97 protein-coding genes, 1 tRNA gene and 1 pseudogene (2 of these 99 cut by a window edge) are annotated in these 115,343 nt (G+C 34.3%); 36 read left to right on the forward strand and 63 right to left on the reverse strand.

Features of this window, described 5'->3' with window-relative positions; all coding sequences use genetic code 11:
* The 4 genes from MQX03_RS00215 to MQX03_RS00230 all read right to left on the reverse strand — a co-directional run.
* On the reverse strand, nucleotides 1-1,033 hold the 5' end (the start) of the coding sequence (locus MQX03_RS00215; protein ID WP_242800437.1) for an RCC1 domain-containing protein. Its footprint begins 2,558 nt before the window's first position; 1,033 of the gene's 3,591 nt are visible here — the first part of the coding sequence; its start codon is at nucleotides 1,031-1,033; its stop codon lies beyond the left edge, outside the window.
* 630 nt (nucleotides 1,034-1,663) lie between these two features.
* Nucleotides 1,664-2,392, reverse strand: a complete 729-nt coding sequence (locus tag MQX03_RS00220; protein ID WP_242800439.1) for an ABC transporter substrate-binding protein — start codon at nucleotides 2,390-2,392, stop codon at nucleotides 1,664-1,666.
* A 26-nt stretch (nucleotides 2,393-2,418) separates the two neighbouring features.
* Nucleotides 2,419-3,741, reverse strand: a complete 1,323-nt coding sequence (gene mgtE / locus MQX03_RS00225) for a magnesium transporter (RefSeq protein ID WP_129536555.1) — start codon at nucleotides 3,739-3,741, stop codon at nucleotides 2,419-2,421.
* An 84-nt stretch (nucleotides 3,742-3,825) separates the two neighbouring features.
* On the reverse strand, nucleotides 3,826-4,383 hold the full coding sequence (locus MQX03_RS00230) for a pyruvate decarboxylase (protein WP_242800441.1): 558 nt from the start codon (nucleotides 4,381-4,383) through the stop codon (nucleotides 3,826-3,828).
* Between the two features lie 173 nt (nucleotides 4,384-4,556).
* On the opposite strand from MQX03_RS00230, the gene rpsO reads away from it, so the two are divergent.
* From rpsO to MQX03_RS00245, 3 genes are all read left to right on the forward strand, one after another.
* A complete protein-coding gene (rpsO, locus tag MQX03_RS00235) occupies nucleotides 4,557-4,826 on the forward strand; it encodes a 30S ribosomal protein S15 (RefSeq protein ID WP_129536557.1) in 270 nt (89 codons plus the stop codon).
* A gap of 250 nt (nucleotides 4,827-5,076) precedes the next feature.
* Nucleotides 5,077-7,284, forward strand: coding sequence for a polyribonucleotide nucleotidyltransferase (locus MQX03_RS00240; RefSeq protein WP_242800443.1), 2,208 nt, complete (start codon nucleotides 5,077-5,079; stop codon nucleotides 7,282-7,284).
* Nucleotides 7,285-7,373: 89 nt separating this feature from the next.
* Complete coding sequence (locus tag MQX03_RS00245; RefSeq protein ID WP_242800445.1) at nucleotides 7,374-7,727, forward strand: hypothetical protein; 354 nt, start codon at nucleotides 7,374-7,376, stop codon at nucleotides 7,725-7,727.
* A gap of 49 nt (nucleotides 7,728-7,776) precedes the next feature.
* Here MQX03_RS00245 and MQX03_RS00250 read toward each other — a convergent pair whose 3' ends face one another.
* Nucleotides 7,777-8,955 (reverse strand): hypothetical protein, encoded by a 1,179-nt coding sequence (locus MQX03_RS00250; protein ID WP_242800447.1) that lies wholly within the window; start codon nucleotides 8,953-8,955, stop codon nucleotides 7,777-7,779.
* Nucleotides 8,956-9,687: 732 nt separating this feature from the next.
* On the opposite strand from MQX03_RS00250, the gene MQX03_RS00255 reads away from it, so the two are divergent.
* Nucleotides 9,688-10,122: a cold-shock protein gene (locus MQX03_RS00255; protein ID WP_242800449.1), complete on the forward strand. Its 435-nt coding sequence runs from the start codon at nucleotides 9,688-9,690 to the stop codon at nucleotides 10,120-10,122.
* 384 nt (nucleotides 10,123-10,506) lie between these two features.
* On the opposite strand, the gene MQX03_RS00260 is transcribed toward MQX03_RS00255, so the two are convergent.
* The 7 genes and pseudogenes from MQX03_RS00260 to MQX03_RS20570 form a co-directional block, all read right to left on the reverse strand.
* A complete protein-coding gene (locus MQX03_RS00260; protein WP_242800451.1) occupies nucleotides 10,507-11,229 on the reverse strand; it encodes a hypothetical protein in 723 nt (240 codons plus the stop codon).
* A gap of 296 nt (nucleotides 11,230-11,525) precedes the next feature.
* Nucleotides 11,526-12,107: a hypothetical protein gene (locus MQX03_RS00265; protein ID WP_242800453.1), complete on the reverse strand. Its 582-nt coding sequence runs from the start codon at nucleotides 12,105-12,107 to the stop codon at nucleotides 11,526-11,528.
* 95 nt (nucleotides 12,108-12,202) lie between these two features.
* Nucleotides 12,203-14,476, reverse strand: coding sequence for an AAA family ATPase (locus MQX03_RS00270; RefSeq protein ID WP_242800454.1), 2,274 nt, complete (start codon nucleotides 14,474-14,476; stop codon nucleotides 12,203-12,205).
* A 157-nt stretch (nucleotides 14,477-14,633) separates the two neighbouring features.
* Nucleotides 14,634-14,886, reverse strand: a pseudogene (locus MQX03_RS00275) (RtcB family protein); the annotation flags it as partial.
* A gap of 17 nt (nucleotides 14,887-14,903) precedes the next feature.
* Nucleotides 14,904-16,658, reverse strand: coding sequence for a hypothetical protein (locus MQX03_RS00280; RefSeq protein WP_242800456.1), 1,755 nt, complete (start codon nucleotides 16,656-16,658; stop codon nucleotides 14,904-14,906).
* A gap of 247 nt (nucleotides 16,659-16,905) precedes the next feature.
* A tRNA-OTHER gene (locus MQX03_RS00285) sits at nucleotides 16,906-17,013 on the reverse strand.
* A gap of 22 nt (nucleotides 17,014-17,035) precedes the next feature.
* The gene (locus MQX03_RS20570; RefSeq protein WP_394801724.1) at nucleotides 17,036-17,836 is read right to left on the reverse strand and encodes an RtcB family protein; all 801 of its coding nucleotides are present in this window, start codon (nucleotides 17,834-17,836) and stop codon (nucleotides 17,036-17,038) included.
* A gap of 885 nt (nucleotides 17,837-18,721) precedes the next feature.
* Here MQX03_RS20570 and MQX03_RS00295 point away from each other — a divergent pair.
* The 3 genes from MQX03_RS00295 (at nucleotide 18,722) to MQX03_RS20415 (ending at nucleotide 20,476) form a co-directional block, all read left to right on the forward strand.
* Nucleotides 18,722-19,054, forward strand: coding sequence for a HopJ type III effector protein (locus MQX03_RS00295; RefSeq protein ID WP_242800460.1), 333 nt, complete (start codon nucleotides 18,722-18,724; stop codon nucleotides 19,052-19,054).
* 207 nt (nucleotides 19,055-19,261) lie between these two features.
* Entirely contained in the window at nucleotides 19,262-20,284 is a 1,023-nt protein-coding gene (locus tag MQX03_RS00300) for a helix-turn-helix transcriptional regulator (RefSeq protein WP_242800462.1), read from the forward strand.
* Nucleotides 20,285-20,344: 60 nt separating this feature from the next.
* Nucleotides 20,345-20,476 carry a hypothetical protein gene (locus MQX03_RS20415; RefSeq protein WP_262510687.1) on the forward strand — a complete coding sequence of 44 codons (132 nt, stop codon included), beginning with the start codon at nucleotides 20,345-20,347 and terminating at the stop codon, nucleotides 20,474-20,476.
* 29 nt (nucleotides 20,477-20,505) lie between these two features.
* Here MQX03_RS20415 and MQX03_RS00305 read toward each other — a convergent pair whose 3' ends face one another.
* The 5 genes from MQX03_RS00305 to MQX03_RS00325 form a co-directional block, all read right to left on the reverse strand.
* Nucleotides 20,506-21,270, reverse strand: a complete 765-nt coding sequence (locus MQX03_RS00305) for a LytR/AlgR family response regulator transcription factor (protein WP_242800464.1) — start codon at nucleotides 21,268-21,270, stop codon at nucleotides 20,506-20,508.
* On the reverse strand, nucleotides 21,267-22,292 hold the full coding sequence (locus tag MQX03_RS00310; protein WP_242800466.1) for a sensor histidine kinase: 1,026 nt from the start codon (nucleotides 22,290-22,292) through the stop codon (nucleotides 21,267-21,269). Before MQX03_RS00310 ends, MQX03_RS00305 begins: the two co-directional genes overlap by 4 nt.
* A gap of 77 nt (nucleotides 22,293-22,369) precedes the next feature.
* A complete protein-coding gene (locus tag MQX03_RS00315; protein WP_242800467.1) occupies nucleotides 22,370-23,050 on the reverse strand; it encodes a hypothetical protein in 681 nt (226 codons plus the stop codon).
* 123 nt (nucleotides 23,051-23,173) lie between these two features.
* Nucleotides 23,174-24,364 carry a DUF1501 domain-containing protein gene (locus tag MQX03_RS00320; protein WP_242800469.1) on the reverse strand — a complete coding sequence of 397 codons (1,191 nt, stop codon included), beginning with the start codon at nucleotides 24,362-24,364 and terminating at the stop codon, nucleotides 23,174-23,176.
* A 44-nt stretch (nucleotides 24,365-24,408) separates the two neighbouring features.
* Entirely contained in the window at nucleotides 24,409-25,782 is a 1,374-nt protein-coding gene (locus tag MQX03_RS00325; RefSeq protein WP_242800471.1) for a DUF1800 domain-containing protein, read from the reverse strand.
* Between the two features lie 239 nt (nucleotides 25,783-26,021).
* On the opposite strand from MQX03_RS00325, the gene MQX03_RS00330 reads away from it, so the two are divergent.
* From MQX03_RS00330 to MQX03_RS00360, 7 genes are all read left to right on the forward strand, one after another.
* Entirely contained in the window at nucleotides 26,022-26,585 is a 564-nt protein-coding gene (locus MQX03_RS00330; RefSeq protein WP_129536573.1) for a hypothetical protein, read from the forward strand.
* 113 nt (nucleotides 26,586-26,698) lie between these two features.
* The gene (locus tag MQX03_RS00335; protein ID WP_242800473.1) at nucleotides 26,699-27,754 is read left to right on the forward strand and encodes a glucokinase; all 1,056 of its coding nucleotides are present in this window, start codon (nucleotides 26,699-26,701) and stop codon (nucleotides 27,752-27,754) included.
* A 143-nt stretch (nucleotides 27,755-27,897) separates the two neighbouring features.
* Nucleotides 27,898-28,464, forward strand: a complete 567-nt coding sequence (locus MQX03_RS00340) for a YceI family protein (protein WP_242800475.1) — start codon at nucleotides 27,898-27,900, stop codon at nucleotides 28,462-28,464.
* 78 nt (nucleotides 28,465-28,542) lie between these two features.
* Complete coding sequence (locus tag MQX03_RS00345; protein ID WP_242800477.1) at nucleotides 28,543-29,154, forward strand: YceI family protein; 612 nt, start codon at nucleotides 28,543-28,545, stop codon at nucleotides 29,152-29,154.
* A 235-nt stretch (nucleotides 29,155-29,389) separates the two neighbouring features.
* Nucleotides 29,390-30,031 carry an alpha/beta hydrolase gene (locus tag MQX03_RS00350; protein ID WP_242800479.1) on the forward strand — a complete coding sequence of 214 codons (642 nt, stop codon included), beginning with the start codon at nucleotides 29,390-29,392 and terminating at the stop codon, nucleotides 30,029-30,031.
* Between the two features lie 160 nt (nucleotides 30,032-30,191).
* On the forward strand, nucleotides 30,192-31,538 hold the full coding sequence (locus MQX03_RS00355; RefSeq protein ID WP_242800481.1) for an ammonium transporter: 1,347 nt from the start codon (nucleotides 30,192-30,194) through the stop codon (nucleotides 31,536-31,538).
* 273 nt (nucleotides 31,539-31,811) lie between these two features.
* Nucleotides 31,812-33,230: an L-serine ammonia-lyase gene (locus MQX03_RS00360; protein ID WP_242800483.1), complete on the forward strand. Its 1,419-nt coding sequence runs from the start codon at nucleotides 31,812-31,814 to the stop codon at nucleotides 33,228-33,230.
* A gap of 122 nt (nucleotides 33,231-33,352) precedes the next feature.
* On the opposite strand, the gene MQX03_RS00365 is transcribed toward MQX03_RS00360, so the two are convergent.
* The 13 genes from MQX03_RS00365 to MQX03_RS00425 all read right to left on the reverse strand — a co-directional run bounded on the left by MQX03_RS00365 (nucleotide 33,353) and on the right by MQX03_RS00425 (nucleotide 47,462).
* Complete coding sequence (locus MQX03_RS00365) at nucleotides 33,353-34,993, reverse strand: serine hydrolase domain-containing protein (RefSeq protein ID WP_242800485.1); 1,641 nt, start codon at nucleotides 34,991-34,993, stop codon at nucleotides 33,353-33,355.
* A 12-nt stretch (nucleotides 34,994-35,005) separates the two neighbouring features.
* Entirely contained in the window at nucleotides 35,006-35,578 is a 573-nt protein-coding gene (locus tag MQX03_RS00370; RefSeq protein ID WP_242800487.1) for a YIP1 family protein, read from the reverse strand.
* Nucleotides 35,579-35,581: 3 nt separating this feature from the next.
* Nucleotides 35,582-35,986: a PH domain-containing protein gene (locus tag MQX03_RS00375; RefSeq protein WP_242800489.1), complete on the reverse strand. Its 405-nt coding sequence runs from the start codon at nucleotides 35,984-35,986 to the stop codon at nucleotides 35,582-35,584.
* A gap of 16 nt (nucleotides 35,987-36,002) precedes the next feature.
* Nucleotides 36,003-36,269 carry a DUF2089 family protein gene (locus MQX03_RS00380; RefSeq protein WP_129536580.1) on the reverse strand — a complete coding sequence of 89 codons (267 nt, stop codon included), beginning with the start codon at nucleotides 36,267-36,269 and terminating at the stop codon, nucleotides 36,003-36,005.
* Nucleotides 36,270-36,403: 134 nt separating this feature from the next.
* The gene (locus MQX03_RS00385) at nucleotides 36,404-37,249 is read right to left on the reverse strand and encodes a prephenate dehydrogenase (protein ID WP_242800491.1); all 846 of its coding nucleotides are present in this window, start codon (nucleotides 37,247-37,249) and stop codon (nucleotides 36,404-36,406) included.
* A 242-nt stretch (nucleotides 37,250-37,491) separates the two neighbouring features.
* Nucleotides 37,492-39,774 (reverse strand): cation:proton antiporter, encoded by a 2,283-nt coding sequence (locus tag MQX03_RS00390; RefSeq protein ID WP_242800493.1) that lies wholly within the window; start codon nucleotides 39,772-39,774, stop codon nucleotides 37,492-37,494.
* Nucleotides 39,775-39,878: 104 nt separating this feature from the next.
* Nucleotides 39,879-40,268 (reverse strand): hypothetical protein, encoded by a 390-nt coding sequence (locus MQX03_RS00395; RefSeq protein ID WP_242800495.1) that lies wholly within the window; start codon nucleotides 40,266-40,268, stop codon nucleotides 39,879-39,881.
* Nucleotides 40,269-40,377: 109 nt separating this feature from the next.
* The gene (locus MQX03_RS00400; protein WP_242800497.1) at nucleotides 40,378-41,088 is read right to left on the reverse strand and encodes a LytR/AlgR family response regulator transcription factor; all 711 of its coding nucleotides are present in this window, start codon (nucleotides 41,086-41,088) and stop codon (nucleotides 40,378-40,380) included.
* A complete protein-coding gene (locus MQX03_RS00405) occupies nucleotides 41,066-41,836 on the reverse strand; it encodes a histidine kinase (RefSeq protein ID WP_242800499.1) in 771 nt (256 codons plus the stop codon). The genes MQX03_RS00400 and MQX03_RS00405 overlap by 23 nt, the downstream gene beginning before the upstream one ends.
* 9 nt (nucleotides 41,837-41,845) lie before the next feature.
* Nucleotides 41,846-42,217 (reverse strand): hypothetical protein, encoded by a 372-nt coding sequence (locus MQX03_RS00410; RefSeq protein ID WP_242800501.1) that lies wholly within the window; start codon nucleotides 42,215-42,217, stop codon nucleotides 41,846-41,848.
* Nucleotides 42,217-43,410 (reverse strand): alanine dehydrogenase, encoded by a 1,194-nt coding sequence (locus MQX03_RS00415; protein ID WP_242800503.1) that lies wholly within the window; start codon nucleotides 43,408-43,410, stop codon nucleotides 42,217-42,219. Before MQX03_RS00415 ends, MQX03_RS00410 begins: the two co-directional genes overlap by 1 nt.
* Before the next feature lie 69 nt (nucleotides 43,411-43,479).
* Nucleotides 43,480-43,887, reverse strand: coding sequence for a tRNA (adenosine(37)-N6)-threonylcarbamoyltransferase complex ATPase subunit type 1 TsaE (tsaE, locus tag MQX03_RS00420; protein ID WP_242800505.1), 408 nt, complete (start codon nucleotides 43,885-43,887; stop codon nucleotides 43,480-43,482).
* Nucleotides 43,888-43,988: 101 nt separating this feature from the next.
* Nucleotides 43,989-47,462, reverse strand: coding sequence for a T9SS type A sorting domain-containing protein (locus tag MQX03_RS00425; RefSeq protein ID WP_242800507.1), 3,474 nt, complete (start codon nucleotides 47,460-47,462; stop codon nucleotides 43,989-43,991).
* A gap of 340 nt (nucleotides 47,463-47,802) precedes the next feature.
* Between MQX03_RS00425 and dnaG the strand changes: the two genes are divergently transcribed.
* The 3 genes from dnaG (at nucleotide 47,803) to MQX03_RS00440 (ending at nucleotide 52,493) form a co-directional block, all read left to right on the forward strand.
* Complete coding sequence (gene dnaG, locus MQX03_RS00430; protein WP_242800509.1) at nucleotides 47,803-49,776, forward strand: DNA primase; 1,974 nt, start codon at nucleotides 47,803-47,805, stop codon at nucleotides 49,774-49,776.
* 152 nt (nucleotides 49,777-49,928) lie between these two features.
* Nucleotides 49,929-50,615: an ATP-dependent Clp endopeptidase proteolytic subunit ClpP gene (gene clpP / locus MQX03_RS00435; RefSeq protein ID WP_076451857.1), complete on the forward strand. Its 687-nt coding sequence runs from the start codon at nucleotides 49,929-49,931 to the stop codon at nucleotides 50,613-50,615.
* Nucleotides 50,616-51,230: 615 nt separating this feature from the next.
* The gene (locus MQX03_RS00440) at nucleotides 51,231-52,493 is read left to right on the forward strand and encodes an esterase-like activity of phytase family protein (protein ID WP_242800510.1); all 1,263 of its coding nucleotides are present in this window, start codon (nucleotides 51,231-51,233) and stop codon (nucleotides 52,491-52,493) included.
* A 122-nt stretch (nucleotides 52,494-52,615) separates the two neighbouring features.
* Here the strand turns inward: MQX03_RS00440 and tpiA are convergent, their stop codons facing one another.
* The 6 genes from tpiA to MQX03_RS00470 all read right to left on the reverse strand — a co-directional run bounded on the left by tpiA (nucleotide 52,616) and on the right by MQX03_RS00470 (nucleotide 59,406).
* Nucleotides 52,616-53,374, reverse strand: a complete 759-nt coding sequence (gene tpiA / locus MQX03_RS00445; protein WP_242800512.1) for a triose-phosphate isomerase — start codon at nucleotides 53,372-53,374, stop codon at nucleotides 52,616-52,618.
* Nucleotides 53,375-53,526: 152 nt separating this feature from the next.
* Nucleotides 53,527-54,990: a T9SS type A sorting domain-containing protein gene (locus MQX03_RS00450; protein WP_242800514.1), complete on the reverse strand. Its 1,464-nt coding sequence runs from the start codon at nucleotides 54,988-54,990 to the stop codon at nucleotides 53,527-53,529.
* Nucleotides 54,991-55,129: 139 nt separating this feature from the next.
* Nucleotides 55,130-57,259: a S9 family peptidase gene (locus MQX03_RS00455; protein WP_242800516.1), complete on the reverse strand. Its 2,130-nt coding sequence runs from the start codon at nucleotides 57,257-57,259 to the stop codon at nucleotides 55,130-55,132.
* Between the two features lie 18 nt (nucleotides 57,260-57,277).
* Nucleotides 57,278-57,628, reverse strand: coding sequence for a TerB family tellurite resistance protein (locus MQX03_RS00460; RefSeq protein WP_129536598.1), 351 nt, complete (start codon nucleotides 57,626-57,628; stop codon nucleotides 57,278-57,280).
* Nucleotides 57,629-57,728: 100 nt separating this feature from the next.
* Nucleotides 57,729-58,838, reverse strand: coding sequence for a BT_3928 family protein (locus tag MQX03_RS00465; protein WP_242800518.1), 1,110 nt, complete (start codon nucleotides 58,836-58,838; stop codon nucleotides 57,729-57,731).
* Between the two features lies 1 nt (nucleotide 58,839).
* Entirely contained in the window at nucleotides 58,840-59,406 is a 567-nt protein-coding gene (locus tag MQX03_RS00470; protein ID WP_129536600.1) for a DUF1599 domain-containing protein, read from the reverse strand.
* A 218-nt stretch (nucleotides 59,407-59,624) separates the two neighbouring features.
* Between MQX03_RS00470 and folP the strand changes: the two genes are divergently transcribed.
* Complete coding sequence (folP, locus tag MQX03_RS00475) at nucleotides 59,625-60,476, forward strand: dihydropteroate synthase (protein WP_394801721.1); 852 nt, start codon at nucleotides 59,625-59,627, stop codon at nucleotides 60,474-60,476.
* Nucleotides 60,477-60,567: 91 nt separating this feature from the next.
* Here folP and MQX03_RS00480 read toward each other — a convergent pair whose 3' ends face one another.
* From MQX03_RS00480 to MQX03_RS00515, 8 genes are all read right to left on the reverse strand, one after another.
* Nucleotides 60,568-62,037, reverse strand: a complete 1,470-nt coding sequence (locus MQX03_RS00480; RefSeq protein ID WP_242800520.1) for a M20/M25/M40 family metallo-hydrolase — start codon at nucleotides 62,035-62,037, stop codon at nucleotides 60,568-60,570.
* Between the two features lie 212 nt (nucleotides 62,038-62,249).
* Nucleotides 62,250-64,703: a DUF5686 family protein gene (locus MQX03_RS00485; RefSeq protein ID WP_242800522.1), complete on the reverse strand. Its 2,454-nt coding sequence runs from the start codon at nucleotides 64,701-64,703 to the stop codon at nucleotides 62,250-62,252.
* 142 nt (nucleotides 64,704-64,845) lie between these two features.
* Nucleotides 64,846-65,082 (reverse strand): hypothetical protein, encoded by a 237-nt coding sequence (locus MQX03_RS00490; RefSeq protein ID WP_242800524.1) that lies wholly within the window; start codon nucleotides 65,080-65,082, stop codon nucleotides 64,846-64,848.
* A 43-nt stretch (nucleotides 65,083-65,125) separates the two neighbouring features.
* On the reverse strand, nucleotides 65,126-67,540 hold the full coding sequence (locus MQX03_RS00495; protein ID WP_242800526.1) for a hypothetical protein: 2,415 nt from the start codon (nucleotides 67,538-67,540) through the stop codon (nucleotides 65,126-65,128).
* Between the two features lie 117 nt (nucleotides 67,541-67,657).
* Entirely contained in the window at nucleotides 67,658-69,469 is a 1,812-nt protein-coding gene (locus MQX03_RS00500; protein WP_242800528.1) for a cytochrome-c peroxidase, read from the reverse strand.
* 66 nt (nucleotides 69,470-69,535) lie between these two features.
* Entirely contained in the window at nucleotides 69,536-71,011 is a 1,476-nt protein-coding gene (locus tag MQX03_RS00505; protein ID WP_242800530.1) for a PhoX family protein, read from the reverse strand.
* A 198-nt stretch (nucleotides 71,012-71,209) separates the two neighbouring features.
* Nucleotides 71,210-71,956, reverse strand: a complete 747-nt coding sequence (locus tag MQX03_RS00510) for a hypothetical protein (RefSeq protein WP_242800532.1) — start codon at nucleotides 71,954-71,956, stop codon at nucleotides 71,210-71,212.
* 310 nt (nucleotides 71,957-72,266) lie between these two features.
* On the reverse strand, nucleotides 72,267-74,750 hold the full coding sequence (locus MQX03_RS00515; RefSeq protein ID WP_242800534.1) for a DUF5686 family protein: 2,484 nt from the start codon (nucleotides 74,748-74,750) through the stop codon (nucleotides 72,267-72,269).
* Nucleotides 74,751-75,120: 370 nt separating this feature from the next.
* On the opposite strand from MQX03_RS00515, the gene MQX03_RS00520 reads away from it, so the two are divergent.
* Nucleotides 75,121-76,221 carry an SIR2 family protein gene (locus MQX03_RS00520; RefSeq protein ID WP_242800536.1) on the forward strand — a complete coding sequence of 367 codons (1,101 nt, stop codon included), beginning with the start codon at nucleotides 75,121-75,123 and terminating at the stop codon, nucleotides 76,219-76,221.
* Between the two features lie 48 nt (nucleotides 76,222-76,269).
* A complete protein-coding gene (locus MQX03_RS00525; protein ID WP_242800538.1) occupies nucleotides 76,270-77,184 on the forward strand; it encodes a HEPN domain-containing protein in 915 nt (304 codons plus the stop codon).
* A 263-nt stretch (nucleotides 77,185-77,447) separates the two neighbouring features.
* On the opposite strand, the gene MQX03_RS00530 is transcribed toward MQX03_RS00525, so the two are convergent.
* On the reverse strand, nucleotides 77,448-77,660 hold the full coding sequence (locus tag MQX03_RS00530) for a hypothetical protein (protein WP_242800540.1): 213 nt from the start codon (nucleotides 77,658-77,660) through the stop codon (nucleotides 77,448-77,450).
* 152 nt (nucleotides 77,661-77,812) lie between these two features.
* Between MQX03_RS00530 and MQX03_RS00535 the strand changes: the two genes are divergently transcribed.
* Together MQX03_RS00535 and MQX03_RS00540 are read left to right on the forward strand one after the other, a co-directional pair.
* The gene (locus MQX03_RS00535; protein ID WP_242800542.1) at nucleotides 77,813-78,493 is read left to right on the forward strand and encodes a hypothetical protein; all 681 of its coding nucleotides are present in this window, start codon (nucleotides 77,813-77,815) and stop codon (nucleotides 78,491-78,493) included.
* A gap of 422 nt (nucleotides 78,494-78,915) precedes the next feature.
* Complete coding sequence (locus MQX03_RS00540; RefSeq protein ID WP_242800543.1) at nucleotides 78,916-79,209, forward strand: GIY-YIG nuclease family protein; 294 nt, start codon at nucleotides 78,916-78,918, stop codon at nucleotides 79,207-79,209.
* Between the two features lie 405 nt (nucleotides 79,210-79,614).
* Here the strand turns inward: MQX03_RS00540 and alaS are convergent, their stop codons facing one another.
* Nucleotides 79,615-82,218, reverse strand: a complete 2,604-nt coding sequence (gene alaS, locus MQX03_RS00545) for an alanine--tRNA ligase (protein ID WP_242800545.1) — start codon at nucleotides 82,216-82,218, stop codon at nucleotides 79,615-79,617.
* A 709-nt stretch (nucleotides 82,219-82,927) separates the two neighbouring features.
* On the opposite strand from alaS, the gene msrA reads away from it, so the two are divergent.
* A complete protein-coding gene (gene msrA / locus MQX03_RS00550) occupies nucleotides 82,928-83,578 on the forward strand; it encodes a peptide-methionine (S)-S-oxide reductase MsrA (RefSeq protein WP_394801723.1) in 651 nt (216 codons plus the stop codon).
* A 30-nt stretch (nucleotides 83,579-83,608) separates the two neighbouring features.
* Here the strand turns inward: msrA and MQX03_RS00555 are convergent, their stop codons facing one another.
* The 3 genes from MQX03_RS00555 to MQX03_RS00565 all read right to left on the reverse strand — a co-directional run bounded on the left by MQX03_RS00555 (nucleotide 83,609) and on the right by MQX03_RS00565 (nucleotide 86,076).
* Nucleotides 83,609-84,247 (reverse strand): hypothetical protein, encoded by a 639-nt coding sequence (locus MQX03_RS00555; RefSeq protein WP_242800547.1) that lies wholly within the window; start codon nucleotides 84,245-84,247, stop codon nucleotides 83,609-83,611.
* 81 nt (nucleotides 84,248-84,328) lie between these two features.
* Nucleotides 84,329-85,174, reverse strand: coding sequence for an ABC transporter permease (locus tag MQX03_RS00560; RefSeq protein WP_242800549.1), 846 nt, complete (start codon nucleotides 85,172-85,174; stop codon nucleotides 84,329-84,331).
* A gap of 2 nt (nucleotides 85,175-85,176) precedes the next feature.
* Nucleotides 85,177-86,076, reverse strand: a complete 900-nt coding sequence (locus MQX03_RS00565; protein ID WP_242800551.1) for an ABC transporter ATP-binding protein — start codon at nucleotides 86,074-86,076, stop codon at nucleotides 85,177-85,179.
* Between the two features lie 161 nt (nucleotides 86,077-86,237).
* Here MQX03_RS00565 and MQX03_RS00570 point away from each other — a divergent pair, with 161 nt between their 5' ends.
* From MQX03_RS00570 to MQX03_RS00580, 3 genes are all read left to right on the forward strand, one after another.
* Nucleotides 86,238-87,587 (forward strand): AAA family ATPase, encoded by a 1,350-nt coding sequence (locus MQX03_RS00570; protein ID WP_242800553.1) that lies wholly within the window; start codon nucleotides 86,238-86,240, stop codon nucleotides 87,585-87,587.
* A 63-nt stretch (nucleotides 87,588-87,650) separates the two neighbouring features.
* The gene (gene prfB / locus MQX03_RS00575) at nucleotides 87,651-88,763 is read left to right on the forward strand and encodes a peptide chain release factor 2 (protein WP_242800555.1); all 1,113 of its coding nucleotides are present in this window, start codon (nucleotides 87,651-87,653) and stop codon (nucleotides 88,761-88,763) included.
* A gap of 87 nt (nucleotides 88,764-88,850) precedes the next feature.
* Nucleotides 88,851-89,567 (forward strand): DedA family protein, encoded by a 717-nt coding sequence (locus tag MQX03_RS00580; RefSeq protein ID WP_129536618.1) that lies wholly within the window; start codon nucleotides 88,851-88,853, stop codon nucleotides 89,565-89,567.
* Between the two features lie 39 nt (nucleotides 89,568-89,606).
* On the opposite strand, the gene MQX03_RS00585 is transcribed toward MQX03_RS00580, so the two are convergent.
* Nucleotides 89,607-90,467: an alpha/beta hydrolase gene (locus tag MQX03_RS00585; RefSeq protein WP_242800557.1), complete on the reverse strand. Its 861-nt coding sequence runs from the start codon at nucleotides 90,465-90,467 to the stop codon at nucleotides 89,607-89,609.
* Between the two features lie 123 nt (nucleotides 90,468-90,590).
* Between MQX03_RS00585 and MQX03_RS00590 the strand changes: the two genes are divergently transcribed.
* Entirely contained in the window at nucleotides 90,591-91,496 is a 906-nt protein-coding gene (locus tag MQX03_RS00590) for a DUF808 family protein (protein ID WP_229985395.1), read from the forward strand.
* A 74-nt stretch (nucleotides 91,497-91,570) separates the two neighbouring features.
* On the opposite strand, the gene MQX03_RS00595 is transcribed toward MQX03_RS00590, so the two are convergent.
* Nucleotides 91,571-92,521 (reverse strand): alpha/beta fold hydrolase, encoded by a 951-nt coding sequence (locus MQX03_RS00595; RefSeq protein WP_242800559.1) that lies wholly within the window; start codon nucleotides 92,519-92,521, stop codon nucleotides 91,571-91,573.
* A 185-nt stretch (nucleotides 92,522-92,706) separates the two neighbouring features.
* Between MQX03_RS00595 and MQX03_RS00600 the strand changes: the two genes are divergently transcribed.
* The gene (locus tag MQX03_RS00600; protein WP_242800561.1) at nucleotides 92,707-93,624 is read left to right on the forward strand and encodes an acyltransferase family protein; all 918 of its coding nucleotides are present in this window, start codon (nucleotides 92,707-92,709) and stop codon (nucleotides 93,622-93,624) included.
* A gap of 1 nt (nucleotide 93,625) precedes the next feature.
* Here the strand turns inward: MQX03_RS00600 and MQX03_RS00605 are convergent, their stop codons facing one another.
* From MQX03_RS00605 to MQX03_RS00620, 4 genes are all read right to left on the reverse strand, one after another.
* The gene (locus tag MQX03_RS00605) at nucleotides 93,626-94,639 is read right to left on the reverse strand and encodes a glycoside hydrolase family 43 protein (RefSeq protein WP_242800563.1); all 1,014 of its coding nucleotides are present in this window, start codon (nucleotides 94,637-94,639) and stop codon (nucleotides 93,626-93,628) included.
* Between the two features lie 44 nt (nucleotides 94,640-94,683).
* Nucleotides 94,684-95,034: a prevent-host-death protein gene (locus tag MQX03_RS00610; protein ID WP_129536622.1), complete on the reverse strand. Its 351-nt coding sequence runs from the start codon at nucleotides 95,032-95,034 to the stop codon at nucleotides 94,684-94,686.
* Between the two features lie 88 nt (nucleotides 95,035-95,122).
* Nucleotides 95,123-96,241, reverse strand: coding sequence for a molecular chaperone DnaJ (dnaJ, locus tag MQX03_RS00615; RefSeq protein ID WP_242800565.1), 1,119 nt, complete (start codon nucleotides 96,239-96,241; stop codon nucleotides 95,123-95,125).
* A 66-nt stretch (nucleotides 96,242-96,307) separates the two neighbouring features.
* Nucleotides 96,308-96,844, reverse strand: coding sequence for a nucleotide exchange factor GrpE (locus tag MQX03_RS00620; RefSeq protein ID WP_129536624.1), 537 nt, complete (start codon nucleotides 96,842-96,844; stop codon nucleotides 96,308-96,310).
* 235 nt (nucleotides 96,845-97,079) lie between these two features.
* On the opposite strand from MQX03_RS00620, the gene purB reads away from it, so the two are divergent.
* The 5 genes from purB to MQX03_RS00645 all read left to right on the forward strand — a co-directional run bounded on the left by purB (nucleotide 97,080) and on the right by MQX03_RS00645 (nucleotide 103,797).
* The gene (gene purB, locus MQX03_RS00625; protein WP_242800567.1) at nucleotides 97,080-98,507 is read left to right on the forward strand and encodes an adenylosuccinate lyase; all 1,428 of its coding nucleotides are present in this window, start codon (nucleotides 97,080-97,082) and stop codon (nucleotides 98,505-98,507) included.
* 232 nt (nucleotides 98,508-98,739) lie between these two features.
* On the forward strand, nucleotides 98,740-102,438 hold the full coding sequence (locus MQX03_RS00630; protein WP_242800569.1) for a phosphoribosylformylglycinamidine synthase: 3,699 nt from the start codon (nucleotides 98,740-98,742) through the stop codon (nucleotides 102,436-102,438).
* A complete protein-coding gene (locus tag MQX03_RS00635) occupies nucleotides 102,422-102,832 on the forward strand; it encodes a ribonuclease inhibitor (RefSeq protein WP_242800571.1) in 411 nt (136 codons plus the stop codon). Before MQX03_RS00630 ends, MQX03_RS00635 begins: the two co-directional genes overlap by 17 nt.
* Nucleotides 102,833-102,835: 3 nt before the next feature.
* Entirely contained in the window at nucleotides 102,836-103,465 is a 630-nt protein-coding gene (locus tag MQX03_RS00640) for an SGNH/GDSL hydrolase family protein (protein WP_242800573.1), read from the forward strand.
* Entirely contained in the window at nucleotides 103,465-103,797 is a 333-nt protein-coding gene (locus MQX03_RS00645; protein WP_242800575.1) for a gamma-glutamylcyclotransferase family protein, read from the forward strand. Before MQX03_RS00640 ends, MQX03_RS00645 begins: the two co-directional genes overlap by 1 nt.
* A gap of 69 nt (nucleotides 103,798-103,866) precedes the next feature.
* Here the strand turns inward: MQX03_RS00645 and MQX03_RS00650 are convergent, their stop codons facing one another.
* Nucleotides 103,867-104,223 (reverse strand): diacylglycerol kinase, encoded by a 357-nt coding sequence (locus MQX03_RS00650; RefSeq protein ID WP_242800577.1) that lies wholly within the window; start codon nucleotides 104,221-104,223, stop codon nucleotides 103,867-103,869.
* A 146-nt stretch (nucleotides 104,224-104,369) separates the two neighbouring features.
* On the opposite strand from MQX03_RS00650, the gene dnaN reads away from it, so the two are divergent.
* The 3 genes from dnaN to MQX03_RS00665 all read left to right on the forward strand — a co-directional run bounded on the left by dnaN (nucleotide 104,370) and on the right by MQX03_RS00665 (nucleotide 108,632).
* A complete protein-coding gene (dnaN, locus tag MQX03_RS00655) occupies nucleotides 104,370-105,500 on the forward strand; it encodes a DNA polymerase III subunit beta (protein WP_129536631.1) in 1,131 nt (376 codons plus the stop codon).
* 152 nt (nucleotides 105,501-105,652) lie between these two features.
* Complete coding sequence (pheT, locus tag MQX03_RS00660; RefSeq protein ID WP_242800579.1) at nucleotides 105,653-108,055, forward strand: phenylalanine--tRNA ligase subunit beta; 2,403 nt, start codon at nucleotides 105,653-105,655, stop codon at nucleotides 108,053-108,055.
* Between the two features lie 166 nt (nucleotides 108,056-108,221).
* Nucleotides 108,222-108,632: an META domain-containing protein gene (locus MQX03_RS00665; protein WP_242800581.1), complete on the forward strand. Its 411-nt coding sequence runs from the start codon at nucleotides 108,222-108,224 to the stop codon at nucleotides 108,630-108,632.
* Nucleotides 108,633-108,685: 53 nt separating this feature from the next.
* Here the strand turns inward: MQX03_RS00665 and MQX03_RS00670 are convergent, their stop codons facing one another.
* The 7 genes from MQX03_RS00670 to MQX03_RS00700 form a co-directional block, all read right to left on the reverse strand.
* Nucleotides 108,686-108,928, reverse strand: coding sequence for a hypothetical protein (locus MQX03_RS00670; protein WP_129536633.1), 243 nt, complete (start codon nucleotides 108,926-108,928; stop codon nucleotides 108,686-108,688).
* 38 nt (nucleotides 108,929-108,966) lie between these two features.
* Complete coding sequence (locus MQX03_RS00675) at nucleotides 108,967-110,283, reverse strand: hypothetical protein (RefSeq protein WP_242800583.1); 1,317 nt, start codon at nucleotides 110,281-110,283, stop codon at nucleotides 108,967-108,969.
* A gap of 61 nt (nucleotides 110,284-110,344) precedes the next feature.
* Nucleotides 110,345-111,235, reverse strand: a complete 891-nt coding sequence (locus MQX03_RS00680; protein ID WP_242801132.1) for a 3-hydroxybutyryl-CoA dehydrogenase — start codon at nucleotides 111,233-111,235, stop codon at nucleotides 110,345-110,347.
* The gene (locus MQX03_RS00685; protein WP_242800585.1) at nucleotides 111,235-111,657 is read right to left on the reverse strand and encodes a hypothetical protein; all 423 of its coding nucleotides are present in this window, start codon (nucleotides 111,655-111,657) and stop codon (nucleotides 111,235-111,237) included. Before MQX03_RS00685 ends, MQX03_RS00680 begins: the two co-directional genes overlap by 1 nt.
* Nucleotides 111,658-111,687: 30 nt before the next feature.
* Nucleotides 111,688-112,566 carry a CGA/CIA family class A beta-lactamase gene (bla-A, locus tag MQX03_RS00690; RefSeq protein WP_242800587.1) on the reverse strand — a complete coding sequence of 293 codons (879 nt, stop codon included), beginning with the start codon at nucleotides 112,564-112,566 and terminating at the stop codon, nucleotides 111,688-111,690.
* A gap of 81 nt (nucleotides 112,567-112,647) precedes the next feature.
* A complete protein-coding gene (locus tag MQX03_RS00695; protein ID WP_242800589.1) occupies nucleotides 112,648-114,369 on the reverse strand; it encodes a cellulase family glycosylhydrolase in 1,722 nt (573 codons plus the stop codon).
* A gap of 155 nt (nucleotides 114,370-114,524) precedes the next feature.
* Nucleotides 114,525-115,343 carry the 3' portion of a Gfo/Idh/MocA family protein gene (locus tag MQX03_RS00700; protein WP_229985375.1) on the reverse strand. 144 nt of this gene lie beyond the right edge of the window, so the window shows 819 of its 963 coding nt (coding positions 145-963); the start codon falls outside the window, past its right edge — the gene reads right to left on this strand; the stop codon is at nucleotides 114,525-114,527.

A 115,343-nucleotide genomic window follows, 5' to 3' on the forward strand; every position in this document is an offset into this window, starting at 1 on the left:
TTCCCAATTGTCCATAATTGTTGGTACCCCAAGCCCATAGTGTTCCGTCTGTTTTTATTCCTGCCGAGTGATAATATCCTGCGCTTATGCTTTGCCAACAGCTAGAAACTGTTTGTTGTTGTGCCATTTTCACCAAACCAAGCTGTAATGTTCCTAACCAGATAGTTCCTGAAGATTGTGTTTTAACCGCGCTGAAATAGTCATCCGGCAAACCTAAATTTGTATTTATTTTAGTATAGGTAGTACAGTTAGTGAAATTTTGCAGACCCGATCCATTAAACCCGATCCATATTTTGCTGTTGCTGTCTACATCCAAAGCATTCAGCTGAGATCCTGCCAGACAAGATGCATTTTGATATATAAATGTCAGGTTAGTTCCGCTTGTCGTTAAAGTGATTAAACTATCAGAACCTTTTACATAAATTGTATTATTTGCAATTCTCAATATTTTTTGAGTACCCTGTGCTATGAAATTGAAATCCGTACCATTAAATTTATACAATACACCATTATTTGTAACCCAAACACCATTATTACTGTCAGTTGCCACAGAATTCAGATTCGTTATAGAAGTATAAGTAGTCCAGGTAGTACCGTTGAATTTTGTAAGCCCTGAATCTGTTGCAACCCAAAGATTATTTTGTCCGTCAACTGCTATATCATTGATATCATTGGTTGGTAATCCCGAATTGGAAGTTGTATAATTGGTCCAAGTATTTCCATTATATAAAATAATACCATTGAATTGAGAAGCAATCCATTTTCTACCTTGACCATCAATTTGAATTTTTAAAATTGAATTAGAAGCAATGCCAGAATTAGTAGTATTATAATTGGTAAAAGTTGTTCCGTTGAAAGTTGAAACACCATTATAGGTAGCAATCCACAATAAACCGTTTGCATCGGTTTTAATATCAGCGATATAATTGCTGCCTATTCCTGAATTTGAAGTATTGTAAGTTGTATAACTATAAGTTTGTGCAAAAACAGAAATTGAAATGAGAGTTAAGAGTAAAAAGTAGAGTTTTTTCATGGTTTTTAATAAAATAATTCTCTTCATATTTAATTTTCAAGAGTTTTTCCTACTCGTATAGCTTTTCGGTTTCGCTTCGTTTGAATGGTTTCTGAACTCCATAAAATATCGAAATGCAGAAAACATTTCAAAATTAAATTAATTGGAAAAAAACACTTAGATCAATGGATAGACAATGATTTTGAAAGGTGTATTTGATGATTAAATAATTCAATAAGTGCTATTGATTTATATTTCTAAAGAAATTTAAGAACTTAAAAATGTTTTAAGCTGTTGGAAACAATAAGTTTTGATAAATTAAAAGAATTAGTAAAGTTCTCTTCATGGTTTAATTTTTTTTCAATTAGTTTTTATTTTTTAGTGAAAACAACATAATCATCGATATGACCCAATGTTGTGAACTACAAAAATATGCTTTTTTTACAATGTATCAAAAAAGCTTATAAAAAATTAGTTGATAATATAATCAAGGATTGTATTTTATGTAAAATATCAATTTTACTACTTACAGACAGGCAAACTAGATTATAAAATAAGTGATAATTCAGATATATAGTTGTCTAAAATTATCAATAGAACGGGCTTTAGCCCGTTTAAGAATGAAAAAAAACATTTGGCTTTAGCCAAAACTTAGTGATTAAATTCAGCAATTAATTCCTTAAAATAATTCTCACATTTCGCAATATGAGTTCCGTACCAAGAAAAAGCTTCACCATCAACGATGATAATTTTCTTTTCAGGATAGAATTCTTTAAGTTCCGCAATATGTTTTTCCTTAAATGGAAAAGGCTCTGATGAAAGCATGATCACATCCGCTTCTGCTAAATCCTCAATCTGAACTTCAGGATAACGGGTTTGGCTTTTAAAAATATTTTCAAAACCTATTTCGGCAAGAATGTTATGTATAAAAGTATCTGAACCCACTGTCATATAAGGGGTTTTCCAAATCAAATAGACTGCTTTTATTTTATAGTTTATTTTAGCTTCATTAAGAACTTCGTAAATTTTAAGATTAAAAATCTGTGCTCTTTCTTCTTTGTTAAAAAGTAAGCCCAGGTTTTTAACTAAGTAATAATTATCTTCAATCGTCTCCGTATTATAAACAATCACTTTGAAATCTTTCATTAAAATTTCAACCTGTTCTTTTACGTTTTCTTCTTTGTTGGCTAAGATTAAATCGGGTTTTAAAGCTTTAATTTTTTCAATATTCAAGTTTTTTGTACCACCGATAATTTCCACATTTTTTACTTTGTCTTCGGGATGAATACAGAATTTCGTTCTGCCGATAATTTCGTTTTCGGTTAATCCCAAATCAAATAAAGCTTCAGTAATTGAAGGTACCAGAGAAATGACTTTCATGACTAGATTTTAGACTTTGCCTAAAATTACAAAAGTTTTCCGGTTAAGAAAAGTCCGGCAATCGTAAAGTAAATAATCAAACCTGTAACGTCGACCAACGTTGCAACGAATGGTGCAGAAGAAGTTGCCGGGTCAAGATTGAATTTTTTAAGAATAAAAGGAACCATTGATCCCGATAAAGTTCCCCAAAGTACAATCATCGATAATGACATTCCAGCACTGAGTGCGATGAAAAACCAGTAATCACCGTAATCAAACCAGCCCATTTTGTGCCAGATCATAATTCTGAAAAACCCGATTACCCCAAGAAATGTTCCCAGAATTAGACCTGTAACCAATTCCTTTTTCATAACAATCCACCAGTCTTTAATGGTAATTTCCTGAAGTGCCATCGCACGGATAATTAAAGTTGCGGCCTGCGAACCTGAATTTCCGCCACTTGATATAATTAATGGAATGAAAAGTGCCAAGACCACAGCTTTTTCAATTTCGTTTTCATAATATCCCATCACAGAAGCAGTAATCAACTGTAAGAAAAACAAAACAATCAGCCAAAGTCCTCTTTTTTTAATCATTTCAAACCAATGTGTTTGAATATAAGGATCATCCAAAGCTTCAACACCCCCGAATTTTTGAATGTCTTCAGTGTTTTGAGATTCAATTTGATCTAAAATGTCATCAATCGTCACAATTCCTACCAAAACTCCGGCATCTGTAATAATGGGAAGTGCGGTACGGTCATATTTTTCAAAATAGGTTACTGCATCTTCTTTTGAAGTTGTTGTCTTGATGGCTACAAACTGATTGTCGGTGAGATCTGAAACCAAAGTATCATCTTCAACTAAGAGTAAACTACCCAATGCCAAATCGTCAATCAAGCGGTTTCTCTCATCCACTACATATAAGTGATTGATAGTTTCCACCCTTTTTCCGACTTTTTTGATTTGCTGAAGACATCTTTTTACCGTCCATTCTTTTCGAATTTGGATGTAATAAGGTGTCATTAGACGGGCAATAGAATCAGAATCATACCCCAAAAGCTTCAGTGCAATTCTTCTTTCTTGTGGATTAAGGTGATTGATTGAATATTTAATCAACTCATCAGGGAAATCTTCAAAAAGTGCAGTTCTGTCATCGGGTGTCATCGCATTCAGGATCTCAGAAACTTCGTCACTGCCGATGCTTCGGATAGTTTCTTCTTGGAAATCAGGATCTAAATGGGAAAAAACATCGGCTTTGTACTCTTTTGGAACTTTCAGAAAAGCCAATAGCCTTTCATCAGCATGAAGTTCGCTAAGTCTTTCGGCAATGTCGGCTGGATTAAAGGTAAGTTCGTCTGTATGATTCAAAACCTGAATTTTTTGGATATGCAAAAATAATCCAAAATATCAACAAACAAGAACGATAACGTAAATTTAAGGATTTATTAAAGGTTAAAAACCGGCTTCAGAAGAGGGTTTCTGTTTTCTCAATTCTTTCAGAATGCTTTTCATCGCACCATTGGTACCTATTTTAATTGAATTTTCTGCAGAACCCAAAAGACGCATGTTTTTACGGTAGGTGTCGTAATCTGATGAGGCAATGAAGTTTCCCTCAGCGTCAAAGAGTTTCATGCTCACAACAACCTGATTAGAAAATACATATTTTCCTAAACCTACTTTGAAATATTTTACTTTAGGAACCACTACAAAATCAGCATCGTTGTTTTTGCTGTATTCTGAAATAGTCTTAGAATCGATGCTGTCATAAGAAACCTGAACTTCAGATCTCAACATTTTGTTTTTTCTAAATCCGCTCACTTTATCTGAAACTGCGCTGAAAAATGCATGATTGGTGGGTTCCTTAATCTCCTCAAGATCAGGTTCTACTTCAGGATTAAAGTATAAGATTTTCTTTATTTTGTCAGCAGTATGAGCTTTCTGCGCTTTTACAGAAGAAATACTGATGATAAACACAGTAGAAATAAGCGTAAAAAATAAGATTTTTTTCATGTCTTTGTCACTTGCAAAAGTACTGTCTTTTAGTGGAATGACATAATTTTATTAAGGAAATTTTAACATATTTTTCTATTTAATTTAATACATAGAATCGATTATGTTTTGCTGAGTAAGAAAATAGTCGTACTTTTGCACCCGTTACATAATAATCATTAAACAATATTGGAATGTACTTAACAACAGAAAAAAAAGCAGAAATTTTCGCAAAACATGGAAAATCTGCACAAGACACAGGAACAGCTGAAGGACAAGTTGCTCTTTTCACTTTTAGAATCAACCACTTATCTCAGCATTTGAAGGCTAACCGTCATGACTTTGCTACTGAGAGATCTTTGGTAAAATTAGTAGGTAAAAGAAAAAGTTTGTTAGATTACCTTAAAAACAAGGATATCACAAGATATAGAGCAATTATTGCTGAACTTGGATTAAGAAAATAATCTATTAGATTTCCAAAAATAAGAAGCAATTTCGTAAGAGGTTGCTTTTTTTATGCACCAATTCTATTTTATTAAATACATCAAAACAAGGTAAAAATGGTTTGTTATTTCAATAAAAATTGTTCAAATCATCATATAATGTATATCTGAAATTCAATAAATCATTATAATACATTATCTTTGCAAACGAAATTTAGACGAAATATCAATAACTAAAGCGCTCAATACGGAGTGCAACACAAAACAATTTATGAGTATACCTCAAGCAATTACAGAGACGATCATTCTTGCAGACGGCAGAGAGATCACAATTGAAACAGGAAAATTAGCAAAACAAGCTGATGGTTCTGTAGTCGTAAAAATTGGCGGAACAATGCTTTTAGCAACTGTTGTAGCCAGCAAAGAAGCAAAGGATGGTGTAGATTTCTTACCATTGACAGTAGATTACAGAGAAAAATTCTACGCAGGTGGAAAAATCCCTGGAAACTTTTTTAGAAGAGAAGCTAGACCTTCGGATCAGGAAATCCTGACGATGCGTTTGGTAGACAGAGTTCTAAGACCATTATTCCCTGAAGATTTCCACGCAGAAGTTCAGGTAATGATTTCATTGATTTCTTATGACGGACTTTCAATTCCTGACGATTTAGCAGGTCTTGCAGCTTCGGCAGCGATTGCAATTACTGATATTCCTTTCAACGGACCAATGTCTGAAGTAAGAGTAGTAAGAATTGACGGGAAATTAGCGGTAAATCCTAATTATGAAGATCTTAAATTGGCTGACCTTGACATCATGGTGGGTGCAACTAAAGATTCTATCGTAATGGTGGAAGGTGAGATGAAAGAAATTTCTGAGGCAGAAATGCTTGAAGCAATTCAATTCGCTCATGTTGAAATCAAAAAACAAGTTGAAGCTCAGGAAAGATTAGCTGAAAAAGTAGGCAAATCTTTACCAAAAAGAGAATACAGCCACGAAAATCACGACGAAGCAATTCGTGAGAAAGTGTGGAAAGAAACATACGATAAAGTATACGAAGTAGCAAAAATTCCTTCAGGAAAAGAGGAAAGAGGTGAGAAATTTAAAGCTGTATTGGCTGAATTTTTATCTCAATATGTAGAACATGCTGAAGAATTAGAAAGAGTAACCCCTTTCGCTAAAGTATATTTCCACGATGTGGAAAAAGAAGCGATGCGTCAGATGATTTTGAACGATAAAATCCGTCTTGATGGTCGTGATCCTCAAACGATTCGCCCGATCTGGAGCGAAATTGATTATTTACCGGGAGCTCACGGTTCTGCAATCTTCACAAGAGGTGAAACTCAATCTTTAACTGCTGTAACTTTAGGTTCAGTAAAAGATGCGAACATGGTAGACAGCGTAATGGTAAACTATGACGAAAGATTCTTCTTACATTATAACTTCCCACCGTTCTCAACAGGTGAAGCTCGTCCTTTAAGAGGAACTTCAAGAAGAGAAGTTGGTCACGGAAACTTAGCTCAGAGAGCTTTGGCAAACATGATTCCTGAAGAAAATCCTTACACAATCCGTATTGTTTCTGATATTTTAGAATCAAACGGTTCATCTTCTATGGCAACTGTTTGTGCAGGAACTTTAGCATTGATGGATGCGGGTGTTCAAATCAAGAAACCAGTTTCTGGAATTGCAATGGGATTGGTAACTGATGTGAAATCAGGGAAATTCACTGTACTTTCTGATATCTTAGGTGATGAAGATCACTTGGGAGATATGGACTTTAAAGTAACCGGAACTGCAGACGGAATCACCGCTTGCCAGATGGATATCAAAGTTCAGGGATTATCTATGGAAATTATGGAAAAAGCGCTTCTACAAGCTAGAGACGGAAGATTACATATTCTTGATAAATTGAATGAAACAATTTCTGCTCCAAGAGAAGATGTGAAACCTCACGCTCCGAAAATGGTAATGCTAGAGATCTCTAAAGATTTCATCGGTGCTGTTATCGGACCTGGTGGAAAAATCATTCAGCAAATGCAGAAAGATACTGATACTGTTATCGCAATTGAAGAAGTTGGCGAAATCGGTAGAATCGAAATTTCTGGTGTTAGCAGAGAGAAAATCAACGAAGCGATTGCAAGAATCAACGAGATTACTTTTGTACCGACTGTAGGTGAAGTTTACCAAGGTAAAGTAGTAAAAGTAATGGATTTCGGAGCTTTTGTAGCGATTGCAAAAGGTACTGAAGGTCTTCTTCATATCTCTGAAATCGAATGGGCTCGTCTAGACAAAGTTCCTTACAAAGAAGGTGACGAAGTTGAGGTGAAATTTATGGGTTATGATGACCGTAAAAAAATGAAACTTTCTAGAAAAGTTTTATTGCCAAGACCAGAAAGACCGGCACAAAAGCCAAGAAATGAAGGTAACGTAAATCCTGAAGGTAAAGACCAACCGGGAGAACACAAGCCTTTGAACGAAGCTTAAGATTTAGTTCTTAATTATATAAATCCCTCTTTTTGAGGGATTTTTTTATGTTTAAATTTAATTATCTTTAAAAAAATAAAAAATAACAGATGAAAAAACTTTTTATCCTTTCATTAATCACATTCTCAACTCTCAGTTTTGCGCAGACTGTAAATGATGTTTCGCTAAGAGATATCGACGTAGATTACGTTCAGATTATCGGGACTGGTCGTTCCTTAAGTACAAAAGTAAATGTGGAAATTGATTTCGGACAAGAAACCAAATCCATATCCTTTAAAAACGGAACCAATATTAAAGACGAAAGAGGACGGAATGTAAAATTTAATTCGATGATGGATGCTCTGAATTTTATGTCTGCAAATGGCTATGTATTCCAATTTGCTTACACCACAAATGATGAAAAAGATAAGGCTGTTTATTATATTTTAAAGAAAAATAAATAACTCCACTGAAAATTTCAGTGGAGTTATTCCTAATAAACAAATATGGTTTTTAACCTAAGATTTCAGACATTGCAGAAACCAAAACTCCTAAAAGCTGAGGATTTCCTGATGGTGAAGTGATTTTTACAGTCATTTGACCGCTATCTGAAAAGCTTACTGAAGTTGAAGATCCACCAGATCCACTAGCACTGAAGAAAGGCCAAAAACCTGTACTTGCTCTTGCAGTGATTACCTGCTGGTCACTTGAAGAATAACTTGTTGCAGAAGTCATTGTAATATCAATTCCGTCAACAATGATCAAAGAAGTTGCAGAACGCTGTAAGTTACCATTGGGCCCGAAAGTAGTGTCCCAAGATGGTAAACCGTTTTTCCAAACCGTGTTGTCTCTGGTACCATAAGCTCTTGACAATGCTGCACTGTTATACCAAGGCGTGTATTGGCTAAGGATAGGATCTGTAGACGTTTTTGCTAAAGGAGCTCCGGGTAATGTCAACACATGTTTGAAGCTTGCACTGATATTAATACCTGCTGAGGTAGCTTCCTGTGTAAGATTGTCATAGCTTGCGCCACCCCCAAAATCAAACAAGTCGAAAAACACAGATGTACTTCCGCTTGCCCATGTGTGAGATACATCAGAAGACTGTGTTTTACTATCCATCGTAAAGCTTTTTGCCGGAGCAGACTGGATTGCGTTATTTAAATCTGCAATCGTAGTATTATAAGCATATCCTTTCCCTGCGGCCTGTGCAGAAGCGAACATTGTGTTGGCAATCGTTACTATATCATTATAGAAAGACTGAATCAATGATGCGCTACATCCCATCTGAGAAGGAGCATAAATCATTGCCCATTTTTTGAAGGCAGACTGCATAGCATCCGGGCTGTCAAAAATATTAGAAGGACATTTAGGAGACTGAATATAATTTAGCCAATTCGTATAATAATCTCCCATACAATTTTGGAAGCTATTATCTGATAGTGGTTTTAAGTTAGCAATTACTGCCTGATAATCCTGAGAAAAATTGTTAGATTGACTTGGGTCATAGCTGTTGTTCACAGATTTTGGAGGAACGGCATCAAAAATTTTCCAAAGCCAGTCTGAAGTTGGTCCTACAGGTTGTGTTCCCTGGTAAAGCTGGAAGTTGTTAGGACTTAAAGATAATCCTGTAACTAAGGCATTGTACCATTGTTGAGTTAGAGTTTGCATTGCTGCTTGTGCTTGTGACATAATATTAGTTTTTTGGTTTCCTACTCTTTTAAATATCAGGCTTTTCGGAGGCCGCCTCAATTCATTGGAAGCTTCTCTTAATGAACAGCACAAAGTAACTTCTAAACAATTGGAACTGGTAGAGTAGAAAATACCCAAATTGATAATAGGTATTTGTACTTCTGTAAGGCGGAATATACTTAAGTAGTTTTACGCAATTAAAAAATAGTGTTTTAAGCAATTTGATAATCATCTAATATTTAATGGAAAAGCAATTAAAAAGTCATTTTTCTGTATTCTAAATAATCTGAAATTCAATTATTTAAATAATAGTCTTCAAAATCCGTGGAATTGTCGTATATTTGCACTATAATTAAGAAGAAGGTTTCTGCTTTTCTTAAACTATAACAGTTTAGAATACCCTTTATCCCTCAGTTTTCTTTATTCTGACTGCCGTTTTTCACTTTTATTTCTTGCAAATGAATCTTAGTGCCGGCAATACGAATCACCACGACTGACAACCTGTAGAACACCTTTTTACTTCTTTTCGGGAAGTTGAAATGGTTGTAATAATCGAAAAACTTTCCGGTAACGATCGTAAATTCTAAAAAATTTATTATCTTAATGCAGCGGAATCATTAGAAGAATTTCAATAGAAATCTTTTTGTGATGGTAAACAATACCCTCTGATGAAATAATTGAAAAATTATCAGAAAATTAAATTCAAGAATAACAATTAATATAAAATAATATATGGCGGATTCTTTCTCAAAAAAAGAAAACTTTAAGAAAAAATTACAGAAGCAAAAGGAAAAAGCGATACGTCGCGAGGACCGAAAGAACACCAATGACAAAGGGAAAAGTCTTGATGACATGATCATGTATGTAGATGCAAACGGTCAGTTAACAAGTACGCCTCCTGATAACAGCAACAAAAGTGTCATTGATTTGGATAACATTCAATTGGGTGCAGCTCCTATTCAGGAGGAAGATCCAATCAAGTCTGGTATCGTTACTTTTTTCAGCGACAAGGGATACGGATTTATCACTGAAGATAACTCTAAAGAAAATGTATTCTTCCACAGCAACAATTGTATTGATATCATCAAAAAAGGAAACAAAGTATCTTTCGAAAAAGAAAGATCACCAAAAGGTTTCTCTGCAATCAATATCAAAATCATCAGATAGTTTTTTAAACTATATATAAAACAAACCGCTTCAGCAATGAGGCGGTTTTCTTTTTATGTATAAATATTTTCTCTTATTTCTATTAAAATTTTTGTCGTTTTTTCCAGATCCGGATATTCCGGTGTGAGAATGTAATTTCAGGATGTGGAAATGTGGTTTCACAATGCAGGAATATAATTCTACAATGCAAGAGTATAGTTCGACATCGGAAGAATATGGTTTAACATTGCAAGAATATGATTCTACAACGAAAGAATATTAATTTGCATCGTGCCCATGTGAAATAACATCGCAAAAAAATAAAGCTACATTACAAGAATGTAACTTTACATTGCAAGAATATTGAGTTACTGTGTTTCAACATTCTTTTGAACATAAAAAACATTATTTTCTATTCGTAAATTCTATTGCTGAAACGTTTGTGTACTCAGGAGATGTAGCGCCGTAGAGGCTTTTCACATACTTTTTGATGTTCTGAGCGATGGTGTACAAGCCTGTGCCATCTGCATATAAAATTTTGTCTCTTTCTATTAATTTGGTATTGAGCTCGGCTTCTGTCTGGTCGACAGCCTGGGTAGCACTCATTAATGATGCGTGGTAGGTGGTCAGGTTGTTTAATTTTAAATCTTCTTCATTAGGTGTGTAGCCTGGAAGGGTTGCTAATAACTGCAGAAGAATTCCGAAATTCTCAGCCTGCTGGGTGAAAGACTGGCGGGAAGTGGAAGCTGTTTTGGGAGCTTCTTTGCCTTCTTCGGGTGGAGTAGTGGTTTTCTTTGAGCCACCCTGAATTGCGCGGTTCAATGATCTTGCCTGATCTAATGTTCCTTGTGGTAATCCTAAAATTTCGAGCAGATTAACGATTTTGGTACATGTTGATTTTAGATTTTCGAAAGCGGTCTGACGGATGATGATTGCATTTTTGTTGGCGTTTCGTTTGTCTTCCACCTCAATTAATTTTGCGGTGGCAGTGGTGTACAATGCCTGAAGGTTGGCTACTGTAATGTTTTCTACCGGAGGATTGTAAAGGCTGTAAGTGGTAACTTGCTGTGTGATTTTTTGAAGGTTCGCTACATTTTTAGCGTGCCCAACTTCGGAGGTACTTGACATATTATTTGTGTTTTTAAATTTGTAATTCAAATATAAAAATTATTTTGAATAAAATAGTTTTTGGAGTAAAATATTTTGGTATTCAGGATATTATGTTAAATTGGGTAGTGGAAAATCTTAGGTTTAGGGTGAAGGTACAGAAAAGCCACACGAAAGGATTTGTGCGGCAGCGGAGGGACTACTGCAGTTATAATCGTTTTTGCAGGAGGTAATCCCACAAAAGTGTTTAAAACTTAGACAAATAAAAATGGTCGGAATTTTCTTCCGACCATGACTAGTTAATTTAACGGCTCTTATTATGAATAAAGATCTATAATTTCATCTGCTTTTTGATCGAATCGTTCTTCAATCGTATTTTCGAATGATCTATTATAATCAGTAATAAATTTATTATTATTTTCAATCACATATTCAGTCATAGTCATTTTCTTCTTTGCTTCTGTTAAAATGAATTTTTTATCTAAAGTAGAAGACTGAATTTCAAGTGTTATTTTATCGCCAATTGGCTGATAAATATTATTGTCCATGTTAGAAGAAAATCTAATAGCTTGTGGTGAGTAATCAAATAATTCTGGGTTACCCGTTATTTTTGCCTCGACTGTAATAATATTTACATTTGCGGTTTGACCATTGAAAGGATTACTAAAAGATGGGGCAACTGGAATAGTTTCAGATCTATTTGCTACTACATTAAAATCACCTATTGTTACTTCTTGCCACAATAATTTTTGCTTTATTTCTTTTAGCTTTTCTTCTCTTTTTTCGGGAGTGTCAATTTCTGCATACTGAATGTTATTAGTTTGTTCTTGTAAAAGATCAAATAAATGTCCGGGTAATTCAAAATTAATTGTTTTCAAGGTTGTTCTGTCTTTTTTCATGGTTAAAATCTAATTTTAAAAATTGTTTTTTAAAGATAATTATTTATTTAGAATTCTTGTCATCCGGAGAATGCGGGATTTAAGGGATTCTAAATTCAGCATATTTCCATCATTTTATCATAATGACTTTTACCGCCAATATTTTCAAACAACATTTCAAAACTTTTTATTGCAACTTCTTTAGATTCTTCTAATATTCTAGAAAAGTATATTTCGTCATTTGTTGAAACTCTATGACTTCCATCTTGTATTTGAGAAATTAATGCCGTTATGATCAAATTTTCCGAGCTTTCTTCTGGTATATCATTCTTTAAATCCCACAACTTTACATCATTTATAAGCCCCATAAAATTTCCATAACTTTCAATAATTCTACGCATATTATTAAAAAGTGCAATAGAAAATTTTTCAGAACTTTCTTTTTTTACTTCCTGCCATAGTAGATGATAATCATTGAAAGCTACATTTTTATAGCCTTCTATTTTTTCAATAATTGATTGATTATTAATTTTTTTTATATTAAAATAGGTTGTTGAATGGCATATTCTTGCGCCAGAGGCTAAAGCGACTTCTTTGTAAAAGAAAATATTGTGTGTTAAAATAAAAACTTGTTCTATATTTTCATTTTTTAGTTGATCAATTAGATTATTTCGTTGTTGGTCTTTTCCCGTTCCTTTTTTTGTAATTAACCTTCTGATTAGTGTAGAAACAAAAAATAAAACCTGACTATCCATACTTGATACTGGATCATCAATTACAATAATTTTCTTTTTTGTAGAATTTTGTGTGTCGTTAGTTCCTAAACACATTTGATAAAAATATAAAAAGGCAATAAAATTTTTTTCTCCCTCACTTAAGGTTTTAAAAATGTGGCTTTCGGAAGTTTCTCCTTCCCGTAAAATGTAATATTTTATAATATTATTTTCAACTTCTCTTTTTTCAATTTTAAATCCTGTAAAATTATTTTTAATAAGTAAATCATTGATGCTGTCAATAGCTTTTTGCGTATTAACAGTTTGTTTTTGCCATTCTTTAATTTTATCTTTAGATTGACTTTTTAGATTTTTTAAAGTATCAATTTCTGATTTTAATTGTTCTAATTTTTCTATGTTGCTATTATTTGCAATTTTAAAAGAATTAATTTTTTCTTTAACTTGATAAGAAATATATTTCCATATTTCATCTGTTAATTCTTGTTGACTTTGTTCTATGTTGTCAATTTCTTCATTATGAATTCTAATATTTTCGTTGACTTTTTCAATTTCGATTTTAAATAAATCGATAGTTTCTAACTTTTTCTTTTCGTTAGGATTATCAATTTTAGCTAGAATTTCTTTTTCATTTTTATTCAAAATTTTTGTTAGTTGATTTTGTATTTGTAGGACATCAAACTTAATCAGATCAAAATCTGTCAATATTTTCAAATTTGAATTGAAAGAGGAAACTTTAGCTGAGTATTTTGAATATAATTCTTTAATATTTTTAATTTTTTCTTCTCTGGTAGTATCAAAATAACTTTCAAATTGCTGTAATAAATCTTTATCAATTGTCTGTTTCTGACAGAAAGGGCAATCTTGAATTTCTTTCTTCTTATTCAAGAAAGTAATTCCTTGTTGAATCCAAGCACTATTGTTTAATTCATTAATAATAGAAGAAATAGGAACATCATTACTTCCTACAATGATTTCTTCGAGGGCATTATTTAGTTCTTTTTCTAAATCAAGTATCTTATTAAAATCATGATCGGAAATATTTTTCTCTATTTTAACTAAATCTTCTAAATAGTATTTCTTATATTTTTCAGAGATATAATTTATGGTTTTTGAAGAATATTCCGTTTTGTTTATTTGAACAAGTTTTTCATAAAAAGGATCTTTTCTTCCGCCTAAATTTATTTTGTTGAAGTTCTCTTGAAATTCCTTATTGTAACTCCAGCAATCTTCTACTATATTAACAAGCTCTTGTTTTTTTGAATTTTCAAGTTTTTGTTTTCCATCATCTTTATCTAAAATTGATTTCTCAATGTTCGCTAATGTTATATATTCATTTTTAATATTTTCATCAATTTCTTCGTTCTTTTCATCTAATGAAAAAATTCCGGATAGTTCAGTTTTGATGTAAAAGTTATTTTGTACAAAATCGGAATCAAATACAATTATTTCTTCTTCATTTCGATTAAAGCCATCGATCGAGCAATTATTGAAATGACTTGAAAGAACTTCATTTTGGGAAAGGTTATAAAATAGGCGAGCGATTGTAGACTTTCCAGAACCATTATTTCCAAAAAAGAAATTTACTTTTTTAAAATCATTTATTTCAGCAGGATTTTTATAGCTTGCAACTTGGCTAAGTTCAATTCTTGTTATCATAAGTTGAAGATTGTTATTAGTTTACTGCAAATATAATATGAATGTACAAAAAACGACTACGGATTCCCATAATCGTTTAATTTTAATATCTCTCTTTTAAATTATAATGCTATGCGCAATTCTACGGAAGAACAAAACATGGAATATTTATATGAATCTATGTCTTTCTAAACTTCTTCTTTTTCTTCCAAGGTGCATTTTTCTGAACGTCACCCGCCGTAATACATCCGTAAGGCATCACTTCATCCAGTACTTCACATAAACCGTATTCTTCAATTTGTGCTCTTACATTTTTGGCGCTTTTATAAGCGGTCGGAAGTTTGGAAATATCAATTTCGTTTGAGAAGAAACCAAATATCTAATCCCTGAGTTTCTTCTGCAAAAACTTCTTCAATGGTTTTATGAGCCAATGGTTAAAAATAACTATTTAAACTTTAAAAATTCTCATAAAGCTGTCTTTTTCCAGAGATTTCATAGAGAAATTATAATCTGATTCATCTTTTTCCGAAGTTATTATTGCTCCCAATTCTTCTACAAGCTTGTTAAAAGAAATCGGCTCATACCATTGCTGGTAAAGTGCCTGCGTAGCCATCATCGAAACTTCAGAACTTCCTGAAACATGAGAATGTCCGGCTCCGAAATTTAACAGAACAAAACATTGTCTTCCATCTTTCGGCAAGAGAATTCCCAGAATCGTTTGTTTCTGAACTGAGTTGCATTGAGCTTCTGCAAACAGATTGTTTGGGTTCATCATATAATCGTAAGAAATGGCATCACCTTTTCCGATCACGATTTTATAACCACAATCACTGCTTCCGCTGAATACGTTATTCATGACCAAAGTCGGAGCCACAAAACCTTTGTTGGCATATAGATATTCTACGGCACCTTGTGGTGCAGAGGTCATATCTCCGGAGTACATCAACTGACCTTCATTTTGATTATAAGATGCATTCCAGCCAATTTTTCCGGCGATATTCAATCCTGAAAGATCGAGGTCATAAGCTCCCCAGGCATTTTCCCAGTAGATTCCGATGGCCAATCTGTCTCCGTAAAATCTTGTTCCTGTAGGGATGTTTCCTACAAACATTTTTTCTGAAGTGGGTAACGCAAATTCTACATCTTTAGGGAAATACATCTTCTTACCTGAAAGATTATATTTTGATTTTAAGTAGTTTAAAATGAAATCATAATTCAATTCGTTCACAGAAGTTGATGTGGCTTTTTTCGTCCACGATTTACCGTTCCTGATTCTATAAACAAAAGTATCCTGACCATACATTCTTGAGTAGCACGCTGACAACGCTTTGAATAATGCAAACGGAGTGGCGTTTTCCAGCCAATGCAAATCACTGTTTTCCAGCAAAATATTTGTTGCATTATTTAACGGATTTGAAATTAAAGGCTGATGATAAACTTTTGACAGTTTTGAAATTTTATTAATCGTTTTCGGCGCTTTGTTTTTAAATGCTAAAAACAGAGGCTTGAAACGGTTGAAAATTTCAGCCAGTTTTTCCAATTCGAACTTTTCAAACAGATAGGTTGGATTGAATTTACTTTGCTTAATTTCATCGATTAAGTCATCACTTTTGATCAGAAGTGTTGTTCTGGTCGTTTTATAAATCACATAACGGAAAAATTCTACCGGATTCTCAGGGTAAATATCGTAGCGGTCAGCTATTTTTATGATTGCTTCTTTGTTTCTGATATTTTCTTTTCCTGTAAAATCATACTCTAATTCGTTATGCAAAATATGCAGTACATCATCAATTGTTTCTTCCTTCAGGGCAATTCCGGACTTCAATAAGGAAAGGCATTTTTCCTGCATTTCTTCGATGCTGTAAGCTTTAATTACTTTAAAGGTTAATTTCAAATCAGGAACATTCAATACTTCATTCGGAATATAGATTTCATTTTGAAAATTGCTTCCGTAGGTAGAAATATAATGATTGATTTGTTCGATAAGTAATTGAAATCTTGTGCTGTCTTTGATTTTCTGCCAGGATTTATGAAAGGTTTTATTTAAATCATTTCCATTGAGCTTTTCTCTTTTGTAAAAAGAAATAATTTCTTTTTTTGCCCAAACAGCATCAGGCTCGATCATAAAACCATCTTCTGAAATAAACGCTTTCGCATCAGATTCTTTTGCTAATACAGCATTGAATAATTTTAATGTTTTCATTGTTTTAAATTTTAAAAAAATAAGTGAGGAGTAATTTTCTTTAAAGTGAATGTTATAGGAACTCCTTTTACCTACAGTTTTACAAAAAGGCGGGGAGTATTTTTCCAATTATAGGAACTCCCTTTGCCTTAGAATTTCTTAAAAAGGCGGAAAGTAAATGTGGGAAATCAATAGGAACTTTCTTTGCCTTAATTTTTTAATAAATGAAAATGATTAATCGTTGAATATAAACATTTTCAATATTTTGAGGAACAGGCAGGGCTCGAACCTGCGACCAACAAACTTGATTCATAGGAACTTTATTTGCCATAAGCGAAAAGTATTACTGTTGCTCTACCATCTGAGCTACTGTTCCCACCTTTATAAAAAGTTTTTATTTATGCTTTTCTAAACTTCTTCTTTTTCTTCCACGGCGCATTTTTCTGCACATCTCCAGCCATGATACATCCGTAAGGTATCACTTCATCCAACACTTCGCATAAACCGTATTCTTCAATTTGGGCTCTTACGTTTTTTGCACTTTTATAAGCGGTCGGAAGCTCGGAAATATCAATTTCATTGGAGAAGAAACGGATATCTAATCCTTGCGTTTCTTCTGCAAAAACTTCTTCAATGGTTTTATGAGCCAATGATTTTTTATGTTGCGTTCTGCTGAAATTTCTTCCGGCTCCGTGAGGTGCAAAACCTAAGTTTCTCTCATTGGTTTTCCCCTGAACGATCAAAACAGGTTCTGACATATTCAACGGAATCAATCTTGGTCCTGTAATATCTGGCATAAATTTATCGTCAAGAGGAGTCGCACCTTTTGCATGATAAAATAAATCTCCGTCCTTGAAAACGAAATTATGCTCGTTCCAATATCTGTTTTCTTTTTCGATGTTCATTTTGTTTAAAACGGCATCGTGAATTGAAGTATGATTTTCTTTCGTCCATGTTCTTATCAATTGTAACGCTTCCCAATATGATTTTCCTTCTTCTGTTTCATACGGAATCCAGGCATTTTCTTTCAAAGTTTCAGGTGAAATTTCCAATCTGAATCTATTCGCGACTTTCATCCCTTTATCATATAAAGCGGCTCCCGGAGCTCTTGATCCGTGGTGAGTTACCAATATGGTATTTCCTGTATTTTTAGAAATTCCAACGAACAAGAAATGATTTCCATCTCCCTGAGTTCCCATATGAGAACGGGCAATGCTGATTAATTTTTCATCATTCAAAAAGTAATTTTCTCTGAAAGCATCCATTAATTTCTGAGACATTTCCATTTGCTCACCTCTCGGTCTTCCTCCGGGTCCGAAATGTGTAATTGAATGGGCTGCATCCAAAACTTCTTTAAGATCAGCTTTTCCAAAATCTGTCAACATCACTGAACAACAGATATCTGCGCTATGAAATCCAGGGTGAATCGCATTTTTCGCCACAACAACTCCACCAACCGGAATCTGACCTTCAGGACCTGTCGGACAGGCATCGGGCATGATCGCACCTGCAACCAAAGTCGGAGTTTTCATCAGAACTTTCATGGTGTTGATTACTTTTTCCACATTATCATTTTCACTTTCGTGTTCAGCTTTGATGTTGATGATAAAATCTTTTGGAGTTTCATGAAGCGGAATCAAGTCCGGCTGTTTGAATTGTTCCAAATATGCTGTGATTTGATTTTCATCTAAATTATTTTCGTTGATATATTCGATGGCATCTTTAAACCATTTTGATGGTCTGTATCCTAATTCTATTAAGTTGTTTCCGTTAAATTCCATTGTTTGTTATTTTGTTGATGCAAAGTAATTACCTTAATGCGCAATAATTTTGCGTAGATGAAATTATTTTGATTATTTTTGAGAAAATTAATTTAACTAAAATTTTTTAACACATTAGAACACATTAGAACACTTTAGTTTTTTTAGTTTAATGCTTAACAAATAAATAGAGTACTTAAGTTTTTAAAAAATCTTTGATTTTTTCTAATGTGTTCTTTATGTTTTCAAAGATGATAACTCAAAGATTCTAATGTGTTAAAAGAAATTTGTAAGTCTTTTCAATTTTATTTAAAAATAAAAAATATGTTATTCGAACAATTAGAAAAATCAGCGGAAGAAATACAGTTTAAAGATGTCATTGCATTTATTGACGAACATTATGATTTTACTCCGACAAAATTTAGCAACGGAAATATCGTGAACGAGGCAGATCAAAATAACGGATCTTGTAAGGTTTTCAGTTTTGCAAAGCTGAATGATTTGCCAAAAGAAGATACTTTAAACCTTTTCGGAGAGTTTTACCGGGAAGATGTTTTGAAAAATCCTGAGGGTACAGATCACCAGAATATCAGAAATTTTATTGAATATGGCTGGGATGGGATTTCATTTGAAGGGAAGGCTTTGAAGAGGAAGTAATTTTTTTTGTACATCTAGTTTGTCATTCCGGAGGAATCTCAATAATTTTTTATAATTAATTGCTTAGATTCCTGCGGAATGACAAAGTGGTTGTTTCTTTTTTTTTAACCACCCCGTCAAAAATTCTATGAATTTTCGCCACCCCTCCAGAGGAGGGGAATTTACATGCTTTAGTCTTTACTCAACCTTAAATCTTAACCTTTAACTATGTCATCCAACAAAAACGCTCTCATCCGCTACAAAACTTTAGATAAATGTCTGAAGAATAAGTATAAAAAATACACTTTGGAAGATTTAATCGATGAATGTTCCGAAGCGTTGTTTGAATTTGAAGGCAAAGAGTCTTTTGTAAGCAAACGTACAGTACAATTGGATTTGCAGAATATGCGGAGTGAAAAATTCGGGTATGAAGCTCCGATTGAGGTTTATGAGAGAAGATATTACCGTTACAGCGATCCGGAGTATAGTATTCATCAAATTTCCGTCAATGAAAACGACCTTAAAGCGATGAATAATGCCATTCAGATTTTAAAGCAGTTTAAAGATTTTTCCATGTTTAAGGAAATGAATGGTGTTATCCAGAAGTTGGAAGATTCTATTCATTCGACCAATCAGAAATCGATTATTCATTTGGATAAAAATGAGCAACTGAAAGGTTTGGAGCATATTGATGTTTTGTATGAAAGTGTTTTAAATAAAAAGGTTTTAAAGATTTGCTATAAAAGTTTCAAAGCGAGAGAATCGAATATTATCACCGTTCATCCTCAATTATTAAAGGAGTACAACAACCGATGGTTTTTGATTTGTTGGCATAAAAAAGCGATTTACAATCTCGCTTTAGACAGGATGGAGGAAATTGAGATCGATGAAACTACAGAATACATTGACAAGGATTTTGATGCAGATCGTTATTTTGGTGAAGTCATCGGAGCAACGGTTTCTGAGACGCAAAGACCGCAAAATGTTATCTTTTTTGTCAATTCACAACATGCTCCATACGTAAAAACCAAACCTTTTCATCATTCTCAGGAAATTATCAAGGAAGATGAAAACGGAACGACTTTTAAAATTTGTGTTCAGCTCAATTTTGAATTAGAACGAATGATTTTAGGAATGGGAGAGTTTTTAACTGTTTTAGGTCCAAGAAAACTGAAACAGAGAATTGCCAAAAGTATTAAAGCGGCACATTTAAATTATCAGGGTAATGAAACGGGGAATGAAGAATTATAATTTAGTTTTGTTATAAAAATTGGCTTGAAACTTGTAATTGTTTTTGAAAATAAATTTATTATGAAATCAAGAATATTAAAAGCGGTACTTGCAATGGTAGTTCCCATTGTTATTGAATATGTTATCAAGAAATTTACAGAAAAGAAAGGAGAAGTGAAGGATCCGAATAGACAGATTCCTTCACCACATTAAAATTATAAGCCTTCCTAATTGGGAGGTTTTTATTTTTCAATCCATTCTCTGAAATCTGCTGTCTGACTTTGGCTTGTGATAAGTGGATTTTCCCAACCTTTAATTTCTAACGCTAAAGCATTTTTCGAATAGCGTTCAAGTTTTATAATACTCTTTTTATTGACCAGCTCGCTACGATTAATTTTAAAAAATTCGTTAGGATTGAGCTGAAATTCTATTTCTTTAAGAACGGTCTGATTGAGCAAATGTTTTTTACCGGAATCATCAAACGCAAAAATAACTCCTTCTTCTGCTTTAAAAAATGTGATATTTTCAGTTTCTAAAAAATAAATTCCTTTATTACTGATCACGCTGAACCGCTCTTTGAAACTTTTAGGCTGAATTTCTTTTTGAATCTGGCTGATTTTAAATAAAATTTTGTCGGAATCATGAGATTTATTTAATACTAAAAATTTATTCCAGGCTTTTTGAAAACGCTCTAAAGTAAATGGTTTTAGAAGATATTCAATTCCATTTGTTTCAAAAGCATTCATCCAAAATTGGTCATAAGCAGTCGTGAAAATAATCGGACAGGAAATTTTAACTTGATCATAAATTTCAAAAGCATTTCCGTCTAACAATTCAATATCGGAAATAATAAGATCAATAGATTTTTCTGTTTTAAAAAACTCGACAGCTTGCTCCACATTATCGATTTCTGCTAGGATTTCGGTAGTTTCTTTTAACTCATTAATGAATCTGATGAGTTTTTTTCTTGCCGGAATTTCATCTTCAATAATGACTATTTTTATCATGCTTCTGGAATTATAGGTAATGTTACGGAAAATTGATTATCGATATTTTTAATTTTTATCTGACTTTCAATTAGTAAAAAATACTGTTCGGTGAGGTTTTTTAAAGCTTTTCCTGATGGGAATTTTGTATTTATCTTTTGAACAATATTATTTGAAACGGTAAGATTTTCATCAATTCTGATGGTGATAAAAATGGGTTTTGTTTCTGTCCCGAGATTATGTTGTATTGCATTTTCTAATAATAACTGAAGACTTAGCGGAACAATAAAACCTTGATATTGATGGCTCTCTATCTTTAATTGATAAGATTTTCCGTATTTATGCTGAATCAGTTTGAAATATTTTTTAACAAAAGCCAATTCTTTATCAATTTCTACCAATTTTCTATCCGAAACCTGCAAAACATAGCGGTAAATATCTGCAAACTCATTGAGGAAATCTGATGCCTTGGCTTTATCTTCTTCAATAAGCTGATCGAGAATATTCAGATTATTAAATAGAAAATGCGGGTTGAGTTGATTTTTAAGCTGATTGATTTTGGTCTCGGAAAGCATTTCATTAAAATTTGCAATCTGTTGCTGGTTTTTCTGATTTTTTCGGTAGTAATAAAAAGCAAGAAAAAAACTTCCGTAAATAAAAGCATTCAAAAAATCTGAAATAGCATTATTAAGAAATGTTTGCGAATTAAAGTTCCTTTCAAAAGTATCAAAAATAAAAGCTATAATAAGTTTAAAAATATTAAGTACAAACAAATATAAAAGAAGGGAAGTTCCAAAGATTTTAAAAATTTCTTTAAAATTGAAATTGTCCGATTTTTGCCAATAGATCATCAGAAAACGCATAATCAGAAAGAGAATACCGGCATTTACAAAATACAACACAGGAGCTTCCGGTGTGAAAGTGTACCAGTTGATCTCTCTTTCTGTCTGAAAACGGATTTCTATGGTTTGCACATAAGAAAAAAGAAAAATAAAGAGTAAAAAATATTTGTTTTGCTGTATTTCGTTTAAAATTTTCTTCATGATTGTGTGACAACAAAATAGTTCTATAAAAATACAGAACTATTAATAAAGTTTATAATTGAATATGTGTTTAAGATTTATTTTGATGAGTTTTCGGGAAATGAAGCGGTAATATTTCCTTTATCATCATAAAAATCGAGCTTTGCTTTGTTTTCTTTGTCTACATAAAACATTGCTTTAGGCAATCCTTTTGCATCAAAAAGAAACAAACCATCTCTTTGTCCGCGAGATTTTCCGAGCATAATTCGTGGTGTTCCTTGTCCAAAATTTTTAGTTCTCTGAGATTCATTTTTAGGACGATCGTTGAATGTGAGACTGCTTCCCACAAACCTTTCATTGCCCTTTTGATAATCTTCCGATAGCAACTGCATGATTTGGTCGCCATCGTATTGATCATGTGTGAATGAAAGTCCTGAAGAATGACCATCTGCATTTTTTTTACCGTCATAGATGAAACCGCCACATTCCAAACCTTCTTCATTAAAGAATAGCATTCCGGAACGTTTTTTACGCTTCTCGTTGGTATAAACACCGTTGATTTTGGTTTTTCCGTTTGGAAAGCGATCTACATTGGTAATTACCATTTTAACGGTGCCATCTTTTTCTACTATATTAATTCTTTCCACATCGATTTCTGAAAACTTTTGATTTCCATTGCTTTTGAAAGCTGAATTGACTAAAAAGAAGATTGCAATTGCCATGGAAAAGGCGAAAGCTCTTAAAAATATAAGCTCTTTGTTGATACGTTTTTCTGTCATAATTATTGATTTTATGACGCAAAAGTATCATGAGTACAAATTGGAATCAAGAACTCTTTTTTGAACTAAGGAAATATGGTTATGATTTAAGGATATTATAAGATGAGTGAATTTTTAGTTTGATTAAATAAAATCATACACCCCATTTTTCCAGCCTAAAACTTTCGAAGAGTCTGCATTCAACCAATTTTTAAGAACCGTTGCATAGACTTTTCTGAAATCTTCAGTGTAAATTAAATCTCCTTCTTTCAGATTTTGTAAATCTGGCAAGGCGTTTAGAATTCCTTTCTTTTTTAAACCGCCGCTGATAAAAAACATTTGGTTGGCTGTTCCGTGGTCGGTTCCTTTGCTTGCATTTTGTGAAACACGACGACCAAATTCTGAAAAAGTCATGAGTAAAATATTATTAAACAATCCGTTGGCTTTCATATCAGCAACGAAAGATTTTACTGCCTCGTTGATTTCTCCAAACAATTTTTGCTGTCTTTCATTCTGATTGACGTGCGTATCAAAACTTCCTATTGAAAGGTAATAAACCTGCGTATTAATGTCTGATTTAATTAATGAAGCGACGGTTTTAAAGTCTTTACCTAGTTTAGAATTCGGATATTCCTGAGTGTTTTTTTTTGCTTTACTTTTTTCGAAAATATAGTCGGCATTGTTGATGGTTGAACCTAAAGTTTTATATAAGTAAGATACCGTTTCGTCATCGTGGTGGTGATCGTTTTCATACAATGATTTGAAATATTTCTCCTGACTTGTCTGATACAGTTTTTTTGGATCTTTAAAGGCAAATGCTTTATTGTTTTCACCTTTTAAAGCCAAACTCAGCATATCATCAACTTCCAATGCCTGAGTAGGATGTTCGCATTTGTAGCATTCTTCATCCAAAAATCTTCCGAGCCATCCTGTTTCCAGAAACTCATCGCTTTTACTGGCAGAATGCCAAATATCCATGCTTCTGAAATGTGATTTATCAGGGTTTGGGTAGCCTACATTATTCATCAGGGAAAGTTCGCCGCTGTCAAATAATTCTTTAAAATAAGACAAAGCCAGATTGATTCCTGTTTCATCATTTAAAGCTAAAGAATCATTGATGGCAATATTTTTTCTTTCTTTAAAATAAATATCATTTTTTGTTGGGATAATCGTATTTAAACCATCATTTCCACCTGTGAACTGCAGGACGATCAGTATTTTCTGATTCGGATTTAAGGCATTGTCTAAAGTCATCGACTGTAGAAAATTCGGAATAAACAATGAAGCTGTTGCCAATGAACTTATCTTTAAAAAGTCTCTTCTTTTGATGATCATAATTTCTTTGCTTAGATTTAATAAAAACTAATTTCTCTAACTTCTCACATCAACTGATATTCAGGGGTTGACATCAGATTGATGACATTCATTTTGATGCTCTGATCTGAAAATTGTTTAACAGTATTCATATCCAGAGATTCTGAGTTGACGATCAGATAGTCTTCTGCTTTTTTCTGATTTAAAGCTTTGTCAACCTTGCTCCAATCGATTGTTATATTCGGATTTTTAAAACTTTTATTTAGAGCTTCTCTTGATTTCATGCCCATATCCATGTCATCGTCTTCTTTTGCAGAATATTCCATCGACCTCAATCCCGACCATATTTGCGGAATCTGAAGTCGCAGCATCAAAGTCGAGCTGTCAATCCAGGATTTTCCGTTTGGCCAGCCTGCAACATTGGGTGGATAGAGCAGCATTTGTCCCAAAAGCTTTTGATAAACAATAATGTTTTCAGGATTTTGAATTTCCATTGGCAGCATTCTCATCGTTCCTGCAAGAAGTTCTGTTGGCGATTTTATTCGGTTACCGATATTTTTTTTATCGTAAAACCATGAACTTGAAAAGATCTCGGTCATTAGTTTTTTGATGTCATATCCTGATTCATAAAAATTTTCGCTGAGGTTTTTAATGATTTTTAAATCAGGTTTTTCATTTACGAAAAAGGTGTAAATCTTTGTTGTGATGAATTCGGCGGTTGCTTTTTGTTCCAAAATAATATTTAAAACATCATCTCCTGTGAAATTACCTGTTTTTCCAAGAAAGGTTTTTGTGCCCGTGTCGTGAAGTTTCTTTCTTTCGTTAAAATTACCTTCTTTATCATAACCCCATCCTGTAAAAGCCCTTGCCGCTTCACGAATATCTGTTTCAGTATAATTTCCTCTTCCCATTGTGAAAAGTTCCATGACCTCGCGGGCGAAATTTTCGTTGGGATGATCTTTCTTATTCTGTTGATTATTCAAAAAGCTTAGCATTGATGGAGAACGGCTGACTTCAAATAATAAATCTTTAAAATTACCTAAGGACTTCTCCCGAATTACATTCAAGAGCTGTTGATTGAATTTTGGATTGTTAATTCTCGTTGCAAAATGTCCGTGCCAGAAAAAAGCCATTTTTTCTCTCAGCTGTTCATTGCTAGTAGTCATTTTTTTCAAAAAATTTAAATTAAGCTCATTATTCTGCTTTTGATTGATTTTCTGAATTTCCCTTTTCTGCTGAGCAGTGGCTTTAGGATCATTATATTCAATGGGTTCTATGTCGGGAGTTTCATAGACAATGGGAGAGAAGATCTTTTCATTGAAAATTTCCTTCAGAATCGTTTTGATATTTTTATTTTTCAGGTCATCTATCTCGTTTATTCCGGGTCCGAAACCAGCGCGCCATAGAAGATGTTTGTTATTAATAAATGAAGCAACCATAATCCTGATTTTATTTTTTGATGAATAAAAGATGCGGAGGTTAAAGTGTATAAACAATTATTAATGATCATTTATTGCTTGCCTTCATGTAAAGTTAAACAACTATTTAATTAAAATAAAATTTAATCAATTGATTTTCATTATTTTGTGAAATTTTTAAGATTTACTTTTAAGATGTGTGAATTGTTTTGGCATGATTTTTCCTTGTCTCATTTCAGTAAAATTTAAAAATCAGTGTTATGAAAATGATTAAGAAAACAATATTAGGAGCAGGGATTTTAACAGCAGGTTTGTTAAGTGCACAGAGTGCAAGTATGAATAATATGATTAAAGTGGGAGCAACGGCAGGTATTGCGGTTCCTTCAGACAACCTTTCTGCAGCGGTAGGTGTAGATGTAGCATATCAAAATCTAATTACTCCGGGATTTGGGTTAGGTATTGCAACAGGGTATACTCATTATTTTGCAAAAAATAACAACGGATATGACAACAATGATGTAGGTGTAGTTCCGGTAGCGGCGCTATTCAGAATTTACCCTAAGCAGACTGGTTTCTATTTCGGAGCTGACCTTGGTTATGGGTTTTTAGTAGGTGACGACAAAGTTGCTTCAAACTCTACAGCAGACCGACCAGACGGAGGTTTTTATCTAAAACCAGAGATCGGATATCACAACAGAGACTGGAATTTCTTCCTTCAATATCAGAAAGTATTTTCGGGAAGTAACGGTGATATCGCTAATCAAGACTATAATGTGGGAAGCATCGGAGCCGGATTTTCTTACAACATTCCTTTAGGAAAATAATTAAAACCTATATAATCAATTATTAACCAAGCCTTTTCGATTTTTTGAAAAGGTTTTGTTTTACCTAGCACAGATTACCAAAACAATTATTATATTTGATAAAATTAGCGATTATGAACTTAAATCCAAAATTTCCACTTTTTTTACCGGGAGTAAAAAACAGCAGTAATGATAATGTTTCGATCATTGGTGTAAACCTACGTGAAGATGTTACTACGATCGCTTATTATGTCTCTAGTAATGGTGGAATTGAAACTAAAACTCAAAAAAATTATCCCACAAAAGAATATACTGCATTTTCTGAAATTCTTACCCAGTTTATTCAGGAAGAGCAGTTAGAGAACGTAAAACGTTTGGGAATCTCAGTTCCGGGACCTGTTTTGAACGGAAAAAGTAATCCTGCAAGATTAGGCTGGAGCTTTGATGTTGAAGAATATAAAAATGCATTCGGTTTTGAAGAAGTTACTATGCTGAATGATCAGGAAGCTTCGGCTTACGGTATTGCACTTTTACAAGACAGTGATCTTGATGCAATCTACAGCAGCGGTCATCTGGAAAAAGGAAATGTTGCCATCTTAGCGCCAGGAAACGGATTGGGTGAGGCAGGATATTTCTTTGACGGAAAATACCTAAGACCTTTCGCTACAGAAGGCGGTCACTCAGAATTTTCTCCAAGAACAAATGTTGAGGTAGAATTTTATCAGTTCCTAAATAATATTTACGGAATTGTAAGTTGGGAAAACGTATTGTCTAAAACAGGTTTATTTAATATCTACAGATTCTTAAGAGACGTAAAAAGACATCCGGAACCGGAATGGCTTTCTGAAAAACTGACGAACGCCAACGGAAATTTTACAGAAGAAATTTTCAAAGCAGCAGTTGAGGAAGATGTACTGATTTGTAAAATCGCATTAGATACCTTCTTAGAATTTCTGGCTAGAGAAGCCAATAACTTAACTTTGAAGTTAAAGGCAACAGGAGGTTTATTGATTGCCGGAGATATTCCGCAAATTATCAGACAATATATTGATAAAGATAAATTTTACGAGAAATTTAAAATAAGTGATAAAATGGAAGATATGTTGAAGAACATTCCGATTTATCTGATCAATCCAGACAGCACGAGCATTGATGGTGCTGCGCTTTACGCCGCTTACTATAAAGAATAAAAATACAGCTCCGAAGAAATTCGGAGTTTTTTTATGGATGATTTTAGTCATAGAAATATTTTTTAAAATTGATGTACATCAACAAAAACTACCAATTAAGATATTTACATTTGCACCAATAAATAATTAAACAATTTTTATTCATGAAAAAAATATTTTTATTAGCAGTTTTGGCTAGTGGTTTGGCTTTCGGGCAATCAAAAAAAGTAGTAACATCTGATGTTCACTGGTGGGGTTATAAAGTTGCGAAAACTGAATCTAGTTCTCATGACGGAACGGTAAAAGTAAAATCCGGAAACATGATCATGAAAGGGAATGAGCTTGTGGGAGGTGATTTCGTTTTAGATATGAATTCTATCAACGCTACAGATCTTTCAGGAGAATACCAAGGAAAACTGAATGGTCACTTGAAAAACGGAGATTTCTTCGAGGTTGAGAAATTCCCTTCAGCAAGTTTCAAAATCACTTCTGTAAAGAAAAACAGCGATAAAGTTTACAACAAAGTGGTTACAGGAAATCTTACGGTAAAAGGAAAAACAAACCCTGTTTCTTTCCCTGCAAAAGTTTCTTATGCAAACGGAGTGGTAAGTTTAGAGTCAAATAAATTCTCTTTCGACAGACAAAAATTTGATGTTGCTTACAAATCTTCAATGAAAGATGTTTTTGTGAAAGATGATATCGATATGCTTGTAAAAGTGACTGCGAAATAATTTAATCAAAAAAATATTATTAAAAGTGTAGAAGTTCTACACTTTTTTTTATTTTTGTTGAATTGTAAATAAAAAAGAATGAAAAGATTATTATTGTTTGTTATGATGTGTGCGAGCATATCATTTGTATTTGCTCAAAAAAAGGGAGATAAAATTTCTAAAGTGATCACTTCTGAGATCAAATGGTGGGGACACAAGGTTGTGAAAACCAAAGCATCTTCTCATTACGGAAGTTTGAAACTGAAAAGCGGAAAATTTAATTTTGATAAAACGGTTTTTGTTGATGGTGAATTTGTAATCGATATGAGAAGTTTGGTGGTAGCTGATCTTTCTGGTGACGATCAGGTGAAATTATCTAACGAATTGAAAGGAACCAATTTCTTCGAAGTTAAAAAATTCCCGACGGCAAAATTCCATTTGAAAAAAATTATTCCTTTGGCTAACAGCGAGTACAATTCTACCATCGTAGGAGATATTACTATCAAAGGAATCAGAAAGACAATTTCGTTCCCTGCAAACGCTCATATTACGCAATTTACGGTAGAGATTGAGTCTTCAGTATTCTCATTAAACAGAAAAGACTTCAGAATTTTCTATCAGAATTCTTTGAAAGATTATTTCATAAAAGACGAGATGGATATTCAGTTTAAAGTTTCTACTCAAAAATTGGATAACGAAAGACCTTTGTAAGGTTAAAATTTTCATAAATCATTATGCACAGCTTTTATTAAGTTGTGCATTTTTTTTATTTTAGTAATACGAAAACCATATGTATTAATAATTAGTCAAAAATCCTTGAGAACTTTGCTGAGTGGAACGCCTTTGCGAACTTAAAGACAGTTAGTATTTAAAAAATCTTAGCGAGCTTTGCGTTTAAAATATTAATCATTAAAAATAAAAATTAGACAAAATTTAAAAATACAAGATGAAAATATATGTAGTAAGTGGTTTGGGAGCAGATTTTAAAGTTTTAGAAAAACTAAAATTCCCCGAACAACATGAAATCGTCTTCATCGACTGGATGATTCCCGAGCTGGATGAAAGTTTTGCGGATTATGTTGGCAGAATGGCTGAGAAAATAGATACAACCGAACCGTTCTATTTATTAGGGTATTCATTTGGCGGAATTATGGTACAGGAATTGAATAAATTGAAGCCCGCCGAAAAAGTAGTCATCATGGGAAGCATTAAATCTGATAAAGAGAAATCCCGATTGATAAAAGCTGGAGAAATCACTCGAATTCCCAAAATAATGCCTATAAGCTTTTTCAGTGACCGAACTACAACTTTCTATTCTGTGGTAAGAAAAATGTTTGATCCTAAAAATCCACGAATTACACAATATTTTAGAGTACGTGATCCATATTATCTAAAATGGTCTGTCGAAAGAATTTCAGAGTGGAAATTTGAAGAAAACCCAAATGTTATTCAGATTCTAGGAGATCGGGATATTGTTTTCCCAATTAAAAATTCAAAACCCAATTATATTATTAAAGGCGGAACCCATCTTTTTCCCGCAACCAAATATAAAGAAGTTTCAACTTTGTTAAATAAAATTTTTATTTAAATTTTAAAATTAACCCTAATTTTTATTGGGGTTAATTTATTTTTAATGCTTATTTATTAGAATTTATATTTAATTTTGTAGGGGTTGAATTGAAAAATAATGAAATAGCTTTTAAAATTTAAATTAAGTTATTTCAAATACCCTCTAAAAATTAGATTCTATGAAAGTTGGTTTAAAATGGAAAGTTTCATTTATAATAATTTCTTTGGTAGCCATTGGCGGACTTTTTTGGAAGCCCAGCGTTGATTTTCCAAACACCGGAGATTTTTTAGGCGAAGAAAATATTGTCGGTTCAGATGTAGCGTGGATTTTGGCTGCAGCCGGACTCGTTCTTCTCATGACTCCCGGACTGTCCTTCTTCTACGGTGGAATGGTCGGCAAAAAGAACATGATTTCTACCATGCTGCAAAGTTTTATTGCTTTAGGAGTTATTTCTATTTTATGGATTGTGGTTGGTTTTTCTCTGTCTTTCGGAGATTCTATCGGTTTTGAAATCAATGGTGAGCATTATGGGATTATCGGAAACCCTTTTACCTATCCATTTTTTAATCATGTGAGTGTTTATCCTCACAAAACGATGGCTTCCACGATTCCTTTCATCTTATTTGCATTGTTTCAGATGAAATTTGCAGTGATCACACCAGCTTTGATTACGGGTTCATTTGCTGAAAGAGTTCGGTTTATTTCGTATCTGGTTTTTATGGTTTTGTTTAGTCTTTTTATCTATACGCCACTCTGCCATATGGTTTGGCATCCTGAAGGCCTTTTAAATAAATTTTTCGGAGTTAAAGATTTTGCAGGTGGAACCGTAGTTCACATGAGTGCAGGTTTTGCTGCTTTGGCGGGTGCTATCGTTTTAGGGCGAAGAAAAACCCCGCATCATGAGCCTTCAAATATTCCATATGTCATTTTAGGTACAGGAATGCTTTGGTTTGGCTGGTTTGGTTTCAATGCCGGTTCGGCTTTAAGTGCCAACGCAACGGCAGCAATAGCTTTCGGAACGACAACCATTGCTTCAGCTTCCGCAATGATGACATGGATCTTCTTTGACAGAATCAACGGAAGGAAAGTTTCTGCGTTGGGAGCTTGTATCGGTGCTGTTGTGGGTTTGGTGGCCATCACTCCTGCGTGCGGTTTTGTTTCCATTCAAGAAAGTCTTTTTATAGGATTTGCGGCTGCGATCGTTTCTAATCTCATGATGAATTGGAAAGCATTAAAGAAAATCGACGATACTTTAGACGTTTTTGCCTGTCATGGAGTAGGAGGAATTATGGGAATGATTTTGACTGCAATCTTTGCCCACGGTGAAAATGCAAGTCTTCTTCACGGCGGAATCGGAGTTTTTACCCATCACATGATTGCTTTAGTTTTGGTTTCTGTATTCACGTTTTTTGGGTCATTACTTTTGTATAAAATCACCAACAGAATTATCACGCTCAGAGTTTCTGAGGAGTCAGAAAATATAGGATTGGATATGTCTCAGCATGAAGAAAGCCTGAAATGGTAGTTTAGTTTTAATTATAGTGATTTTTATTAGGGCAGCTTTATCCGCCTGTAATTTATCCTGAGCTTGTCGAAGGGCTCCCGCTTTTTTGCCTCCGCCTCGCTCCGGCAAAAAGAGCTCCGTTCAAGTCGGGCTGCGTAGTCTGTGCAGAGTTCAAGAGATGTTTATAAAATGGGAAATTTGTTTGTTTTAGATTTAGTGATAAACCATTTCTGACATTTCATTTCTTTAGAATTTATCGTGTATATTTGCTCTTCATGAAAATGAAAATCACGTATGGAATCTATATCGGTTTTTGAGATTATAAAAGTAGGAATTGGGCCTTCCAGTTCACACACAATGGGCCCTTGGAATGCTGCTTCGGCATTTATCAGAATTATAAAAAGAGAACGGTCAATCGCTGAGGTGAAAGAAGTCTTTCTGGAATTCTTCGGTTCACTGGCAAAAACGGGAATAGGTCACGGCACAGATATCGCCGGAATGTTGGGTTTAAATGGTGAAGATTTTAAAACTATCAATACTTCAAAGATTGACGAAATCGTTCATCATATCAAAACGTCTGAGATTCTTAATTTAGGTGGAGAAAAAGAAATTCCTTTTGTTTACGGGCATCATTTGGTGCTTAATATGTCTAAATCTTTAGACTTTCATCCCAACGGAATGATTTTTAAAGCTGTCTTTGAAGACGGCACAGAGCTCGTTCAGGACTTTTATTCTGTAGGTGGTGGATTTATCGCTAGTCAGGAAAAAAACTCGATTGAGAAACAGTGTGTTCGTACAATTTATCCTTGTCATCACGGTTCAGATATCGTAAAATATTGTGAAAAATTAGGTTTTGATAAAATGTCAGATCTTATTTTAATCAACGAAGAAAGCTGGAGAACGCAGGAAGAGACAAGATCTGAAGCTCTGAATATATGGGAAAATATCAAAGAATGTATTTATAAAGGGGTCAATAAAGAAGGCATTTTGCCGGGCGGACTCAATGTTACCCGCCGTGCGGCCGGAATGAACCGAAAATTATTGGGCGAACAGATTTACAAAAATAAAGATGAATGGTTTCAGCAAGTTGTTGACGCCGAAGAAAACTTTACCAATATCAATAAATGGATCGCGTGTTTTGCGTTAGCAGTGAATGAAGAGAACGCAAGTTTCGGACGTATCATTACTGCGCCAACCAATGGAGCAAGTGGAGTGATTCCGGCAGTTTTAATGTATGCGCAGGCTTTTACACCTTACACGAGTGACGATGACATTGCGAGATTTTTATTGGTCGCAGGAGAAATCGGAACTTTATTTAAGAAAAACGCAACTATTTCTGCAGCGATGGGAGGCTGTCAGGCAGAAATAGGGGTGTCATCAGCGATGGCTGCGGCAGGTTTAACCGAAATATTAGGCGGAAGCGTAGGTCAGGTATTGATGGCAGCAGAAATTGCGATGGAACATCATTTAGGATTGACGTGTGATCCGATTAAAGGTTTGGTACAGATTCCTTGTATTGAAAGAAATACGATGGGTGCAATAAAAGCAATTACTGCAGCGAATATTGCTCTTGAAAGTGATCCTACAAAAGCGAAGGTGAGTTTGGATCAGGTGATTCAGACGATGTGGGAAACAGCGTTGTCGATGAACGATCGTTTCAAAGAAACTTCTGAGGGTGGTTTAGCTATTGCCGTGAATGTACCGGAATGTTAAAATAAGATACAACAGGGCTTAATTTAAAAACGTTCTGACGTTTTGCTTAAAACCTCAGGACGTTTTTAGTAAAAGATGCCGACGTTTCATTGAAAACGTCGGCATCTTTTTTATTTGGCTGTTTATTTCTTATCAAAAACAAGTGTATTCCCGTTCTGGATAAGGCTTAATTGTTTGTTTTCCGGAGAGAAAATAATTTCTACACCAGCATTATCATATTTAAATTTATTTCCTTCCACATATTCTAAAGGAAATGACGGTTGATCAGTTAATTGGGCAAAAAGGATTTCTTCTTTTATGAAGATTTTAAAGTCCAACTTAGTCTCTTTTGAATAATAATTACCCTCATATTTTTGTAATTCTTTTTCAGAGGCTTTTTTCAGCTCTGTAAATTTTGGATATTCATATTCCTGATCATAAATAAGGCTTACAATTCCTAAAAATATCTTTCCGTGTGATAATTTTTCACCGTTAATAACTGTTGCTATAGAATAGTTTTCAGTCGGACTGTAAGAAACAAGTGTGTGGGTTCCGGCAGTATCACCACCATGTCCATAAGAAACTTTGTTATAAAACGGCGCTTTCATTATACCTAACCCAAATGGTTTTTCACCTTTCGGAAGCATTCTGTCTAATGTTTCTTTTTTTACAAATTTATAATCGAATAAAGCATTAATGAATAAGCTCAAATCATGGGTTGTAGAAGTAATGTCTCCCAAACCAATACAGTTACGGAAATCAAAATCTTCTACCTCCATCCATTTTCCGGTGGTGCTTTCGTACGATTTGAAGATGTTTTTTTGATTATCTAAAACTGAAAAAGTGTTTTTCATATTGGCTTTACTGGTGATATTTTCTTTCAATAAAACATTGTAAGGTTTCTTAGAAACATCCTCTAGAATTCTGCTTAATAGATAGTAACCCGAATTTGAGTATCTTTCTTTCTCTCCCGGTTGAAACTCAACTCCGTGTTTTCTTATCGTGTCAAGAATTGCTTTGTCACCAACAGATTTTCCAAATAACCATGAGCTGACATAATCTCCCAATCCGCTTGTATGGTTCATGATGTGTTCTAAAGTAATTTTATTGGCATTGGGAGCGTCAGGATAATACTTTGACAGTTTATCATTAAGATTTAGTTTTCCTTTTTCTTCCAATTGCATCAGCATAATTGCAGTAAAAAGTTTACTGACTGAGCCAATTTGGTAACCTGTATTAGAATCCCATTTTACATTAGGTAATTGGTCTTGTCCGAAGTTTTTCTGATAGATTTCTTTTCCGTCTTTGAAGAGAGTGATGCTCCCGATTCCTTGTTTATTTTGGGTAATGTAGTTCAAAAAATCATCAATTTTAGCCGTATTAATTTCAGCTTTTTTGATGTCTTTTGATATTAAAACTTTTGCTATAGGTTTTTCTTTGCCATCATCTTTGTAAAAATTGAGAGGAAAAGATTTTGAATTTTGCGAAAAAGTTCCCTCAAAATGGTCTGCTTTAAATTGTCCTTTATAAGATGCATTAAGCGCTTTCATTTCAAAAACCAATTCATTATTGATGAATTCAGTTTTATCAACGTTAATGATTTGATTGCCCTGCTTTGGGCTTTTCGCTGTTGAAACGTAGCTGTTATTCTCTTTCGTAACGTCGAGAATTAATGGGAGAGTCATCCCACCAAGATCAAGTTCTCCTTTCCATGAGCCTGTAATTTCCTGGCCGTAAAAATTCTGTGCTAATAAAATCAGCACGAGTAATAGTTTGGTTTTCATTGAATTAAATGTTTAGTTGTTAAGTGTTTGGCATATCATTACAGTAACAAATGTTACGATGCAGAATATTACTGTATGTTGCCATTTTTTAATATTTGTTGCTGTTTTAAATCCGTTGTAGAAAATTGCTATACTGTATATCAGGCAACCTACATTTGCTATTGTATATAAAATCATAACCAAAAAATCTACAAAAGGAAACACTTCGGTTGGCTGCTGTTGATAGTTGGCCACATTTTCTATTGTATTTTTCACAAAATTAATTCCCTCAAAAGGTATAAGAATGATAAGAGGAATCTGCGAAATAAGAACGGCATTTGCGATGTCAATTATTCTTGTTTTACGGTAAAAAACTTTGCCAAGTAGAAACAGAACAGTGATCATTACTGCAAAACTTATAAAAGTAGGGAGAATTAAATCATATAAATTATTTGTCGTAAACGGTGCGATTCTGTATATGCTTATAAAACATGTGTTCGTCCAAAAGCAAAGCGGGATCGTAAGTAGGAAGAAAATAATACCGATAATAAATAAAGCCTTGTCATCGAACTTTTCAAAAGGATTAAAAATAGTTTTCCAGGTCATGTTTTATTTTTTTACAATAATGTTGGGATTTATTTTAAGCAAATCATTTTCAAAATCACTGAAGTTTTTAGGAGATATAATGATGCTTCCATTTGTGAAATAAATTTCTACTCTCCCGATAATACTGGGAGCCGGCGAAGAAATCATATTTCCGGTTTTTTCTATTTTGTAAATATCATTTACCTTGATTTTTGTGGTTCCGAAAATTGAATTTTTCACATACAAAAACTCAGCATCAATCTTATACCGAATGGTCAGCATCAATAATAGTATCGCTACGAAAATCGCACATGGCACTAATACAATTTCCCAATTTCCATTTTTCACATCCAGAGAAATCGGCAACAAAATAATCAGAAAAATAGGAAGCATCAATTCCCAACCAATTCTTGCAGGTATATTTTTCATAGATAGATTTTTATTATTAACCGTTTAATCTTTTTATTTTTTCAATCAAATCATCCATTTTGTTTCTCATGGTCGGATAGGAGAGTTCAGCTTGTTTTGCCATTTCCTTGATACTTCCGCTGGAAAGAAAAAAATTGAGAATAAAATCCTGCTCGTCCCGTGCCAATTTCAGAAGTACCGGAAGCTCGTAATTTCCGTTGACTTCAGTTTTGCAGTCAGGGCATTTCATCTGACTTACCTGAAGTGTGTGATCGCAACTCGGACAAATAATGGGTAACTTCATTGAGTTTTATTTCTGTAAAAGTAATAATAATTTTAATAAAGTTAAAATATTTTTTAATAAAGTTAAAGGTTGTTGTGAAATTTGACATGAAAAAAACTTCCCGAAAGAAGTTTAATTAAGATTTAAGTGAAAATTTATTTATCTAAGATTCCACGTATTTTGTTTGCATTTTCTATGAGTTCACCGAGATATTCAAAGTTCTCTTTTTCCAAAGCAGATTTGAATTTTTTTAATTGAGAAATATGCTCGTTCAAAACATCCAAGACATTCTCTTTATTTTGTTTAAAGATGGGAACCCACATTTCCGGATGAGACTTTGCGAGACGAACTGTACTCGAAAAACCAGAACTTGCCAATTGAAAAATAGTTTCCTCTTCCTTTTCTTTCTCCAAAACCGTATTGGCAAGCGCATAAGAGGTGATGTGCGAAATATGTGAAATGTAAGCAGTGTGAAGATCATGTGCTTCAGCATTCATGTAAATTAAATGCATATCTAATTTTTCAACAATGGTTTGAACCAATTTTAACGCATCTTCTGCAGAATCTTCAAGATCACAAATTACTCCGGCTTTTCCCGAAAAACTCTCTGCAATTGCAGATTTTGGCCCGTGATTTTCCGTTCCCCACATTGGGTGGAAAGCGACAAATCTTGATCTCATTGGATGATTTTTTACCGAGTTGACAATTCCTGCTTTCGTAGAACCAACATCCATCACGGTTTGTGATTCTGAAATTATATCTAAAACCTTAGGCAGAATTTTTCTTGCCGCATCCACAGGAATCGCAATGATAATTAAATCTGAATTTTTAATTCCATATTCAAAATCTGCTTGTTCATCGATGATGTTTAAAGCCAAAGCTTCTTTTAGATTATCTTTATTGTTATCAATTCCATAGATGAAATCGACCGCTTTTTTTTCTTTTAATTTTAATGCGATTGAGCCACCAATCAATCCGACACCAATGATACCTATTTTCATTTTGTTTTAATTTAAAAATAAAAACCCCGTCCGAGGACGAGGTTTTAAGTTATATAACAAGAATCTCTATCCCAAATCTGAGCTGAAAATTCTATAATAATATGTTCTGTTTTTGTTAATCACAAAGCGAAGATAGTAATTTTTTGTTTCTTTGAAATAAAAAAGACCAAACTTTTGGGTTTGATCTTTAAAAAATTTAATCGTTTAATGTATGAGTACTAATTGATGATTAGTTAAAAATATTACGGATTAGAGATAATCAATGTTGAGGGAATGTCTGAAAGCCAAAGACTTTTTGAGTCGATAAGACCTCGCCAGCTTTTTTTGCTGATTAGCATAAGATCCTGTGAGTTTAAAAATTCCTTCTCAATTTTTTTCTCGTTATATAAAGTGATGTGATTGGGTGCAACCTGTTCGATACTTCTGATGAGCTCTTTTACCTCAATGTTGCTTCTTATCTGTCCGGCAACATCCAAAATAATAATCTGTGAATTGTTATTGTTGATCAATCTTTTCGCATATTCAAGCAGATAAAAATCGCTTAAATTGAAAATGGGAACAAATACTTTTTCGGCTGAAGTAAATTCTTTTTCAACCAAAACACCCACCGGAATATTTGTTTTATCTAAAATCTGCAAGGTGAAATCATCAAAAGGAGAGTTGTTGAAAATATAACTTTTCCCTTTTACTGTATTCAGTAATTTTTCCGGGTTGATGATTTTTGTGGTAAAGCCTAAAAGTCTTCCGAGTAAACTTCCTTCATACATCGATTTCCCGAGCATGATTAAAAGTAAATCGTAATTTCCTTTGTTTGAAATGCTGGTCAGATCACTTTCAATATCAGTTGAAGCTTTGAAAAGGGTGGTCACTTCCAACTGAAGTTCATCTGAGGTTTGGATTACTTTTTTAAATTGTTCTTTTTCAAAATTTTCAATATCAAAAGCGTGCAATTCATCTACCGGCGCGATATTCATCGCGGTTACGCTTTTGTTTCCGTTCATTTTGTGAGTGAAATTGTCGGCTAATCTTAATAATGTACTTCCGGATTCGGCAGTGTCAAAAGATAAGAGAACTTTATATTTTGCATCATCATTTTCCTGTTCTTCATCGTCCATTGTCGATTTTTTTCCTCTAAAAAGATAATTGATAAGATCAAGGCAAGGGCCGGTCATGAAAGTGGTAAATAATGCCATGATGACCAACATTGCAAATAATTCCGGACCTAAAACGCCTAAATCATAACCAATATTTAGTACAATTAATTCTGTGAGCCCTCTCGTATTCATCAATGCTCCAATGGTGAGACTGTCTTTCCAGCTCATTTTGAGGAATTTTGAAGTCAGTGCACTTCCTACAAATTTTCCGGTAACAGCAGTTAGTATAATGAAGCCGCCGATTTTCCAAAGGTGGGGATCATTTAACAAACCAATCTGAGTACGCAATCCCGTAAATACAAAGAATAAAGGAAGCAATAAAACCAAAGCAACATCTTCAATTTTTTCAATGAAAAGATTTCTGAATTTCACATTTTCTGGCATAATTGCTCCTGCCATAAATGCTCCGAAGAGAGCGTGAATTCCGATAACTTCTGTTGCGTATGATGAAATAATTAAGATTAGGAAAAATACAGCAACCAATGGTTTGCTGATAAAACCTTTGCCTTTTTGCGATTCAGCAATTCGGTGTAAGAAAGGTCGTACGGCTTTAATCATAAAAAAGACATACAATATCGCCATTAAAATAACAAATACTGAACCTGAGAACGATCCTGCTTTTACAACCGCAATTACAGCTGCCAAAATACACCACGCCGTAATATCATCTGCAGCGGCGCAAGTTATAACGACTGTCCCAATTTTTGTCTTATGAAGATTTCTTTCCTGAACAATTCTTGCCAAAACCGGAAAGGCTGTGATGCTCATCGCAATGGCAATAAACAAAGCAAATGAACTGAACTGAATTCCCTCCGGAGCAAATTCTTTATAAATAAAATAAGAAAGTCCTACTCCTAAAGCAAAAGGGAAAATAATACTTGCATGGCTGATGACCACTGCATCGTGTGCTTTTTTACGTAGAACGCTTAAATCAAGCTCCATCCCAACGATGTACATGAAAAGTATCAAACCAATCTGACTCAAGAACTGTAAATTCCCAAGTGACTCTTTAGGGAAAATGAATGCCGAAAGTTCTGGGAAATAAAGTCCAAAAAGTGAAGGTCCCAAAACGATTCCGGCAATCATTTCACCAATCACGGAAGGTTGTTTTAGTTTAACGCAAATCCAGCCAAATAGTTTTGCGACAAGAATGATGGTCACAATCTGAGCTAATAAAAGTGCGAGTGGATGATGAAGATTCGTCATAAAAGAATCGGTGAAATTCTCCCACATCGTAGATCCTGTCGCTTTACTTGGAGCAATATTTTCTCCTATTTCTAAAGTTTTTCCTTCGATAAAAAACCAGTACATCAAGCATGAAAAGAATGCGATGGTACTGATATAAAAGATAATATTTTTGTATTTCCCCATAATCAATAATCATTTTATTTGAACGCTAATTTCTAAAGAATAAACGGATGGTAAAAGTTGTTTTTTTTGAAATGTAATAAATGCACAGAATAATGTAACGAAACTTATCTGAAGCTGTAGCCCAACCCAATTCCCATTTTCCAAGCGCCATTGTCTGTGGATGTTTTCGTATTATAATAGAACGGAATCTGTAATGCTACTTTTTTGTAAATCACTGCTAAACCAACTCCTAGTGTAGGCATAATCGGTGAGTTTTTTGTTCCAGTTGATTGGTCTTCTTTAATTCTCAGTGAAGGTAACATTCCGATCATCATTTTGGTGTTTTTATATTTGAAATTGACGTTCGGACCTGTGAAATTGATGAATGCACCATGGTCGACATATCCTGCAACGGCAATTCCATCAAAAAGTGAAACTTTTATTTTTGAATCAGTTTCCTGCGAAAAGAGTAGAGCGGATGTAAGAATTCCAAAGACGGATAGAATTTTTTTCATTGTACATTATTTAATCAGGACGCAAAAATAGTTTGATTAAACAACCGTTTAAAGTTAATGTAATGAAACAGCAAAATTATGCAGTGAAAGTTGAAAAGTCTGAAAAATCCTATTTTCCGAATCTTTCCATCAGTGAATTTTTATAGGTTTCGCCAATCTGTAATTTTAAATAATGATCGTTTTCTGCGGGAATCGTCGTGATAATTTCACTCGTCGACAAAACTTTTACGGATGATAAAGCGATGATTTCTTTTTTATTGACCTGCGCAAAATCTTTGGAAGGCAACATTTCTAAAAGCGACTTGAAATTCAGATTTTTCAGCACGATGGTAGTTCCATCTTTCAGGATAATATCTTTGTCGCGACTGTCGATTTCTGAGGTTTTAATATAAGCAATCTGCTCTGTAAATATGGTTGATTTTCCGATGTTGCTGTTCCACTCGATAGATTCTTTCTGCGGAAGATGACTGAATAAATCTGCCGCTTTTTCAAAGGCCTGAATCAGTCTTTCTTTTTTTATTGGTTTTCTAACGTAATCAACCACATTTAAGTCAAATGCTTCAGCTGCGTATTCTTTGTAAGCTGTTGTGAAGATGATTTTTTTTGAATCTGAGATTAATTCTGCGACCTGAAGTCCAGTCATTCCCGGCATTTCAATATCTAAAATACAGAGGTTACAATCGATGGAATTTATTTCGCTCAGGAAAATTTTAGGATCATTAAAAGCTTTTACAACTTCTACATTGTCAATCTGTTCGCACAAAAGTTTTAAATAACTTATGGCAAGCAGTTCATCATCAAGAATAACGCATTTTATCATAGAATTCGCCTAAATTGATTGTTAATTCGGCTGTGAAGATACCGTTTTTTGAACTTTTTTGAAGGGTGTAAAAATTGTTGTAAATCATTTTTAAACGTTGATCCAAAGACTGACTTCCAAAACCGCTGTGCTCTTTTTCCAAAACATTTTTTAAGGAAGCTTTGTTGCTGACTTTCATTGTAAAAATTCTGTTTTCTAGCTCAAGATGAATGGCGATGAAAGAGTCCTGAGCCAAAAAATCGGTGTGTTTAAAGGCATTTTCAATTAAATCTACAGAAATCAGAGGTGCAAAAACTTTTTCTTCATATATCGCATCAGACTTATCAATTTTAGATTTAATTCTGAAATCAAAAAGCGGATTGATCTTAATTTTATTAATTTCAATTAAACTCAAAGCAAAGCTGAATTCCTCTTTGGGGCTTACAAATTTGTTGTTGCTTTCGTATAAAATATAATCCAAAACATTCGCCAGTTTATCCAATGACATATACGTTTGATAGGCGTGAGACTGTACCGAATTCAGGATGTTTTTAAACAAATGAGGATTTAGTTTTGTGCCAATATGTTCTAGCTGAACTTCATTTAATCGCTGCTCAATCAGTTTATTGGTTTCCGAAAGTTTAGTATTTCTCTTTCTGAAAATTTGATTTTGGCTGAATAAATAAATACTGACCGTGAGAAAAAAGAATATGGCAAAAACTCCAACGAAAATCAGATAATCGTGAATCATGTAGTAATTGCCGTCCATCTCAGTAGATTATTTTATTTTTTTTAAACTTAATAACTGAGCTTCTTCAGCACATTTTTCGAATGAAACTTCGTAACGAGGATTGTCTTTCGGATAAGAAATTAGGTAATCCGGACAAGGTTTTTTCTGAGCGTGACTTCTGTCGAAATCTACTTTTCCTTCCGTGATGATGCTGTCTTTTAAGAATTTTTCATCTACTTTTAAAGCTGCCATTTCTGTCTTGAAGCTTTCAGAATATTTAAAATCTTTAGATAAAGTTTCAGCGATCACACGGCTGTTGGGTAGATATCCGCTGCAGCTTACGCCTTTTTTATTAAGAACGAAAAATACAATAACCAATCCTGGAACGAGACCGATTAAAAAGAATTTGATTTTTTTCATTAGAAAATTAAAAGATTGATATCATGATAAGTAAGTCCGAAACGGTCGCAGATTACCTTCTTGGTGTGTCTGCCCTTATACATATACAGACTTTGTTTCATTTCGTTTTTGCGGATGAGCATATTTTCGAAACCACCCTCAACATCGTAATTTAGAATATAAGAAAGGAAAAAGTTTGAGATTGCCTTCGTGGTTGTTCTCGGCATTTTTGAGGTCAGATTCGGAAGTCCGCAATGGATAACACCATGTTTGATGATGTAAGGATCTTCCATTGTAGTCAGTTCTGACGTTTCAACTACTTTGCCGTAATCAATTGCAATATCGATGATGACGCTGCCCTTTTTCATTTTGCAAACCATCTCTTCGGTGACAATCGGCTGCATATTCAATCTTGGAAGAGCTCCAATGACAACATCTGCACGTCTTAAGCTTTTACTTAATTCTTTAGGATCAATAATTGAAGTGGGAACTCTGCTGTCAACCAATGTGTGAAGTCTCCTTAGTTTAGATAATGAATTGTCAAATACTTTTACACTTGCTCCCAAACCGATTGCAGCTTTTGTTGCAAATTCTCCAACGATTCCTGCGCCTAGAACAACAACTTCTGCGGGTCTTACTCCTGTAATTCCTCCAAGCATCAATCCATTTGATAAGGCTAGTAATTCTGAGGCGTATAAAATAGAAACTGTTCCTGCGATTTCGCCTATTAATCTTACCAAAGCCAATTGTTTGTATTCATCAGCGATAAATTCAAAGGCAATAGCGTTGACTTTTTTCTCAGCTAACTTCAGGAAATAATCTTTATCTCTAAGATTGATCTGTAAAGCAGAAACGAGATAGGTATTCGGTTTGAAATAATCAATTTCTTCATCTGTAGGCGGATTGATTTTTAAAATCAAATCCTGACCAAAGGCTTCTTTCGGATCCTTTGTAATAATTGCCCCCGATTCTGAGTACTGAAGATCAGTGAAAAATGAGCCTTGTCCCGCACCGGATTCTACGATGATCTCATGACCATGCTGTATCAAAACCTGCACTGCGTCGGGTGTTATACAAGTACGTCTTTCGTTGAGACAGGTTTCTTTAGGAATTCCTATGCTGAATTGCTTGCCCTTTTTAATAACTTCCAACTTTTCCTCCTTTGGCATCAGTTCTTCCTCGGAAAAAGGAGTAAAAATATTTGTGGTACTCATTTTAAATTCAATTATGACTTAAAGAAAATTAATAATACAATCGATTTCTTAGACAAAGATACATAATATTTAGTCGAAACTGATTTCTCTGCTTTCACCGTTATTGTGGATGCTCATCGTGTGGTACTTTAGTCCGTATAGTTCTTCTTCATAAACTTCGGGCCATTCAATAATGCACAGATAGGCATTGTCGAGATATTCTTCGATACCGATATCAAAGACTTCTTCAATATTTTTTAGTCGGTAAAGATCAAAATGATAGACTTTTCCTTTAGGTGTATTGTATTCATTTACAATAGAGTAAGTAGGGGAGTTGACTTCATCTGGACTGCCTATATTTTTAAGTAAAAACTGAGTAAATGTAGTTTTTCCGGCTCCTAAATTTCCTTTTAATAATAAAATCGGATGTTGAAGTTGTGGAAGGATTTCTTCAACAACATCTTGCCAGTCTTCTATCTTTTTAATATTAAATTGCATAAGCAAAGATAATTATTTGTATTAAATTTCAGATAGTGCAAAAATAAAACTGACTGAATAAAATTCAGCCAGTTTTTGTAGTTATGATAAAAATGTTTGGTTTACTTCTTAATAACTTTTGATATACTTACTTCATTGTTTTCAAGTATTATTTTTACAATGTAAACTCCTGAAGCGTTATTTTCTAAGGATATTTCTTCTGTTTTCCCTCCCTTTTTAACCAATTGACCGGAAATATTATACATTTCGAAAGATTTTATCTTATCCTTAGAATCAATCTTAATGATCGATGTTGTTGGGTTTGGATAAATTTTAATTCCACCTTTCCACCTTTCGTGTTCTGTTGTAGATAAATTTCCAGCAATAATTTTTACTGTGTAATCTTCTACTTGCCCCGATCTCAAATCTGTAGCACACGGCCCGGAAATAGAATTTTGAGAAGTCGATGTGATATTGGTATTTTTTACGATACGCATTTTGGTATTTCCTAAAACTGCGGTCGACGGAATTGTAATGTTTGTAGTAATTGTATTTGCGTTCGCAGGGTTTGCAGAAGCGAGCTGGCCAACGTAGAAACTTTCACCCGAATCATTAAATATACCATTGTTATTAAAGTCAATATATGCCATCACATCACTCGGGAAAGTGCTTGAAGGTCCTTTTACAGAAAGAATATAGGTATTCCCCTGATTAATATCTGTAGAAATAGCACTGAAGTTTTCGTAAGATGGAGTCGTTCCCGAAGTAAACGGAGAAGTATTATCAATCGTATTGAATGTAACTTTAGTAATCATATTGCCATCAGAATTATTCTGAAAAACAGGTAAACAGAAAGGGTTAGCATTTCCGGGTGACTTTATTTCAAAATTATCAAAAGAAAGATCGTAATCTCCAGCAGTTCTGTTTGCATTAATTCTAACTTTCACGTATTGATTTTGGTAAGAAGCCAGCGAATAGATTTTCTTGATATAAGTTCCGGTTCCTGCTTCGTTATTCACTGTCTCTAAGGTTGTCCATGTGATTCCGAAATCTGTTGAAATCTGAACTTCAAAGTTACCCCAATCAGCTAACGGAGCGTAGGGACTGTTATAATTTGACTGTTTGTAATCAAAGCTGAAAGTGTAATCTGCAGAATTCAATGGCCCTACTGCTATCGTGCTAAATGTTCCAGTTGCAGCTGAAGAATGTAGGTTTTTATACAAGTTGGTTGCAGATACACCAATTCCTGTTGCACCTCGTGCAGTTCCTAAGGTATATGATTGCGGGCTTGTTCCATTCGTCCAGCCATCAGGATAATTTGATGTTAAGAATTCTTCTTTCCAAGGTGCAGGAGCTGTTTGAATTGTTGCAAATGAAACTGATTTCCAAGGACTTTTTACTGTAGAAGAACAAAGTTTTCTTATCCAGAAATAGTATGTTCCATTGGTAAGTGAAGAAATATCAACTGAGTTATTTCCCGTTGCTAATGTAGTAAATGCAGAACCGTCAACCGGAGTTGTATTGCTGGTGGTAACAATATATTCATATCCGTTTGCGGGCTGTTGATTGTTGACATTCGTCCATGAAATATTTGCTCCCATGGGAGTAGTACTGTTTACCGTAAGGGTTGATAATTCCGGGCAAGCTGGAATAGGTTCCCAAATCACATCATCTACATACATATATGAATAAGTTCCGCCGTCAACTCTTCTTATTCCAAGATAATTAGCAGAACCATTATAGTTATCTAAGTAAACTATGAATTCCTGATAGGTTGTCGTTAAAGGTAGCGTTTGAATAACTTCTACATTGGCAGAAGCATTATTTCCGGTTAAAGCAACAATCTGTACTTTGGTGTCCGTAGCAGTTCTTCTTGCTTTGAAACGTAATCTGTGGGTTCTGCTGTTGATGTTATTTAATTCAGGACTCACAAGAATGATTTTCGTTGCAGCATCGGTAGTTGTTGCGCCGTTTCCATAAAAGCTGATATTGTTAGGGGCAGAAAAATGATCTGTTGTTGTTAAGCTGATAGTAGGAATTGAAGTATTATTTGATGTTAAAATTTTACTCCAGCAGTTCGGAAGATTGTTGGTTCCCGTAACCGAATCAAAATTTTCATTCAAGGCAGAAGCTGCAACACACGCTGTATAAACACTTGCTGTACTTGAGTATGAGCTTTCACACTGGGCGCTCACATTTTTCCCTCTGATATAATATTGAGTGTTTGGTAGTAAACCATTGACAGCCTGTAAAAGTGTTGTTGTAGACAATGTAAATGGAGAGCCGGCAACCATATTATTGAAATTACTGTCTGTGGCGACTTCAATAATTGTGTTGATGGGATTTGCTGTTCCGTTTTCCGAAGTAGCCCAATTTATATTAAAAGAATTTGTTGTAATGTTTGAGGTAGTAATTCCGCTTACGCCAATAGGGCAGTTGGTGATATTGCTAACTAAAGGATTTTGAACATTATATAGGGGGCCGTTGCTACAGTTTGAATTTACAGCATAAATAGTATATGTGTACTGATTATTTCCTCGAATTCCATGATTATAATTATTTTCAAAAATTGTATTGGCACCGTAATACGCAACATAACTATTGAGTGAGGTATTGTTTCCTGTAGTATAAGCAGTTCCGTTTACCGGAGAATTAGATGTTGTACCTGCCAGAGTTCGTAAAATAAGATATCTGTCTGCAGCTGATGAGCTTGGTGTAAAGCTACCATTGATAATAATTCCTGTATTACTTAATGTGAAATTGGTAGGTTGAGAGGTCGGCGTTGCACAAGGCGAGGGCGGAGTCCAGTTTAAAGTTAATCCTTGTGACGGTAAAAAATTGTAATTGGTTGCTATTCCAGCTGAAGAATTGGTTCCTGCTGTGGAATTATTCCAATTGCTTGTTGCGTTTCCAGATGCCGTTCTGTTGATGTAATCGTTACTTGCCGTACCTCTAAGTCCAACTTTTGCATTGGTCGCACTCGGTGTTCCTTGAGATGTCAGATTGTAAACGTATTTTATTGTTCCATTTTCATGCAGTCTTGCCTGAAAATTCCAGTCATGATACGATGTCGCTGTCGGGGCTGAAGAGAAAGGTCTGAAATGACTCCACTGTACTACAAACTCACGATTGGGAGTAGTTCCTATAACAGAATAGTCTATCGTACTTGATAAATTATTAATATTAAAAATCGAAGCTAAATCTGCAGCCAAAGGAGAAATCACTCCGGTATAAGCTACCCCCGAGCCGATAGGATCTGTAGAGTTTGTGATTGGAGCACCAAAACTGATAAATCCGTTGGCATGTACTTTTAAAGAATTAAAATTGGTTCCGTTAAACGGAAATTGAAATGGAATCACATTATCCAAAGTATACACATTTTCATCCAAAAAACCGGTTCCTGAAGCTGCTGTAGCTACCGCAATATTGGTCGGGTTAGATAAAGAGGTGTAATTTCCCTGGCTTTGCGAAAAAGAATAGAGAGAAATAATTTGGGCGTTTGCTTGCCATCCTGATAAAACGAAAGCTCCGATTAAGCCTAGTTTTGTTTTCTGTACTGTTTTCTTAAACAGTTTAAAAAATCGATCTGTCATCATATTACTAAGTTTCAAGTGGTAAACTTATTATTTTTATTTAGAATTAATTTAAATAATAAATATGATTTAAATCAATCCATGAATTAATCAATTTTTAAACTGATAATATATGTGTAAAAGCTTTTTTGAATATAAAATCTAGAATTGTTAATTTTGATAAATATTCATTTAATTCATTTTATGCGATAGAATTTGATATTTCACTAAAATTCAATTATATAAATAATTGACAGATTGCTTGAAGTATGAGCTACTTTATGATTTTGTTAGAATTAAATTTTACCTTTAAAATCATAATTCCATTTTCTAACTTCTCTTTAAATTTACTTATTTTTACACCATGATTTCCAAGCAGACGATAGATAAAATATTCTCAACAATCCGGGTAGAGGAGATTGTTGGCGAATATGTGCAGTTGAAGAGAGCGGGATCCAACTTTAAAGGTCTGAGCCCGTTTCATGATGAAAAATCGCCGAGTTTTGTAGTTTCTCCAAGCAAGCAGATTTGGAAAGATTTCTCGACAGGAAAAGGTGGAACTGCGATTTCTTTTTTAATGGAAATTGAAAATTTTACGTATCCTGAAGCACTTCGCCACGCCGCAAAAAAATATGGAATTGAGATTGAAGAAGACCAGCGTGAATTTTCCGAAGAAGCAAAAAATGCGCAGTCTGAAAGAGATATTCTGTACAAAATTCATGAAATTGCCAATGAATATTTTCAAAATATTTTATGGGAAAATGAAGAAGGCAGATCGATTGGTTTGTCATATTTCAGAGAACGTGAACTGAAAGATGATATCATCAAAAAATTCCAGCTGGGATATTCTCCTGAAAAGAAAAATGCATTTACAGAATTTGCTTTAAATAAAGGATATTCTAAAGAAATATTAGAAAAATCAGGACTTTCCATTTTTCCTGAGAATTCTCCGGCTGGGATTGACCGTTTCCGTGAAAGAGTGATGTTCCCGATTCACAGTTTTTCGGGAAGAGTTTTAGGTTTTGGAGCGAGAATTCTTCGAAGCAATATTAAAACTGCCAAATATCTCAATTCTCCCGAAACAGAAATTTATCACAAATCAAATGTTTTATATGGTTTGAACCAAGGTAAACAGGCGATTTCGAGAAAAAACATCTGTCTTTTGGTGGAAGGTTATATGGATGTGATTTCGCTTCATCTTTCAGGAATTGAAAATGTTGTGGCGAGCTCAGGAACTTCTCTGACGACCGAACAAATCAAGTTAATTAAAAGACTTACCGAAAATGTAACCATTCTTTTTGATGGTGATAATGCGGGAATAAAAGCGAGTTTCCGAAGCATTGATATGTTGCTGACCGAAGGAATGAACATTCGTGTTTTGCTTTTTCCTGAAGGAGATGACCCCGATTCTTTTGCCAGAAAACATCCACAGGAATATGTAGAAAAATTCATCGAAAATAAAGCGATGGATTTCATCGATTTTAAAGCCGAAATTCTTTTAAAAGAAGCTGGAAATGATCCGATAAAAAAAGCAGAGGCCATCAGAAATATCGTAAAATCTGTTGGTTTCGTCCAAAATGGCTTAAAAAGAGAGGTTTACCTAAAAGAAGTTTCTACAAAATTCGGACTTTCTGAGCAGAGTTTGTTTAATGAATTAGATATTCAGAAGCAGATTACTCAAAATCAAGCGCCTAAAAATCAACCAAAAGAAAATAATGTTCAGCCAAAACTGGAAATTGTTCCTGCTAGTGTTGAACAGGTGGATCCGATTATATTTGATTTACTTAATCAGGAAAATAATTTAGTTAATCTGATGTTGAATTTTGGCGATGTCGTGCTTCACAGAGAAAATGAAGCGAATGAAAAATATGACATCACGGTCATTGAAGAAATCCTTCATCATTTTGAAGAAGAAAATTATGAGTTTCAGGTAGAACTCAATAAAATTATCATTGACAGCATCAAAGAAGGAATTGCCAATGAAGAACTTCGTAAAGGAAATTTTTTTGTCACTTTTATGGACGAAAATATCACTTCAAAAGTTGTTGATGCCATTATGCCTCTAAATGATTTGGAAAACTGGGCTTCCAGAAATATTTTTCCGCCTAATTATGGTGATAAAATCAATACTCAGGTGGAAGGTGATATTCTGATTCATAAATTCAGATACATCGATTATTTAATTAAAGAAACTACTGAAAGCCTTGAGAATTATAAAGATAACGAGTCTAAATATTTTGAATCAATTAAAAAAATAACTCTGCTGAAACAGGCTTCTATGCAGTTGTCGGAGATTTTAGGTTATTCTCCAATTAAAGGAATTTATGTGAAAAGATAGCCGAAATTAGATGTTAGGATTCAACTAAATAGTGAAAAATTATTTTTAAGATAATAATCTTTTACCTAAACTGCCAAAAAGTCCTATAAAATTTTAGGAATAAAAGTTGTAAATTACATCTTAATTAAATTTAAAAATATACCAATAGAAATATGGACATTAAAAAAGAATTCAGAGATTTCTCTGTAAAGCACTTAGGAAACAGCGGTCTTGCGACTGATCAGTATATGGGAATGTATGGACCAACCAACCTTACTCCTTATATCATGGAAGAAAGAAGATTGAACGTTGCGCAAATGGATGTTTTCTCTCGTTTGATGATGGATAGAATCATCTTTTTAGGAACCGGAATTGATGATCAGGTTGCCAATATTGTAACTGCTCAGCTTTTGTTCTTAGAAAGTTCTGACTCTGCAAAAGATATTCAGATTTACATTAACTCTCCTGGAGGAAGCGTTTACGCAGGTTTGGGAATTTATGACACGATGCAGATCATCAAGCCGGATGTAGCAACAATCTGTACAGGTATTGCGGCTTCTATGGGAGCTGTTTTATTGGTGGCAGGTGAAAAAGGAAAACGTTCTGCATTGAAGCACTCTAGAGTAATGATTCACCAGCCTTCAGGTGGTGCACAAGGTGTTGCTTCTGATATGGAAATCAACTTGAGAGAAATGTTGAAATTGAAAAAAGAATTGTATGACATCATTTCTGAGCATTCCGGACAAACTTACGAGTGGGTAGAAAAAGCATCTGACAGAGATTACTGGATGACTTCTACTGAAGCAAAAGAGTTTGGAATGGTCGATGAGGTTTTACAGAGAGCTAAAAAAGAAAAATAATTTTCTTCAGAGAATAATCAAGCGCATCAATTTATTTTGGTGCGTTTTTTTGTGAAAAAAATGAAAAAAATAATCAAAATAATCACATGTCATTTCGACAGAGGAGGAATCCAGATCATTAATAATTTATAATTTTTTCAGGAGCTATCTCCCGCTATCCACTCATACTCCTCGCAAGCCAGCCTGTCCTGAGCCTGTCGAAGGGCTTGCTGTGGGGTAACCGTTTCTATCGGGGCTAGGAATTCATGCTCTTGAAAACCATCCGTCAAAAAAATACTACCCTTTATCTGAAGGTGAATTGTTATATCAGAGGTTTTTGTCATTGCGAGGAGCGAAGCAACGAAGCAATCTCATTAAGAATTCAAATATTAATGTACCAATTAACCACAAAGTATGGGTGATCTTGTAGTATCGTTGAAAGAATGACAAAAACCATAGCCCGAATTGCAGCGACATCCTTTTTTTGCGATGGCTTGAAAAAAGCGCAGGCGAAAAAGATATAGCGTAAAGCCGGATACAGCTTCAAAAAACTGAGTAAAAAATTAAAACACAATTATCATTCTATTCAAGATGAGTTTATAATCAATATCTACTTTCGCACCTATAAAAGTATTTATGAAAAAAATCCTGTTACCCATTATTGCTTTCATTTCTTTGACAGCATGTAATAATGATGATAATGTAACGAATCAAGACATCAATTACTCAAAACTTCCTCAGGAATTTTCTTTCTCAACATTAATGACTTTGAATGGAGTGAATATTATTAATGGTGGTTATGGTTCAGGAGCAACGGCGCATCCTACTCAGAAAGGTGAATTTTATGTAATTACCGACCGTGGTCCCAATGTAGCCTACTCTAATGGAATCAAAATTCTTGTACCGAATTTTACGCCAACGATCATGCATTTCAAAATCAATGCTGAAGGAAATATTGAAGTCATCAAATATATTAAACTTAAAAATCCTTCAGGACAGCTGACTACCGGTCTTCCGAATCCTGTAGGAATGGGAAGTACGGGTGAAATTGCTTATGCTGCAGACGGAAGTGTATTAGGAACAGATAATTATGGTCTTGATAGCGAAAGTATTGTAGCTGCCGCAGATGGAACTTTCTGGGTTTCTGATGAATATGGTCCTCACATTGTACATTACAGTGCAGAAGGTGTAGAATTAGAAAGAATAAGCCCAATCGGTGTCAACACAGGAACACGAAAACTTCCTGCCGTTTTTGCAAAGCGAAGACCCAACAGAGGAATGGAAGGAATGTGTATGACACCAGACGGAAAAATGCTGGTTGGTACAATACAGTCTACCATGTATGTTCCTACAAAAGCTTTGGCAACAAATACTACATTAACGAGAATTGTAACTTTTAATGTGGCAACAGGGCAGACTAAACAATATTTATATAAACAAGACGGAGGAGCTTCAGATTCTGTTTGTGAGATTACTCCAATCAGCAACACAGAATTTTTAGTGATTGAAAGAGATGGAAGCTTCGGTTCGGTTGGTGGACTTAAAAAAGTGTACAGGATCAATCTTTCAGGTGCTTCTGACGTTTCAGGAACGGATCTGACTGCTGTTGACGGAATGAAAATCAACGGAAAAACTCTTGAACAATCTACATGGGCCGAGTTGAATACTGCAGGATTAGTACCTGTTACAAAAACGTTGGCGGTAGATCTGGTTGCTAAAATTGGGTATGAACATGATAAATTCGAAGGAATTGTTTATTTAGGAAATAATAAACTGGCCGTTTTTAATGATGATGATTTTGGAGTTACCGACGATGGAAGCGGAAATCCAAAAACGAAAATTCTTCCTAAAACAGGGAAGCAGGATAAAGGAACGATGTATATAGTCGATATTCAATAATTAGATTTTGTAAAAAGCGGCGGCATCTAAAGATGCCGCCGCTTTTGTTTTATATAAAATATAATAGAGTTGATTATTTAATAAAGTATTATTTAGTTTAAGTCAACCTATTTAAATTTTTTTTAATTAAAACCTTCAATAATCTTAGAAAAATCTTCTAATTTCAAAGCAGCCCCGCCGATTAATCCACCGTCGATATCTGGTTGAGAGAAAATTTCTTTTGCATTGTCAGGTTTTACAGAACCACCGTAAAGAATAGAAACTTCGTCAGCAACTTCCTGTCCGTATTTTTCAGCAATAATTCCTCTTATGTGAGCGTGGATTTCCTGAGCCTGTGCCGGACTTGCCGTTTCACCAGTTCCGATTGCCCAAACTGGTTCGTACGCGATTACTACCTTCTTGATTTCTTCAGCAGAAAGCGTGAAAAGAGCAGTTTCAGTCTGAGTTTTCACAACATCTAAATGTTGTCCCGCTTTTCTTTGTTCAAGCGTTTCACCATTACAGTAAACAGGAATTAAACCTTTATCCAAAGCCAATTTTACTTTTTTATTGCAGCTTTCGTCGTTCTCACCGTGATATTGTCTTCTTTCAGAGTGACCGATCAAAGAACCTGTTGCATCAATTGATTCCAACATATCTGCAGAAAGTTCGCCTGTGTAAGCACCGCTTTCAAACTCGCTCATGTCTTGAGAAAAAACTCCGATCTCGTCCTTTTCAAAGATGTCTTTTGCCATCATTAAATATAAAGACGGAGGAGCGATCCAAACTTCACAGTTGGTTTTATTTTCATTTTTATAACCTAATAATTGAATCATCAACTGCTGTGCTTCAATTACATTTTTGTTCATTTTCCAGTTTCCTGCAACTATTTTTCTTCTCATATTTATAATATTGACGTTATTAAGTTATATTTTCTTGCAAAAATCTGAAATATTATCTTATAAAAAAAATATAGCAAAAAGATATGCTCCATTTTGCTATATTTTTATCATTTATCTTGTTGAATAATATCTTGTTTTCAAAAAAATATTTTTTATTTTTTTAATAGTTTAGTACTTATTACTTTACCATTTATAAATTTAGTTTTCAAAAAGTAAATTCCTTTTGGTAATTCAGAGATATTGGTATTGTTTTTTTCTATTGTTTTTACCACTTTGCCATCTAAAGTATACATCTGTATTTCGCTAATTTTTTCCTGGGTTTTATAAACAAGTACATCACTTACCGGATTTTCAAATGTTATAGATGGGGTAGAGTTGGTTTCGTTGGTTGATAGCGTAGGATTAGCCATTAAATATTTAACAACCCTATGGTCCCCCGATACAATAATATTGTTATCGTTAATTACCATATCATACATGAAATCCCCATAAACAGGACCCTCTGAATAACTTCCGAAAGCTGGATCAGCTGTACCGTTTTGTAAATGTTTAGAAATAAGTATAGGACTAAAGGCACTATTATTTTCCTCTAAAGCCCAAAGCACATAATAAAAACCATTTTTCTCTTTAATATTTATTATTCTACCTGTATATGGTGTATTTGTGAAGGGGTATGAGGGAGGAAGAGGAAATGTAGGAAGAATATAATTAAATGTACCATCAAACGTTCCATCTGGATTCACTCTGTAAACAGTATCATCTTTTGCAAATATAATCTTATTATTCCCATCTACTAATATACTTTCGTACGAGTTGTTAGCGTAATAATTAGAGGGAAGTTGAATTTTACCATTATTTCCAAAACTGGTAAAAGGTTGCCCGTTGGGTGTATATTTTTCGATACTATTAAAACAAATATTGATAATGTTTGATTGCTTATCTACTAATACAGTATTGTAATTTTCATCTAATATAGTAGTTTGTGAAATTATTAAGCCATTACTCCCAAAGGAAGTATCTGTACTTCCATCGGCGTTCAGTCTGTAAATAATTTTATTGTAAACGTTGGGTGCAATATTTTGACTACCATACACGAGTATTTTGTTGTTTTGAATAACAAAACCTGAGTGACGACAAGAATCAAAAGCGAAGATCGTTGTAATCGTACCGTTTGTCCCAAATGTAGGGTCTGGTTGCCCATTGGGTAGTAATCTTTTGATAATATATTCGTGTGAGTTGTCATTTTTGCTTATTGTCAATAGTTTTCCGTTGAGTTCTTGTACGTAATCAAAAATAGTGAAAGAAGTTACAGAAGCCAGCTCGCCGTTATTGCCAAAAGAGGTGTCTAAAGTTCCATTACTCGATAATTTTCGAGTAGAAGTTACATCTATTCCACCCGGAAATGTATAACCAGGAAAAGAACTGTAATATAAGCTTCCATCAGGATGTTGCAGAATTTGCCCGCCCATATTCTGGTAAATACCACCAGTAGGAACATTAATCGGAGTAACGGTATATTCTCCATTGACACCAAAGGAAGGATCTTTAGAAATAATTTGTGCAAAAAAAGTCTGTATAGGCAATGATAGAATAAGAACGAAATTTAATTTTTTCATTTGTGTTTCATTTGTGTTTTTTATGAATTTATTATTTTTTTCCGAATGCAAATTAAAGGAATAAAAAGGAATTATAAAAAAATAAGCAAAAAGATATGTTTCGTTTTGCTTATTTTTTTAGTATAAAAGTAGCGTAACGTTACTTTGTAATTCCTTCTAATTTAAACATAAAAGCATACACCAAAGCAGTATCTTTCAGGTAATCAAATCTTCCTGAGGCACCGCCGTGACCATAAGCCATATCTGTTTTTAATAATAATACGTTTTTATCGGTTTTTAGATCTCTCAATTTTGCTACCCATTTTGCAGGTTCAAAATATTGTACCTGAGAATCGTGCAAACCTGTGGTGACCAAAATATTCGGATAGTTTTTCTTTTCAATATTTTCGTATGGAGAATACGATTTCATATAGAAATAAGCTTCTTTATTGCTCGGATTTCCCCATTCATCATATTCATTTGTCGTTAACGGAATACTCTCATCCATCATTGTATTCACTACATCTACAAACGGAACCTGAGAAATTATACCGTTCCAAAGCTCAGGTTTCATATTCGCGATAGCTCCCATCAACAAACCTCCTGCACTTCCTCCTTGTGCATATAAATGTTTTGGTGAAGTATATTTTTCTTTCACAAGATATTCTCCAGCATCGATAAAATCTGTAAAAGTGTTTTTCTTTTTCATCATTTTACCGTCTTCATACCATTGTCTCCCCATTTCCTGACCGCCACGGATGTGCGCAATTGCAAACGCAAAACCTCTGTCCAAAAGACTTAGCCTTGTACTGCTGAATGTTGCATCAAGAGAATTTCCGTAAGATCCGTAAGCGTAGAGTAGAAGAGGGCTGTTCCCATCTTTTTTATAACCTTTTTTATAAACTATAGAAATCGGAATTTTTGTACCGTCTTTGGCTGTTGCAAAAAGCCTTTCCGTGGTGTAATTTGCTTTATTATATCCACCTAAAACTTCTTGTTCTTTAAGCAAACTTCTTTTTCCAGTTTTCAAATCCTGCTCAAACTGGGAACTTGGAGTAACCAACGAAGTATAACCGAAGCGGAAATTATCCGTATTGTATTCAGGGTTTCCGGATGGATAAACGGTGTAAGCAGGTTCCTCGAATTTCAGAAATTCTTTCTTTGCTGTTTTTCTGTCATAGATGACCAATTGCGAAAGCCCGTTTTGTCTTTCACTGAAAACCAAGTAGTTTTTAAACTCGCTGATTCCTTCCATCAAGACATCTTTTCTGTGCGGAACGAAATCTTTCCAGTTTTCAACACCTGTTTTGTCTAAAGGAGTTTCTACAACCTTAAAGTTTAAGGCGTCTTTATTTGTTGTGATTAAAAAACGGTCTTCCAGAGGCGTTACATCATATAAAACATCTTTCATTCTCGGTTGGAAAACTTTGAATGCTTCATTGGGTTTATTGGCATCAATATATCTAGTTTCCGAAGAAGTAGTTGCTCCGGAATAAATCATAATGAACTTTTCATTCTTGGATTTTCCGACACCGATGTAATTGGTTTTGTCTTTTTCCTCGTATACCACAACATCTTTAGAAGCATCTGCTCCCAAAGAATGTCTGAAAATTTTCTCTGTTAAAAGTGTTTCAGGATTTTTTGAAGTGTAGAAAATAGTCTTGTTGTCATTTGCCCAAGTTGCAGAACCTGTGGTGTTTTTAATGCCAAGGTCAGTCGTCTTTCCTGTGGAAAGATCTTTTAGAAATAATTTATACTGTCTTCTGGAAACATCATCTACACCGTAGATTAATTTGGTGTTATCTGGGCTGATGCTAAAACCTGATGCAGAATAGTATGCATGACCTTCCGCCATTTGATCGACATCGAGAAGAATTTCTTCGGGCGCATTGAGGTTTCCCTTCTTTCTGCAATATTTAAAATATTGTTTTCCGGTATCGGTGCGGCTGTAATAATAATATCCGCTTTTAAAAACAGGAACAGACTCATCTTTTTCCTTGATTCTGGCTTTCATTTCCTTGAAAAGCTGATCTCTGAAAGGCTCTGTGTCTTTCATCATCCCTTCCCAATAAGAATTTTCCGCTTTCAGATAGTCAACGACTTTTGTTGAATCTTTTGCTTTTTTAAAATAATCAATCATCCAATAATAGGGATCGTTTACTTTATCTGAATGTATTTCTCTGATGTGTTCCTGCTTCTCTGCAACAGGAGCTTTCAAATCAGGGAATTTCTGAGAGTGATAGGTTGCTGAAATACTCATAGCTAATAATCCTAAATAAATTTTCTTCATGACTGTATTTTTAAAAGTTTAAGCCAGATTCCAAAGATTTTTCAAAAGTACATAGAAAGTATGCTCCTCATCAGTCACCACATCATCAGCTTTGATCAACGTTTTTGCAAACTGAATGAAACTTAGACGTTCCTCTTCCGTAGAATCATCTAAGAAACAACGTCCGTGAAATTCAAAATGATCTTTCCATTCTTCAGGCTGAAGCAATGCGATGGTTTCCAATTCGTTATCTAAATTGATTTTAAAAGGAAATTCGTCTGCCAGATATTGCTGAACAAGCATTCCTTCTTCTGGAGCAAATTCGCCATCCACAGATGAAAGAATCATTAATAAGTGATAACCGGCGATTGATTTATTTGATTTTTGCATTTAATAATATTAAAGTTTAAAATTCTTAATTTAATTTTTAAAGAAATTTTCCATCCTTTAGTGTTGGGGAAAAGAAAATTTCAACTCATTGTAAATTTAACTAATCTACATAGTTTTTAGCAGGCTGTTTGTCTACAATTTTTCCGTTTTGTAAAGTTAATACAAAAGGGTTACTTCTTGCGATGGTTTTGATGGCAGTGCCGTCCATCATTGCATTTTTAATTGTTTTAAAAGTAGTTGGAATGGTAGAAATTCCATAAACAACAGCAGTTTTGTCAGTATTTACTTTGGCTTCAACTTTCTTTAGTAAGTCGGCTGAAACTTCTTTCGGATGATAAGAGAACACTAAAATTGCTTTCGGAGCGTTGATAATTTCATCCGTTAAATCAATTCCTGTGGGATCTTCAATCTTAAATTTAGCAATCTCAGATTTATATCCTTGTTTCATCAGTTTAGATTCATTTTTATCTTCTTCAATTTTCCAGGGTGAGCCTTCTTCCCAATATTTTGTCTGGTTGATATAATCGTCCTGATTGACCTTTAAAACTTCTCCTGTTTTTGAATTTTTCAGCGAATAAAAAGTTTTGTATTCTGAAGGATTTTTGCTGATTTTCACTTTTTCAGCTTTCAAATCTGTCCCAATTTTATAATCACGGAAATCGATAATCGGTTCATTGATGAGCCCCTGAGCCATAATGAAAATCATAATTCCTGAGAAAAGTCCGAATGCAATTGATAAAAATTTATTGTTTTTCGGTTTAGCTGAACTTGAATAATCATCTTTTTTGCTCCATTCTTTTCTGTATAAGAAAAACAGAATGAGTAGTCCCACTAAAAGAATAATATCTTTCACGAAGCTTTCCCAAGGTGTAAATTTAATAGCATCTCCGAAACATCCGCAATCGGTCACTACATTGAAATAGGCTGAATAAAACGTCAAAAATCCAAAGAAAACACACAATGCAATCAGTGCAGAAAGCGTGAATTTCAGTTTAAATTTAAGCAAAAGCATAAAACCTAACCACAATTCTAAAACCACCACAATGATTGAAAAAAGCAAAGCAAATTTCACAAAAAACGGCATGTCAAAAACGGAAGGTTCAAAATATTCTTCCATTTTAAATGAAAATCCTACCAGATCTACTGCTTTAACAAACCCTGAAAGGATGAAAATGATGGCGACGATGAAACGTAATAAACCTTTAATCATATTATATAATTTGATGTTCTACATTGTTTTCTTTCTCAGAAAATTTAATCAGACAAAACACTGCATAATTCAGCATGTCATAATAATTGGCATCTAAACCTTCGGAAACGATGGTAACGCCTTGATTATCCTCAATTTGTTTCGTTCTTAAAACTTTTTGATAAATTAAATCAGTAATTGACGAAATTCTCATATCTCTCCAAGCTTCGCCGTAGTCGTGGTTTTTTCTTTCCATTAGAGCTTTAGCTTCTTGAGCATATTTGTCATAAAGATGTAAAATTTCATCTTTATTTTCATTAAAATCATTCGAAAAACCTTTTTCTAATTGAATCAGACCGATAATCGAGTAGTTGACTACAGCGATGAATTCTCCTTCCTCACTTTCGTCAATCATTTTCACGTCCGTCATTTGTAACGTGCGGATTCTGTTAACTTTAATATAAATCTGGTCGGTAATCGAACTTGGTCGAAGAACTCGCCAAGCTGCACCGTAATCTTGTAATTTTTTACTGAAAAGATCACGACATTCGCTGATAATTTTCTCGAACTGGATTGAAGTTTTTAACATACATTCTCTTAATAGCCCAAATATACGAATTAGGTTTTAGGTAGCAGGAATAAGGCGCTTAGTTTTTGAGTTTGAATGGAAGAGTTCTAAACTTGTTTGTTGAAGCACTTATTTTTATAATTTTGATCTACTTTTTCTTCAAGCATATTGATTATTGGTTATTTTTGCATTGCAAATGTCATAAAAAACTAAACTTAAAATTCACAATTTTAAAACCCATGTCTTCAAATTCTCAAACGCTGAAATCCTTTCATTCAATCAATTGCAATGGACGATTAATAGATTTAAGTTCACCACAATTGATGGGGATTCTCAATCTTACACCAGATTCTTTTTCGGATGGTGGAAAATTTAATAATGAAAAATCAGCATTGCAACAAGCTGAAAAGTTGTTAAAAGATGGCGCTTCAATAATTGATATTGGTCCGCAGTCTACACGTCCGAATGCGGAATTTCTGAGCAGTAAAGAAGAAATCAGAAGAATAGGAAATGTTATTTCTTTAATAAAAAAAGAATTTCCCGAAGCTTTAATTTCACTCGATACTTTTTATGCTGAAACGGTAAAATTTGGTTTTAATGAAGGAATTGATATTGTAAATGATATTTCAGGCGGACAATTTGACGAAAATATGCTTGATGCGGTTGCAGAAACAAAACTTCCATACATTTTGATGCACGTGAATCCGTCATATCAAACGATGCATGAAAAAACTTCTTTCGCAGATATTACTTTGACGGTCAATCAGTATTTTTCAAAAAAAACAGATGAATTATTAAAAAAAGGAATCAAAGATATTATTCTTGATCCAGGTTTTGGTTTTGGGAAAACGGTGGGAGATCAGATGAAAATGATTGATGAAGTGGAATTTTTCGGTTTCGGAAGCTTTCCTCTGTTGATTGGGATTTCGAGAAAATCTTTTATTTATAAACCTTTAGGAAAATCTGCTTTGGATATTAATGAAGAAACGCAGAAACTTCATATGAAAGTTTTACAGCAAGGTGCAAAAATTCTGCGGGTTCATGATGTGGCAGAAGCAAAGAAAACGGTTGATGAATTTTTAAAATATTAAATATTTTTGTTTTTAAACATACCTTACGTTCACAAAAAAAGCTGAGACCAACTCAGCTTTACTATTTTCAAATTCTTTTCAATTAAATTGATTATCTCTCCAAAGTAAAAGTCGGAATGACTTTCGGACGCTCCGTTTCATTGGCTACTTTCCATGAAGTTCTATACATCCATTCCGTCATTTTGTAGAGTTTTTTGTAGTTAATATTTTCAGATTCATCTTGTGGAGTGTGATACTGATCATGCAATACACTTGTAAAAAATATGGCGGGAATTCCTGCTTTCGCATACGGAAGATGATCACTTCTGAAATAAAAATATTCAGCGTGATTCGGAGAATCCCAATCTTTCAGATAAGTAAATTTTGTACTTTCATTGTTGGCATCTTCTGCCATTTTTACTAATTCTTCAGAGTTTTTGTGAGGTGCATTTCCTCCCAAAAGCGCCGCTTCGTTGTTGTCATTTCTTCCAATCATATCGCCATTCAGAACGGCTACAATTTTTTCTTTAGAAACAACGGGATGTGCAGCGTGCCATCTTGAACCCAATAATCCTCTTTCTTCTGCGCCGTGAAATACAAACAGAATACTTCTTTTTGAAGGCTGTTTTTTATAGGCTCTTGCCATTGCCAACATTGCTACACAGGTACTTGCATTATCATCAGCTCCGTTGTAGATCGTGTCGTTTTTCACCGGATGACGGATTCCATCATGATCCTGATGACCGCTTAATAATACATACTCATCTTTCAACTTTGCATCGGTTCCGTCGATCTTCCCAATAATATTGACGGAAGGATATTTATAAGTTTCAGTAATGATATTTAATGAAATTTTAGGATTGCTTTTTACCCAATCTGCATTTTTCCTTTTGATCCACAAAACAGGAATGTTATTTGTGATTTTCTCTCTTAAACCTTCTACACCGTAAGTGCCTCTGGTCATTTGTGGCAGAACTTCACCCCAGCTTTTATCGGAAGTTTCGTCTGTAATGAAAATAATGCCTTTTGCACCCAATTCAAAAGCTTTGTTATAATATTTTGTTCTCACAAATCCGGGATAACGTCTCACGAAAAGTGTCATTTCTTTATCGATATTTTTATCGGAAGCATTGATGGCTAAAATTTTTCCTTTAATATTTAACTGAGATAAATTTTCAGGTTCTGTATTTCCTGCATAGACAATTTCAGAATCGATGTTTGCGTTTACAGGTTCTGCAACAAGAAAATCTTTCCAAAGTTTAAGCTGAGTTTCTCCGATTTTCAAACTGCTTTGCGGAATAATCTGATGTCTGTACATATCAAAAAACTGAAAGAATGTTCCGTTGTCTCCTGCGGGTTTCATTCCGGCTTCTTTAGCTTTATTGGCAAGCCACATCGATACTTTGAGCTCATCCAAAGTTCCTGCTTCCCGTCCCCAAAACTGATCTGCAGCCACTTCATACATATCTTTTTTAAGATCAGTTTCTTTAATTGCGGAAACTAATGGTTTTTTGTAATTCTGTGCGTTTCCAAGGATGAAAACAAGTAATCCTATTAAAGAAAAGAAGGTTTGTTTTTTCATTATTTTATCTTACTTAATTGTATTAATTTCTGAAAAACTGCTTTCTATTTCGTACGTCTTCTTCTCGTTTTTCAGATTTGAAGGATAAATATAATTAATTAAAATCTTTTTTAATTGTTCATAAAAAATGATTTTTTGAACTATTTAAAATAAAAAAACCGGAACAAAAATGTTTTGCTCCGGTTTTTGTTATTGATTGCCAATTACTTATATTAAAATCCTAATAGTTTCAATTTAAACTGAATGGCGAAATTATCTTTGAATTTCGGTGTATTGTAATGTCCTACTCTGTAGAAAAATCCTAGGTTAAATTGTGAGGATAGGAAGTTATTCCATTCTAAACCCAGTTCGTTATACAGATGATCCAGTTTTTCAAACTCAAACTGATGGAATTCCTTGTTTTTCATATCACCGATCGTTCCTCTGTAAATGAAGTCAAAGCTTGAAACGTTCTTTCCAAAACTTTTAAAATACCAAGGCAATCTGTGCGTCAAATATGCACCAACGAATTTATCGTTATAATATTTCCCGCCTTCCATTGTGGCAAAACCTAAGTATGAAGTCAGATTAAAATTTAATCCGCCATGTCCGTTTCCTAAACCGTTCATTGTGAAATTTTTCCAGATCGGTGCGTCGCCAGTAATGATTCCGCCGTAAGCTCTGATGCCGGTAACTCCTAATTTCGTTTTAAAATTATGAACGAAAAGAGCATCAAATCTGCTGAAATTAAAATCTCCGTCTAACGTTTTAAATCCCTGTTCGTAATTCAGGTATAATTCCGGAAGGTTTTGCTCGTAGGTATATTTTCCAGTTGGTGTCATGATATTCTTTGAATTGGGAGAATATTTTAAAGTGATTGTTGATGATGCAATATCAAACTTGCTCCCCAAACCTTTAAAATTATAGGCGAATTTAGATTCTTCCTGAGTTTTTTTCGCCGAAACATTTACGGTTAAGCCATTCGTGATGTCATTTTCATAACTTACTTTAAACCCTTCATAGCCATAGAAAACACCATTGTTCAGAGCAACTCCAGAATTCATGATTTTCATTCTGAAATTCCACAAGTTTTCTGAGAAACGACCTGCTGCCATCACATCATTAAAATATTCTACACGGAAAAACGAATTTTTGTTCAAAGTAGTACGAACGTCAACTCCGGCTCCGTATTTAAAGTCTTTGTCATAAATTCCGTAAGCAAAATAAGCGTCAGGAGAAATATATTTATTGAATTTTTCGTTCAGTTTTGCTCCTGCTCCAAAACGGAAATGCTCATATTTATTATAACCAATTAATTTCGCCAAATCAAAATCTACAATTCCCAGTCTTACTTTTCCTTTTAATAAACCTGTCAAAGCTTTTGCTTTTTGGTCAAGCTTATATTTGTTGCTTAAACTGTCAATTTTAGAGTAAGTCGTTACTTCACGATCAGTAAGGTTTTCAGTACGATATTGATCAATCAACTTTCCGTCAGAGTTTTTTACATCAATCGTGTAGCCTTTAAAGTCTTGTGGTTTTTCTTCAATAGGTGTTTTAAAATCGAAATAATCTGCAGTCGCAAATGCATAACTTCCAAATTTCTTTTTGGCACTTTTTTCCGCCTCTTTTTCTTCTTTGGTTTTCTTTTTATCAGATTTATCATCGCTGTCGAAAGAAGTGGATCCCATTTTGAGTTTGTAGTTTTCTTTCACCAAAAACCATTTGTTTTCAATAGGTTTCCAAATACTGGTGATGCTGCCTTCGCTTCTGATTTTGCTATTGCTTTCGATTTTTTTAAGGGCATAACTTTCTTTGTCTACATAGATATATCCGTTAAATTTTCTACTGTCAGCAGTTGTCTTGTAACCAACCTGACGGAACCTGATCACATAATTTTGTCTTCCTTCAATTTCAATCGAATCAGTCAGGAAAAAGCGGTAAAGATTTCTATTTTCTTCTCTGATTTCTTTTGGAATCACATTTCTGTTGGAACGGAAAGCCATCAATTCGTAGATAGGTTCTTTTAAACCTGCAATTTTATTATCTAAAATATTGGTTTTCTCACCGTATTTTTTTGAATATAAACTTTGTGAAGCTCTTTCCCACAAAAACATTTTGCTTTTCCCAACCAATTTCATCAGGTTGACAGATTCTAGAGAATCTTTTCTTTCCTGAGTTTTCATTGGCTGCTGTGGAAGACTTTTTAAAGAGTCAATTCGGTTGGCAATGTATGTGTTGTAGGCTTTAATGCTGTCTTCATCAAAATCCAGAGAAATTTTTTCATACGATTTAAATGAATAAGAATCTAAGCTTAACGGAGAATTCTGCTTGTAATTGTCATTGATTTTTCTCAGAATTTCTAAAGCTCTGGGATCACTTTTATCCTCGAGAATTACCGTCTGGATACTTTGAGTTTTAGGATCGGCTTTCGATAAAAAAACCTCCATTACTTTATCCACAACCACATCATCTTCAAAATAACCTTTTGCTGAAACTTCTACTTTTTTACATTTTGTTCTGAAGGTGAGCGTACCAGAGGCATCGGTTTTTCCGACCAATTTATCATTGCAGGTCACTGAAGCATTAGAAATCACAGACTGATCTCCTGAGCTTTTAACGACGATTTTCGACTGTGAGAAAGTGCTGATGTATCCGAGTGATAACAGCAATAAATACAATTTTTTCATAAAGAATTTCTAACGATTAAATTTGATTGGCTGGTGATGAATTTTCTTTTCTTTTTATTTTAAGTTGAAAATCATGTAAATCAAATCAGCTATGGCAAATAAAGTGCCGCAGATGTTAAAAATTCTTAATGTAAATTAATTATTAGTTGAGATGTGCCTGTTTTTCGGCAAATTCTTTAGAGAATTTTATTCTGTCTTCTTCTAGTTGCTCCTGATTGTCGGGCAAGATATAATTGAATAAAATTTTGTCTTCATTGTCTAAGAAAATCATTTCTTTTTCTTCACCATCGATCATTTGGGAGAAAATTGCCCACATTGAAGTATCTTTTAATCTCAATAATTCGAAAAACTGTTCTGCTTTTATTTCTATTTTTTTCATTGATTTCTTTTCATTATTTATTAATCATTACCGATTACTTATTTTAAAACTCCAAAAGCTTTAATTTAAACTGAAATGCAAAATTCTGTTTAAAATTGTATGTTGTGTAATATCCGACTCTGTAAAAAACGCCTAAATTAAAGTACGAAGAAAGGAAATTATTCCATTCCAATCCAACTTCCTGATACAGATGATCTAATTTTCTGAACCTGAAATCATGATATTCGGGATGTTTCATATCACCGATGGTTCCTCTTAAAACAAAATCTAAACTCGAAACATTCTGCCCGATGCTTTTAAAATACCAGGGTAATCTATGCGTTAAATAATAGGCGACGAACCTATCATTATAAAATTTTCCGCCTTCCAACGTGGCAAATCCCAAATAGGAAGTAAGGTTAAAATTAATGTCACGACTCGGCGACGCCAGACCATTCATTGTAAAATGTTTCCAAATTGGAGCTTCCCCTAAAACCAATCCGCCATATAATCTGAGGCCTGTAGTTCCCAAACCGGTTTTAAAATTCTGCACAAATAATGCATCAAAACGAGTATAATTAAAATCTCCACCTAACGCTTTAAAACTTTGTTCAAAATTAAAATACAGCTCAGGATATTTCTGATCAATCAGAGATTTTCCCTGCGGCGTCATGATGTTGGTAGAATTCGGAGAGTATTTCAAGGTAACCAATGTATTGAAATTTTCAAAAGTTGCACCGCTGTTTCTGAAATTATAATCAAATTTTGCTTCTTCCGTATTTCTTCTTGCGGCAAATGCCAATGTCAAACCATTGGTGACGTCATTTAGATAAGATACAGAAGCACCTTCGTATCGGTAGTATTTATCGTTGTTGATGTTGTTTCCGTAGTTCATCATCCGCATTCTAAACGTCCATAGTCTGCGGTAAAACTCACCGGAAGAGTTCACATCATCATAATATTCAATTCTAAAGAAAGAGTTTTTATCGAGTGTCGTTTTGATGTCGAGCCCAATTCCATACTTAAATTTATCGTCACTCAAACCGTACGCAAAATAATAATCCGGCGAAAAATAAGGATTGAAATTCTCATTTAGCTTTCCTTTTAAACCCAGTCTGAAACCTTCGTATAAGTTATAATTGATGATTTCACCAATATCAAAATCGAAACTTCCAGAACGAACCTGTCCGTTAATTAAACCGGTTAAAATTCTGGCTTTGCGGTCTACATTGTATTTTTTTCCTAAACTGTCAATGACGAAATAGGTATTTTTTTCTCGATCAGACAAAGGTTCGGTTCTGTATTTCTGAAGCGTTTTTCCGTCAGCATTTTTTACGGTAAAAGTATAGCCTTTGAAGTCTTTTTGATTTTCTTCAATCGGAGATTCGTAATCAAAATATTTCGAACTCAGATAGGCATAGGTTCCAAAGCTATTTTTATGTTTTTTTAAATGATTTTCAGAATTTGAAGTTGATTCTGCACTATTCATCATCATTCGGCTCATTCTCAGTTTTATGCTTTCTTCAGACAGAAACCATTTATTATTGAAGAAAATCCATGTACTTGTAATGTTACCATCGTTCTTATCTTTACTGATGCTTTCTATTTTTTTGATGCCATACGTATCGATATCGATATACAAATATCCGCTGAATTTTCTCCTTTTCACCGATTTCTTATAACTGACTTCACGGAATCGGAGCACAAAGTTTTTTCTGCCTTCAACTTCAATCGTGTCAGTCAAATAGAAGCGATACAGACCACGGTTTTCCGGCTTGATCTGTTCCGGAATTTTATCTCGGTTTCCCTGTAAGGCAATTAGTTCATAAATCGGTTGCTTCAGTCCTGAAATACGATTGTCCAGAATATTTACTTTTTCACCATATTTTTTTGAGTACAGATATTCCTGAGCGCGTTCCCAAAGAAATAATTTACTTTTAGAAAATATTCTTCGCGCCGAAACATCGTTAATAGAATCTTTGGCTTTCTGCTTTTTGAAAAGATTAAAATTGTTGTTGAAAATTTCTGTGTACACAGAGATGCTGTCCTGATCGATGTCTAACGAGATTTTATCGTAAGATTTGTAAGTGTAAGAATCTAAACTCCGGGGAGAATTACTTTTAAAAAACTGATTTACTTTTCTTAAAATTTCAAGTGCTTTTGGATCACTTTTGTCTTCTAAAATAACGGTTTCTATGGATTGTGTTTTCGATGAAGTATTGATGAGGGTAACGGTCATTTCATCTTCAACTATTGCACTTTCTTTGAAATAATTGGCCGCTTTAATCTGTATGTTTTTACATTTAGATTTAAATTCCAAAAATCCGTTATCGTCTGTTGTTCCTAAGAATTTATCGTTGCATGAAATAATGGCGTTGGGAATAGGTGTTCCTTTGGCTTCGTTAATTACTGTGAGTTTTGATTGCGAAAAACCAAAAACAAACATCCACAGAAATATAAAAATAAGCCCTCTTTTCATGAAAAAAATCTACCACAAAATTACTGATATTTCTTTGGGTAAGAAAGTTTTTGAAACGAAGTTTTGTAATTCAATTTATTTCAGAAAAACAAATTCCCGAATGACTTCGGGAATTGTTTATTTGTCGTTTAAAGCACCCATAAAATCAATAATTTCATCAATTTCCTGATTGGTTAAATTAAGTTTTGAGTCTGATAGCGTCTGATTTTCAATCGATAATCCTAAACCTTTTCCACCACCTTTATTGTAGAAGTCCATGACTTCTTTTAAAGTTTTATAGCCGCCATTATGCATGTACGGAGCAGTTTTGCTAATGTTTCTAAGCGTCGGAGTTTTAAATGAATTCTGAAGAAATGCCACCGTCTCATGAAATTTACCTCGGCCTAGATCACGGTCAATCTTTCTGTTTGATGCGTTTTCTGCAACACCCAAAACTTCCTGTTCGGTTTTATTGAAATTGGGTGGAACAGTACCGTTAAACAACGGAACAAAATGACAGATTGCACACTGCGCTTTTCCTACAAAAAGATTAAATCCTTTTTTCTGTTTTTCGGTCATAGCAGATGGTTTTCCGCGCATGTATTCATCAAAATTTGAATTAAATGTTGCTAAAGAACGAATGTAGCTCGCCAAAACATTCTGCAGCTGCCAAACTTCGGTCTTTTTTGTTTTGTAAATTTTCTCGAAATCTTTTTGGTATTTTTTATCTTGATTGATCTTAGCAATAATCGCATTCATATCGCCGTGCATTTCCTCTTTATTCGTAATCACGTCAGAACTTTGTCCTTCGAGATCATCTTTTCTCATATCCCAAAACTGTCCGTGCTGAAAAGGAGAATAGTTCAGTGAAGGCGTATTTCTCTGCAGTGCCACATTGTCCAGCGACATTGATTTTTCTAAACCGTCGGTGAATGCTTTTTCAGCAATGTGACAGGTCGCACAGCTTCTCGAATTGCTGTTGGAAAGAATTTTATCACTGAAAAGCTGTTTACCGAGACTTACTTTTTCTGGTGACATTTCATATTCCTTTCCGGGAACAAAAGCATTGGGATTGAAGGCGTCTTTCGAAAAGAAAGTCGATGCATTTTTATTTAAAGCCGATGTTATTTCAATATCAGGAATGTTTTCTTCTTTTTTAAACTGAAGAAGTAAAGTCGATATTTTGTTTAAATGATCGGGAATAAAATGAATATAATCAAAAGTATCTTTATCTGAATTTTTCTTTAAAATTCCATTAGCAGTAACGATTTCACTGATGATTTGTTTTAAAGATTTTTGCTTAGATTTCTCTGTTGAAATTTGTTCTAAAGTCCATTGTACACCTTCCAAAGCAAAAGGCATTTCCTCTAAAAATGTTCCTGAAATGGGTGTGTCAAAGCCTGCAATTCCCAAACTAGAAATCCTAAAAACCTGCTGTCTTAAAGCGTCAAAAACCTGATCTTTGCTAATCGTAATGACCAGAAAATTAGCTTTTATCGTATTGCTTTTGTTGGTGAGCTTTTTTAAAATTCTGATCAGTTCGTCCTTTTTCTGCTTTTTATACGGATAGATCATTTCCTCGATAACTTGAAGGCCTTCTGGTTCAATTTCGGTATGTTCTTCCATTTCAATCTCCGGAAGAGCCGGACCATTCATGAATCTTGCAGTGTTTGGGAGGAAATATTCTACCGCCCATTCCATTTTTTTGTAGGTTTTTCTGAGTTGCTGAAATTTCTCCTGAAGAATTGTATTGTCAGCATCTTTTGAAACCAAAGTCATCAATTCGTTGGTCTGTCTCAAAAATTCAACATTATTTTTAAATATTTCTTTCTTTACAGCAGTCAAATCGTTGACGATTGGTTTTTTATCTGTTTGGCACTGCAAAATTCCAAAGAAAACAAAGGTGAGAATGAGAAATATGGCGAGAGGATATTTGAGAATAAATTTCATTGCTTATAAAAAAGCATCAATAGAGAAAACTCTACTGATACTTTGCTTAATTAATGGTTATAAAAATTATTTTTGAACGTTTCTGATCAGAATGATCTGACCACCTTCTTTGTTCGTGTTTACACCCGCGCCGTCAGCATTTTTGAAAGCATCTTTCTGCCAAGTGTGAGAGTGAATATTTACCGCAAAAGTGTTTGGAACACCGATGATATCTGAAACATCAATCATTGCTCCGTATTCCCAAGATCCGAATTTACTTAAATTTCCAGATTGGTTGTAAGCAGTCTGCCATGCCGTATCATTTCTGTTATGCTTCATATTTAACCACGGTTTGTACTGCTTTGTGCTGATGTTCAGTTGCCAAATGTAAGAATCATGATTTGCAGCGGTGTAGTAAGAATCTCCGTCCTCCTGAATGTAAACGAAATTTTCTGTCACACAAAGGTTATCAGGATTGATAAGGTTGTTTCCAGGGTTTGAATCTCCTTCTGCGACAACTTCCAGTTTTCCTGTCAGCATATTGCTTTCATTTAAAACCAATTTGTACACTCTTCCCCACATCGTCAATCCCGGTTTTGGGTTCACACCATCTGAAGATTCTCCGGTTGCTGTAAAGTAAATTTCTCTCCCTTTTCCTGCACCTTTTCTGTAATCTACATCTTCAACTCTTGAAAAACGGATCGCATTGATATCTAAATTTTTCTGATTGATCTGTGCTCCGGTAAGGTTTTTAGCATTGGTGATTTCAACAAATTCTACATCATACTGAGAACCTTTGGTCATATTGGTTTCAGTTGTATTGTTGTTGGTTCTTTTTAATGAATATAACTTTCCATTGTCAAGATCTCCTTGAGTATTGGCAACATACATGATTAGCTGACCAGCAGATTGGTGAGAAGTAGAGTAGGATTGATCTTCACCGATTAAGATATAAGATTTTCCGTTAGATACATCTTTAGGAAGCGGAACCGCATTTTCCATAGAGGCTTTTCCCAATGCAGGTTTTACTCTTGTCTGGTCTGAAGCCTGAGATGCAGCAGCCATTGGATTGATCGCGTGAACCATACTTTCCTCACCAGATTCTCCCGCAGTTAAGAATGCGCTGAAACCATGTTCCTGAGGCGTTGCCAAAGTTGCAGAACACAATCTTGTCATACCACCAATTCCGTTTAAAATATATTCTCCTTTTACAGGCTTAAATGTTTTATCTAAATAAACTCTTGAAACCGACTGCGTGATTTCATGGTTGGTAATCATCAAATATCCGTCTGAAGCGGGATCTTTCATGATTCCCATTCCATCTGGCTGACCTGCAAATACAAAGTTTGGACTTCCAGCCAAAACATCTGAACTTGAAATCAATGTCGTAATATTTAAATTCTCAAAACCAGTCATTCCGAATGCGAAAGCAGGTTCTTTTGAAAAATTTTCAAGTTTAATGTTTTCGTTCACCGGATTCTCGGCGTTGTCTTTGTCGTCATTACAACTCGTGAACACCGCTGCTGATAAAAATAATACAGCAATAGATTGAGAAATTTTCATAATACTTTCTATAGTTTTAGGTTGTGACAAAACTATGAGTCTAGTATGAACTTAAGGTTACAGCGAGAACATAAAAAAATTAACTTTAATATAGGATTACGTTCATATTGTTACGGGAACTTCAATAATTAGAATGAATACAAATAAAAAATGCCGGAATGAACCGACATTAGTATATTTAATTAAAAAATTAACTGTTTATTTCAAATCACTTTTAGAAATCACAATTTCTTTAATCACTTTTCCTTTAGAATCGGTGTAGACATATTTCAGATTGTTCACTCCCAGAACAGCCGTCTGTTGGAAAACCTGCTGAACTTGAGGTGTTTTGATCATTTCTTCTTTCATCATTTTATCTGAACCTTCTAATTTCAACATCGGAATATAGCTGTCCGGAACTTCGTTGGTATAAATAAGATTTTTTTCTGCATCCGCTTTTATACTCACGATTTTAGTTCCTGTTGCCGGATCAACAATAGGTAAGTTTTTATTAAATGCTTCTAAAATTTGGTTTAAATCATCCGTGCTTGGTTTTTCTCCTTTAGCAATAGCGTTAAAATCAACCGATTCTTTCAGGTTTTTATCGTCGATTGTTTTATCGATAATCACTTTCGAATCTGCACTGTGAACTTTCAGGTTAAATTTTACGCCACTTTCAAAAAGTTCTTTACCGATTTTTTCACTTTTAATAGCCTGAGCAATCAAATCAGGAAGAGATTTGCTGACCAGATCACTTTCCATGTCACCACTTTGGTAAGTCGTTGTTACATCGATGTTAACCAAATCCGGTGAGGTAGAACTTGCTTTGGTCGATTTAATCATTTGGTTAATCATCATTGAGGATGAGTTGTTGTACATTTTGACAAAATCCTGAACTTTGTCTTCTTTCGTTTGACACGCAATCAGCATCAACGAGGTAAAAAAGATAACGAGAATGTTTTTCATAAATAATATTTTAAGGCAAGGTAACAACAAAACAGAAACCAAAAAGTTCCTACTTCGTTAAATTAATGTTTTTGAAATTTTATTTGTCCCACAGATCGCACAGATTTTCACAGATTTTTTAGCAATATTCTTAAAGCAACGCTAAGCTTAAAATTTCTAAAGAACTTAAAAAATCTTAATGTTGAAAAATATCTCAAATTGAAAACTTAGTGAACTTTTATAAGTGGAACGGCTTTGTGTAACTTAAAAACAGCCAACTGTTAAAAAAATCTCTGCGCACTTTGCGTTAAAATAAATAATCAGAAAATAATTAATTCAAAACATTAAACCTCAATTTAATCCCAAAGTTATCCTTGAACTGCGACGTCTGATAATGTCCCAATCTGTAAGAAAACCCAACCCCGAAACTTCTTCCTAAAAATCGATTCCAGATTACCCCAACTTCCTGATAATAGTGATCCAAAACCTGAAAATCAAACTGATGGTGGCCTCTGTTTTTGAAATCTCCGATGGCAGATTGATATTCCAGTTCGATGTTTGAATATCTCGAACCAATCGTTTTAAATCTGAACGGTAAATATTGTGAAATCTTAAATGCCACAAACTTATCGGCAAAGAAAGTTCCCGAAGGCATCGTTGCAAAAGCTAGATTATTCGGCGTGTTGATGTTTGAGTACCAATGTTCCGGATTTCTGTCATTCTGACCTGCAATCTCAAAGTTTTTCCAGATAGGAGCAGTTCCCGAAGAAATTCCACCGAAAAGTTTCAGATTGGTGACTCCCAGTTTCGATCTGAACTGATGAATTATCAACGCATCGACTCTGTAATAATCTAAATCTCCGCCCAAAGCATCAATTCCTTTTTCGAAATTCATGTAAACTTGCGGAAATCCTTTTTCATAGGTGTACTTTCCGCTTGGCGTCATAATGTTTTTATCGTTTGGTGAGTATTTTAAAGAAAGGGTAGTGCTCACATTGTCAAAACGGTTTCCAAGATTCTTGTACTGATAATCAAAAAGAGCCTCTTGTTTCTCTTTGTTCACGGCAATTTTCATACTTAATGAGTTGGAAATGTCATATAAGTAAGACGCTCCCCATTTTTGATTTTTATAAAAATTGGCATTGTGCAAATCCAGATTCAGGTCATTCACTTTCATCATCATATCCCACATGTTATTGCTGAATCTTCCTGCTGCAAAGACATCATCTACATAATCGATTCTAAAAACAGAAGTTCTTTTGGAAGACAGTTTCATGTCTAATCCCAAACCGTATTTCCAGGTGTGATCTTTAAAACCATATCCGAAATATCCATCCGGAGAAAATGTTTTGTTGAATTTCTCATTCAGTTTGACACCGGCTCCCAAACGAAGACCTTGATATTTATCGTAGCTGAAAAATTTAGTCAGGTCAAAATCAATCATTTTGTAACGTAGATTTCCTCGCATCAGTTGGGTCAGAAAGCTCAGTTTCTTTTCAAAATCATGTTTCTGTACAAAGCTGTCGATTTTCACGTAGGTTGCGCTTTCTCTTGCAGTCAAACTGTCGGTTCTGTATTGCTGAAGCAAACTTCCGTCAGTGTTTTTCATCTCAAGAGAATAGCCTTTAAATTCTGATGCTTTCTGCGTCTCGTTTAACTGAAAATCGAAGAAACGGTTTTTTACGTAGAGATAATTTCCAAAAGTTTTTTGGTTGTACTTTTTTCGGTCGCTCAGTTTTTGGCCTTTTTTCAAAGTATCGGTTTTTACGCTGTCTTTTTTTGAAGTATTAAATGTCTGGTCGCCCATTTTCAGTTTAATATCTTCATAATCCAGAAACCATTTTCCGTCAATCGGTTTCCAGACTGAGACAATGTCGGCTTCGCTTTTCTTTTTACTGGCGCTTTCAAACTTTTTCAGGGCATAGGTTTCAGAATCCACATAGATTTTCCCGTTAAACTTTCTCGGGTTTTGCTTCTTCTTGTCGGTGATTTCCTTGAACTTAATGACGTAGGTTTTTCTGCCGTCCAACTGCAAAGTATCTGATAGATAATAATTAAAAAGCTTTCTGTTTTCCGGTCTTAGCTGTCGTGGAGTTCGGTCTAGATGCGAAAGATTAATTGCCACCGCTTCATAAATCGGGTTTTTAAAACCCGACATTCTGTTGTCGATGATATTGGTTTTCTCCCCGAACTTCTGAGAATATTTGTACTCCGTCGCCTTTTCCCAAAGAAACATCTGACTTTCCTGTGAAGCGTCGAGCAGATCTTCGCCGATCAGGGAATCCTTCTTTTCACTTTCTTTTTGCTTAAATTCAGATTTGTCAACCTTAGAAAGAGAATCTTTTCTCGTGGCGAGGAAATTTTTAAAAGTATCAATTGAATCTTGATCGACATCAATCGAAAATTTAGAATACGATTTGAAATTGTAAGTATCTAAAGATTTTGGTGAGTTTTCTTTCTCTCTTTTATTCAATTCGTCCAAAATTCTCAACGCTCTTGGGTCACTTTTATCGGTGATTACCACTCGGTCGATATTGTTCTGTTTTTCAGAAAGTGGCTGCATTGCCACTTCCATAGATTTTTTCACATCAGCGGTCACATCTTCAAAATTGCTCGCCAGAATTTCAACTTTCTTACATTTTGTTTTAAAAGATAAAACGCCGTCAAAATTGGTTTTACCCAAAAGATTATCGTCGCAGTAAACGGCTGCATCACGAATAGGTTTTTTATCGGCTTTACTGAAAACTTTCAGTGAAGTCTGCCCGAAATAGAACACCGTGAAAAATAAAAAGAACGGAGATAGAAGTTTGGTCATTGAGTTTTTTATTAATAAGACAAAACTATTGATAAGAAGGTTACAAAACCACAACAGAAAATATAATCTTTTGTTAAAAATAATAATCTGCTGTATTTGCTTTATATACAAATGATTGTTAGGTTTTTCAATTCTCGGTGTGAGGATAAATGGAAATTTATTTAAGAGATTTTAAGGCTTTATGAAAAATAAATACTATTTCTAAATATATGAGCTCCGTCAGTTCGAGTAAAAATTATTTGAAGAATAATTTTGTATCGAGAACATGAGCCTCTGCTCTTTTCATTTAGGGTTGAAATAAAATTGTTTTGTTTGTAGATATTATTTATTTTTAGGAAGTTGTAATTCAAACTAAACAAACTAAAACCATATGAACAAAACAGTGTATATCTTAGGAGCTGGATTTTCCATGAGCGCTGGAGCTCCTTCTCAGGAAAAAATAGTAGAAAAAATTTTTGAAATTCATGACCGAAATCCTTTTGAATTTGAAGTGAATTCTATTAATCAATTTGTTGAATTTTTAACAGTAACACTTAATATTCCATTACATCTTCATACAAAAGTTCCATTGGAAGACATTTTCACTCCAATTGATAGAGCATTATTAGATAATACGTCATTTAGAAATCTAAATACGTATGAAATTAAAAAGATAAGAAATGTTATCTATTACTTAATTGGAAAAACTTTACAAGTAATATTAAGAACGTCAAATAAAGATTACATAGATTATTTTGCAGAATATATGGTAAAACAATGTTCGATTAGAGCTAAAAATAAATACAGAGATCATGATGTGATAAGTGTAATAAGTACTAACTGGGACATATTACTTGATAATTCAATTAAATGTATCTTAGATAGAGATCATTCTGATCCAAAAGGAGTCGTTGATTATTGCTGTTATATTAGTTCCTATAACAAAGATGACGAAACCATTAAGCCAGGATTAGAAGTACTTGGTGCTGGCGGGTTTAATGTGAAATTACTCAAATTACATGGGTCATTAAATTGGTTGCAGTGTCCAAGATGTCAAAGGCTATATGTACACTTCCATCAAAAAATTTCAGTTGACACTAACGACACTTGTAGACATTGTAATAAAAATTTCGAATATTTAGCATCCCATAAATTAAGTTCAAATTTAATAATGCCAACTTTTTTGAAAGATTTATCTAACCCTCAATATAAATTAATATGGCAAAACGCAGGTATAGAATTATCTGAAGCTGAAAAAATTGTATTTATTGGTTATTCATTACCATCTGCAGATTTTGAAATGAGACAGCTTTTATCCAGAATGGTAAGAGACAATGCTACGATTGATGTCGTTGATTACGGAGAAGAACAAAGTGAAGTTATCAAGAATATGAAAATGAGATATAAAACATTTTTCGGAAATAGAAATATAGATTTTCATTTAGGTGGTGCAAAAAAATACATAGAGGAAAATTTAAATGCAGGTCATTAATGTAAATATACATCAATACTTACCTAATTCTTATTCAACAAAATTCATATGAAAGAACTACTAATATTAATAATAAAGAACAGCAATAAAGATTTAAGTCTTTTAGATTTTCCAGAATTCAAAATTGTAAATATTCACGATGAAGATTTTGTAAGATTTTTAGAAGATACTAATACTCCTTCCGAAGATTTTATCAATTTGGTAGTTGAAAATCAAAAGTATTCAAATGAACCTAGATTTGCTATATTTCAAAAAGATTTAAGTCAAATATTGTCTATAAAAAAGGTTTATGATGTTTTTAATTTTCTAAAAGTATTATTTCCTAGTGCTTTAGAAATTGAGTTTACATTAAGTTATCATTATAATCCAGAATTGAAATTTTTGTCATCTTTTAAAAATGATGAATCATTTGCTTCAGAAAATAATTATGTAGACTTTGATGAAACGAAGTCAAATTCAATAAATAAATTTATCGCAGAAACATATAATAGACTTACTAATATAAAATACATTAATACTAGTAAAATTAATTATATTAATGCGTATGAATCAAGCCACTATCATTTCTCTTTCATTGCTTTCTGTATTACATTGGAAAGTTTGATTGACGGGAATACCGAATTATTGTATAAAATTTCAAGAGCAACAGCATTGATTTGTGGAAAAGATGTTGATACATGCAATATAATTTTTAAGAATGTAAAAAAGATATATAGTTTAAGAAGTAAAATTGTTCATGGTTCTGAATTTGATGATGATTTAGTTAGTAAATATTTATTTTATCTAGAGTGTCTCTGCTCAAAAGTTTTAATAGAATTATTAATTCATAACATTGAAAATCACCAAATTTTAAATGAAAAATTTACAATTCTAGGATTTGGTTATAGAAATGAAATCTCTTCGAATTGGTATAATTTTGAATATAATCCCAAAATTGAAAATATCATATATGAAACTTTGTAGAGAAGCTATCTCTATACATAATTCTTTATCCTACTTTTATTAGAAAACAAAACTTTCAATACAAAAAACCTCGCCCTCCGCGAGGTTTTCTTATTTCAAAAAAAACACAATCTCAATCCCATTGTATTAAAAAATATTTTTATATTTGTCTGAAGAACAACAAAAAACAAAATGATGATATTAAGAAATAACCCCGCAGTTCATGCGCAGGCTTCCGGCACTTCCGGTTCCAAAAACCAACTCAACACTTTTCACCCCATTGCTCATCTCAAAAAACGGTAAACTGTTCCGTTGGTTCGTTCAGGCAGTTCGATGAGTATTTCAACCACTTCGAAAGGACAGTCAGGCAATCCGTTGAGGCGTTCAACTGTTCCGTAAAGGCGTTCAACTGTTCCGTAAAGGCGTTCAACTGTTCCGTAAAGGCAATCAACCGCTCCGAAGAGCCAATCAACCGTTCCGAAGAGGCTATCAACCATTCCGAAGAAGCGATCAACCACTCCGAAGAGGCAATCAAGTACAATTTGTTATATTTCAATACTTTACGGGCGTTTCCGAAAAGTAAGGGGATTCAACAGACAGAATACAATAGACTTCAAACTCATTTTTAAACACAAAAAATTATTTTATTATGAAAAAAGAACAGGTAGTACGTACTTTCAAATTGGCAGACTCCGTACTGAAACAAAAAGCAGATGAACTGATCGGAGACATCAACGAATTTACAGACCGCGGCTATAACGCCGACAAAAAGACCGAACTGACGACAGCACTCAACGCAGTAGATAACTTCTCAAGCGATGAACAGCTGGAATCCATCAAAATGGATCTCACCGAACAGAAAGATGCCGCCAGAAAAGCCCTTGAAAAATCGATGCGCAGTATTTTTAAAATGGCAGAAAATGTTTTCGGACTCTACAGTGCCAAATACAAGGAATTCGGCAATGCAGGAATCAGTCAGCTCAGCGATGCAGAGGTGGTGCGCATTGCCAAAATGATGAGCGTGACGGCAGAAAAATATCTACCCCAACTTGCTGACGAAGGCCTTACCTCAGAGAAACTCGCTACACTCATGACACAAAGGGATGCTCTGGATGTTGCCATCGATGCACAGGCTCAAGGAGTATCTGATAGGGATGTAGCCGCAGAAGGCCGTGTAGAAGCACTCAATAACCTCTACCAGCTACTCACAAAATACGCCGGCACCGGCCAGGATATTTTCTACGAAACCAACGAAGCCAAATACAACGACTACATCATCTATGACACCCCAAGCGGTCTTCCGGAAACTCCGCCTACGGATCTGGTGTAAACTTCTCGATACGGTTTTTTTCAAAACCTACTCGAAGTGACGACTTGTTTACGCGATACCGAATCAACTCCGTCAGTCGAGCTTCGTCAGTTCGAGTGTTTTTCGAAGCGAGGCGCAGAAAAATGTATCGAGAATCCGTGAACCGAAGCACAAAATTTGTCTATAAAACACAAACTTCTCGATACGAGTTTTTGCAAAACTCTACTCGAAGTGACGGCGTGTTTACACGATAACGATCTAGCTCCGTCAGTCGCTCGTCAGTTCGAGTGTTTTTCGCAGTGAAACGGAGAAAAATGTATCGAGAACCCATGAACCGAAGCAGAAAATTTGTCTCTAAAACAAAAACTTCTCGATACGGTTTTCTTCAAAAATCTACTTGAAGTGACCTTTCGTTGAATCAAAACTTATTAATACAATTGATCATGCAAACTTCATTTGTTTACATCCTACTTTGTGCCGACAACACCTATTACACAGGTGTCACAGAAAATGTTTACAAACGTTTTGACGAACATCAGGACGGAAAACACTTCGGTTCTTATACTTTCTCAAGACGCCCGTTACAACTCGTCTATTTTTGTCAATTTATGGATATCGAACAAGCAATTGTCTTTGAGAAAAAGATTAAGAAATGGTCTCAGGCAAAGAAATTAGCATTAATTGAAGGCAGATATAAAGACCTGCCTAATCTTGCGAAAAAGAAATTTGATAAGTAATTTACCTGTATCGTCAGTAGCTCGTCAGTTCGAGTGTTTTTCGCAGCGCAGCGCAGAAAAATGTATCGAGAACCCGTGAACCGAAGGACAAGATCGGTCTTTAAAATAAAAACTTCTCGATACGATTTTTTTCAAAAATCTACTCGAAGTGACGTTCGTTTACACGATAAGTTAGTCATCCATCAGTCGGGCCTCGTCAGTTCGAGTGTTTTTAGCAGTGAAACGGAGAAAAATGTATCGAGAACTCGTGAACCATGGGCTGCCTGTGAATCAAGAACTTCTCGATACGGTTTTATAAAACCTACTCGAAGTGACGGAGACAGTGACGGGAGGATTAAATACAACCAATCCCTTTCAAAGCTGAAAGGGATTGGTTATTATAAAAAAATACGTGTTAAAATTAAATTAAAGATTCAAAGCTTTCTGATATGCATTCTCCAAACCATCAAGATTTTTTCCGCCAGCTGTTGCAAAACCTGGATTTCCGCCGCCACCGCCTTGGATTTCTTTTGCTAAATCTTTCACAATCGTTCCTGCCTGATAACTTGAAGCCAAATCATCAGAAATTCCCACGGTAATCATTGGTTTTCCGTCGTAATCTGACAAAACAATCGTCACAGAAGTCGGGATTTCTTTCTTCAGTTGGAATACAATATCTTTTACTGAACCTGCGTCCAGAGAAGTTTTCTTTACCAAAAGCTGTTTGTCACCTTTGTGTTCGTAAGCCGTTTTCCAATCGCCGATTTCGCCTTTTGCTTTTTCTTTTTTCAGAGATTCAACTTCAGATTTTAATGCTGAATTTTCTTCGATCAATTTCTCGATTGATTTTACAACGTCTTTAGATTTAAGCAATTGAGAAAGTTCAATCACCTGTTTTTCTAAATTCTTGAAATACTCTTCAGATTTATCTCCTGAAATCGCTTCAATTCTTCTGATTCCTGCCGCAGCAGAACTTTCAGAATTGATTTTAAAATGACCGATTTCACTTGTATGCTTAACGTGAGTTCCACCGCACAATTCTTTTGAACTTCCAAACTGGATCATTCTCACGCTGTCTCCGTATTTTTCACCAAACAATGCCATTGCACCTTTGTCAATCGCCTCCTGAATCGGAATATTTCTAAACTCCTGAAGAGCGATATTTTCTTTAATTTTTGCATTGACTTTTTCTTCAATCAAAGCCAATTCTTCTTCAGTCATTTTACTGAAATGCGAGAAGTCAAAACGCAGATAATCTGGACCAACGAATGAACCTTTCTGTTCAACATGAGTTCCTAAAACTTCTCTCAAAGCTTCGTGCAATAAGTGCGTAACAGAGTGGTTCGCCTGAGAATTTTTTCTTTCGGTTGCATTGACTTTAGCATAGAAAACAGCTCCTGCATCTTTCGGAAGTCCGTTGATTAACGAAATAATCAATCCGTTTTCCTTTTTGGTTTCTAAAACTTCAAAGCTTTCAACCGCATTTTCCAAAACACCTTTATCACCGATTTGTCCACCACCTTCAGGATAGAAAGGGGAGTTGCTCAACACCACCTGATAAAATTCGCCGTCTTTATTTTCTACTTTTCTGTATCTTGTAATGTAAGTTTCTGCTTCTATTTGATCGTATCCTACGAAATTTTCAGGTTTTTCTTCCAAAACAACCCAGTCGTAAACTTTAGACGCTGAGTCTTTTTTAGAACGTTGCTTTTGTTTTGCCATTTCAGCTTCAAAACCGGCTTCATCAATCGTCAAACCTTTTTCTTCTGCGATAATTCTCGTTAAATCATCTGGAAAACCATAAGTGTCATATAGTTCAAAAACTTCTACACTTGGTAAAACTTTAGAACCTTCAGAAATCGTTTGCTGAATTAATTTTTCAACTCTTAATAAACCGTTTTCAATAGTTTTTAAGAAAGATTCTTCTTCGCTTTTAATGACTTCAGTGACTAATTTACCTTGTTTTTCAAGCTCTGGGAAGAATTTTCCCATTTGATTTTGAAGAACAGCAACCAACTCAAAAAGGAAAGGTTCTTTTCTATCTAAAAATCTATAAGCGTAAGAAATTCCTCTTCTTAAAATTCTTCTGATCACATAACCGGCTCCTCCGTTTGAAGGCAACTGTCCGTCAGCAATCGCAAAAGAAACCGCTCTGATGTGATCCACCACAACACGGATCGCAATATCTTTTTCGTCAGTTAAAATTCCTGTATATTTTTTTCCTGAAAGTTCTTCCACTTTAGCAATCAAAGGGGTAAAAACATCAGTATCATAATTGGAAGATTTCCCTTGTAAAGCCATACAAAGGCGCTCGAATCCCATTCCCGTATCAATATGTCTTGCTGGAAGATTTTCCAAAGAACCGTCCGCTTTTCTGTTGAACTGCATGAAGACGAGATTCCAGATTTCGACAACCTGAGGATGATCATTGTTAACCAATTCAAGTCCGGAAATTTTAGCCTTCTCTTCGGGAGTTCTCAAGTCTACATGGATTTCAGAACAAGGTCCACACGGTCCGCTTGCGCCCATTTCCCAGAAGTTATCTTTTTTATTTCCGTTGATGATTCTGTCTTCGGAAACAAATTGTTTCCAAAGATCATAAGCTTCAGTATCTCTTTCAAGATTTTCTTTTTCGTCACCTTCAAAAATAGTGACGTACAAATTTTCTTTTGGAATTCCGTACACCTCTGTCAGCAATTCCCAAGCCCAAGAAATCGCTTCTTTTTTAAAATAATCACCAAAAGACCAGTTCCCCAGCATTTCAAACATCGTGTGGTGATAGGTATCACGACCCACATCATCCAAATCATTGTGTTTTCCGGAAACTCTCAAACACTTTTGTGTATCGGCAATTCTCGGTGCAGTCGGAGTTTTATATCCTAAGAAAAAATCTTTGAACTGCGTCATTCCCGAGTTGGAAAACATTAGTGTAGGATCATCTTTCAACACAATTGGTGCTGAAGGAACGATAAGGTGGTTTTTACTTTTAAAATAATCTAAAAACTGTTGGCGTATTTCCTGTGAAGTCATATTTGTTGCTTTTGGCTAATTGCTTTTCGCTTTTAGCTTTTTTAATGATTGGCAAATTTAATATTTTTAAGTGATTGTGAAATAGAGTTGCTATGAATTAATGAAAATTATCAAGTGTATTTTAAAGTTTGAATGTAATTATTCTAAACCTCTTGTATTTCTTAGATAAACGAAGTGGCTTTGCTTCAGCTTTAATATTATTAAAAGAGGAATCAGCGAATCTTCGATTTGTATAACTTTAATTTTAAGCAAGTTTTTTAATCTTTTTGTTTAACCTTGCGTTTATTTTTAATGCAAAGAAAGACTAAGATTTTTTGACAAAAACAATCTTTATTTTAAGTAAAACAAAGGCGTTTCACTTATTAAAGAAATACAAGGTTCAATTTCAACATTAAGATAATTAATTTTTAGGATGATTAAGAATCAATTAAAATTGATGTAAGCATGCTGCTTAATCATTCACCGTGGTGAATCTTAAAAAAAATATAAAAGTATTTTATTCTTAAAAATTTAATGCCCTTAATGTTTTAAAAGAAAATTGTCCCTAATCCTTTTAAAACAAACCTTCTAAGATTTTTCGTATATAATCTTGTAGAAATTGATCGTTGAAAATTAAACTAAATCAAATTTAATTTTAGCGTGAAATTTGCATCTAACAAAAGTGTTCTAAAATTATATCAACAAAATGATTAAGCATAACAAACAAAAAATGAAAAATATATTCATATTACTCGGAATGTTTCTTGGGATCGCTGTTTTTGCAGCAAGCTGCGGAGATTCTCAAAAAGTAAAACCAACAGAAACTAAAGAAGAAAATCAAAAAATTATGGAAGCAGGAAATGTAAAAGAAGTTTATTTTGCAGGCGGATGTTTTTGGGGAACCGAACATTTATTTCAGCAGGTAAGAGGTGTTGTAGGAACGGAAGTAGGATATGCGAACGGGAAAACTAAAAATCCAACATATGAAGAAGTGGTGAGTCATACGACAGGTTTTACGGAAGCGGTAAAAGTAAAGTATGATGCAGATGACGTAGATTTGAAACTGTTGATTGAACTTTATTTTAAATCAATCGATCCTACGACTTTGAACAGACAGGGAAATGATGTGGGAGATAATTACCGAAGCGGAATTTATTTTACAGACAAAAATACAGAAGCAATCGTAAAAGCTGAGGTTGAAAAATTAGCCAAGAATTATTCTAAACCGGTCGTTGTAGAAGTTGAAACTTTAAAGAATTTCTACAGAGCTGAAGATTATCATCAGGATTATCTGAACGCAAATCCTGGAGGATACTGTCATATTGAACCTGGACTTTTTGAAGAAGCCAGAAAAGCAAACCCACCAAAAGCGAAAAAATAAAATTGAAAAGTTGTCGAAAGGCAACTTTTTTTAGTTTAAAAACCTTTCTTTGATGCTGAACATGGAGATGTTCAGGAAGATTAAAAATCCGAAGATTATGTAGAACGCTTCTTTTGGAAGTTGCTTTATGAAAAATTGAGAATCATCGAAAAATGTTGGTTTATATTCATTATAAATTACATCGTTACAAAGTAAACAATCATATTCAATTTCCTTTACATTTGGATCTATATAACTGACCGTAGCGAAAAGATGCCCTGTTTTATCTAAATCTAAGCCATATCTGTCTTGCTTAGCAATAGCCATATCATTAAGCAAAGAAGCGAAATCGCCATAAGTATTGTTGTCATCTAAAATAAATTCGATTCCGGTTTCTTTTTTATTTCTCTTCTGAAGTTCCTTAATTTTTGAAACGTAAAATTTAGAATTGTTTTTTGCGGAATTTGGCTCAACGATTATTTTTTGATAATCCCAATCTCTTACTTGCTCGAAAGTCATGAATTGCTCTTTTAGAGGAATATTAGGATTGTATTTTGCAGGTAAACCCAAGTCCATGACATTAGGAATTGGTTCATTTAGTTTTCGATTCCCCAAATACCAGAACAAAACAGGAATCAATAATGCACTTATCAATCCCGGAACATAGTATATTTTCTTTCCTGAAATCATTGGTTTAAATTTAAATAAAAAAAGTGACTCAATCATGAATCACTTTCGTATTTGAATAATTTATATCTGATAACTAAAAAATTACCAATCTCTTTTCTTTAAAATCCAGTAAGAACCAACGATGAAGATGGCGCACCATACCAAACAAGCAATTAAGCTTTCGGTAGGGTAGGTAAATTCATATTTCAGACCCAGCATTTTTGCCATATTTAATCTCATCATCGGATTTGGAATTAAACTCGACATACTTTCTAAAGGTAAAAGTTTGCTGAAGAAAAATCCATTTTGAAGAACTTCATTTCTTTCGGGCCCCTGCATTCCGCTTACTTTTGAGAACGTTTCAATACCACCAAGAATTGATTCACCAATCCAGATAACGAAAAATGCCAGAAAAACAAAAACTGATTTTCTTAATAAAATTGATAAAAACATCAGAAAACAGAAGAATGAAAACAGTTTCACGAAGTAATTTCCGACAAAGAATATTTCTTTAAAAACCATGTCAGAATCTGTTACTGTGGAGTAGCTTTTCCCTAAAAATAAGGTAATAACGAATACAAGAACTGTAGAAATAACAGTGAATATCGTAATCGTTAACAATTTTGAACCAATAAATTCTTCTCTGCTTAAACCGTCAATTGTATTCTGCTTAAACATTCTGTTGCTGAATTCCTGCGAGATAGAAAATACAATAATCAATCCTAGGAAAATCTTCAGTAAGCCAACAATCCAGGTTGTGAAATTCCAGATTTCAGGGAAGTTGTAGATACCTTCTTTCTTTAAGTTAATTGTTGCGCCGAATACTTTTAAATCAACTAAACCGATGCAAAGCAGAGCAATTAAAATGGCAAAATAAAAGATGGTGAAAACCTTAAATGGTCTGTAGTTCAGGTTTTTATAATATTCTAGTTTTAATAGTTTCATCATGATTATTTGTTTTTTACAAGTTCAAGGAATTGAGTTTCAAGCGATTGTTTTTTCTTGGCTAAATGTGACAAGAAAATACCTTTCTCAGCCAATTTTTGGTTTAATCCGGATGCGGAAATCGAAGCATCATCACGAATCTGTGCTTTAATTATTTCACCTTCAATTTTTACCGATGTAAACCACTGAAGTTCTTCCAAAGCGCTCAGAAGTGAAGTGTTGTTGTCAGCTCTTAATTCAAAAAATCCGGTGTTGGTGGTCATTCCGTCTACGCTTCCTGAGTAGATGGCGTTTCCTTCTTTCAAAACAATCACATGGCTGCATATTTTTTCAATCTCATCCAAAAGGTGACTGGCAATGATAATCGTAATGCCTTGTTTTGCAATTGTGCCGATAATTTCTCTAATCTGGATGATTCCTTCAGGATCTAAACCGTTCGTAGGCTCATCTAAAATCAAAACTTCAGGATTATTCAGCAAAGACGATGCGATTGCCAAACGCTGTTTCATCCCTAAAGAAAAGGTTTTGAAAGTATCTTTTTTTCTTTCTAAAAGTCCGACAGTATTAAGAACTTCGTCGATTCTTGTGTGAGGTGTTCCCTTAATCTCAGCAACGATTTTAAGGTTGGTTTCCGCACTTAAATATGGATAAAAGTTAGGTTGCTCGATAATAGCACCTATTTTTTTAAGCGTTTCAGAATCTGTCCCTTTTTTGCCAAACCAAAACCAGTCGCCGCTTGTGGGATTGATTGTTGAGAGAAGCATTCCGAAGGTAGTGGATTTTCCGCTCCCGTTCGGGCCGAGAAGTCCGTACACGTTGCCTCTTTCCACATCAAAGGAAATATTGTTGACAACAACTCTCTTGAATTTTTTAGTCAGATTTTTGACCGATAAAACTTTTTCCATGTTATATATTGTATATGCAATAGGTTTCTCTTTTTCGTGAAATGTTACAAACTATCTTTAAATTTTGTTAAAAAAGTGAAAGTGATAAAGTTCCAAAAACTAAAAACCAACAACTAACAACGCTATAATAATTTTCATTAAATTTGATTCAAAGATGATTTATGAAGTTAATAGAACTTGCAAAAGAACTGAATGTGTCACCGGAAAGTATCAAACAGTTTATTCAGGATTTTGATCTGGATTTGATTGACTGTATTTCGACACAATTTGAAGTGAAAGAAGATTTTGAAAAATTTGCTCGGGAAAACGTAGATTTTTTAAAACAATATGAGAATGATTTAGACGAAAATAAAACGGTCGATCAAATTGCAGAAACCATCAATCAGCCGAAAGAAAAGATTGAAAAAGCGATTCAGGAAGGTCAAACCAATATTTATGACAACGGATTTTTCCGATCGTCGGTTTCAAGCTATGGAATTGATAATAAATTAGGTGGCAATTATCAATTTGTTTACAATTATTTCGGCAATAAAACCAAGCTTCAGCAAAGAGATTTCATCGGTTACAGAGATTTATTCTTTTATATTTCCGGAATTTTAGAACCTTTTTTAAATCCGCAACAGATCAAAGATTGGGGAATTAACAAACCTGTGGGGATTATTTTGTACGGACCTCCAGGAAGTGGTAAGATTTTTTGGGCAACTAAAATTGCTGAAATCATTAATTACAAGTTTAAAGAAGTCAAGAAACATTACCTCGGAACTTCATTTGTTGACGGAATTCAAACCAATTTCAACGATTTTCTTTTAAAAATGATGAAAGCAGATAAAGTTTTGCTTTTTCTTGAAGATTTTGATGAAATCATGATGGCAAGAAGTGCAGAAAATAATGTTGCATCCTGTAATCTTGAATCTCAGGAAGTCATTCTTCATTATATTTCGAAATTTGAAAGTGAAGATGTCTTGATGGTGGGTTCAGCGAATACAGTGAGTGATATTGATGAAGAGATTTTGGCACCGGGAAGATTTGATGTAGTAATTCCTGTTTTTCCTCCGAATGCTGCAGAAAGATCTGAGATTATTTTATATTCAATGACTAAAAATCTGGATAAAGATTCTTTGCTTTTTAAAATTCTTAAAAATAATAAAGCTGATAAAATTCCTTTCTGGAGCGGCATTGCTTCTAAAATGAAAGTCTTTAGCAACACCATGTTAATTGATTTTACCCAAAGCTTAAAAAAACGGATTAAAAACCGATATCAAAAAACAAAAAACGAAAAGTTAATCATTGATGAAACTCTTTTAAATGGTGCTTTGCGTGATGCGGGTGCAAAATTAACCGAAGAATATCTGAACCAAATTGCTCAGTTTTTAAATGATGTTATCATCAATAATTTAGATGATTTCCAAATGCGAATTCATTCTCTAAAATCTGAGTTGGAATCTTACAAAGAGGTGGAAATACCGAGAAGAGAAATAGGTTTTCAGCACAATGATGAAAGTGAGGCTTAAGTATGGATTTAGAAACTCAAAACTCTCAACTTTAAATCTTATTTTTGCAAAAAAGAATTATTCGTGATCAACAACGACCAGATAAAAGAAATTCAATCAAGAATTGAAGACCTTCATAAATATCTTCAGATAGACAAAAAGAAGATAGAAATTTCTAATGATGATGAAAAAACAGCAGCTCCGGAATTTTGGGATAATCCTAAAACAGCTGAGGTTTTCCTAAAGCAACTGCGTTCTAAGAAAAAGTGGGTAGAAGATTTTGAAGAGATCAGTACTCAGTTTGAAGACTTGCAGGTTTTAATGGAATTTGCCAAAGAAGATCCCGATTCTGAAAAAGAATTGGATGAAAGCTTTCCAATTCTCATGGAAAAAATTGAAAACATTGAGTTCAAAAATATGCTTTCTAATGAAGGAGATGAACTTTCGGCGGTTCTACAGATTACCGCAGGAGCCGGTGGAACTGAAAGTTGTGACTGGGCTGCCATGCTGATGAGAATGTACAACATGTGGGCAGAAAAACAGGGCTATAAAATAAAAGAACTCAACTATCAGGAAGGTGAAGTTGCCGGTGTGAAAACAGTAACCTTAGAAATCGACGGCGAATATGCTTTTGGTTATTTAAAGGGCGAAAATGGAGTTCACAGATTGGTAAGAATTTCTCCGTTTGATTCTAATGCGAAGCGTCATACGAGTTTTGTTTCTGTTTACGTTTATCCTTTGGTGGATGATACAATTGAAATTAACATTAATCCTGCAGATATTTCATTTGAAACCATGCGAAGTTCAGGAGCGGGTGGCCAGAACGTAAATAAGGTAGAAACTGCCGTTCGTCTTCGTCACGCACCAACTGGTATTATCATTGAAAACTCAGAATCTCGTTCTCAGCTTCAGAATAAAGAAAAGGCCATGCAACTCTTGAAATCAAGATTGTATGAAATGGAATTGGAAGAAAGACTGAGAGCAAGAAACGAAATCGAAGCAGGAAAAATGAAAATAGAGTGGGGAAGCCAGATCAGAAATTACGTGATGCACCCTTATAAATTAATAAAAGATGTACGTTCCGGTCACGAGACTTCAGATGTTGATGGAGTGATGAACGGAAATCTTACACCATTTCTCAAAGCGTTTCTGATGGCAGACGGAACGGCGGTTTCGGATGACGATCTCGACCTATAAAATATCATGTTTACATTTTTGTTAAAATATGCTAATATGTTTTCAGCATAATTTTATTAAGCTTATTTTTGTTCATCATCATTACATATGGAAGATTACAATAGCTGGAGAGATTTATTAAACCCCGAATTTTACATCAACATGGGTGGGTTCTGGGTTATTTTGTTCATTATTTTTGCCGAGACAGGTTTGTTCGTAGGGTTTTTCCTTCCGGGAGATTCACTGCTTTTTGTGTCAGGAATTTATGCCGTAGATATCATTTCACAAACATTTGGTTCTACGGGAAGTGATTTTTTAGACACCACTCTTTTGGCATCTGCAGTTGCAATTGCTGCAATCATAGGGAATCAGGTAGGGTATTGGTTTGGTAGCAAAACAGGTCCGGCTTTATACAAAAAACAAGATACTTTTCTTTTTAAGAAAAAATATCTTTATCAGGCACATGATTTTTTTGAAAAAAATGGCGCATTAGCTGTAATTATGGCTAGATTTTTACCTGTGGTAAGAACTTTTATGCCAATCGTTGCCGGTATTGTAAGGATGGATAAAAAAGCATTTCTGCGTGATAACATTATTGGTGGTGTGCTTTGGTCTTTCAGTTTGATTTTTGCAGGACATTATCTGGATAAATTATTCATGGATCAGTTCGGGATTAATCTGAAAGAAAAACTAGAATTTATCATCATCATTATTGTTTTGGTTACAACGGTTCCTGTAATTCTTAAATTTGTGTTTGGAGCACCCAAAGAAAACCCGAAATTGGAAGATGAGGTTTTGGATGATTTGATTGACAAAGAAAAATAATCAACTTAAAATATAGAAAGTAACCTGCAGTTTTGCGGGTTATTTTTTTATCCATTCCAGAATATTGGGATAAATAATGCTGTCTCTTTTAGTTTTGTTGAAAAATCTCGGTGCATGACCGGTTTTATCCATAAAAACCAATTTGTGTGGTATATTCATTGCTGTCAAAGCAGAATCTAGTGCCAAACCTTGTTTTTGATTGACCAAAAAATCCTGATTTCCTTGAAATAAAAGTGTCGGAACATTGGTAATATTAGCAATTGGACTTGCTTTTTGGAATTCTTCAGATAAGTTTTTTCGGTCAAATTTACTTCCTACCATTTTCTGAACCGTTCCAGAAGTATATTTTGAATAAAATGAATTTAAATATTCAGAAGAATAGAAATCTGTCGGGCCACTCAGCGAAATAATTTTCTTAATCTTATCTGAATTCTGATAGCCGTAAAGCAATGCTAAATGTCCACCCGCACTTTCTCCCAAAAGAATATAGTTGTCGGGAAGAAGTTCGGCTTTTTCAGAAAGTGAGTTGAATTTTTCAATCGCAGATTGAATGTCTTCCAATTGATCTTTATAGGTGAAATGCTTCGAAACCAAGCGGTAATTCATATTAACACTCGGAATATTATTTTCAAAAAGCATCTTTTGAATTTTGATCATGTGCTCCTTTCGACCGTACTTCCATGCACCACCATGAAGAATTAAAACGACTGGCGAATCTGTAGCATAATCCGCAGGGAGAAAAACATCCATTTTCTGGCGTTTGTGTTCGCCGTATTTTAGATTATAAATTTTTTGACTGTCTTTTCCCACCCAAACTCTGAATTTTGTATTGCATGAATTTAAAACCAAGCCTATCAATCCTAAAACAAAGAAATGATAATTGAGAATCAGCTTTTTCATAGAGTAAAGGTAAGGAGAATTTTATTTTATGTTTAAATTAATAATCTCAAATCAATCGACAAAATCAAATTAAATCTATATTTTTGTAAGACTTAACATTTATTAAAAAAATATTAAAATACTATGGCTTCTGGTTTTTTTGCGATTTTAGATGATATCGCTGCTTTGATGGATGATGTTGCTGTAACAAGTAAAATTGCAACCCAAAAAACAGCAGGTATTTTGGGCGATGATTTGGCGGTAAACGCAGAAAAAGCAACAGGCTTCCTTTCTTCAAGAGAGATTCCTGTTTTAATGAAAATTATGAAAGGTTCATTTATCAATAAATTGATTATTGTTCCTTTTGTTTTCCTCCTAGAATGGCTGTATTCGCCTGCTATTAAAATTATTTTAATCATTGGTGGATTTTATCTGGCTTACGAAGGTGTCGAAAAAATTGTAGAATTTTTATTTCACAGAGAAAAAAAAGGTCATGAGGTCATTGAAGAGGCGGACGATGTAATTGAAGAAGGCGAAGAAGCTGAAAAAACTAAAGTGAAATCTGCTGTTACAACTGATTTTATATTGTCGTTAGAGATTGTCATTATAGCACTGGCGGCGGCAAAAGATGGCTACGAAGCTCTGAAATCTGAGTTTAATCCGTTGCTTGTAGAGATAGTTACCGTTTCAGTAGTTTCTATTATTGCCACAGTTGGTGTTTACGGAATTGTAGCATTAATCGTTAGAATGGATGATGCCGGCTTTAAATTAATTAAAAAAAGTAATGATAAAGGCTTTTTTGGGAAATTAGGACATCTTTTGGTTAAGGCTCTTCCTTTTGTGATAAAAGCTTTAGGAATCATCGGAACCATTGCATTGATTTTGGTTGCAGGCGGAATTTTTGACCACAATATTGATTATCTTCACCATGCTTTACCAACCTGGAATGAGATGCTGAAGCAAGTTATTTTTGGAATCGCTGGAGGATTAATTGCGTTGGCAATTATTAGTGGCGGAAAGAAAATGTATTCATTAGCAACAAAGAAATAATTGTTAGATCTTTATAAAAAATCCTGCTTCAGTCTTTTGGAGCAGGATTTTGTTTTTTTAAGTTTTATGAAAAATTAGTTTTCTTTAAGCCATTTATCAATTTCAGCAAAACTTTGAGCCGCATCTTCAACCCACGGAAAATGGCCTGCCTTTTCTATCAATATCAATTTAGAATTGGGTAACGTCTTGTGTAGCTGTTCAGCGAATTCGGGTAAATTATTGGTATCTGATTTTCCATTCAGAATCAATGTTTTTGTTTTGATCTCGGAGAATCTTTTCTGTTGATTATAATAATACTTCAATTCTTTCTCCTGCTGAGGTAATTGACCGTTCACAGGTTTTCTTCTTCCTGCTTTTGAAATTTCTTTCATAATAGGAATTACTTTTTGTGAAGATTCTTCATCATAGCACCACCATTTCAGAGGAGCTTCTGACAGATTTCTTCCGTCCGGAGCTTTTTCGGTTTTGTGGGTGTACATATAGTCCCAATCTTTTACGACTTGTGAAAACCATTCAGATTCTTTTATTCTTTTGTTTTCAGATTCTTTTTTTCTATTGTAAATTTCTTCTGGTGATGCGATTAAAGAAGTTCCCGTCAGTATCATTCCTTCAACATGATTCGGATGTTCTAGACTGTAAAGCATGGCGATTCCGCTTTGGTCAGAATGCCCGAAAAACCAGATTTTATCGACGTTGAGTCTCTTTCTTAGTTCCTCAATTTCTACAACACTTTTCGCAAGACTATAATCTTCCACGTTCTTTGGTGCAGAAGATTTTCCGGTTCCGCGTGAATCATAATAAACCATCGTGAACTTTTTTTCCAAAGGTTTTAATGTCAATTCATATCCTATTTTTCCGGAATTAGGATGTCCTGCAAACATCACTGGACCGCTTCCTTTAATGGTGTAGTTGATGCTGATACCGTCAATTTTTTCTGTGAAATTTCCGTTTTTAAGCTCTTGTGCGCTTGCAAAAAAGATGAAAAATGAATTGATTATAATCAATGCTTTCGGTCTAAAGTTCATAGATGGCTATAAATGGTTTAAAAAGACAAATTTAAATTATATCTTAAAAAAATATGAATTATTCTCTTTAAATAAAATGAGTAGAACTTAGAATTCGTTCTGTAATTAGTATTAAATATTTATTTTTGCAGAAATTGAAACATTGAATTATCATTAAATTTAATGGACTTCACTTTCAGTAAACTATGGGTAGAAATTTATCAATTGATGTTTTAAAAATAATACTGGCATTTTTTGTTGTGTTTCTGCACATGAATTTTCTGAAAGAAACGTATCCTGTTTTGAGTTACATCTTAGTTAACGGGCTTTTCAGAATTGCTGTTCCCGTTTTTTTAGTCATTACCGGATTTTATTTTTTCCATATCGACAATAAAGTAAAACTGAAAAAATGGCTTTTCAGAACGTTTTTATTGTACGCCATCTGGATGTTGATTTATATTTCTTATTGGAAAGATAATGAACAAATTTGGCTGACTGTCATTTTCGGATACCATCATTTATGGTATTTGATAGGAACTTTTTTCTCGGGAATTATTCTTTACTTTTTAAGAAATCAAAATTCTAGATTACTGATTTCTTTAGCGGTAGGTTTTTTCTTATTGGGTTACGGAGTTCAGGTTTTAGGAAATCTTCACTATTTTGAAAACGAAAAAGATTCGGTTTTGAATATGTATCTGCTGTACCGGAATTTCCTTTTTGTTTGTTTTCCTTTTTTGACAATTGGTTTTTTGATCAATAAACATAAAGTTGACTTGTCAGAATATAAAAATTCTTCGCTACTGGTAATTCTGTCCGTATTGTGTGTAGTTGCTGAAGCTTTTTTCAATTACAAAAATATCAGCAGCGAAAGTACCGATATCTTATTTTCTTTAATTTTTGCGAGTCCGTTGTTGTTCTTGTACTGCCAGAAAATCTATGTCAAAACCACGTCGAAAATTTTAGCCAGTTTTTCTACAGCAATTTACGTTGTACATCCATTGATTATGAGATCTGAGTTTTATAAAGATATTGAATCGTATAAAATCCTGATCTTTTTAGCGATTTTAATTCCAATAAGCTTTGGTTTGGTTTATCTCAATAAGAAATTGAAATATCTTCTTTAAATTAATCCTGACCGCTCATCGGAAGAATCATTCCGTTTTGATCGTATTTCAGCTCTCTTACTTTAAGGCTTCTCAGATAACTTTTCCCGCCTGAATTTTTAGAATCATGATAAAAAAGATACCATTTTTTATCAATTTCTACGATGCTGTGATGCGTAGTCCAGCCTACAACAGGCGTCAGGATTTCACCTTGAAATGTAAATGGCCCATAAGGATTATTTCCAATGGCGTAAACCAATCTATGAGTTTCTCCTGTAGAGTAGGAAAGGTAGTATTTGTTGTTGTATTGATGAATCCAAATGCCTTCAAAAAAACGTTTGTGCTGATCTCCGGATTTTAACTGATTTCCATTTTCGTCTACAATCAAAACATCTTTTGGTTCCTCAGCTAATTCTTTCATATTGCTTTTTAATAAAGCGACTTTTGGCAATAAAGCGTTTTCCTCTTTCTCAAGTTCAGGATAATCTTTAGAATGCTTATTGTTTCGATATTCATGAAGCTGTCCTCCTTTTAAGCCTCCAAAATAAATATAATATTGTCCATGATCATTTAAAACCGTTGGGTCAATGCTGTACGTTCCGCTAATTGGAGTTTTTTCAGGCTTAAAAGGCCCGGTCGGACTTTTACTCGAAGCCACCCCAATTTTAAATAAATCATTTTGATCTTTTGCAGGAAAATAAAGGTAGTACTTATTGCCTTTTTTTGTAACATCAGGAGCCCAAAGCTGTTGTTTTGCCCAAGAAACATCTTCCAATTTCAATGCAATTCCGTTGTCTCTGGCTTTCTGATTGACGTTATCTAAAGTCAGAACATGATAATCTTTCATGTTAAAATGTGCACCGTTGGTGGCATCTTTAACATGAGTCTGAATGTCATGAGACGGATAAATGTAAATTTTCCCATCAAAAACATGCACAGAAGGGTCTGCAAAATATAAATCATCAAATAAATATTTTGGACTTTCTTGCGCGTAACCGATTGCACTGAATAATGTAAAAATTATAAATTTTCTCATGAATTGAACTTCCGTAATTAGTTTTACGAAAACAGAGAAAAATTTTAGTTTAAATTATAATTCATAATCACCAGTCTCAAAATAAAATGTACAAAATCTTGCTGTGCATCATTCCTGCTGATAAGTTTATTTTTGTATTCGTAAGTTCCGAAAACCTTAATCAGGGTTTTGTATGTATTGTAATCTTCATCCTTAATTCTGATTTTCACATGTCCGTCTTTTCTTTTGATCAGTTGATCATCTAAAGTTCTCACTTTAAATAATACTTCACAAGATTTTGGAACAAGGCCATAATATCGCTCTACAATATTTACTTTGAATGCATCAAAAATTATTGTATTAAAGACCAAATTACCATTAGAATCTGGTGTACGAAGTTGAAGTTGATAGTTCATTTTGAATTGCTACCTTAAAGATATAAATAATTTAATATACGATGAAAGTGAAAAAGAGACTTTTTGCAAAGCCTCTTTTATATTTTTTTTAATTGAATAGATCTTTCACTTTATCAAAGAAAGTCTTTTCCTTTCCGGATGGTTCTGCAACCATATCACCACTAGACATTTGTTTTTCAAAGAAATCTTTTTGTTCTTTGTTTAGGGTCTGCGGCGTCCATACATTGATGTGGATAAACATATCACCTTTCCCATAGCTATCAATGCTTGGTAAACCTTTTCCGGCCAATCTTAAGATTTTTCCGGATTGAGTTCCTGCATCTACGGTGATTTTTACTTTTCCACCAACAGTTGGTATTTCTTTTTTAGTTCCTAAAGCCGCTTCGGCAAAAGAAACATATAGTTCCTGATGAAGATTGTCACCTTCTCTTTTGATGGTTTTGTCTACTTCTTCCTCTACGATTACCAATAAATCTCCAGGAATTCCACCGAAAGGTGCATCATTTCCTTTTCCTCTTACATTTAACTGGATGCCGTCTCTTGCACCTGCAGGAATGTTGATCGAAATTTCCTCCTCATCTTTTATTAGACCTTGTGCATTAGCTCCGGCAGGAATTTTGTCGGCAACTTTCCCGATTCCCTGACAAGTTCCACAAGTGGTCTGCGTTTGCATTTGTCCGAACATTGTGTTCATCACCTTCATCTGAACTCCGGCTCCGTTACAAGTAGGACAGGTTTTTGAAGTGGCACCCTCTGCCATCTTCATTTTTTTTACTTTAAGAGTTTTTTGGGTTCCGTTCACCATCTCTTCAAGGTTCAGCTTAATTCTGATTCTTAAATTAGAACCTTTCACCTGCTGACGACCTCCGCCGCCACCGCCGAATCCTCCAAAACCACCACCGAAAATATCGCCGAACTGACTGAAAATGTCTTCCATGTTCATTCCGCCACCAAAGCCACCACCGCCGTAACCTCCGGCACCGCCCATTCCGGCGTGTCCGTATTGGTCATAACGGGCTTTTTTATTGTCGTCGCTCAATACTTCGTAAGCTTCTGCAGCTTCTTTAAATTTTTCTTCAGCCTCTTTATCTCCCGGATTTTTATCTGGGTGATATTTGATCGCCATTTTTCGGTATGCTTTCTTTATTTCGTCGGCACTTGCAGATTTGCTGACATCAAGAACCTCGTAATAATCTCTCTTTGACATATATTTATAAGTAATGAACAATGGGTAATGAGCAATTATTAATTACTTATTACCCATTGCTGATAATTAATTTCCTGTTACAACTTTTGCAAAACGAATTACTTTGTCACCTAAAGTATATCCCGTTTCGATAACATCTACGATTTTACCTTTCAAATCTTCAGATGGCGAAGGAATCTGTGTAATCGCCTCGTGGTAGTCAACATTAAAGCTGTCTCCCGCTCTTACTTCCATGATTTTTAAACCTTTCTCAGTCAATTTGTTTTTAAACTTGTTGTAAATCAACTCAACACCCTGAAGGTCGGCTTCGTTACCATTTTTAGCGATTTCTTTTAAAGCTCTTTCAAAATCATCCAAAACACCTAGCATAGAAACCATCATCTCTTGGTTGGCGTAAGTGAAGAAGTCCATCTTCTCTTTTGAAGTTCTTTTTTTATAGTTTTCAAACTCAGCATACAATCTGATGTAACGGTCTTTTTCTACTGCCAAAAGTTCTTCCGCAGTAGGAATTTCTGTCACATTTTCTTCAGTTGTAGTTTCCGTCTGAGGATTGATTTCTTCCTGATTATTGATATTTTCTTCGTTGATATCCTGATTTTCCATGTTTCAATAACTTTTTATAACACATCTTTGTCAAAGATTTTGCCAAAGAAAAAATCAGGACATTTAGGCAGACTATAGATGAATGATTAAAAGATAATCGCTGATTCTCTCAAAGGATTAAATTAATTATTCACATTTTAACATTGTTTTTTAATCAAAACTTAAAACCATTCTCACAATTTTTCTCTCTCAATCAAAATCCGTATTTTTGTGCATCTAAAAAGTAAAAGAAAGAATGAATTCCTACAAAAATCCATTGGAAGAGCGTTACTCCAGCCAAGAAATGTTGTTTAACTTTTCTCACAACAACAAATTCCAGAATTGGAGAAAGCTTTGGATCGCTTTGGCTGAGATTGAAAAAGACTTAGGTCTTGACATCACAGACGAGCAAATTGCAGAGTTGAAAGCCAATGTTGACAATATCGATTACGATAAAGCAGCAGAATATGAAAAGAAATTCCGTCATGATGTTATGGCTCATGTTCACGCTTATGGTGATGTGGCGCCTTCTGCAAAAGGAATTATTCACTTGGGAGCAACTTCAGCTTTTGTAGGAGATAATACAGACTTAATTCAGATCCGTGACGGACTTTTAATTTTAAAGAAAAAGTTGGTTAATGTGATGAAAAATCTGGCTGATTTTTCAATTCAATATAAAGATCTTCCGACTTTAGGATTTACACATTTCCAACCAGCTCAGTTGACAACCGTTGGAAAAAGAGCAACTCTTTGGTTACAAAGTTTGGTTCTTGACATCGAAGAACTTGATTTCTTCTTAGAAACATTAAGATTCAGAGGGGTAAAAGGAACGACAGGAACTGCTGCAAGTTTCCTTGAACTTTTCAACGGAGATTATTCTAAAGTAAAACATTTAGATAAAGAATTATCAAAAAGATTCGGTTTTGAGAAAGTTTTCGGAGTTTCCGGACAGACTTACGACAGAAAAATTGATGCAAAAGTGGTTGCTTTATTAGGAAATATCGCTCAATCTGCACATAAATTCACCAACGATTTACGTCTTCTTCAAAATTTGAAAGAAGTTGAAGAACCATTCGAGAAAAACCAAATCGGTTCATCGGCAATGGCATACAAGCGTAATCCAATGAGAAGTGAAAGAATCGGAGCGTTGGCAAAATACGTTATGTCTTTAACGACAAGTTCTGCAATGGTTGCTTCAACTCAATGGTTTGAAAGAACATTGGATGATTCAGCAAACAAAAGATTAACGATTCCACAGGCGTTTTTAGCCGTTGATGCAATTTTATTGATCTGGAACAACATCATGAACGGAATCGTGGTATATCCAAACAGAATCAACAAACATATTATGGAAGAACTTCCTTTCATGGCGACAGAATACATCATCATGGAAGAAGTGAAAGCTGGTGGCGACCGTCAGGAAATCCACGAAATAATCAGAGTTCACTCAATGGAAGCTTCTAAACAGGTGAAAGAAGAAGGGAAGGAAAACGATCTGATCGAAAGAATCTTAAACGATCATTCTTTAAAACTTGATAAATCAAAATTAAAAGAAGTTCTCGATCCGAAAAACTTTATCGGTTTTGCACCTATTCAAACGGAAGAATTCATCGCAAATGAAGTTCAGCCTATTTTGGATGCCAACAGCGAATTGATTGGTTTAGAATCTGATCTGAAAGTATAAATTACATGCAGTCTCTGGGCTGCATTTTTTACTTTGTCAAAATTGAAATGTTTGACAAGGTGTTAAGAAGTGAAATCATTTTTATGGCAGCTTTATCCGCCCTCCACTCCCAATCTTTTTTGTTTTTCTTAAAACAAAAAAGGATTTCCGTTCAGGTCGGGCTGCGAGGTTTGTCATTGATTAAATTTCAGTCAAAAAAATAAAAATAAATCTAATAAATATCTGACATCTAATGTCTCAAAACAAAAGAATTTTCGTAGAAAAAAGAGGAATTTTCGATGTAGAAAGTCCAAAGATTTTTGATGAAGTAAAAGCGGTAGTTCCGTCGATCAAAAATGTAAAAGTGTACAATGTGTACGATATTTTCAATTTGAATGATGGTGAGTTCGAAAAGGTAGTCAACAGTACTTTCGTAGACCCTGTTACTGACATTTTAATCGAAGAAAATCCCGCACAAGGCATTTATTTCGCATTAGAATTTTTGCCGGGACAATATGATCAGCGTGCCGATTCTGCTCAACAGTGTATCGCTTTACTGACTGAAAATGAGAAATCTAAAGTAAGAAGCGGTAAACTAATCGAATTTGAAGGCATTTCTGAATCTGATTTAGCAAAAATCAAAGACCTTCTCATCAATAAAGTAGAATCTCAGGAAAAAGATTTATCAATTTTAAATATTCCTGCAGAAGAAACTCCGTCAAAGGTTTTGGTTCATGAGAATTTCATCAATTTTGATTATGTTCAGTTGGAAGAATTCTTTAATAATCACGGTTTTGCATTAGGATTGGATGATTTAAAATTTATTCAGGAATATTTTAAAACTGAACAGAGAAATCCTACTGAAACTGAATTGAAAGTTTTAGACACGTATTGGAGTGATCATTGCCGTCACACAACGTTTGAAACAGAATTGTCAAATATTGAGTTTGAAGGACAGTTTAAACATACATTGGAAACTATTTTCAATGATTATATTGAAAAAAGAAAATTCTTAGGACGCGAATTGAAGCCAATCTCTTTAATGGATTTGGCAACAGTTTGCGGAAGATATTTCCATAAAACAGGCAACCTGGAGAACTTGGTGGTTTCTGACGAAATCAATGCTTGTACGATCCAGATCGAAGCTGAATACGATGGTAAAAAAGAACCGTGGTATTTATTATTTAAGAATGAAACACACAATCACCCAACGGAAATTGAACCTTTTGGTGGTGCTTCAACGTGTTTGGGTGGCGCGATCAGAGACCCTTTGTCCGGACGTTCTTTCGTTTTTCAGGCAATGAGATTGACGGGTGCTGCTGATGTTTTGGAATCAGTTGACAAAACTTTACCAGGCAAATTACCTCAAAAAACAATCACTAAGCAAGCTGCAAATGGCTATTCTTCTTACGGTAACCAAATCGGTTTGGCAACTACAATGGTTTCTGAAATCTACGATGAAGGATACAAAGCAAAAAGAATGGAAGTCGGTTTCGTAACCGGCGCAGTTCCTGTTGATTGGGTAAGACGTGAAAAACCTGCAAATGGGGATTCTATTATCATTTTAGGGGGTGCAACAGGTCGTGACGGTGTTGGTGGAGCAAGCGGAAGTTCGAAAGAACAGGACGAAACTTCTATCCACACAATGAGTTCTGAGGTTCAGAAAGGAAACGCCGTTGAAGAACGTAAAATCCAGAGATTATTCAGAAATCCTGAAGTGACAAGATTGATTAAAAAATCAAATGATTTCGGTGCTGGTGGTGTTTCTGTAGCAATCGGTGAAATCGCTGATTCTTTGGAAGTTAATCTGGATGTTTTACCTTTAAAATATGAAGGTTTGAACGGAACTGAGCTCGCTATTTCTGAATCTCAGGAAAGAATGGCGGTTGTGGTTGAACCGAAAGATAAAGAACAGTTCATCAAGTTCTGTGAAGCTGAAAATATCGTGGCTGTAGAGGTTGCAAAAGTGACAGATTCAGGAAGAATGCAGATGTTCTGGAAAGGTGATAAGATTGTTGACCTTTCAAGAGAATTCTTAGATACGAATGGTTGTTCTAAAAGTCAGGAAGCTAAGATTACCCATCTTAATGAAGTAAAAGAAGAAACTCCGATTTTCAACGAAGAGAATTTCCTGAAAATATTATCAGATAAAAATGTTGCTTCTCAAAAAGGTTTATTGGAGATGTTTGATTCATCAATCGGAGCAACTACTGTTGCGATGCCTTTAGGTGGAAAATATCAGCAGACTTTGATGGAAGGAAGCGCTCAAACGCTACCGATTTTGGGAGCAAAAGATATTGAAACCGTTTCCTTTGCAAGTTGGGGATTTGATGCTGAAATTTCAAAGCAAAACTCGTTACTGGGAGCTTCTTATGCAGTCGTTGAAAGCGTTGCAAAAATCGTTGCGATGGGCGGCGATTATAAAAATATAAGATTCAGTTTCCAGGAATATTTCGAGAAATTAGGTCAGAATCCTGAAAAATGGGGCAAGCCTTTGGCTTCTCTTTTGGGTGCTTATGATGCGCAGATTAACTTTGGTTTGGCTGCCATCGGAGGTAAAGATTCAATGAGTGGAACATATCAGGATTTGAATGTTCCCCCAACGTTGATTTCATTTGCTTGTGCTAACGGAGAAAAGAAAAATGTCATCTCTCCGGAATTTAAACAGGCAGGAAATAAACTGTATTTCTTCAATCATATTCCACAGGAAAACGGACTTCCTAACTATGAAAATCTGAAGGCTGTTTTTGAATTGATTTTCGAAAATATCAAGGCTGGAAAAATCATTTCAGTGAAGACAATTAAAGAAGGTGGAGTTGCAGTTGCTCTCGCAAAAATGAGTTTTGGAAACAGATTGGGAGCTGAAATTAATATTGCTGATGAGAACGTTTTATTGGCTAAAAATATTGGAAGTCTAATTATAGAATCGGCAGAAGATCTAAGTTCTGTTGATCTTCAATTAATCGGTGAAGTTAAAAATTCAAATATTTTGAAAATCAATGATTTGAATTTTGAAATCGAAAAATTACTTGAGTCAAATACAAAAACTTTTGAAAACCTATTCTCAACAGTAGAAAAAGAAAAGATAACGGTTGAATTAGATCCAAAACTGAACTCAATCAATCCAAGAAATATCATTATTAAAAAACATGGAATTGCTCAGCCAAGAGTTTTTGCACCGGTTTTCCCGGGAACAAATTGCGAGTACGATACTCTGAATGCCTTCCAAAAAGAAGGGGCAATTGTAAGTAGTCTGCCTTTGATTAATATCAATCATCAGTTGCTTGACGAGAGCATTGATGCATGGGTGAAAGAAATTAAAAAGTCACAGATTTTAGCATTCTCCGGAGGGTTCTCTGCGGGTGATGAACCAGATGGTTCTGCTAAATTTATTGTGAATGTTTTGAAGAATGAAAAGATGAGAAATGCCGTTCACGAATTGCTTGATAGAGACGGAATGATTATCGGAATCTGTAACGGTTTCCAAGCCTTAGTGAAATCTGGGTTGTTACCTTACGGAAGAATTAAGGAATTAGATGAAAATTCTCCGACATTGGCTCACAACGCGATTAGAAGACACATTTCTCAAATGGTAAACGTGAAAGTTCTGAATGACGAATCACCTTGGTTGAAAGGAATGAAAGATCAAGTCTTCACAATCCCGATTTCTCACGGTGAAGGTCGTTTTATGGCTTCGGAAGCGGAAATTCAGAAGTTGTACGAAAACGGACAGATTGCTACTCAATATTTAGATTTAGATGGAAACATCGCTCACGGAATGCCGTTCAATCCAAACAACTCATTGTTTGGAATTGAAGGAATCACGAGTCCAGACGGAAAAATTTATGGTAGAATGGGACACCCGGAACGTTTTGCGGAAGGTTTAATGAAAAATATTCCAACTGCGAATTACCACAACATCTTTAAAAACGGAGTTGAATACTTCAAATAAAAATAATAAGAAAACGGCTGTCATCAATGGCAGCCATTTTTCTGATTTGTCTGGATTCTACGAAGAAGTATCTCAAGTTTTGATGAAAGAAGCCGACTGGAAAGTTGGAACTTTGGATGGTTTTGATGATATACTTTATGGAGGTTTCGGAGTTTTTGAAAGTAAAGATGAAATTGAAATCATTTGGAAAGATTCTCAAAAATCAAAAGAAAAGTTAGGCTTAGAAGCAACCAAAGAATTCTACGAGAATAAAATTAAACAGGGAAAACCTTTCAATATCAATTTAGCTCAGGAAAAGCTTGATGATTTGATTGCAGGAAACGGACAAACCTTATTTGAAATCTTAGTTGAAATTATAGAATCACATAAAAACATAACTTTAGTTTTAAATTAAAAAATGAAGAAGAAAATGATGTATGGATTATTTTTCGGTGACAGTGTAACTTACGGCGAATACGACGGCGTGTTTGGAGGCTGGGTTGATATTCTTAAAAGATTTGCTTTACAGAAATACAATGAAGGAAGCAGTGAACTGATCCTTTTTAATTTGGGAATTGGTGGTGAAACATCAGAAGGTTTAGTCAAAAGAATTCAGCATGAAATGTCAGTTAGAAATGCGGAGGATGGAAATGTAGTTTTTCTCGGCTATGGTGCTAATGATTTGGTTGTGAAAGATGGAAATCAAATCGTAAATCCTAGACAATTTAAAGCTAATATTGAAAAGGCAATTCAACATGCAAAAGTATTTTCAAAAGAAATTTATCTGGTAAGTATTCTTCCTGTTTCAGATAAAATTAATGGTGAAATTTCTGTAAGCGGAAAAGTGAGAACGAACGAAGATGTATTGGTTTACAATCAAATTCTGAAAGATATTGTAGCAGAAAACTCTTTGAATTACATTGATTTTCATTCAGCGTTTTTAGAAGACAAAGAGATTTTACTTTCCAAAGATGGTGTTCATCCCAATGAAAAAGGATATGGGATGATGGCTGAAATTGCTATTCCAATTATTGAAAAATACTTATAATGCCGCATTTATTTTCTTACGGAACCTTACAGAAAGAGCAGGTTCAGCTCGAAACTTTTGGAAGATCCTTAAAAGGTGAACATGATATTCTTATCGGATATCGCTTAAAAATGTTGGAAATTACAGATCCTGAAGTTTTAAGGAAAAGCAATCAGAAATACCATCCGATTTTAGAATTTTCAGGAAATACTGAAGATGAAGTAAAAGGTGCTCTGTTTGAAGTGAGCGAGGAAGAAATTCTTAAAGCTGATGAATATGAGGTGGACGATTATAAAAGAATTGAAACTGTTTTTAAATCCGGAAAAAAAGGATTTATCTATATTGGAAAATAGGTTTAAAAGTTCTGTCTATTTCAACGATTGAAGCGGGAAAAATCTGTGAAGATCTGTGGGAGCTAAAATTTAACCAAAAATATACTTCCAGTATACAAAAATTCCAACCACAACAGATGCTACAGCAATCAAAGTCACTGCTCCAGCTGAAACATCTTTAATAAAACCTATTCTTTTATCAAACTCCGGATGTATGATGTCACAAATTTTTTCGATTGCTGTATTGAAAGTTTCGGCGGCTAGAACTCCGATAGAAACTGTTAAAACTAAAACAGTATCGATGTTGGAAAGTTTTAGATAAAAAATTAGAAAAATATTAATCAATAAAGCAGCAACTTCAATCTGAAAATTTCTTTCAGAGATAAGCATCAACCAAATGCCCCGAAAGGAGTTGAGGAAACTTTTATGGATGGGAGGTTTTCTCATTTTTAAAATTGATGCTTAGCAAAGATAGTGGATTAAATATTTCAAAAAAAAAATAAATTCTTTTGATGGATGTTAATAACTCTCAGTATTATTCTTTTCTATCTGTTTTCTATTTGTTATATTTGTAAAAACTTATTTTTAAATCTATGAAATTTATTATTTCAAGTGGTGAACTGCAGAAAGCATTGCAAACTGTAAGTGGCGTAATATCAAGCTCTCAATCGAGACCGATTTTAGAAAACTATCTTTTTGAGTTAAACGAAAATAACCTTACCATTACAGCGTCTGATGGCGAAACAACTTTGGTAACTTCATTGGATGTAAAGTCTGATGATGCAGGTAAATTTGCGGTTCCTGCCAAAATTTTTCAGGATTTTATCAAGACTTATGGCGAACAGCCGCTAACACTTGTTGTAAAAGACAATGCTGAAGGTACTGGTAGCCAGCTTGAGATTTTAGATGAGAAAGATAATTTTGCCGTTGCATTAGACAACGCAGACGATTATCCTGAACTTCCGGAATTTGAATCTGCTCAAAGCGTGACAATGCCTGCGGGAGTTTTATCTGAAGCTTTAACGAATACACTTTTTGCAACAAGTAATGATTCTCTTCGTCCGGTAATGACAGGAGTTTTGTTCCAGTTTGGAGAAAATGAAACGAATTTTGTTTCTACAGATTCTCACAGATTGGTAGTGTACAAAAGAACAGACCTGATGAATGCCGAGCCAATGGAATTCATCATGCCTAAAAAACCTCTGAATATTTTCAAAAATATTTTAGCAAGTTCAAACGAAGACATCACCATCGACTTCAACGAAAACATGGCTAAATTTACTTTTGGAAAACACGTTTGGATTTGTAGATTAATCGATGGGAAATATCCAAATTATACTGCGGTAATCCCTAAAGAAAACCCGAACGTTTTGACGATTAATAGAAACTTGTTGTTAGGAGCAATCAAAAGAGCTTCTATTATGTCAAACAAATCGACAAATCAGGTGAGATTTAAATTGTCAGCTAACATTCTTCACCTTCATGCAGAAGATACAGAATACGCAAACAAAGCAGATATGCAGATTCCTTGCGACTATAACGGTGAAGATATCAACATCGGTTTTAGTTCTAAATTTTTAACTGAAATGTTAGGTATTTTGAGTGCAGACGATATCACGATGAAAATGTCTCAGCCCAACAGACCAGGAATCATTGAGCCGCTTGATGGTCTTGAAGAAAACGAAAATATCTTAATGTTATCAATGCCGGTTATCGGATTGTAAGATTATTTTAAATAAATTCTAAAAGAGGTTGATTTTTCAGCCTCTTTTTTGTTTTTTAGGGTCAGTTGAAAGGTTAAAAATTTCTCTGTTTCTCAAAAAAACACGACATTTGTAACCTGAAAAAATTCAAAATAAATTTTCAAAATTAAAGGATGAAAATATCAAATAACTGGCTGAAAGATTACATCAAAACAGAACTGAAATCTGAAAGAATAGGAGAGTTTCTTACAGATATCGGTCTTGAGGTAGAAGGAATAGAGAAATTTGAAAGCATCAAAGGAAGTCTTGAAGGTGTCGTTGTAGGAAAAGTTTTGACCTGCGAAAAGCATCCTAATGCCGATAAATTAAAGAAAACAACCGTAGACGTTGGAAACGGAAAAGTTTTGAATATCGTTTGTGGAGCTCCTAATGTTGAAGAAGGACAAACGGTTCCTGTTGCAGTTGTGGGAACTAAAATCTACGATAAAACCGGAAACTTTTTTGAAATCAAAGAAGCTAAAATCAGAGGTGAAGTTTCTCAAGGGATGATTTGTGCTGAGGACGAATTAGGTTTAAGCGAAAATCACGGCGGAATCATGGTTTTAGATGAAACCAAATATGAAGTCGGAAAGAATTTTTCAGATTATTTTGAACTGACAAATGATGAAGTGTTCGAAATTGGTTTAACGCCAAACAGAACCGATGCAATGTCACATTATGGTGTTGCAAGAGATTTGTATGCCTTTCTTTCAACAAATCAGCAAAAAGGTGATTTTGAAAAAGTATCTTCAGTTGCTTTAAATAATGAAGGAACGCACGAATTTACATTGGAAGTTGAAGACGCTGAATTAACTCCAAGATACATCGGAGCGGTGATTGAAAATGTAAAAGTTGCAGAATCTCCTTCTTGGTTAAAAAACAGACTAAAAGCAATCGGTTTGAGCCCGATTAACAATATTGTAGATATTACCAACTATATTCTTCATGGTTTCGGTCAGCCGCTTCATGCTTTTGATGCAGATAAAATTGCAGATAAAAAAGTGAAAGTAGGAACTGTTGCCGAAGGAACAAAATTCACCACTTTAGATGGTGTTGAAAGAACATTAAACGGTTCTGAAATCATCATCAAAGACGGACAAGATAATCCGATGTGTATTGCCGGAGTTTTTGGTGGTGCCAATTCTGGAGTTTCTTCTGAGACTAAAACAATCTTCTTAGAAAGTGCTTATTTCAATCCGGTTGCGATAAGAAAAGCGGCAAAAGCGCATGGTTTAAATACTGATGCTTCTTTCAGATTTGAAAGAGGAGTTGACCCTAATATCACAAGAACAGCCATTACTCATGCCATCACGATGATTCAGGATTTGGCAGAAGGGAAATTGGTTGGAGATCTTTTGGAAGAATATCCGAAGAAAATCGAAGATAATTATGTGATCATCAGATTCTCAAAAATCGAACAGATTTTAGGAACGAAAATTCACAGAGAAAAAGTAAAAGAAATTTTAAAAGCGCTTGAAATTCAAGTTTTAAATGAAATTCAAAATGGTTTTGAAATCTCTGTTCCTGCTTACAGAGCAGATGTGACAAGAGAAATTGACGTTATTGAGGAGATTTTAAGAATCTACGGATACAATAAAATCGAAGCTCCGCAAAAGATTGCATTTACCCCAGTAAAGCTCAATGCAAAAGATCAAGACGAGCTAGAGAATAATTGGGCGAGAACTTTACAGAGCTTAGGTTTTAATGAAGTGATGAACAATTCTTTAACTTCTGTGAAAGATGAAACAGATGCAGTGAAACTGTTGAATCCTTTAAGCAATGATCTTGCATTTATGAGAAAGTCTTTATTAGAAGGGCTTTTACAGAATGCAATCTACAACATCAACAGAAAAAATCAGGATATTAAGTTCTTCGAATTTGGAAAAATTTACCATAAAAAAGAAAAGTACGAGGAAAGAAAACAATTAGCCATTTTAGTAAGTGGAAGAAATGTTTCTGAAAACTGGTTACAGCCAAAATCTGCAACAGATTTCTATAACTTGAAAGCTTTTGTGAAAGTTTTATTGGAAAGATTAGCTATCGACTATAAAGAAGTGGCTCTTTCTGATGATAGATTTTCTGATGCTCTGACTTATGAATCTGAGGGCGAAACTTTAGTAAGAATCGGAAAGGTAGCTCCTCAAATGCTTAAAGATTTTGATATTGATCAGGATTGTTTTTATGCAGAAATTGAATTGGAGCTGGCTCAGAAGTTACGTTTTAATAAAGAATTGAAATTTAATGATATTCCGAAATTCAACAAAATCAGAAGAGATCTGGCGTTGTTGATTGATAAAAATATTACGTATCAGGAATTATATCAGACAGCTAAAAAGAACAAGTCTCCTTTTATTAAAAATGTCAATTTATTTGATGTGTACGAAGGGAAAAATCTTCCGGAAGGCAAAAAGTCTTATGCAATGAGTTTTGAATTGTTAAACGAAGAAAAAACTTTAGAAGAAAAAGAAATTTCTGCAGTAATGGATTCTTTAATTAAATCTTTCCAGAAAGAATTTAATGCTGAATTGAGGTCTTAAGAAAACAACTTTTCAACGATACAATATAACGGGCTTTTGTCCGTTTTTTTATGGAATCTTATTTATAAATAATTCTAAACAATAATATTTCCGTAAATTTGGTTTAAATCAAAAAGAAGAATGTAACAATTGTTTCATTTGACTTTCAAATAATAAAAAATCTAAAATGAAAAAATTCTTTTTAAGTTTATGTGCGGTTGCTGTTTTGGCATCGTGCGGAACAATGTCAAATACATCATCATCTAAAGTCGGAAAGGCTCAGCCATCAATTTCTAACACAAAATGGACTTTAGCCGATAATGTAAAAGGTAAAATACCGACATTACAGATTGAAGGCACGAAAGTAAACGGAAACGCAGGATGCAACAGTTATTTCGGAACTTTGTCTACTGATGCGGCTTCAGGAACTTTTACAGCATCTCAATTGGGTTCTACCAGAATGGCTTGTGATAATATGAGCGTAGAGCAGAATTTTATGAGCATGATGGGAAAAGTGAATAAATATGTGGTTTCAGGAAATACGTTAGAATTGTACCAGGATAATCTTTTATTGCTTAAATTTAATAAAGCTGAATAAAAATAAAAAAGGAACTCAAATTTTGAGTTCCTTTTTTTATGAGTAATAAATTCTTATTCTTCGTCTTCCTCGTCGTCGTATTTCGCCAACTCTTCATCACACCATTTGAATGCAGCCTCTACTACTTTTGTAGCTTCATCTGCCATAGTTTCTTCATCGTCTCCTTCTAAATCATCTAACCATTCAACTTCCTCTTCCTCAACATTCAAAATGAATCTAGGATATTCTGTGTGAACTACAAATAAATCTTCAGGAAATTCCGAATTGTCTGCTAATAAAAACTTTGGTAATTTCATTTTTTTTAATGTTTAAACTTTCTCAAAGATAAATAAAATTATTGGTATTTGTTCTTGTCTATTTTAATTTTTTGCAAAACTTTATACGTTGTGATGGTCGTTTTCTGTAATGTATCCTGTGGTTTGAAAGTGAGTTTAACTTTAGGATTAACAGTGCTTATTAGCTCTGCAATCTGCACTTTTTCAAGATCTTCCATATCATCCAAATAAAATAAAAGTGGTGAATTTTCTAATTTTTCTAATTTTAAAAATCTAGAAATTTCTTTTCTGTTTTCTAAGTAAAAACCTTTTGAAAGCCAAGTAAAAGCCATTCCTGATAAAAGACTTAATATCCCAATTGTATAAGTTTTTAATCTGAAAATTTCAAAAACTTTTTTCAAATAAACCAACCATATAGGAAAAGTAAAAGGTGCTAATAAGCGATAATCTAAAGGATCAATCCCATAAAAATACTGTACAAAATAAGAACAAATAATTCCCGAAACGCCAAGCAGAATGATAAACTTTTCAGTTTCGATAAGTTTGTTTTTTAAGAATAAAAATATAATGAGAAGTACGTTTAAGATTCCTATTCCGTAAATTCCATAATTAATAATTCCTCCATTGGGATTAGACATGTGAATGAATGGGTTGAATGAGGTTGCTAATCCTTGGAAGAGTTCCGTAAGAAGTTGAGATGTAGGTTTCAGACCAATTTCTAAAACTTGATTCACATAATTTTTGTTGAATTGATCTATAAATAAAAACTTGTACAAAACAATGTATATAACTGCCAAAGATGCAGAAGTAATAAAGATCATCGCATAATTTTTTCTGAATGATAAAAGTCCAAATAATCCTACACCTCCAATCATGAAAAGAGCACTATATCGAATATTAAAGATTAAAATTAAAGACAATGTCAGGTAGAGAATGCTTTTTGTTTTTGTCCATTTTTTTTGAATGATACAATTTGACACATACATCAAAATAAAGATAAAAGACAACATTAAACCTTCACTTAAAGTCGCTGAAAATATGCTGACAAAACTTAGAAATGAACAAACAACAATAGATTCTTTGAGATAAAAATCTTTTTTCCACGCAAAGATAATAATCAAAAGAAATGAGATGATTCCTACAATCTTACTACTCCAAAATTCATCAAAAGCAAAGTAGGTGAAAAATCTGATGCTCAAAGGATAACCTAATGGAGTAATTGTATTATCTATCGTTGGTAAAGCATCTGCAAATCGCATGTACCGAATAGAATCGGGTGTTACTCTTCCTTTTTCATTTAATAAAAAACGCAAAATGGTCATCACTAAAGTAATGATGACCATTGATATTTGAATGTATTTTTCTTTAAGTTTCATCAGGTTGCATTAGATTGCAGCCAAATTTATAACTTAAAATTCACAACTCATAATTAAGAGGCTATTTTGAAAACATTTTTGCCACTTTTTCTGCTTTTTTGCTTTCAGAATAGTCATAAAAACCTTCTCCGGATTTTACTCCCAGTTTTCCGGCCATTACCATATTTACCAATAATGGATTCGGAGCATATTTTGGATTTTTGAAACCGTCGTACATTACATTTAAAATTGCCAAGCAAACATCAAGACCAATGAAATCAGCTAACTGTAAAGGTCCCATTGGATGCGCCATTCCTAATTTCATAACGGTGTCAATTTCTTCTACTCCTGCAACGCCATTATATAAAGTTTCAATTGATTCATTAATCATTGGCATTAAGATTCTGTTGGCTACAAATCCCGGATAATCATTCACTTCTACAGGAACTTTTCCTAAGTTTTTGCTCATTTCGTAGATAGCATCAAAAGTATCCTTAGAAGTAGAGTAACCTTTGATGATCTCAACCAATTTCATAATAGGAACCGGATTCATAAAGTGCATCCCGATTACTTTATCAGCTCTTTTTGTTGCAGCTGCAATTTTAGTAATAGAAATTGAAGAAGTATTGGTAGACAAAATACAATTTTCAGGAGCAAATTCATCCATCTGAGCAAAGATTTTCAGTTTTAAATCCTGATTCTCTGTAGCTGCTTCCACCACTAAATCTGCATTGGTAACCGCATCTTTCAACTCGGTGAAAGTTTTAATGTTTCCTAAAGTTTCTGATTTTTGTTCTTCTGTAAGGTTTCCCTTTGCAATTATTCTGTCAAGGTTGGTGGTGATGGTTTTCAATCCTCTGTCTAAAGCATCCTGAGAAACATCTACCAAATTTACACTAAAACCGCTTTGTGCGAAGGTATGTGCAATACCATTTCCCATGGTTCCAGCCCCGATAACTACAATGTTTTTGATCATTTTAATTGTTCTTTTTTATGTGGAATTAAATTTTTTAATTGGGTTAAATCATTTTTCTTCACAAGTTCAGAGCTTGTGAAAAAAATAGTTCCGCCACTGTTTTTGTCTCTTGAGTCATTTTGCGAATTTACAGTCGTTTCCAAACCTTTCACAAATTTCATTCTTTTACTTTTTGGAAGTGCGTCAATCCCTATATACAGTGCAAATTCACCTTCTCTTCCTAAGCCGGATTGTCTGAAAATCTCAACTTTTTTTGCTTTAGATTTACCTTGAAAACTTTCAATGTAATTCATCACAGGAGCAGTGGAAGGAGTTCCGCAACACATGCTGCCGTAACTCAGTTTTAGATAGCTTTCACTTTTCTGTGCAAAAAAAAGTGTATAGCTAAATAGTGCAAATGTTAATATTATTTTTTTCATAAAATTTGTTTTAAAAATAAGCTTTAATATTTACTTACTAAAATCATCCCAAACTGCTTTTGAAATGTCTGAAATTATTTTACAGTTTACCGCATCAGATTCTGTAGAATTGCTTACAAATACGGCAATTGCATAATGTTTACCGTTGGGTAAAGTGATAATGGCAATCTCATTTTCTGCACCCGTTAATCCTGCATCATTTTTCCCTGAAGCTCCCGTTTTTCTTGCAATCGGCGTGTTTTTTGGAAGTTGCTCAACTAATTTGTTGAGTCCGGTAGATGTTGATAGCATTACACTCATTAAATAATCTGTTGATTTTTTTGAAAGTAATTTCCCGTCATAGAATTTTTTCAAAACATCAACCGCAGATTGTGTAGTGCTATAATTTTTATACTGTAAACTCCAATCTTTATGCATTTCTGCTTCGTTGTTTTTGATCTGAAAACCTTTTACTCCTTTTGAATCCATAAATTGCTGAACAGTTTTTGTACCTCCGAGTAATTTCAACATAATATCGCAGCCGTTGTTATCACTTTTTGCGACCGTTAATTCTAAAATTTCACTTAAAGGAACTTCCACACCGCCGTTTGGGTATTTATCTCGAAGAGGAGACCAGGTATTTTCAAGCAAATTAGATTGGTCTAAATGAATTTTCTGATCTAATGAAAGTTTTCCTTTATCTACAAAATCCAAAACGGCAGCTGCAATATGGAATTTAAAAACACTCTGCATCGGAAGTTTTTTGTCTGCGTTTCTATTGTATTTAAAACCATTTTCAAAGCCCCAAACAGAAACTCCTACTGTGGCTTTTTTATTTAAAAGAATGACGTTGATTTTGTCGTGCAGACTCAATTTTTGTCCAAAACTAAAGGTTGAAATTAAAAGAAACAGCAGAATTACTTTTTTCATACGAAGATTTTTAGCGGAAATTTTTATTTAAAATAAATCCCTTTTAGATTCTAAAAGGGATTTGCAATTTAATATTTTTATTTATTTCAATTCAAAAGAATTTATATTAATGCCATCGTTTTCAAAATAAATCCTGATTTTATTTTCTCCTTTTTTAAGATTAATCCCTTTGGTGGAAGTGGTTTTCCAAGTTTCATTTCTTCCAGTGGACTTTAACGATAGTAATGATAATTGTTTTCCTAAGGCATCTTCAATTCTTATTTTCCCGTCTTTAGTGCTTGCATATTTTATCTCAAAATTGTAGGCTTTGTCAGTTTTTGAATTGATGGTATACTGAAGCCATTCTTCAGCTTCTGTTTTTCCTACATAATAGTTGTTGTCTTTTGTTTTATAAATATCAACGCCGTCATTTCTGAGTTGATCTCCGGAATTCCACTCGGATCTTTTTGCAGCGTCACTCACCCAAAGATTAATGAAATCTTTATCCTGATAAGCAGAACCTATTTGCCCCAAATCATATTCAGTTGCGTTCACCTTTCCAGGTGCCTGATGAATTTTGAAAGGTTTAGTTGAGTTATCAGTTGTCTGTCTGAACATCGCATCAATCACATCGTTTTTAATTTCGACATTGCTGAATTTATAGTTTTCTGCAATCTGCATCAATGCTTTTGTTGCGTATTCTTTGGATGGTTTTTCGCCTCCGTTTTTCCAGTAATCTAACAATTTTTGATATTCAGGAGTGATTTTTACATTGGTAATTCCTGCAATGTTGTCGATTTTTTTCATTGGCCAAAAGGCATAGCCAATATTATGTTTGTCTAAAAGCTGAATCAGTTCTGTAAACCAGACGTTTGAATTTTCTCCCGTTTCACCCAACCATATTGGCATGTTGTGTTTTTCTCTCAGTTCTAAAGCAAATTTTAAGGTCTCATCATTGTTGTAATTCCAGTATTTATGGAAACTGAAAACCATATTGTCATCCCAAATTGGGATTAATCCGTTGTAGTTGTTTCCCCAGCCGTTTCCTTCGAGAAAGATAATGTGTTTTTTGTCAACCTCACGGATGGCTTCTGTAATTTCTTTCTGTAATTTCCAAAGTGGAGCGTTAGACATTTCGTCTGTACCGTTCGGGTTTTTTCCGGTGAAGTTAATATTGGGTTCGTTGATTAAATCATAGCCTCCAATCCAAGGTTCATCTTTGTATCGTTCTGCTAATTTTTTCCAAAGAGCAATGGTTTTCTTCTGGTTTTCTTCGTTTTCCCAAAGTGATGGTTTTGACTTGTCATTGTCTGAAATATTGGCATCATTTCCCTGCCCGCCCGGAACAGCATGGAGGTCAAGTATTAAATAAATTTTGTTGTCTTTGCACCATTTCAACAAATCGTCGGTCATCTTAAAACCTTCTTCCAACCAAGTGTTTTGACCTTTAACGTGTTCTTTTTCGATGGGCAAGGTGTATAAATTATAGTGCATTGGAAGTCGCACAGAATTGAATCCTGATTTGGCTAAAAAATCAATGTCCTGCTTTGTGATTCCGTTTTTCAGGTAAGCTTTGTAAAAATTTTCCATTCCTTCCTGACCGATCAGTTCGGCAATTTTTTCTTTGATTTTAAATTGTGGACCGGCAAAATCTGCCGTTTTCAGCATATAGCCTTCCTGTAACATCCAGCCTCCCAAACCAAGACCTCTTAATTGAATGTTTTCACCTTTATCGTTTATAATTTTTTTTCCGTCGGTCTTTAATAATTGGGATGTCCCAAATTGAGACAATAAAAATACGGATAATAGGATGGTTCTTTTCATTGGGTTGATTTTTAAATATTAGGGGAGTTTTGAGTATTTTGATTTTAACAAATATATTTAAATATTATTGAATTAAAAATAAAATTCCTCCCTGAATAATCAAAGAGGAATTGTTATATTTAAATCTTTAGATGCTATTCTAAATAATCATTAAATCAACTGATTAATTTCATAATCTCCAAAGCTACTTTCAAAGCTTCAGTACCGTCTTCCAAAGAAACTTCCACATTTTTATCTTCCAAAATGGCATCTGCAAAAGAATTTAATTCATCCAAAATTGCATTATTAGGCTGAATGTTTGGATATTCAAACAAAATCTGATTCTTTTCACCTTCAGCATTTTCAATAATCATATCAAATGGAGTAGGATTTTCCGGAGCATCTTTCATTCTGATGACTTCTGCTTTTTTCTCTAAGAAATCTACAGAAACATAAGCGTCTTTTTGGAAAAAACGGCTTTTTCTCATTGCCTTCATCGAGATTCTTGAGGTTGTCAAATTAGCAACACATCCATTTTCAAACTCGATTCTTGCATTGGCAATATCTGGGCTTTTGCTTACCACACAAACGCCACTTGCGTGAATTTTTTTAACTCTAGATTTTACAACACTTAATAAAATATCCAAATCGTGAATCATTAAATCCAAAACTACTGAAACGTCAGTCCCGCGAGGATTAAATTCTGCCAAACGGTGAATTTCAATAAACATCGGATTCTGAATGTAATCTTTGGCTCCGATAAAAGCCGGATTATACCTTTCAACGTGCCCAACCTGCGCTTTGATACCAAATTCACGGCATTTATAAAGGATTTCTTCTGCCTGTTCTAAAGTTTGGGTAATCGGTTTTTCTATGAAAAAATGAAGACCTTTATCAATGGCTTTCAGAGCGTAATCATAATGATAAAGTGTTGGCGTTACAATATCCAACATATCAATTTGGCTTAATAAATCTTCAAGGTTTTCAAAATATTT

This window comes from Chryseobacterium aahli, assembly GCF_022699665.1.
GTDB classification, from domain to species: domain Bacteria; phylum Bacteroidota; class Bacteroidia; order Flavobacteriales; family Weeksellaceae; genus Chryseobacterium; species Chryseobacterium aahli.

Excerpts from the sequence above, each read along its gene's own strand:
- MQX03_RS00485 (WP_242800522.1), bottom strand. The coding sequence starts at position 64,703 with ATGAAAAAATTGTATTTATTGCTGTTATCACTCGGATACATCAGCACT.
- MQX03_RS00320 (WP_242800469.1), bottom strand. The coding sequence starts at position 24,364 with ATGATCATCAAAAGAAGAGACTTTTTAAAGATAAGTTCATTGGCAACA.
- MQX03_RS00640 (WP_242800573.1), top strand. The coding sequence starts at position 102,836 with ATGAAGAAGAAAATGATGTATGGATTATTTTTCGGTGACAGTGTAACT.
- MQX03_RS00255 (WP_242800449.1), top strand. The coding sequence starts at position 9,688 with ATGGCGGATTCTTTCTCAAAAAAAGAAAACTTTAAGAAAAAATTACAG.
- MQX03_RS00350 (WP_242800479.1), top strand. The coding sequence starts at position 29,390 with ATGAAAATATATGTAGTAAGTGGTTTGGGAGCAGATTTTAAAGTTTTA.
- MQX03_RS00665 (WP_242800581.1), top strand. The coding sequence starts at position 108,222 with ATGAAAAAATTCTTTTTAAGTTTATGTGCGGTTGCTGTTTTGGCATCG.
- MQX03_RS00610 (WP_129536622.1), bottom strand. The coding sequence starts at position 95,034 with ATGAACTATCAACTTCAACTTCGTACACCAGATTCTAATGGTAATTTG.
- MQX03_RS00310 (WP_242800466.1), bottom strand. The coding sequence starts at position 22,292 with ATGAAGAAAATTTTAAACGAAATACAGCAAAACAAATATTTTTTACTC.
- MQX03_RS00300 (WP_242800462.1), top strand. The coding sequence starts at position 19,262 with ATGTCATCCAACAAAAACGCTCTCATCCGCTACAAAACTTTAGATAAA.
- MQX03_RS00395 (WP_242800495.1), bottom strand. The coding sequence starts at position 40,268 with ATGAAAAAAATTCTATCCGTCTTTGGAATTCTTACATCCGCTCTACTC.
- MQX03_RS00355 (WP_242800481.1), top strand. The coding sequence starts at position 30,192 with ATGAAAGTTGGTTTAAAATGGAAAGTTTCATTTATAATAATTTCTTTG.
- MQX03_RS00325 (WP_242800471.1), bottom strand. The coding sequence starts at position 25,782 with ATGGTTGCTTCATTTATTAATAACAAACATCTTCTATGGCGCGCTGGT.
- MQX03_RS00440 (WP_242800510.1), top strand. The coding sequence starts at position 51,231 with ATGAAAAAAATCCTGTTACCCATTATTGCTTTCATTTCTTTGACAGCA.
- folP (WP_394801721.1), top strand. The coding sequence starts at position 59,625 with ATGTCTTCAAATTCTCAAACGCTGAAATCCTTTCATTCAATCAATTGC.
- MQX03_RS00510 (WP_242800532.1), bottom strand. The coding sequence starts at position 71,956 with ATGAAAAACATTCTCGTTATCTTTTTTACCTCGTTGATGCTGATTGCG.
- pheT (WP_242800579.1), top strand. The coding sequence starts at position 105,653 with ATGAAAATATCAAATAACTGGCTGAAAGATTACATCAAAACAGAACTG.
- rpsO (WP_129536557.1), top strand. The coding sequence starts at position 4,557 with ATGTACTTAACAACAGAAAAAAAAGCAGAAATTTTCGCAAAACATGGA.
- MQX03_RS00380 (WP_129536580.1), bottom strand. The coding sequence starts at position 36,269 with ATGAAGTTACCCATTATTTGTCCGAGTTGCGATCACACACTTCAGGTA.
- MQX03_RS00525 (WP_242800538.1), top strand. The coding sequence starts at position 76,270 with ATGAAAGAACTACTAATATTAATAATAAAGAACAGCAATAAAGATTTA.
- MQX03_RS00505 (WP_242800530.1), bottom strand. The coding sequence starts at position 71,011 with ATGAAAATTTCTCAATCTATTGCTGTATTATTTTTATCAGCAGCGGTG.
- MQX03_RS00695 (WP_242800589.1), bottom strand. The coding sequence starts at position 114,369 with ATGAAAAGAACCATCCTATTATCCGTATTTTTATTGTCTCAATTTGGG.
- MQX03_RS00530 (WP_242800540.1), bottom strand. The coding sequence starts at position 77,660 with ATGGTTGATAGCCTCTTCGGAACGGTTGATTGGCTCTTCGGAGCGGTT.
- MQX03_RS00340 (WP_242800475.1), top strand. The coding sequence starts at position 27,898 with ATGAAAAAAATATTTTTATTAGCAGTTTTGGCTAGTGGTTTGGCTTTC.
- dnaG (WP_242800509.1), top strand. The coding sequence starts at position 47,803 with ATGATTTCCAAGCAGACGATAGATAAAATATTCTCAACAATCCGGGTA.
- MQX03_RS00460 (WP_129536598.1), bottom strand. The coding sequence starts at position 57,628 with ATGCAAAAATCAAATAAATCAATCGCCGGTTATCACTTATTAATGATT.
- MQX03_RS00295 (WP_242800460.1), top strand. The coding sequence starts at position 18,722 with ATGTTATTCGAACAATTAGAAAAATCAGCGGAAGAAATACAGTTTAAA.
- MQX03_RS00415 (WP_242800503.1), bottom strand. The coding sequence starts at position 43,410 with ATGAGTACCACAAATATTTTTACTCCTTTTTCCGAGGAAGAACTGATG.
- MQX03_RS00470 (WP_129536600.1), bottom strand. The coding sequence starts at position 59,406 with ATGTTAAAAACTTCAATCCAGTTCGAGAAAATTATCAGCGAATGTCGT.
- MQX03_RS00220 (WP_242800439.1), bottom strand. The coding sequence starts at position 2,392 with ATGAAAGTCATTTCTCTGGTACCTTCAATTACTGAAGCTTTATTTGAT.
- MQX03_RS00520 (WP_242800536.1), top strand. The coding sequence starts at position 75,121 with ATGAACAAAACAGTGTATATCTTAGGAGCTGGATTTTCCATGAGCGCT.
- MQX03_RS00675 (WP_242800583.1), bottom strand. The coding sequence starts at position 110,283 with ATGAAACTTAAAGAAAAATACATTCAAATATCAATGGTCATCATTACT.
- MQX03_RS00555 (WP_242800547.1), bottom strand. The coding sequence starts at position 84,247 with ATGATTTCAGGAAAGAAAATATACTATGTTCCGGGATTGATAAGTGCA.
- msrA (WP_394801723.1), top strand. The coding sequence starts at position 82,928 with ATGAAAAATATATTCATATTACTCGGAATGTTTCTTGGGATCGCTGTT.
- MQX03_RS00370 (WP_242800487.1), bottom strand. The coding sequence starts at position 35,578 with ATGACCTGGAAAACTATTTTTAATCCTTTTGAAAAGTTCGATGACAAG.
- MQX03_RS00605 (WP_242800563.1), bottom strand. The coding sequence starts at position 94,639 with ATGAGAAAATTTATAATTTTTACATTATTCAGTGCAATCGGTTACGCG.
- MQX03_RS00390 (WP_242800493.1), bottom strand. The coding sequence starts at position 39,774 with ATGGGGAAATACAAAAATATTATCTTTTATATCAGTACCATCGCATTC.
- MQX03_RS00570 (WP_242800553.1), top strand. The coding sequence starts at position 86,238 with ATGAAGTTAATAGAACTTGCAAAAGAACTGAATGTGTCACCGGAAAGT.
- MQX03_RS00500 (WP_242800528.1), bottom strand. The coding sequence starts at position 69,469 with ATGAAATTTATTCTCAAATATCCTCTCGCCATATTTCTCATTCTCACC.
- MQX03_RS00685 (WP_242800585.1), bottom strand. The coding sequence starts at position 111,657 with ATGAAAAAAATAATATTAACATTTGCACTATTTAGCTATACACTTTTT.
- MQX03_RS00335 (WP_242800473.1), top strand. The coding sequence starts at position 26,699 with ATGAACTTAAATCCAAAATTTCCACTTTTTTTACCGGGAGTAAAAAAC.
- MQX03_RS20415 (WP_262510687.1), top strand. The coding sequence starts at position 20,345 with ATGAAATCAAGAATATTAAAAGCGGTACTTGCAATGGTAGTTCCCATT.
- bla-A (WP_242800587.1), bottom strand. The coding sequence starts at position 112,566 with ATGAAAAAAGTAATTCTGCTGTTTCTTTTAATTTCAACCTTTAGTTTT.
- MQX03_RS00400 (WP_242800497.1), bottom strand. The coding sequence starts at position 41,088 with ATGATAAAATGCGTTATTCTTGATGATGAACTGCTTGCCATAAGTTAT.
- MQX03_RS20570 (WP_394801724.1), bottom strand. The coding sequence starts at position 17,836 with ATGGGAACTCAGGGAGATGGAAATCATTTCTTGTTCGTTGGAATTTCT.
- MQX03_RS00490 (WP_242800524.1), bottom strand. The coding sequence starts at position 65,082 with ATGAAAAAAATAGAAATAAAAGCAGAACAGTTTTTCGAATTATTGAGA.
- MQX03_RS00600 (WP_242800561.1), top strand. The coding sequence starts at position 92,707 with ATGGGTAGAAATTTATCAATTGATGTTTTAAAAATAATACTGGCATTT.
- clpP (WP_076451857.1), top strand. The coding sequence starts at position 49,929 with ATGGACATTAAAAAAGAATTCAGAGATTTCTCTGTAAAGCACTTAGGA.
- MQX03_RS00375 (WP_242800489.1), bottom strand. The coding sequence starts at position 35,986 with ATGAAAAATATACCTGCAAGAATTGGTTGGGAATTGATGCTTCCTATT.
- MQX03_RS00405 (WP_242800499.1), bottom strand. The coding sequence starts at position 41,836 with ATGGACGGCAATTACTACATGATTCACGATTATCTGATTTTCGTTGGA.
- dnaN (WP_129536631.1), top strand. The coding sequence starts at position 104,370 with ATGAAATTTATTATTTCAAGTGGTGAACTGCAGAAAGCATTGCAAACT.
- MQX03_RS00265 (WP_242800453.1), bottom strand. The coding sequence starts at position 12,107 with ATGAAAAAAGACAGAACAACCTTGAAAACAATTAATTTTGAATTACCC.
- alaS (WP_242800545.1), bottom strand. The coding sequence starts at position 82,218 with ATGACTTCACAGGAAATACGCCAACAGTTTTTAGATTATTTTAAAAGT.
- MQX03_RS00240 (WP_242800443.1), top strand. The coding sequence starts at position 5,077 with ATGAGTATACCTCAAGCAATTACAGAGACGATCATTCTTGCAGACGGC.
- tpiA (WP_242800512.1), bottom strand. The coding sequence starts at position 53,374 with ATGAGAAGAAAAATAGTTGCAGGAAACTGGAAAATGAACAAAAATGTA.
- MQX03_RS00630 (WP_242800569.1), top strand. The coding sequence starts at position 98,740 with ATGTCTCAAAACAAAAGAATTTTCGTAGAAAAAAGAGGAATTTTCGAT.
- MQX03_RS00315 (WP_242800467.1), bottom strand. The coding sequence starts at position 23,050 with ATGACAGAAAAACGTATCAACAAAGAGCTTATATTTTTAAGAGCTTTC.
- MQX03_RS00585 (WP_242800557.1), bottom strand. The coding sequence starts at position 90,467 with ATGAAAAAGCTGATTCTCAATTATCATTTCTTTGTTTTAGGATTGATA.
- MQX03_RS00670 (WP_129536633.1), bottom strand. The coding sequence starts at position 108,928 with ATGAAATTACCAAAGTTTTTATTAGCAGACAATTCGGAATTTCCTGAA.
- MQX03_RS00645 (WP_242800575.1), top strand. The coding sequence starts at position 103,465 with ATGCCGCATTTATTTTCTTACGGAACCTTACAGAAAGAGCAGGTTCAG.
- MQX03_RS00425 (WP_242800507.1), bottom strand. The coding sequence starts at position 47,462 with ATGATGACAGATCGATTTTTTAAACTGTTTAAGAAAACAGTACAGAAA.
- MQX03_RS00250 (WP_242800447.1), bottom strand. The coding sequence starts at position 8,955 with ATGTCACAAGCACAAGCAGCAATGCAAACTCTAACTCAACAATGGTAC.
- MQX03_RS00360 (WP_242800483.1), top strand. The coding sequence starts at position 31,812 with ATGGAATCTATATCGGTTTTTGAGATTATAAAAGTAGGAATTGGGCCT.
- MQX03_RS00650 (WP_242800577.1), bottom strand. The coding sequence starts at position 104,223 with ATGAGAAAACCTCCCATCCATAAAAGTTTCCTCAACTCCTTTCGGGGC.
- purB (WP_242800567.1), top strand. The coding sequence starts at position 97,080 with ATGAATTCCTACAAAAATCCATTGGAAGAGCGTTACTCCAGCCAAGAA.
- MQX03_RS00495 (WP_242800526.1), bottom strand. The coding sequence starts at position 67,540 with ATGAAAAGAGGGCTTATTTTTATATTTCTGTGGATGTTTGTTTTTGGT.
- MQX03_RS00540 (WP_242800543.1), top strand. The coding sequence starts at position 78,916 with ATGCAAACTTCATTTGTTTACATCCTACTTTGTGCCGACAACACCTAT.
- MQX03_RS00455 (WP_242800516.1), bottom strand. The coding sequence starts at position 57,259 with ATGAAGAAAATTTATTTAGGATTATTAGCTATGAGTATTTCAGCAACC.
- dnaJ (WP_242800565.1), bottom strand. The coding sequence starts at position 96,241 with ATGTCAAAGAGAGATTATTACGAGGTTCTTGATGTCAGCAAATCTGCA.
- MQX03_RS00590 (WP_229985395.1), top strand. The coding sequence starts at position 90,591 with ATGGCTTCTGGTTTTTTTGCGATTTTAGATGATATCGCTGCTTTGATG.
- MQX03_RS00515 (WP_242800534.1), bottom strand. The coding sequence starts at position 74,750 with ATGACCAAACTTCTATCTCCGTTCTTTTTATTTTTCACGGTGTTCTAT.
- MQX03_RS00410 (WP_242800501.1), bottom strand. The coding sequence starts at position 42,217 with ATGAAAAAAATCAAATTCTTTTTAATCGGTCTCGTTCCAGGATTGGTT.
- MQX03_RS00270 (WP_242800454.1), bottom strand. The coding sequence starts at position 14,476 with ATGATAACAAGAATTGAACTTAGCCAAGTTGCAAGCTATAAAAATCCT.
- MQX03_RS00480 (WP_242800520.1), bottom strand. The coding sequence starts at position 62,037 with ATGAAAAAACAAACCTTCTTTTCTTTAATAGGATTACTTGTTTTCATC.
- tsaE (WP_242800505.1), bottom strand. The coding sequence starts at position 43,887 with ATGCAATTTAATATTAAAAAGATAGAAGACTGGCAAGATGTTGTTGAA.
- MQX03_RS00280 (WP_242800456.1), bottom strand. The coding sequence starts at position 16,658 with ATGAAAACATTAAAATTATTCAATGCTGTATTAGCAAAAGAATCTGAT.
- MQX03_RS00565 (WP_242800551.1), bottom strand. The coding sequence starts at position 86,076 with ATGGAAAAAGTTTTATCGGTCAAAAATCTGACTAAAAAATTCAAGAGA.
- MQX03_RS00465 (WP_242800518.1), bottom strand. The coding sequence starts at position 58,838 with ATGATTAAAGGTTTATTACGTTTCATCGTCGCCATCATTTTCATCCTT.
- MQX03_RS00305 (WP_242800464.1), bottom strand. The coding sequence starts at position 21,270 with ATGATAAAAATAGTCATTATTGAAGATGAAATTCCGGCAAGAAAAAAA.
- MQX03_RS00365 (WP_242800485.1), bottom strand. The coding sequence starts at position 34,993 with ATGAAAACCAAACTATTACTCGTGCTGATTTTATTAGCACAGAATTTT.
- MQX03_RS00450 (WP_242800514.1), bottom strand. The coding sequence starts at position 54,990 with ATGAAAAAATTAAATTTCGTTCTTATTCTATCATTGCCTATACAGACT.
- MQX03_RS00385 (WP_242800491.1), bottom strand. The coding sequence starts at position 37,249 with ATGAAAATAGGTATCATTGGTGTCGGATTGATTGGTGGCTCAATCGCA.
- MQX03_RS00560 (WP_242800549.1), bottom strand. The coding sequence starts at position 85,174 with ATGATGAAACTATTAAAACTAGAATATTATAAAAACCTGAACTACAGA.
- MQX03_RS00345 (WP_242800477.1), top strand. The coding sequence starts at position 28,543 with ATGAAAAGATTATTATTGTTTGTTATGATGTGTGCGAGCATATCATTT.
- MQX03_RS00260 (WP_242800451.1), bottom strand. The coding sequence starts at position 11,229 with ATGTCAAGTACCTCCGAAGTTGGGCACGCTAAAAATGTAGCGAACCTT.
- MQX03_RS00330 (WP_129536573.1), top strand. The coding sequence starts at position 26,022 with ATGAAAATGATTAAGAAAACAATATTAGGAGCAGGGATTTTAACAGCA.
- MQX03_RS00595 (WP_242800559.1), bottom strand. The coding sequence starts at position 92,521 with ATGAACTTTAGACCGAAAGCATTGATTATAATCAATTCATTTTTCATC.
- MQX03_RS00580 (WP_129536618.1), top strand. The coding sequence starts at position 88,851 with ATGGAAGATTACAATAGCTGGAGAGATTTATTAAACCCCGAATTTTAC.
- MQX03_RS00245 (WP_242800445.1), top strand. The coding sequence starts at position 7,374 with ATGAAAAAACTTTTTATCCTTTCATTAATCACATTCTCAACTCTCAGT.
- MQX03_RS00620 (WP_129536624.1), bottom strand. The coding sequence starts at position 96,844 with ATGGAAAATCAGGATATCAACGAAGAAAATATCAATAATCAGGAAGAA.
- MQX03_RS00230 (WP_242800441.1), bottom strand. The coding sequence starts at position 4,383 with ATGAAAAAAATCTTATTTTTTACGCTTATTTCTACTGTGTTTATCATC.
- MQX03_RS00535 (WP_242800542.1), top strand. The coding sequence starts at position 77,813 with ATGAAAAAAGAACAGGTAGTACGTACTTTCAAATTGGCAGACTCCGTA.